Source organism: Ensifer sp. 38_S197 (assembly GCF_056924495.1).
Genome location: NZ_JBXOVZ010000002.1, coordinates 1,629,213 through 1,742,931, shown reverse-complemented (window position 1 = coordinate 1,742,931; position 113,719 = coordinate 1,629,213). Strand labels below are relative to the sequence as shown.

Here is a 113,719-nt window from a genome sequence, read left to right as displayed (position 1 = left end):
GCTGCAGGTTCGGCGCGCGCTGCCGACTGCGAAGCGGCGCCTCGTCGGACCCTTCATCTTCTTCGACCGCATGGGACCGGCGCTGTTGCGGGCCGGCGAAGCGATCGATGTGCGCCCGCACCCGCATATCGGCCTTTCGACCGTCACCTATCTCTTCGACGGCGAGATCAAGCACCGCGACAGCCTCGGCACCGAGATGGTCATCCGCCCCGGCGACGTCAACCTGATGACCGCGGGCCGCGGCATCGTACATTCCGAGCGTTCTCCTGAAAACCAGCGCGGCCATGCACGCTCGATCTCGGGCCTGCAGACCTGGCTGGCGCTGCCCGACCACAAGGAAGAGATCGACCCGATCTTCAGCCACACCGAGGAGCGGGCACTGCCGCATATGAGCGACGACGGCATCAAGGCGCGGGTGGTGATCGGCAATTTCGAGGGCGCCAAGTCGCCCGTCTCGGTCTTCACCGACACCATCTACGTCGATCTCAACATCGCGCCAGGCAAAAGCGCCCCCTTCGCCGCGCAGTGGGAAGAGCGTGCGCTCTATATTCTCTCCGGCGAGGCGATCATCGCCGGCGACCATTTCGCCGAAAACCAGTTGCTCGTCTTCCGCCCGGGCGACGAGATCACCGTGACCGCCGGGCCGCAGGGCTGTCACGTCATGCTCTTCGGTGGTGCCGCGCTCGGTTCGGCCCGCCACATCTGGTGGAACTTCGTCTCCTCGTCCAAGGAGCGCATCGACAAGGCGAAGGAAGAGTGGCGCACCGGCCGCTTCGACATCGTGCCCGGAGACGAGGAAGAATTCATTCCGCTGCCCGAAGGCTGATTTCGACCAAAAGTAGAGGCGGGAGGAGTGCATAAAACCGCGCAACATTGCCTCATCCCGCTTGAATCGATTTCGATTCACAGAATCATGCGCTAGTCTCTTGGTCGACGACGCAGGAACGCCTAATTTTGCATTCAGCAACGATTGCGTCTAAAGAGCCGCTTCGACGGTACCACTAACTATCGCGCGCCTAATCCCGCGGCGCGCATGAGGCATGCAGCGTGACACAACTGCCAACCAATCCGATGCCGGCTACTCCCTTGCTCGACAAGGTGACCTTCCCCGACGATCTGAAGAAGATCGACGACAAGGACCTGCCGCAGCTTGCCGGAGAAGTCCGGGCGGAGATGATCGACGCGGTGTCGCGTACCGGCGGCCACCTCGGCGCGGGCCTCGGTGTCGTCGAGCTGACGATTGCCATCCACAAGGTGTTCAACACGCCGCATGACCGACTGATCTTCGATGTCGGCCACCAGTGCTATCCGCACAAGATCCTGACCGGCCGCCGTGACCGCATCCGTACGCTTCGCCAGGAAGGCGGCCTTTCCGGCTTCACCCGTCGCGCCGAGAGCGAATACGATCCCTTCGGCGCCGCTCATTCCTCGACGTCGATTTCCGCCGGCCTCGGCATGGCCGTCGCCGCCGATCTCGACGGCGAGAACCGCAACGTCATCGCCGTCATCGGCGACGGCGCGCTTTCGGCCGGCATGGCCTATGAGGCGCTGAACAATGCCGGCGCGCTCGACGCGCGGCTGATCGTCATCCTCAACGACAACGACATGTCGATCGCACCGCCGACCGGAGCGATGAGCGCCTATCTGGCGCGCCTTGCCTCCGGCCGCACCTATATGGGCATCCGAGAGGTCGGCAAGAAGCTGACCGCCTATCTCGGCAAGACCGTCGACCGGGCGATCACACGCGCGGTGGAACACGCCCGCGGCTACGTTACCGGCGGCACGCTCTTCGAAGAGATGGGCTTCTACCATATCGGCCCGATCGACGGGCATTCCTTCGACCATCTGCTGCCGGTGCTGCGCAACGTGCGCGACAATGCCAAGGGGCCGGTGCTGATCCATGTGGTGACGCAGAAGGGCAAGGGCTATCCGCCGGCGGAAGCCGCCGCCGACAAGTATCACGGCGTCAACAAATTCGACATCATTACCGGGGCCCAGGCGAAAGCCAAGCCAAATGCCCCCGCCTATACCTCCGTCTTTGCCGATGCGCTGACGCAGGAAGCGAGCCTCGACGACAAGATCGTCGCCGTCACTGCCGCCATGCCCTCCGGCACCGGTCTCGACAGGTTCGCCAAGGTCCATCCGTCACGCTGCTTCGACGTCGGCATTGCCGAACAGCATGCGGTGACCTTCGCCGCCGGCCTCGCCGCCGAGGGATACAAGCCGTTCGCGGCCCTCTACTCGACCTTCCTGCAACGCGGCTATGACCAGGTGGTGCATGATGTGGCGATCCAAGGCCTGCCGGTGCGCTTCCCGATCGACCGCGCCGGCTTCGTCGGCGCCGACGGACCGACCCATGCGGGTTCGTTCGACACGACCTATCTCGCGACGCTTCCCGGTTTCGTGGTGATGGCAGCCGCCGACGAGGCGGAATTGAAGCACATGGTGCGCACCGCCGTCGCCTATGACGGCGGTCCGATCTCCTTCCGCTACCCGCGCGGCGAAGGCGTCGGTGTCGAAATGCCGGAACGCGGCCAGATCCTGGAGATCGGCAAGGGCCGCATCGTCAAGCAGGGATCGAAGGTGGCGCTGCTCTCCTTCGGCACCCGTCTTGCCGACTGCCTGATGGCGGCCGAAGATCTCGATGCCGCCGGCCTCTCGACCACGGTCGCCGATGCGCGCTTCGCCAAGCCGCTCGACCATGACCTCATCCGCCAGCTTGCCCGCCACCACGAGGTGCTGATCACCATCGAGGAAGGCGCCGTCGGCGGTTTCGCCAGCCATGTGCTGCAGTTCCTCGCCGAGGACGGCCTGCTCGACGGCGGCCTCAAGGTGCGCCCCATGGTCATGCCCGATATCTGGATGGAACAGGCCAAGCCCGAGGCGATGTACGCCGCCGCCGGCCTCGACCGCGCCGGCATCGTCTCGACCGTTTTCAAGGCGCTCGGCCAGAAGCAGGATATCGGCATCGGCGCTGCCGGCTAATCCTCCAACACGAAGGTCACCTCACGCCTTGGGGCGCCGACCGTAAGCGCGACGCAGTTCATCCTTCGCGTCTTCCAGAATTTTCTTCCTGTCGTCCGGCAGGTTTTTGCCCGCGCGATTGACATAGAAGGTCAGCATCGACATGGCAGACCGAAAGGGCTCGGCCTTTCGCCTCCTGCTTCTGTCGGCAGAACGCTTCAGCGACGCTGCGATCTCCTTCGCATCCTCCTTTTCGAACAGGTGAGGCTCGAGTTCGAGAGCGTTGCTGTGGCGCGTGACGTCTCGGGACCACTGTTTCTGGCTGCGGGTCATCGCTTCTCCCGTTTGCTGGCTCGGCTGCCTCGCAACCTGGAGGCAACTTGGAGCGAACTCAAAATGAGCGGCAATGTTCCAAACCGCGCTTATCCGTGATCTGGAGCCGGCCTCCGAGCGCGGGGGGCTTGCCATTACAGCGGCAAATCGCCATGAGAAACGCATGTCAGAAGAACGCCAGAACGAAGAACACAGAAACCGGGTCCGCCTCGACCAGTTGCTGCTCAATACAGGATTGGTCGCCAGCCGCGCCCGCGCCCGCGACGCGATCCAGCGCGGCACCGTCAAGGTTGACGGCCGCACGGTCAACAAGCCGTCGTCGATGTTTGCCGAAAGCGTGACGATCACCATCGATGATCCGGCGCAGGACTATGTCTCCCGCGCGGCGCTGAAGCTCGTCGCGGCGCTCGATCACTTTGCGCTGGATCCCGCCGGCGAAAGCTGTCTCGACATCGGTGCCTCCACGGGCGGCTTCACCGAAGTCCTCTTGAAGCGCGGCGCCGAGCATGTCGTGGCGGTCGATGTCGGCCATGGGCAAATCCACCCACGCATCGCCGACGACGAGCGTGTCACCAGCATCGAGGGTCTCAATGCGCGCGCGATGACGCCCGAAGACATTGACGATCGCGAGGTCACCTTCGTCGTCTCGGATGTCTCGTTCATCTCGCTGAAGCTTGCCCTCCCTCCGGCGCTCGACATGGCGCTTCCCGGCGCACGCTGCATCCTGCTGGTAAAGCCGCAATTCGAGGCGGGTCGCGACGCGATCAGCAAGGCCGGCCTGCTCAAGGATCCCGACAGCGCTCCGGCCGTTGCTGCCGAACTTGAGCGCTGGCTCGTGGAGGACATGGGCTGGCAGAGCCTCGGCCTCATCCCCTCGCCCATTGCCGGCGGCGACGGCAATGTCGAGTTTCTACTGGCGGGGAAGAAGCCATGAGCACCGAGACCGTCAGAATCAACCGCCTTGGCGCCCAGGGCGACGGCATTGCCGAAGGCCCCGATGGGCCGATCTATGCGCCTTTCACGCTGCCCGGCGAGAGCGTGGCGCTGGCGGTCAACAAGTCGCACGGGACGCTGATCGCGCTGAAGGAGCCTTCCGCCGAGCGCGTCGAGCCGCGCTGTCGGCACTTCGGGCCTGACGGTGTCAACGGCACCTGTGGCGGCTGCACGATGCAGCACGCCTCGGATACGCTCTATCAAGAGTTCAAGCGCGATCTCGTGATCGCTGCCTTGAAGTCGAAAGGGCTGAAGCCGGAGATGGCGCCACTGATCGTCGCCCATCCCGGCCAGCGCCGCCGTGCGGTCTTCACCGCCCGCAAGACCGAGAAGGAACTGCTTCTCGGCTTCAACCAGGCGGAAAGCCATCACATCGTCGCGATCTCCGAATGTCCGATCGCGAGCCCGGGCATCGTCACGAAGCTCGCAACGATCGCCAGGATCGGCGCCGCCATGGCCGTCAACGCCGAGCCGTTTCGTATCACCGTGCTCGAGACCCTTTCGGGCCTCGACCTTGCCGTCGAAGGCATCAAGAAGCTCGATGACCGCGAACGCCGCCGCACGGTCGAGGCCGTCCTCGGCGAGCGCGGCATCGCCCGCGTCAGCCTGAATGGCGAGATCATCGTCGAACCGGTGAAGCCGTTGATCGATTTCGGCGGCGTTTCCGTTTCGCCGCCGCCGGGCAGCTTCACGCAGGCAACGGCCGAGGCCGAGGAGGCGATGGCGAAGCTGGTGCTTGATCACCTCGGCAAGGCCAAGCGCGTCGCCGATCTCTTTGCCGGCTGCGGTACCTTCGCACTGCGCATCGCGCGCAAGGCGCGCGTGCATGCGGTCGAAGGCGAGGACAAGGCGCTGAAGGCGCTCGATTTCGCTGCGCGCAACACGCAGGGACTGAAGCCGGTGACCGTGGAGAAGCGTGACCTGTTCCGCCGTCCGGTCATGGCGCAGGAGTTGAAGGTCTACGACGCGATCGTCTTCGATCCGCCGCGCGCCGGCGCCGAGGCGCAGTGTCATGAGATCGCCCGCTCCGGTGTCAAGAAAATTGCTGCCGTGTCCTGCAATCCGGTCACGCTGGCACGCGATCTTTCCATCCTTACGGCTGCAGGCTACCGGATCACTTCGGTGACGCCGATCGACCAGTTTCTCTGGTCGGCCCATGTCGAGGCGGTCGCGACGCTCGAGAAATGAGAGACGGCCGGGAGGCCAGTCTGCTGTCTGGCCCTGTCCGGCACCATCGCTCATCTTCTCCGCCACGGGTTGAGCCCGATGAGGACAGGAGCGGCACACAAAAAACATCAATGAGAAAGGCCCGGTTTCCCGGGCCTTTCTCATATCGGGCTTGAAGCAATTGCCATAGTGATTCACGGCAATGACCGATCCCTTTGTTGTTCCGGCGTTCTGCCCCCGGGGGCGCGGACGTCAGGCCGCGCGACGACGGGCACCGCTCCCGACGTAAACAGCTTGCGTTTCGCCGAGGTTGAACTGGGCGAGCAGTGCATTGAGCGAGGCGGCCTCGGAGGCAAGACCGTGGCTTGCCGCCGTCTGCTCTTCCACCATCGCCGCATTCTGCTGCGTGCCCTGGTCCATGGTGTTGACCGCCGTGTTGATCTCCTGGAGACCCGTCGACTGTTCGCGCGTCGCCGTGACGATCGCGCTCACATGCTTGTTGATCTCCTGGACCTCGGCAACGATCGTCTCCAGCGCCTTGCCGGTGTCGCCGACCAGCGTCACGCCGTTCCTGACCTGATTGCCCGAGGTGGTGATCAGTGCCTTGATCTCCTTGGCCGCATTGGCCGAACGCTGGGCGAGTTCGCGCACTTCCTGGGCAACGACGGCAAAACCCTTGCCAGCTTCACCGGCACGGGCCGCCTCGACGCCGGCGTTCAGCGCAAGCAGGTTCGTCTGGAAGGCGATGTCGTCGATGACGCCGATGATGTTGGAGATCTCCCCCGAGGACTTCTCGATCGCGTGCATCGCTTCGACGGCGTTGGCAACGACTTCGCCGGACTTTTCCGCACCGGCACGGGTGCGGGCGACGAGCGCACCGACTTCCTCGGCCCGGCGGGCGGAATCCTTGACCGTCGTGGTGATCTCTTCGAGTGCGGCTGCAGTCTCTTCAACCGAAGCCGCCTGCTGCTCGGTGCGGCGGGCGAGATCGTCGGCGGCCGAGCGGATCTCGGAGGCCCCGGCGTCGATGCCACGGGCATTCGCACCGACGGCGCGCAGCGTGTCATGCAGCTTGGCGACGGAGTTGTTGAAGTCGGCGCGCAGTCGGTCGAGGCGATCCGCGAAGGGGGTATCGATACGATAGGCGAGGTCGCCATCGGCCAAACGGCCGAGGCCGGTTGCCAGGCCATCGACGGCCTGCTGGATTTCGGCCGCATCCCGTGCCTTCTGCGCTTCGCGCTCCAGCCGCTCGCGTTCCGACAGCGACCGATTGGCATCCGCTTCGGTCTCGAGGCGGGCGCGTTCGACGGCGTTCGCCTTGAAGACGGCGACTGCCGCGGCCATCGAGCCGATCTGGTCGCGGCGCTCTTCGCCGGGGATTTCGACGTTGTGATTGCCGGCAGCAAGCTTTTCCATCGCACCGGTCATGTCCGTCACCGGACGGATCACGAGACGGCTGAGGAAGGTCGCGAGGAAGACGATCATCACGCCGACCGCAAGGATCGTGGCAATGGTTGCGGCAATACGGAACTTGTCGATCGCGGAATAGGCGGCATCGGCGTCGATGACGAAGCCGACATACCATTCGACCGAGGGAAGGCCCTGTACCGGAACGAAGCTCACCAGCATCGGCTTGCCGCCGAGCTCGGTGTTCATGATGCCGGAACCGATCGTCGGCGTGTCGATCGGGAAGGCATCGGCGAGCGACTTGGTGACGAGCTTGGCATCCGGATGCACGAGGATCTGGCCGTCCTTGCTGGCGAGGAAGGCAAAGCCTTCGCCGCCGACGTCGACGCCCTTGATCATCGATACCAGCGTATCGAGCGAAAAGTCGCTGGCAGCAACGCCATAGAGCTTGCCGTCACGCTTGACCGGCACCGCCGCACTGATGATGAGCGCACCGCTCGAAGCGTCGACATAGGGCTCGGTCAAAACGCGGGCATCGGCCTTGACGGCCTGCTGGTACCACGGGCGCTGACGCGGGTCGTAGCCGGCCGGCATCGGGTTGTCCGGCCAGGTGATGAACTTGCCGCTCTCGTTGCCGACATAGGTCGACATGAATTCGCTGGTCAGCACGTCGTTCTTCAGGATCGGCTGGATGGCGCCGTCATCGGCCGCGCGGCCGGTGGCATCGGCGACCATCGCGGTCAGCGTGACGCGGCCGTTCAGCCACTTGGCAACGCTCTGCGCGGCCTGCGTGCCGGAGGACGCAATGTTCTCCTCGACGGCCTTGGTGGTGGTGCTACGCTGCAGCGTGTCGATGTAAACGGAAAAGCCGGCAAAGGCGCCGACGACGACACAGGACGCGGCGACGAGGATGCGCGTCATGAGATTCGATCGCTTGGACAAGATGGGCTCCCAATGGATGCCGGCGACCGCCGCCGGACATGAGCTCTCGTTGATTTTCGCGCAGCATCCATCGTCCGCCGGAGGGGCGGAGCGCTGACGTCTACGGGAAAACGTTGAACATGCCAGAAGGCGGAGCCAGCCATGCTTCATGCGGCTGGGGCCCCTCGAAATGAGGATAGGCCTATCGCGCCGCACGCTACCGATCGCTATTTAAGAAGCAATTAAAATTGATTTATGCAAGTTCGCGATGCCGGCGGCAACGGGATCTTTACCCAGTCGCGGCTACTGCATGTTTCCTTTAATCGTCGCCGATTAAAGGACAAAAACATGCAGCACTTCAAAGTGCTACAGCGACCTTTGCGCGTCTGATAAGACGCGCGGCGCTGTGGGACGCTCCCCGAACACGAAAACGCGTGCACAGCGGCACCCGTCTCACCCACACACAAAGCCTGGATAGTTTAGCGGCGCATGAAGGCCTCAAAGGCCGCACGCGCCTCGGCGCTCTGCAACTGCGCCGCAAAGTGCTTGGCTTCCTCGTCGATGCGCGCAAGGACGTCGCTGCGGTCGCCGCGGACGAGGTCGCGGGCGATGCGAAGCGCCTCCGGCGGCTTCTTGGCAAGACGGGCGGCAAGCGCCAGCGCCTCCCCTTCGACGGCATCCTGGGCGACGACCTTCCAAATCAAGCCAGCCTCCAGCGCCTCGCGGGCCGTCAGAGGCTCGCCGGCGGCAAGCAGTGCAAAGGCCCGCTGGTGGCCCATGATGCGCGGCGCGATCAGGCTGGAAGCCGCTTCCGGCACCAGCGCCAGATCGACGAAGGGCGTCTTGAACACCGAACGCTCGGACGAGACCGTCAGGTCGCAATGGAGATGGATGGTCGTGCCGATGCCGATTGCCAGCCCGTCGACGCCCGAGACGACAGGCTTGGTCGCAGTCGCCAGCGCCTTCAGGAACTCGATCACCTCCATGCCCATGGAACCGCCCATGGCGAAGGCGAGGAAATCCGCCATGTCGTTGCCGGCGGAGAAACAGCCATCGGTGCCGAGGAAGACGGTGGCGCGTACGGCCGGGTCGCTTGAGGCGACCGTCAGCGCATTGGTCATCTTCGCGTACATGTCGCGGGTGATGGCGTTCTTCTTCTCCGGGCGGTTGAAGCGGATCACCTGGACGCCGGGATAGGCCTCCGGTCGTTCGATGAGGACGTGGTCGGTCATGGGTATTCCTCTCAAGCCAGAACGGCGCGGGCGACGGCCAGGCTGTCGGCGCCGTTGACGACACGATCCTTCAGCGCAGCGGTTTCCGCCAGAAGGTTTTCCGCCGTGAAGCGGCAGAGCGCGATGCGCTGGTCTTCCTTGCCATCGCTGACTTCAGCCAGACCACCCTTTGCGAGATAGGCACCCGTCAGCGCCAGGCCGAACAGGCGCTGATAGGCCGTGGCGCCGGCCAATGCTTCGGCGAGCCTGCCGTCGGCGACGGCGGCGACCAGCCACTCGGTCGCAGCCGACAGATCATCCAGCGACGCATCGAGACGCGCAGCCGTCTCGCCGAAACCGCTCCGGTTCGAAGCGCGCACGGCAGACGCGATTTCGCGCAGGTCGCCGATGAAGCCGCGGACATGGGCGCCGTCGGAAAGCGGCAGCTTGCGGGTGACGAGATCGATCGCCTGGATGCCGTTGGTGCCCTCGTAGATCGGAGCGATGCGGGCATCGCGCAGGTAGCGCGCGGCACCGGTTTCCTCGATGAAGCCCATGCCGCCATGGACCTGGATGCCCATCGAGGCGACGTCGACGCCGGCGTCGGTCGAAAACGACTTGGCAATCGGCGTCAGCAGGCTGGAACGCTCCTGCCAGTATTTCGCCTTCTCGCCTTCGGCCGCATGCGCCATGTCGACGGCATGGGCGCAGGCATAGGAGATCGCGCGCGAGCCTTGCGTCAGCGCCTTCATCGTCAGAAGCGTGCGGGCGACGTCGGGATGCTCGATGATCGGGCTCATGCCCTGCCCCGTCCAGCCCGGCGCCTTGCCCTGGGTGCGCTCCTTGGCGAAGGCAATCGCCTTCTGCGTGGCGGCGTCGGCAATGGCGACACCCTGCATGCCGACGGCGAGCCGGGCGTTGTTCATCATGGTGAACATGCAGGCAAGACCGCGATTTTCCTCGCCGATCAGGTAGCCGATCGCGCCCTTCTCGGCGCCGAACTTGCCATCACCATAGATCATGGTGCAGGTCGGCGAACCATGGATGCCGAGCTTGTGCTCAAGCGAATGGCAGAAGAGATCGTTGCGGTCGCCGAGCGAACCATCGGCCCTGACCAGGAATTTCGGCACCAGGAAGAGCGAGATGCCCTTGGTGCCGGCGGGCGCATCGGGAAGCCGCGCCAGCACCAGATGGACGATATTGTCAGTGAAGTCGTGCTCGCCCCAGGTGATGAAGATCTTCTGGCCGAAGATGCGGTAGGTGCCGTCGTCGCGGCGCTCGGCGCGGGTCTTCAGGACGCCGAGGTCGGAACCGGCATGCGGCTCGGTCAGGTTCATCGTGCCGGTCCATTCGCCGGAAACCATCTTCGGCAGATAAGTGGCCTTCAGCGCGTCGGAACCATGCTTTTCCAATGCCTCGATCGCGCCCATGGTAAGCGTCGGGCCGAGCGCAAAGGCCATGGAGCCGGCGTTCCACATTTCCATGGCGGCAACATGCAGCATGTGCGGCAGGTTCTGGCCGCCGAATTCTTCCGGCGCCGTCAGGCCGTTCCAGCCGCCGCCGATCCAATTGTGGTAGAGGTCGCACCAGCCGTCCGGCGTCTCCACCTTGCCTTCGACGAGGCGCGAGCCCTGACGGTCACCGACATCGCCGAGAGGTGCCACCTCTTCCGTCGCGAATCGGCCGGCTTCGGAAAGGATGGCATCGACCAGGTCTTCGCCGAGGTCGCCAAGGGCGCCCGATTGCAGCGCGTCGCTCATGCCTGCCACGTGTTTCAGCGTGAACGCAATCTCTTCGACGGGTGCCTTGTACATGATGATCCTCCCAGATAGCCAGGTCGCGCAGAGCGCATCCTCGTTGCGCGGAACACTATTGATTTTTACGTAAACGTCAACGTCAATTCCCGCCCCTGTGCGCGGACACGGCGTCATGCTCGCCTGTAACAAAACTGTCATCAACCGGGCATAGAAGCCAAGGCATACAGCGCCGCGCGTCTTGGTAAGACGCGCTAAGGTCGCTGTAGCATTTTGAATGGCCGCATGTTTTCTCCCTTAAATCGGTGGCGATTTAAGGGGACATGCGGTAGGCCCCTGCCAAGGCATTCCGATGAACCTGATTTCCCCCGAAATACCCGGCATCGTATGGGCCTACCGCTTTCTGCCCGGCGAAAGCCGCTGCCGGCGTATCGCCACCGACGCCTCGATCGACAGCCTGCTTGCCGGCGAAGGATGGGTCTGGGTTCATCTGGCGCTCTCCGACGCACGCACACCTGCCTTGATCGAGCGGATCGGCAACCTTCCGCCACTCGCGGTCGCGACGCTGACCAGCCACGACACGCAGGCCGCGATTACGGTTTCGGACGATATCGTACACGGGACGCTCGTAGACTTCGAGCGCACCTTCGACGCAGTGACCAAGACGATCGGCTGGCTGCATTTCGCCGTCAGCGACAGGATCATCATCACCACGCGTCTGCATCCGCTGCGCAGCATCGATCGCGTCAAGGCGGCGGTCGAGAAGAGCGCGAAATGCGCCCGCCCGATCGATCTCTTCGAGATGATCGTGATCGAATTCCAGCGCACATTGATCTCGCTGGTTCTGGAACTGACCGAGGACCTGAACGTCATCGAGGATCACGTCTATGGCGAAGCGGGGCATCGACAGCAGCCAGGCCTCGCGCCGCTGCGCCGTACGGTCGTGCGGCTTCACCGCCATCTGCGCACGATCCTGGCCTTGCTGAGACGGGCTGCCGCCTCGGACGAAGACGAGGTGCCGCCCGGTTTCATCGACGCCGCCGAGCGGCTTTCAGACCGGCTCGAAACGGTTGACCGCGACGTCTTCGCCCTGCAGGAACGGGCGCGTCTGCTGCACGAGGAGATCGACAGCAAGATTTCCTCGGAAACCAACCGGCACCTCTACATCCTGTCGCTGATGACCGCTTTCCTGCTGCCGCCGACGCTCGTCACCGGCTTCTTCGGCATGAATACCGGGGCGCTGCCCTTCGCCGATGGCACCGGCACGCTCTATGCGGCGCTGTTCATCGGGCTCTCCATGGGCTTTGCCTGGTGGATCCTGAGGCGGATCGGGATTCTGTGAGCCTGCGAGGGAGGGCCGGAAGCGGAAGCCCCGGCCCGCTCACCCTTAGCTATAAGGCGAGTAGCATTGCCGGCGCGGGCCGCCATAGGGCTGGTAGGTATTGTCGTAGGCCCTGTAGGAACGGTAACGGTCATAGCACCACTGCACATGACGGTTGCCATAGCCGGCAGCAGGACGCTCGTAGCGTGGCGGCTGGGCGATCGCCCCGCCGATGATTACGCCGGCACTGAAGGCAGCCATCGGGTACCACCAACCGTCATAGTAGCGATAGCCCGGGCGATGGTAGCGATAGCCGCGATAGCCGTTGTAGTAGTAATAGTTGCCGCGGCGTTCATAGCCCGGCCGGCGATACTGAACGTTCGTCGCATCGTTCGGCCGTTCGACGCGCGTCGGCGCCGGCATGAACGCCTGCGACGGGGCCGCGGACGTCATCAGGATTGCCGCGGCAATGATCGAAGAAAACCACCGGCTCTTCCCGGTCCTCAGAAAAATCTTCATTAAAACCTCCGTAACCGAATCCACGCTCCGCAGTACACCGAGAAATTGGGCAACCGCGGCACCTTGAGCCTTTTCATGATTTCCCCCGGATCGTTGCAAAACCGGGGGACGCCCCTCAGCCGGGAAACCCGAAACCACCGAGCAACGTGTAAGCCACCGGTTTTGTTCCATATTCAGGCGTCGCGGCCCACGCTCCCGCACAAGAGATCGCCAGCGGCAGGCCGGTAACAGCGACGGTTTCGATCCACCTGTTGATCGGTCTGCCGGCATCCACGCCCTCTTGCGACACACCAATATTATGAAAGATATTGCTCATATACAGCCGGAGGTCGGTATACATTCACGCGCCGCTCCAGCACAGTCCTGCTCGGGGGCTGAGATTTACGATGCATTAACGATACTGTCGGCAATCTCAGAGAATGGCTAAGCGGTATATCTCCACCACAGGGATGATTCTGCGCCTCGCGACCTTCCTGGGTCTGATTTTCGCGGCGGCGACCGCACGCGCCGGTGAACTGGAACCCTGGAAGACAAAGTCGAATTCCATCATCGTCGACGCCTATGAAATGAACAGCATCGACTGGGAAGTCATGCTCGCCGACAAGCGCATCTCCGGCTTCATCGCCAAGGCCTCCGACGGTTTGCCGGAGAGCTTCTCCTGCACCGGCGACCACAATGGCGACACCTTCAACCACTGCAAGACCATGTGGCGCAAATACGCGGTCAGCCGCGAGCTCTATCAGACCCGGCGCATGATCGCCCGCTCGCACGGGCTGCTATGGGGCGCCTACCATCTCGCCCGTCCCGGCAACCCCGTGGACCAGGCGAACCATTTCCTCGACTACGCCGAGCCGCGCGACGACGAACTGATGGTTCTCGATCTCGAAGGCATCGATCCCGACAAATACATGTCGCTCGAGGATGCCGCCATCTTCGCCGGCCACATCAAAACCCGGACGGGACGCTATCCGATCCTCTATACCAACCACATCACGGCCCAATACATCGCCACGCACCGCGCCAAGCACCGGCTGCTATCGCGCCTGCCGCTCTGGTATGCGCGCTACAAGCCGGATATCCGCCAGGTCTTCCCGATGGGCAACTGGGACAGCTATGCGCTGTGGCAGTTCTCCTCCGGCGTCAATTGCGGCAAGCGACGCTGTCCCTATCGTGTGCCCGGCACCTTGGACGACATCGACGTGAATGTCGCAGCGATGTCGCCGCTGGCGCTGAAGGCGATCTGGGCGCAAGGCGCGTTGCTGCCGGAAAAACCAATGCCGATCACCCTCGTCGCGCAAGCTGCGCAAGGGACCGGAGTGCACGCGGTCGCACGGGCGGCCGCAACGCTTGGCGAGCCACTGCTCGTCAGCCGTGCCGGCGCCACGAGCAGCGCCGGCAGCAGCGTCGACATGCTGGTGACCGGGTCGATCGATTTCGCCCGCCACGAGCGCGCCCTGCAGGTGGCAGTCGCGGCCGATGACGCCGCGCAGGGCGGATGCCCCAAGCCATCGACCGGCAGCCCAGGGCTCGCCACCGCCCAGCCACCGCCCTGTAGCACGCCCTAGCCCCTTCAGGCTTCGATCTGGACATCTCCCAGCGGCCGCGAGCAGCAGGCGAGGATGTAGCCCTCGTCGATCTCGTCATCAAGAATGCCGCCATTGTGGCTCATCTCGACTTCGCCTGCGACCTTCATTACACGGCAGGTGCCGCAGATGCCGCCCTCGCAGGCAGCACCGATCCGCACACCGTTGGCGCGGGCCGTCTGCAGGATCGTCTGGCCGGGCTTTGCCACCACTTCCTTGCCGCTCATGGTGAAGGCAACCTTGGCCACCTGGCCCTCGCCGTCGTCGCCGATACCAGCGCGCACGGCGATTTCTTCCGCAGCAGGCGCGGCCGCCGGCTGGAAGCTCTCCTCGTGATAGCGGCTCATGTCGAAACCGGCTGCCTTCAGCATCTCGCGCACACCGCGCATGAAGGGTTCCGGCCCGCAGCAGAACACCGTGCGTTCCAGGAAGTCGGGAGCGAGCAACGGCAACTTGGCACCGTCGATGCGGCCACGCAGGCCATGCCAACCGTGGCGCGCCTCATGTCCCTCGACGATGAAGCCGAGGTTCAGCCCGGACATCTGCGTTGCCAGGACTTCGAGCTCCGAGCGGAACAAAAGATCCTCCGGCCGACGGGCGCAGGAGATGAAGGTGACGTCCGTCTCCGGCACGCAGTCCGCCATCCAGCGGGTCATCGACATCATCGGCGTGATGCCGGAGCCGGCCGAGATGAACAGGTACTTATCGCCCGGATGGCGGACGAAGCTGAAATCGCCGAGCGGCCCGAAGGCCCTCAGCTTCATGCCGGGCTTGAGATGGTCGAACATCCAGCGGGTGCCGATGCTGTCGGCCTGTGCCTTCACCGTGACCGCGATCGAGAGCGGCCGCGATGGCGTCGACGACAGGGTATAGGTGCGCATGACCGGTTCGTCCGCGACCGGCAGTTCGAGCGTCACGAACTGGCCGGGCAGGTAGCGAAACCAGGCTGGCTTCTCCGCGCGGAAGGTGAAGGTGATGACGTCGGCGGTCTCGACGACCGCCGACGTGCATTCGAGCATCTGCTGCCGGTCGATCCAGACATGCAGTTCGTCGAAATGGTGGAAGGAGGGTGCCATCTGCATGTCAGGCGACCTTCGACAACGGAGCCGCATCGCCCTCGAGGCGCTGCTCCATGAACTTGCAGTACCATTCGACGAACTGCATTACGCCGCCTTCATGCTCCGGCGAATAGGGGCCGGATTCATAGGCCGGCGACCGGATGCCGAAGGCGTTTTCCTCGACGATCTGGCGATCCTGGTCGTTGGTCTCGGTCCAGACATGGGTCAGGTCATCGAGTGTATAGTCGACGCCTTCGACCGCATCCTTGTTGACCAGCCACTTCGTCGTCACTTGCGTGAGCTCCGGCCCGAGCGGCAGCACGCGGAAGGTGATGGCGTGATCGGAAAGCACATGGTTCCAGGTGGTCGGGTAATGGAACATCAGGAGCGTGCCGATCTGCTTCTGCCGGACATCGGCTGACAGCGCGCGTTTAACGGCGGGCGCACCCGACATCGTATAGCTTTCGGCATCATCGACCAGCGGCATGCGCGCGGCGCGGAACTGGCCGGTCGGCGACATCCGGAACTCGCTCGGCAGGCCCTCTGCCTCGCATTTCGCCCAGTGAGCGGCAATCACCGGATCGTCCTTGGCGCCCTGCACCCCGGTCGCGGTCGGCGCTTCCGGATATGTGCGGCAGAGTTCAGGGTGATTGGCGGCGCAATGGTAGCACTCGCGGTTGTTTTCCCAGACGAGCTTCCAGTTGCCCTTCTCGATGATGGTGCTTTCGAAGGCAACCTTGGTCTCCCCAAGCCGGTGGGGAGCGAGATAGGGGGTGACCAGTTCACGGAAGGCCGCGAAATCCGCCGGTGTCTCCGACAGGTTGATGAAGATGTAGCCGCCGACCGTCTCGCAGTGGATCGGTTTCAGGCTGTGGGCCGCCTTGTCGAAGTCCTCGCCCATCTGGCGCGCGAAGAGCAGCGAGCCATCGAGTTCGTAAGTCCACTGATGATAGGGACAGACGAGCTTCGCCGAGGACCCCTTGTGCTGCGTGCAGACGCGGGAACCGCGGTGCCGGCAGGAATTGTGGAGCGCGCGGATCGTACCCTGGCGATCGCGGGTGACGACGACGGGAAAATCGCCGACCTGGACGGTGAAATAGTTGCCGGCCCGCGGGATCTCGCAGTCATGGCCGATGAACAGCCAGTCCTTGTACCAGATGTTTTCCAGATCCTGCCGGTAATAGTCGGGATCGATGTAGAAGGCCCGATCGAGGCTGTAGCCGTCACGCCGGCCCTTCAGCTTGCGAAGCATATCGGTCTTGGTATCCATGTCCTGTCCTCATGCGCCATGTTTCGGAGAGGCAGGACAGGAACCCGCACGGGCGCGCACCCATGCGTTTCAGGCTCCGATCCGGCTGCCCGCCGCAACCCGTTACGGTTATGTCCGTCAAGGCTGGTTTCCGGGCTCAGGAGCCGTCCTTTGCGGACCAGCCCGGCGCCTTCCCGGACGGAACCGTCCAGTGGCCTTTTGCCGAGGCTTTCGCTCCACCACCGTTGCGGGGGCAGCGCCGGGATTTGACCGGCTTCCCAATTCTCCGCCTTCCCCTCGGAAGACGACACCTTGAGCAAGGATATGTAAGCGCGGAAGGCACCCTGGCAGGCGCCGGATAGCGACATCCAATTCCAGAATGACGACACAGTGGAAACCGTCCCCCTTGAACGGAGTCGAAAATTTTTCTATTTATAAACAGATAGATAGATCAAATATTGGGCATATGCCACTTTTCGCGGCCGATATGGCGCAGGCACGGGAAGACTTCGCCCGTTTGCGACATTTTCATGAAAGTGCCGGCGCATCTTCCGCCAACGAAAGGAAATCCTTCATTAACCATAAGGCACTAGGCTTGCCGGCGGACGAAGATGTCCGGCAGGCAGATGGCGCATGGCAAAATTCAGATATTACGACGCAGCGGCCGAGAAGCCGCCGGCCGTCGTGCCGAAGACGGCGGTTCACAGCGAGTTCCTGCGCACCGGCAGGATCAACCGCCGGCAATGGGCGCCGAGCGAACGACGGTATCTGAGTTATGAGGAAGTCGCGGACAGAACCGCCAAGAAGCTCGCGACCGCCGGCGACACGACGCACAAGCGGATCAACGGCTTTCACGCCTCGATCCAGTTCCCGAAGCTGATCTTCCACCGCACGCTCGTCGGCAAGCCGCATCTCGGCTATTGCCATGTGACGGCGGCGCGGACGGCGGTCACGCCTTCCAAGTACATCACCTGGTCGTTCTATTTCGCCAATTTCTTCAGCGACCTTGGTGACGAGACCCATTTCTTCGACCGCATCCAGAGCGGCTATTCCCGCATGTATTTTGCCGTCGCGATCGAGCCGAGCGCCGAAGACGGACAGATGGTCATCAACCGCAACGTCCGCGACAACGGACTGCTCTTTCGCACCGACGACCCCAAGGTTGCTCTCAAGAACGTGCTGATGCTGGGTGCCCGGGACGACGCGCTGCGCCGCATCATCCGCAGCCTCTGAGCCAGTAACCGTTTCCCGCAAAGAAAATCGTTCTGTTTTCCCGGCACGTCCGCTAAGGAAGCGGCGGAAAGGAAACGGCATGGCAGAGATCATCGACACGGGCATTGAACCGGACCGCGCAATCGAACGCGCCTGCGCCGTTCTTGCCGAAGGCGAGCCGGTCGCCATTCCCACCGAAACCGTCTATGGCCTTGCCGCCGACGCGACCAACCCCGATGCGATCAGCCGCATCTACGAGATGAAGGGCCGGCCGCGTTTCAATCCGCTGATCTCGCATGTTTCCGACATGGCCATGGCCGAGGCTCATGTGCGCTTCGACCCCGTGTCCCGACGCCTGGCGGAAGCATTCTGGCCCGGCCCCCTGACATTGATCCTGCCGCAGCGGCCTGAGAGCACCGTGCATGCACTCGCCTCGGCCGGCCTCGACACGCTTGGCATCCGCATGCCCGACGGCTTCTCGCGGCGGGTGATCGCACGGTTCGGGCGACCGCTCGCCGCGCCCAGCGCCAATACCTCGGGCAAGATCAGCCCGACCAGTGCGGCCCATGTCGACGCCGATCTCGGCGAGAAACTGAAGCTGATCCTCGATGCCGGCCCGGCCGAAATCGGCCTGGAGTCCACGATCATCAAGGTCGACGGCGACGAGATCCGGCTGCTGCGCCCGGGCGGTCTGGATGCCGCCGAGATCGAGCGCCTGCTCGATCGTCCGGTGATCCGACCGGAAACGGCGGGCGCAACGATCGAGGCGCCGGGCATGCTGGCCTCCCATTACGCGCCGGGCGCTGCCGTGAGGCTTGATGCCACCGATGTGCGCAGCGGTGAGGCGCTGATCCGCTTCGGTGGCGACCGGATCGCCAACGAGGAACAAGCGGCCGTGGTTCTCGATCTCAGCCCGACCGGAAGTCTTCGCGAAGCGGCAGCCAATCTCTTCGACTACATGAAGCGCGCGGACGCCAGCGGCGCTGCGACGATCGCCTTCGGGCCGATCCCTTCGGAAGGGTTGGGAGAAGCGATCATCGATCGGCTGCAGCGGGCGGCGGCACCGCGCGGGTGAGCTTGCGTGCGGCATCTCCTCCGCACCGCGATTGCGGTTATGATCGCAGTCGATACGAACCGAGGATCGTGTCTTCAGATCGACCGGTCCGATAGCGCGCGCAGGCGCCATATGAAGGCAGGCCCATGACGACCCTTCCCTCCCCCGAACTCATCGCCTCCTTCGTCAAGATCGTCGGCAGCGCCAATGCGCTCACCGCCGAAGCGGACAAGGCCCGCTATCTCGTCGAATCCCGCGGCCTCTATCGCGGCACGACGCCGATGGTGCTTCGTCCCGGCTCGGTCGACGAGGTCTCGCGCATCATGAAACTCGCCAGCGCGACCCGCACGGCGATCGTGCCGCAGGGTGGCAATACCGGCCATGTCGCCGGCCAGATCCCACGGGAAGGCAAGGCGGATATCGTGCTTTCGCTCGAACGGCTGAACCGGATTCGCGACGTCGACCCGGTGGGCAACGTGATCGTGGCGGACGCCGGCTGCATTCTCGCCGACATCCAGAAGGCGGCGGACGACCACAATCGCCTGTTCCCGCTGTCGCTCGGATCGGAAGGCTCCGCCCGCATTGGCGGCAATCTCTCCACCAATGCCGGCGGCACGGCGGTGCTCGCCTATGGCAATATGCGCCAACTCTGCCTCGGCCTCGAAGTGGTGTTGCCGACCGGCGAAATCTGGGACGGGTTGCGCCGGCTGAAGAAGGATAATACCGGCTACGACCTGCGCGACCTCTTCATCGGCGCTGAGGGCACGCTTGGCATCATCACCGGTGCCGTGCTCAAGCTCTTTCCGAAACCGCTCGGCCACCAGGTGGCTTTCGCCGGCGTCGGCAGCGTCGAGCATGCGCTCGCCCTCTTCGAGAAGGCCTCCAGTCTTTGCGGGCCGGCGCTGACGGGGTTCGAACTCATGCCGCGGCTCGGCGTCGAATTCACGACAAAGCACATTCCCGGCGTCCGCGACCCGCTGGAAACCGTCCATCCCTGGTATGCGCTGATCGACATCTCCGCCTCTGATTCGGCCGAAAGCGCCGAGCGGATGGTCAACGACCTCCTGGAACAGGGATTTGCAGCCGGCCTCGTCGAAAATGCCGTGATCGCTGCCAACGAGACGCAAGGCAAGGCGCTGTGGCATATGCGCGAAAGCATGTCGCCGGCGCAGAAGCCCGAGGGCGGCTCGATCAAGCACGACGTTTCGGTGCCCGTCTCCAGCGTTCCCGCCTTCATGAAGGATGCGGATGCCGCTGTCATGAAGGCAATCCCCGGCGGGCGCATCTGCTCCTTCGGCCACATGGGCGACGGCAACATCCACTACAACATCTCGCAGCCGGTCGGCGCCGACAAACAAGCCTTCCTCGATCGCTGGCGCGAGATCAACGCGATCGTCCACGGCATCGTTCTCAAGTACAACGGCTCGATCTCGGCCGAGCATGGCATCGGCCAGTTGAAGCGCGACGAACTCGCGGAGATCCGGTCGCCGATCGAGATCGAGCTGATGCAACGGATCAAGCACGCCTTCGATCCGGCGGGCATCATGAACCCTGACAAGGTGTTGCGCGCGGATCGGTGATTGCGGACAGTCTTATGCTGCAGGCTTGCGCACCTGGACTTCAGGCGACCCGTGTCAGCGACCACCTGCGCGTAATTGCGAGAGGGACAAGAGCGTCTCGGCGCTGACGCCGCCACCGCCGCTACCGCTGAGGATCGCCAGCCCCGGTGAAACGTCCGTGTTGTTTTCGACGTCATAAAGCGCCGTGAACCGCTGCAGGAGCTTCCCGAGCTTCGCAGGGTCCTGCAGATCCTTGATGTCGATGACGCGCTCGATATATGCGGCCTGCGCCTCGATCTTGGCATTCTGCAGGCCCTCCGGCATGCTGTAGGCCGTCTTGATAACCTGGAACAGGGCGGTCTCGGCCAGGATGTCGTAGGCCGTGTTGATCTCCGGGGCCTTGCGCTTGAAATAGAGCGCCAGGCGAACACCGCCGTTGTCGGCGCCTTCCGACTCCTCGAGCGACTGATTGAGATAGAGGTCGACCGTGGTGATCAGCCCGCGCCGGGTCTGGATCTGGCCGGCTTCGCCCCGGACGATCTTACCGGCTGTGTCGAAGTTGAAGGAGGCGACGATCTCGCGATATCTGAGCCCGTCCGGATCGGTATTGATGAAGCTCTTGGGATCGTCGAGATCGGACGTGAACATATCCTTGAGGTATTCGGTCTTGACCGTTTCCGGATCGATGCCGGCGCCGACCAAAACGAAATCGACCAGACGCCGGTTCGCGAGAAAGGCGTCGAGCGTTTCGATCTTCTCAATCTCGGCGGTGTAGTATTTGGCTTCCTCCTGCGCCTTATCCTTAGCGACCTTCTTCTCTTCGTCCGTGCCGAAGCGGGACTTGGCGATCACATAGGCCTTGGCCGTGTTCATGATGTCGCCTTCGCTCTGCGCCAGCTTCGGTGCGCCGAGCGTGCCGTCCGGATTGAAGTTGAATGCCTTTACGAGCTTGACGTAGCGCTCATCGCGCAGCGTGTTGGCATAGCTCTTGGGATCGTTGAGGTCGCTGGTCAGAATACGCTTCAGCGTTCGCGTGCTCAGATCCTCGTTTTCGAGGCCGAAGGCACGCAGCATGAATTTCTTCATGTCATTGTTGGCGAGCAGTTCGTCGACCGATTTCATCGTACCGATCAGCAGCTTGAAGCGCTTGACCAGAGCTTCGTCCTCGGCATCGCTCTTGTCGTTGTAGCGCACCATGTATTCGTCGGACGTCGTCTTCATCTGGTCCGCATCCTGCGCGGTCTTGCCGGCTTGCAGCGTACCGTCGGTCTGGAAGTTGAAGGCGGCGAGCATCTTCTTGTAGGCGGCGTTGTATTCGCCGCCATATTTGTTCACGTAGCTCTGCGGGTCGTTGATGTCGCTGGTGAGGATGTTCTCGACCGTGGAGGGCATCGTCGTCGCGGATGGCAAGCCGAAGGCCGTGACGATGTAGTTGAAAAGACGGCTATCGCCGACCAGATCCGAGACCGTGGTGATGCTGCCGATCTTCTGTTCGTAGTATTCCTTGTTGAGCAACGCCCCGGCGCCGGTCAGTCGTGCGGCGCCCGACGGCGTGACGCCAGGCCGCTGGAAGACATAGGCTTCGTTGAGCAGCGCCTTCTTTTCGTCGCTGATGGCCTTCTCGCCGGCGGGCACGCTGCCGTCGGCATCGAAGTTAAACGTCGAGGCGAGCTGGATATAGATGTCGAGACTGCGGACCTGCCTGTCGAGCGTCGTCAGTTCCAGTGAGAGCTGCGCCTTCAGCGCGGGCGCCTGGTCGCGCGGTGGCAACCTGGCGTCGAGATCGGCCACGATCGCGTTCTGCTCGTCGATCTTGGCCTGGATGGCCGGTTTCTCGGCATCGGGCGCAGCAGCCAGCTGCTCCGTCAGGCTGGCGATCTGCGAAAGCGCGGTATCGCGCGCCCCGAGGTCCGTCAGCTGCTTCGTCGCCTCCGTCATCCTGGTCTTGGCGGCCGTCTGGTTGGCCGTAAGCGTCGCGGGATCGCTGGTCAGCGCATTGCGAACGTCCGTGTAGGAGAATGTCTTCGGGTCCAGTCCGAACACCGTGAAGGCAAAGCTGCGCAGCTTTTCGTTACCCAGGAACTGGTCGACATCGGTGACCAGATCCATGGCCGCGCCAAAATAGGCCATCTCCTGCCGCATGACTGTATCGAGATTGGCGATACGGTCGTTGTAGAGGCCGATCAGCGCATCCTGCTGTGCGTTGGTTTGGGCCACCGCGGTTGCCGAACTGAAGTTGAAGGCCTGCGCAAAATTGCGGTAGCGTTCATCCGTGAGACGATTGGCGAAACTGTTGTCGTCCTTGAGGTCGCTTTCCAGAACCTTGCGCATGAAGGCCTTGGCATAGATCATGTCCTCCAGGCCATGCGCCTTCATCGCGTAGGAATAGAGCCGATAGTCGTCGAGGAACTCGTCGACGGTTTTCACGCTGCCGATGTTTTCCCGGTAATACTCGGCTTCGCGCGCGATCTGCGGCTGCTGGGCAACACGGTTGAGGCTGCTGCGCAAATCACGCGTGATGCGACTATAGTCGAGATAGGTCGATACCATGCCTGGCCCCGTCGGTTACCCATGGGGTGGGCGAGCCATCCCCGAAACAGAATTCTGACGCGTCATGATTGCAGCACTGGCTTGTGTGTGGCTTTTCGTCGACGGCCGGCGGCCCGCGTGCGCCCGATCGGGACAAGACGGTCCGACCCGTTGACGAAACGGAAACCCTGAGCGGTCGGCTTTTGCTAACCATCGAAAAACGCAAAGTTTTCTTAACCGCGATTCTTAAGTCGTTCGGAAAGGGGGGCGCCTATTCTCCAGCCCATAGAGGACGAAAAGTCCCGAAGAGAAGACCGGAAACCGGCTCTCAAGGAAAAACAAGGGCGATTGAAATGCGCAATACACTCTCTCAACCCGCATGGGTCGAAAACACGCTCCGTCTTGATCCGAAGCGCTTTCCACAGCAGGCAAGCTACGCTTTGCGCGGTCATACGGGTAATGTCACGATCAGCCTGGACGAGCGTGGCGCAGTTCTGCGCAAGGTGCTACCATCGAGCGGCCTGCCGCTTTCGATCGCACTGCCGGCGCGGGCATTCAAAGGGGTCGCGGCTCGCGCGATCGATCACGGCGACGGAGACGTTACAGTGACGCTGGAACTTCATCACGACGACCCGGACCTCTGCGTTCCGCTGCTCGTCGCACACGACCTGTCCGACATCGCGGCCGACTGGCGCGCCTGGGCGGAGGCCTATCGCATTCCGATGCTGATGGTCGAAGCGGACGGCGTTGCAAGGCCGCTCGAAGAACATCTTGGCGACGTGCGCACCGCACCGGTCAAGCCGCGACGCCGCCACTCGTTCTTCGCCGAGCGCCGGCCACGTTTCCTCGTGCGTCGTTCCACCGGCAAGCTTGGCGTTCACATGAAGATCGACGGGCGCGAGATCATCGCCCGCAGTTGATCCGCAGCAGTACTTCCAGCGCGACAGCCGGCCGTTCCCTGCGGTCGGCTGTTGTCGTTTTCCGAGCCGCCGATTTTGGAATGCGGTTCCGAACGGCAAGCATTCACAGTTTTCCTGGGACTGCTCGAGATGTTCCCACGGAAACAGCTCCGTCGCCTTTTTCGTGCCATATCGGCTTCATAGCCAAGATCACGAAAGAAGGAGAAACCCGATGCGCAAGCATATCGCCGCCGCCGTTGCCGTCATCCTGTCCAGCTTCCGTGCGCGCCACGAGGCGAAGGAGCGCAAGGCCGCCCGCGAGATCAGCTGGGCCTGACGCTTTTACGGGCCCGCCACTACAGCGCCGGGCGCCCTATCAGACGCGCAAGGTCGCTGTAGCGAACCGAATGCATGAAGAGGATCCTCCGCCGCGACGGAGGATTTTTCATATCAGGCGAACAAGGAACGCCAGCACCAGACCGGCAAAGATAATCAGGCCGACGACCCCATTGAACTTGAACAGCGCCAGACACTGCGCCGGATCGTGGATGTTCAGCACCAGGATCTGGTAGGTCAGCATCGCCGCGGCAATCAGAAGGCCGATGTAGGCGACAGCGCCGGCACCGGCAGCCACGAAGGACATGAGCAGCAGCAGCGTCGCGATGCCGTAGAGGCCGATCAGCCACGGCCGCGGATTTTCGCCGAACCGCCGAGCCGTCGAGCGTACGCCGATCAGCTCGTCGTCCTCTCTGTCCTGGTAGGCGTAGATCGTGTCGTAGCCGATCGTCCAGGCAATCGCCGCACCGTAGAGCAACACGGCTGCCAGCGAGAGCTTGCCGAATTCGGCCGCCCACCCCATCAGCGCGCCCCAGGAAAATGCCAAGCCCAGGAAGAATTGCGGCCAATCGGTAAACCGCTTGGCGAAGGGATAGATCGCCACGATCGCCAACGACAGGATGCCGAGCACGATCGAGAACGTGTTGAACTGCAGCAGCACGACGAGGCCGACGAACGCCTGCAGCACCATGAACACCTTCGCCTGGAGACGCGAAACGCGCCCCGACGGCAGCGGCCGCGAACGGGTGCGCGCAACCTCCATATCGATGTCGTGGTCGACGATGTCGTTGTAGGTGCAACCGGCGCCGCGCATGGCGATCGCGCCGGCGGTGAACAGGACACAATGGTACAGGAAGCGGCCGAACGAGAACGCCTCGGTGCCCGCCACCGCGCCCGTAGCCAGCGCCACCGACCAGAGGCAGGGCAACAACAACAATTGCCAGCCGATCGGGCGGTCCCAACGGGCGAGCTGCGCATAGGGCCAGATCGCGCGCGGCAGCACGCGATAGACCCAATTGTTGGACGGCGCATCATGGACGCGGCCGGAATCGGCGGAAAAGGTGTTCATGCTTCTGTTTGACGCCGCGCGTCCGGCCGGTCAAGCGGCGAGATCGTCGCGGCGCCGGACCAGCGTAGTGTCACGGAAGGCTGAAGTCGAAGCGGTAGGTTGCCGACAGGCCGACCAGGACCTGGTTGCGGCTGCCGCGCTCGCGAACGAGGCTGGAATCGGCAGCAGGGCCGAGCAAACGCCGGTACTCGGCATAGGCACTCGTTTCGAGCTTCTCCGTTGCCTGCCAGGTGATCGCGGCGCCGACGCCGGCGGATCCGATGCCGCCATGCGGATAATACGTGGCGAGGCCGGATGCGGCAGACTCGCGGTCGTTCACGCCATAATAGGCGCCGTAATAATCGCTGGTCGCAGCGCTCAGGCGCGGACCGCCGGAGATGCGGACATTGCTGCTGACGTCGGTGAAGGCGTCGGCCGCGACGTCGGCGACGACGCCGTGGTGGCTGCGAATGCCCTGGCGGACTTCGGCGCGCACCCGCAGCCAGTCGGTCGGATAGACCTCCGCAAAGCCACCGACTTCACCGCCGAACTTGATCGGATCGAGACCCTTCAGATCGCTGGAGGTGCCCGCATCGCGCTCGAAGATCAACTTGCCGACGAGGCCGGCACGGAAACTTCCCTGGTCGACCAGCGCATAGGACATGTTGTCGTTGCGCGAGGAGAAGCGGACCGTGCTGCCGGCCTTGCCGAGCGAGATCAGCGGTGCGGCCTGGAACATGCGCTTCGAGGCGCCTTCGTACTTCGGGCCGAGGAACCCGGTGGCTCCGACCTTCAGATACCAGTCACCGGACCAGAAATACTGGCCGTCACCGGCAGAGGCGGCGTTCGCCGACAGCAAAAGGGTTCCAGAAAGGAAGACAAGAGAACGGATACGCAAGAAACAACTCCGGAAGAATCATTCGCCGGGGCGAAGTTTTGATCGTGCCGACAGGTCGAGGGAGGCAAAGGTGGACTGGAACGGCACAGGGCGACTTATTGCGGCTTGTTCCTACGATTCCGTTAACCAGGTCAATTCAACCTTCCTTTGCCATACCCGACGTGCCAACGCCGATCACTGCCCAAGATAGGTCTTGAGATAAACACTCGGCGGGCTGCCGAGCATGCGGCGGAACATGGTGGTGAAGGCGGCGACGTTCTCGTAGCCGGCATCGAGCGCCACATTGGTGATCGGTTCGCCATCGGCCAGCAGCGGCAAGGAGGCGAAGATACAGGCCTGCTGGCGCCAGGTGACGAAGCTGACGCCCGTCTCCCTGCGGAAAAACCGCGTGAACGATCGCCGGCTGAGACCCGTCCGGTCCGCCCACTGGTCGATGCTCGCTGCCGCCGACGGCGCCTGCAGGAACTGTCGGCACAGCGCTGCAAGTTTCTCGTCGCGCGGGAACGGCAGGCCGAGCGGGCGTTCCTGCAGCCGGCCGATTTCTTCCAGAAGCAGATCCGTGACCAGTTGCTCGCGCCGCTCCGACATCGTCTCGTTCTCGACGCCGACGAGCGCATCGACGAGGCTGCCGGCGAGAGGGTTGATTTCCATGACCATGGGCCGCTCGGCGCGAAGCAGGTCCGGCGCGAAGTAGATCGAATGCATGCGCACGTCGCTGATCATCTCGGCCGAGTGCTCCATGCCGGCCGGGATCAGCAGGGCATGGCCGGGCGGAACCATCCAGCGTCCGCGTTCGGTGCGCATCAGCACGACGCCGCCGCGTGCCCACCAGAGTTGCGTGCGCGTATGGCTGTGGAAAGGGACGAGAAGGCCGGCACTGTAGTCTCGCCCCAGTGCCAGCACCGGAGCGTTTCCCGCCTCGATCCAATCGAGGTTGCGGAAGTGATCCTCATCGGGAAGCTGCGGCAAGGGAAATCGGCGGATCGGCATCTGGCCCACTCACGAAAGAACTCGACCAGATCACAAAAGCAGGCCAATCGCAACCTCAGTACAGATAAGCACGCCGCATACAACCTTCGAGACGGCAAGGAATCACCCATGTCTACCGTGACCTCAACTTCCGGGATCACCCCAGAAAAGACGGCCTTCTCCGTCATCCTGGCTGTCAGCTTCTGCCATATGCTGAACGACATCATGCAGTCGCTGCTGACCGCGCTCTACCCGCTGCTCAAGGCGAACTACGCCCTCGATTTCGTGCAGATCGGCCTCCTGACCTTCACCTTCCAGCTCACGGCGTCGATGCTGCAGCCGGCCGTCGGCATCATCACCGACCGCTGGACGCTGCCCTATTCCCTGCCGGTTGCGATGCTCTCGACCTGCAGCGGCCTGATCCTGCTTGCCAATGCCCGCGACTTCTGGGTTCTCCTCGTGGCGGCAAGCCTCATCGGCATCGGTTCGGCGATCTTCCATCCGGAGTCCTCCCGTATCGCCCGCCTCGCCTCCGGCGGCCGCCACGGCCTGGCACAATCACTGTTTCAGGTGGGCGGAAACGCCGGCAGCGCCATGGGGCCGCTGCTTGCCGCCTTCATCGTCATTCCCTTTGGCCAGGGAAGCCTTAGCTGGTTCTCGATCGTCGCGATCATCGGCTTCTTCGTGCTCTCCTGGGTCAGCACCTGGCATGTCCGCCATCGCCGCACGACGATGAGCCGGCCGGCGCCGAGCCGCACCCTTCCCCTGCCGAAGGGACGGGTGATGTGGGCGGTCGCCGTGCTGGTGCTGCTGACGGCCACGAAGAACGTCTACATGGCCAGCATCTCCAGCTATTTCACCTTCTTCGTCATCGAGAAGTTCGGTGTCGGCGTTCAAGAGGCACAGCTCATGCTGTTCCTGTTCCTCGGTGCGGCCGCGGCCGGAACCTTCCTCGGCGGCCCGATCGGCGACCGTTACGGCGCCCGCTTCGTCATCTGGTTCTCGATCCTCGGCGTCATCCCCTTCGCCCTGCTGCTGCCCTATGCGAATCTCTTCTGGACCGGGGTCCTGTCGATCGTCATCGGCCTGATCTTCTCCTCGGCCTTCTCGGCGATCGTCGTCTTCGCCCAGGAACTCGTCCCGGGTCGGGTCGGGCTGATCGCCGGCGTCTTCTTCGGTTTCGCCTTCGGCTTCGGCGGCATGGGCGCGGCCGTGCTCGGCATCTTCGCCGACCGGCAGGGCATCGAGTTCGTCTACACCATCTGCTCCTATCTTCCGCTGCTTGGTATCCTCACGATCCTGCTGCCGAAGATCCCGGCGAGATAGTGTTTCGCGCAAAGATTGTCCTTGCAAATAAACCGGGCGCCGCCATGCGGCGCCCGCTATTCGTTTGAGCGGCAAGCAGCACCCGACACCCCGCCCTCGCCGCAGCCCCACGTAATCATTCATCAATTTTTGCGCGGTACGGTCGTCTGACGGGCTTGGGCAGAGGTGTGCAATGCAGGGGCGAACGGTGATTCCGGCCTTTCTGGCGACGTTGCTTTTTGCAACGGCGGCACCGGCCGAGACCCTGAACCTGCTGATCTGGGAATCCTATATCGACCAGAAGATCCTCGACCGCTGGACGGCGATCACAGGCGTCGCGGTGCATCAGGTCTATTATGACAGCGGCGACACGCGCGACGAGGTGCTGGCCGACCCGAACAGCCGCGTCGACCTCGTGGTCACCGGCGAAAACAGCGCCGCCCTTTTCGGCCGCAAGGGGGTGCTCGAAAAGCTCGACGAGACCAATGTCGCCTCTCTGCGGGACTACGACGAAAGCTGGCGCAAGCGCTGCTCGGGCCGCGGCGTGCCCTACCTCTGGGGCACCATGGGCATCCTCTACCGATCGGACGTCGTTACGGTGGCGCCGACCTCCTGGCAGGATCTCATGCGCCCAGCGCCGGCGCTCGCCAAGCATGTCGCCATGTACGACGACCACAACGAGGCCTTCGTCGCGCCGTTGATGCTACTCGGCCAATCGATCAACACCAACGACAGCGCGACGCTGAAAGCGGCCTTCGGGCTGATGAAGGAACAGGCGCCTTCGGTGCTCACCTACGAATACGTCATCAGCTCGATCCAGAACCCGACGGTCGGCAAGGACATCTATATGGCGCTGGGCTACAGCGGCGACCAGCACGTGCTCAACGACAAAGCCGGCACGCCCGGTGTCTGGCGCTACGCCGTTCCCAAGGAGGGCACGCTTTCCTGGCTCGATTGCATGTCGGTCGTCGCCAACTCGCCGAACAAGGATCGCGCGCTCGCACTCCTCGACTATCTCGGTTCGCCCGGAAGTGCCGCCGCGAACGCGCTGGCGCTCAACATGCCGACGGCAAGCCGGGCCGCCTATGCGCTCCTGCCGGAAGAAGTGCGCGCCGACCCCGCCATCTACCCCTCGCCCGACATCCTGGCCAGGAGCCAGTATCAACAGGAACTGTCCACAGAGTCGGTGCAATTGCGCCGGCGCATCATCAGCACATTGGCGAACTTCCAGTGAATCTCGGCAAACGCGCGCTCATCCTGATCTTTCCCGTCGTTCTCGCAGGCTACCTGCTGGCGGCTGTCTCGGTCCACGTCACGCAGAGCCGCTCAATCCGTGCGCTCGAACACGCCAAACTGTCGCAGCGACTGGAACATGCGGCCGCCGTTTTTCAAAACGAGATCGGCCGCAGCAAGGGTTTCCTCAATGCGCTCTTGAATGGCAACTCGCTGCGCCAGTATGTTTCGGAAACGGACGAGAACTACCGCGCCAATGCGCTCGGCGTCAGGCTGCAGGAGAGCCTCAAGTCGCTTCTGGACGACCCGACAAACTATGTCTCGCTGGCGCTGCTGACCTCCGACCTGAAAACGGACTATTATTTCGAGAACAGCTGGGATCCCTTCGCCCAGATCGACGATGCCCAGCTCAACCTCGCCCGCCGGCTCATCCGCGAAGACAAGCTCGCCGACTGGACCTATCTCTACGAGGCCGGGCAAAGACCGCGCATCGTCTATTCTTTCTTCCTCGATCCGGTTGCCTTCACCCGGCCTCTGCCCAGCAAGAAATCGAGCGCGCTGCTCGTCCAGGTCGCGATCCGGCCGGACCGTTTTCTCGACATGCAGCAGGCGCTGAAGAAGGAATACGGTTCCGACATGGTGCTCCAGCCCTGGCCGCTGGCGACCACCGATGACCTTTCGGCAAGCGTCCATCTCGGGCCATCGCTCTACGCGACGCTGACCGTTTCCAGCAAGCATTTCGATGCACTGATGGCCCGGCAGAGGTTTCTGCTGGCGCTCGGCGCCGTCGCCATGAGCCTGTTCTCGATCTGGCTGATCATCGTGCTGATCCGCCGCTTCATCACCGATCCGATCGCCACGCTTGACGCCAATGTGATGGCGGTGATGGTGGGCGCGCGCGACGAGATCCGCGACATGGAGGAAAAAGGCGAGATCGGGCGGCTGACGGAAAATATCCGCGAACTCCATCGGCAGTCGGTGCAATCGTTGAAGCTGGTGCAGCGCAGTTCCTGGACCGACACCCTGACCGGCATCAGCAATCGCGGTCATTTCAATGCGCTTGCCGCCGGTGCCTTGCGCGAGGCGATCGCGGCCGGCGAAAAGTGCAGCCTGCTGTTCATCGACATCGACAACTTCAAGTTCGTCAACGACAAGCATGGACACGAGATCGGCGACGAGCTTCTGAAGACGCTGGCCGTCCGGATCGGCGAAAGGGTCGATGCGATCACCGAGCGGCGCGGCCAGAAGCCCGCTATTCTCGCCCGTCTCTCCGGCGACGAATTCGCCGTATTCGTGCGGTCGCGGCCCGGCGATGGCACGGTCCGGGAAATTTCGGCGGCCATTCTGGGGCTGTTCGAGGACGGCTTCGAAGTCTCCGAAAAGCGCTATCCGGTGACCGCGAGCATCGGCGCGGCGATCTGCCCCGACGACGCAACCAACCTTGCCGAGCTGATCTCGAACGCCGATGCCGCGATGTACCAGGCCAAAACCAGTGGCAAGAACCGCTCGGCCCGCTTCTCCCGCGCCCTTCACGACAAGCGCACGCGGCTGCGCCAGATCCAGGACGAACTGCGTTCGCTGGATCCGGACGAACAGTTTCACCTCGTCTATATGCCGATGGTCGACACCGATGGTCACGTCACCGGCTGCGAAGCGCTCTTGCGCTGGTACTCGCCCGTTCTCGGCAACGTTACTCCGGATGAATTCGTGCCGATCGCCGAAAGCTCGGGTCTTTTCACCAAGATCGACTGGTGGGTGATCAACAAGGCGATGTCGGATTGTGGCCAGCTCAAGGCCCTCTTCGGCCCGGAAACGGTGCTGGCGATCAACATCTCCTCGGCCGAACTGCATTCGAAGGCGATTGCCGACCATTTCTCCGACTGCCTGGAGACGCATGGGCTGGAGGCGCGTTCGATCGAAATCGAGCTCACCGAAACCTTCGCCGTCAAGTTCAGCGATCAGCTTCGCCGCAACATCGACGCCCTGCGCCAGAGGGGCTTCCGCCTTTCGATCGACGATTTCGGTGCCGGCTACACCTCCGTGCAGCAGATCATCGAATACACGGCCGACACGATCAAGCTCGACCGGGCGCTGGTCTCGAACCTCACCGCCTCGCAATCTCTGCCGGTGCTCAAGGCACTGATCGCGCTCTGCCACGCCAAGGACGTCGCCGTCGTCGGCGAAGGCATCGACACGCCGGAGAAGCTCTCCATGCTGACGGCTGCCGGCTGTGACCTGTTCCAGGGCTATCTCATCAGCAAGCCGCTGCCGATCGAGGACCTGGCGATCTGGGCGCTGACACGTACCGCCCGCTACGCACACGGCGATGGACAGGACGACCTGCAAAGTCGGCAGGCCATCGCCTGAACGGCGGCGATTGCGGGAATCGCTGGTCGGACTCCCGTTTTCCCTTGACCTTGCCGCCCTGCCGTCCTAACCGCAGCGCAGCAATTTCGGGATATCGGGGGCTGCAATGAAGGTTCTTCTGATCGGATCGGGTGGGCGCGAGCACGCCCTTGCATGGAAGATTGCACAGTCTCCCAAACTGACGAAGCTCTATGCGGCACCGGGCAATCCCGGCATTGCCGAAGACGCTGTTATCGTCGCGCTCGACACGGACGACCATGCGGCCGTCGCCGCCTTCTGCCGCGAGGAAGCGATCGATTTCGTCGTGGTCGGTCCCGAAGGGCCGCTCGTCGCCGGTCTCTCCGACGTCCTGCGCGCAGCCGGCATCGCCGTCTTCGGCCCGTCCGCAGCCGCCGCCCAGCTTGAAGGCTCCAAGGGCTTCACCAAGGATCTCTGCGCCCGCTACGGCATTCCGACCGGCGCCTATGGCCGCTTCGCCGATGCCGAGACCGCAAAGGCCTATGTGCGCGAACAGGGTGCGCCGATCGTCATCAAGGCCGATGGCTTGGCTGCCGGCAAGGGCGTGACCGTGGCGATGACGCTCGACGAGGCGCTCGCCGCCGTCGACGATTGTTTCGCCGGCGCCTTCGGCGCGGCCGGCGCCGAAGTGGTGGTGGAAGCCTATCTCGATGGCGAGGAAGCGAGCTTCTTCTGTCTCTGCGACGGCAAGACGGCGCTGGCGCTTGCCTCCGCCCAGGACCACAAGCGCGTCGGCGACGGCGATACCGGACCGAATACCGGCGGCATGGGCGCCTACTCACCCGCCCCGGTCATGACCGCGGAAATGATCGAACGCACGATGAAGGAAATCATCGAGCCGACGATGCGCGGCATGACGGAAAGCGGCCATCCCTTCTCCGGCGTCTTCTTTGCCGGGCTGATGATCACCGCCAAGGGACCGGAGCTCATCGAATACAACGTGCGTTTCGGCGACCCGGAATGCCAGGTACTGATGATGCGGATGAAGAGCGACCTGCTGCCGCTGCTCTATGCGGCGGCAACCGGCACGCTCGCCGGCATGAGCGCGGAATGGCGCGACGAGACGGCGCTGACCGTCGTCATGGCCTCCAAGGGTTATCCCGGAAGCTACGCCAAAAACACGCCGATCAACGCCCTTCCCGCGGCCTCCGACACCACCAAGGTGTTCCATGCCGGCACAGCGATGAAGGACGGAGCCCTGGTCGCAACCGGCGGCCGCGTGCTCAACATCACCGCAACGGGTGAAAATGCCGGCATGGCCAAGGACAGAGCCTATGCGGCGGTTGCAGCTGTTTCCTGGGAGAATGGCTTCTACCGACACGATATCGGCTGGCGCGCGGTTGCACGCGAGAAAGCGTGAACCGGAGCGGAACTACTTCAAAGTGCTACAGCGACTTGGCGCGTCCGATGGAGCGCGCGGCGCTGTAGTTTCCGGATCATTCTATTTTTACCAATTCTTCTGACGGGAAAGTAAGGGAGAGCGCATATTCTCGCCGCCAACAATTGCGGGAGAAGCCTATGCGCCTGTTGCTGATCACCACCGTTCTCGGGCTTGCCGCCGGCAACGCGGCGGCGTCGTCGATCGAGTCGGTCGCTTCCGGCACGACCGACAACGCCAGTGTCGCCACGGTCTCTTGCGTCGCGTGCCCGCCGCTGCAATCGAAGAAGAAGGTGACCTATGTCGTGCCGACGATCGCGGCGGGCGATGAGACGGTCGAGCTCAAGAAAATCAACGGCGAGATGAAGATGGTGCGCACCGAGGCCTGGCTCGGTGGCTCGCCGGTCGTCTTCGTGAGCAAGCCTTCGCAGGAGTTCATCAAGGCGGCTGCTGTCGAAGGCGATGCCTCCCCGACGGTCATCGTCTCGACGAATGCGAACGACCAGAATCCGGTGGCGGATGACGCGAAGATGATCGCGGTCGACCGGACCGCAAAGACCGCCGCGGTCACGCCTGTCGGCGCCTCCATGGGCGGCACGGCTAAAAAGGCGACGGCAGACGGCTCACAGCAATTTGATCCATCCACCCTCGAACTTCGGCTAGACTGATCCCCTATCGGGAAAGTTCCCTGCCCCGCTCAGCTGTCCCCTGCATGCAAGGCTGACGGGCGTTTCGCTGCAAGAGCGAGAGATTGCGCCCCTGAGAGAAGCAGGGGCGCAATCTTTTATTCTGGGCTTTCCAATGCCTCGACCCGCGCGACCAGCGCCTCGATCTGCCTGTCCGAATAGACTTCGATGCCATTGCCGGCGAGCAATGCTGCCGCGACGCCCTGCCCGGCGTGGCGGATGCCGGTAAAGCTCCCGTCATAGACGAAGCCGGAGCCGCAGGACGGACTGCCATCGATCAGCAGCGCGAAGCGGCAGCCCGTTTCCCGCGCCAGCGAAAGCGCGTTTTCGGCGGCTCGCACGAAACCTTCGGTGACGTCGCGGCCATTGATCTCCAGCACCTTTGCACTGCCGGCCAGCACATCCTTGCCGACGGCGCCGGCGGCGATCTCGGCCGGCGGACGTGGCACCGGCATGCCGGCAGACATTTCCGGACAGATGGTCACGAGACGGCCCTCGGCCCGCCAGCGATCGATCGCCGGATGAATGAGCGGCTTCGACTGGCCGTCGTAGCGGACGGCATGGCCCATGAGGCAGGCGCTGACGAGGATCTTTTCGGGCATGTCCTCCTCTACCCCGACGCCATGCCGATCAGCAAGCGCCTTCATGCCGTGCCGATCCCAAGCGTCAGATCCAGCGGTCGTTTTCCGCCGTGCGTTCGCCGCCTTCGTGGCCGGTGTTGAGGGTGCCGCGCGGCTCAATCAGCAGCATCTTCACCTCGCGCTCCGCACAGGGCTTGTGCTCCACGCCCTTCGGCACGACATACATCTCTCCCGGGCCGAGCGTCACCGATCCGTCGCGGAAGTCGATGCGCAGCGTGCCTTCGAGCACGATGAAGGCTTCATCGGTATCCTGATGATCGTGCCAGATGAAGTCGCCCTCGATGCGCACGATCTTGAACTGGTAGTCATTGAGTTCGGCAATGACGCGCGGCTGCCACTGATCGCTGAAGAGCGAGAGCTTTTCGGCGAAATTGATCGGCTTGTGGGTCTTCGTCGCACTGTCCATAGGCTGTCTCCATCGGCTTGATCGAGACAGGATATAGGTCGCCCGGCGGCAGCCGGCTTGAACGTTTGTGCGAAGGCAATGGCCAGTGCCGCCGGAGAACCGGCGGCCGACCGGCTCGTCTTAGCCTGCGATCTTGGAGAAATCCGCAACGGTGCCGGTTGCCGAGCGGATCAGGCCGAGCAGCGCCAGGCGGTTGGCGCGGATCGCGGCATCGTCGTCATTGACCAGCACGTCGTTGAAGAACTGGTCGACCGGCTCGCGCAGCCTTGCCAGCGCTTCCATCGCCGAGCGGAAGTCTTCCTTGGCAATCGCATCGCGCGCTTCGCCCGAACCAACTTCAACGGCCTGGTGCAACGCCTTTTCGGCATCGAGCCGGAAGAGGCCAGCATCGACGGCATCGGCGACGGTCGTTCCCTTCTTCTCTTCGGCCGCCAGGATCTGCGTCGCACGCTTGGTGCCGGCCAAGAGGTTCCGGCCTTCCTCGTCGGTGATGAAGGCCGTCAGCGCCTCGACGCGGCGGGCGATCATCAGCAGGTCGTCCGAATCCGGCGTCAGCACCGCGTCGATCAGATCATGGCGGGCGCCGAGATCGCGCAGATAGACCTTGAGGCGGTCATGGAAGAAGGAAAGCAGATCGGTGGAAACGTCGTCCGCGAGTGCCGGCTTTTGTGCCCGGAGAGCGACGAGCGCGGCTTCGAAGGCCGGCCGCAACGCCAGGCGCGCCTTGCCTTCCAGGATCAGGCGGATGACGCCCAGTGCCGCGCGGCGAAGCGCATAGGGATCCTTGGAGCCGGTCGGCTTTTCGTCGATCGCCCAGAAACCGACGAGCGTGTCGAGCTTGTCGGCAAGCGCCACCGTCACCGCCACCGGATCGGTCGGCACCCGGTCGGACGGGCCCTGCGGCTTGTAGTGATCCTCGAGCGCATCGGCGACCGATCGCTCTTCGCCCTGCAGCAGCGCGTATTTGTGGCCCATGATGCCCTGAAGCTCGGGGAACTCACCGACCGCTTCCGTGCGCAGGTCCGCCTTGGCGAGCACCGCGGCGCGGTCGACGAGTTTTGGGTCGGCACCGGTCACCTTGGCGAGTTCGCCGGCCAGTGCCCGGATACGGGCTACGCGTTCGCCCTGCGTGCCGAGCTTGGCGTGGAAGGTGACGTTCAGCGCATCGAGCTTGGCCATGCGCTGGTCGAGCGGCTTAACGAGATCGAGAGCGAACTTCTTCGCGGAGGCCTCGAGCGTTTCGAGGTCCGGCAGGTTGCCCTGGTCGCGGTGCCAGAAATGGGCCGCGTCCGAAAGGCGGGCGCGCACGACCTTGCCGTTGCCGTGCACGATCTCCTTGCCGCCGTCCTTCGCCTCGATGTTCGAAACGAGGATGAACTTGTTGGAGAGCGTCTCGGCGCCGGGAGCGCGGGTGACGAAGCACTTCTGGTTGGTCTTGATGGTCAGCCGGATGATTTCCGAGGGGATTTCGAGATAGGCGTCCTCGAAGCTTCCCATCAGCACCTGCGGCCATTCGACGAGACCGGAGACCTCTTCGAGCAGGCCCTCGTCTTCAACGAGTTCCAGACCGTTGGCAAAGGCAACGTTGTGCGCGTCGGCCGAGATCATCTGCTTGCGGCGCTCGCCGTCGAGCACGACCTTCGCCTTTTCGAGCTTTTCTGCGTAATCGGCAAAGCGACGAACGATGATTGCTTCCGGCGCATGGAAACGGTGCCCGTAGGTGACGTTCGACGCGACGATGCCGTCGACTTCAAACGGGATCACCTGCGTTTCCTCGGTCTCCGAGCCGAAGGTGCAGACGATCGACTGCAGCGGACGGACCCAGCGAAGCGCGCCGGGCCTTGCCGACGCCGCGCCGGAGCGCATCGGCTTCGGCCAGGGGAAATTGCGGATGATACCCGGCATCGCCTCGGCGATGATCTCTTCGGCCGGGCGGCCCGGCTTGACGATATGGGCGACATAGAAATCGCCTTTTTTCGGATCGCTATGGACATGCGCCTCGCTGATCGAGGAAAGGCCGGCGCCGCGCAGGAAGCCTTCGATCGCCTTCTCGTTGGCGTCGGTGCGCGGGCCCTTGCGCTCTTCGCGGATATCGGCGGAGCGGGCGTTGAGGCCACGGATGTCGAGCGTCAGTCGGCGCGGCGTCCAGTATTCGCGCGCCCCTTCATAGGTCAGGCCCGCCTCGACCAGGGCATCGGCCAGCAGCTTCTTGAGATCGCCGGCCGCCTTGCGCTGCAGGCGGGCAGGAATTTCCTCGGAGCGGAGTTCGATAAGAAGATCGGGCATGGGGGTAACTTTTTCTGTTCCTGACGGTTGCGGCGGACTTAGCAATCTCTGGCAAGAATGTCACCAAGCCCATCGATGAATTTGGCTGGTCCGTGCACGGGCGCGCAGGCGGTTTCACCAACCGCCGCCGCCGCCGCCACCTCCACCGCCGCCGGAAAAGCCGCCGCCGGACGAAAAGCCTGACGATGACGATTTGGGCGGGGGCGGCAGGGACGATGTCATCGTCTCCGCCATCGAGCCGGCAAAGCCGCCAATGCGGTCGCCGAAGGTGTTGGAGCCGAAACTGTCGCCCTGATACCAGCTCGGTTGATAGGCGGCTGCCGCGGCCGCTCCTGCGGCGGCAGCGAGCAACCAGCGATCGAAGGTCTCGGTCCAGGGCTTTTCGACGCCGAGCGCCACCGCATAGGGGAGCAGCGTTTCGAAATGCGGGGGCGACATTTCGGGCGCGCCCTGCATGTTCATCCGGTCCTTCTCCGCGAGCGTCATGTACTGTCTGAGCCCGTCGATGCCATCCATCATCCGCGTGCCGAGCGGCGTCGGCGCGCCCATCAGGAAGAAGAAGAGCACATTGACGAGAACGATGGCGCCGATGACGAACAGCAGGGGCAATTCGTCCGTCTCGGCCGCGGAATAGAAGACGGCGGCGAGGATCGCCGAGAAGATCGTGAAGGCCACGAAGCCGATGAAGGCGACGACCACGATCGACATGATCCGGCTCATCAGGCTCTTCTCGCGGCGGAGCGACTTGCCGAAGGAGACGGCGAGGATCGATACGAAGAAGGCGATGAAAACAGGAACGATCACCAGCGGCAGGCTGTCTTCGCTGAGGTCGCCGAAGAAGAACACGGCCGCGACGGCCAGCACCGACAGGATGACGCCGGCAACCACGTAGCCGGTGTTTTCCAGATAATATTTGCCGCGGTGCTCACGCTCCATCGCACTGCGGAAATCGGCTCCGGTCGCCTGCACCCGCGTGCCATGGGCGCGATCGATGGTGAGTTTACCGCCCGCGCCGTTGACCGCCTTCATCACGGCCGCTTCACCGGTCGGCAGTTTTTCGTCGCTTTTCTTGCCGGTCGCGGCAATGACGATGGCGTTCTTCAGGTCCTCGAGGACCACATGCCCCTTGACCGCAAGGTTGAGCGCGGCCGCCGACAACGCCGTCCAGCCCTCGCCGGAGAAGCCCCTGTTGTCGATATAGTTGACGAGCGCCGGCGAGATGCCGTCCGGCGGATCCCAGCGCGGCACCATGACGCCGCGGTCCGGGTCGCGCCCGACCCTCAGCCAGGCTTGGCCGTAATAAAGCAGCACGACGACGAGCCCGGCACCGGCGATGACCAGCGCGAGGTGATCGCGCAGCCACCAGGCGTTCTCCTGGCTCGAGGAGGGCCTGTCGATGCTGCCCTTCGGCATCTTGATCGCGATCGTCAGCCCTTCCCGCGGATCGAGGCGGCGGGTGGTGGCGAAGAATATCTCGCTGCCATCCCGCGATGCGCGGGCGTCCTTGCCGGTCGCGCCGTAGCCGCCGGTGAAGAAATCCAAGGCTTCGGCCCTGACGCCTTCCGGCAGTGTCACCGTCGCGCTTGCCTCGTCGATCGGAAAGTCCCACTCCGTACCGGTCACGTTCCAGTAGAGTTCGTCATGATCGTCGAAGAAACGGATCTGCCGGCCGGTTTCATAGGTGAACTGAAAGGTATGCTCGCCCGGCTCCAGAAACACCTCCGCCGAGCCGGTGTAGATGCGGATGCCGCCGCTAATCGATTCCGTGCGGTGGGGCTCCTCGTCGCCGTCGCGCTCGACCGACAGCAGCTTGAAGTCCACCTTGCTGCGCTTGCCCTTCGCATCGGTGAAGGTCAAAGGCAGGTCGCGATAGATGCCGCGGCGGATCTTGTTGCCCTCGACGGTCGCCGTGATCGTCTCGGTGACCGTCATCGTGCCATCCTTGGCGACATCGATGACGGAACGATAGGCGGAGAAGACCTCCTCCGCCCGGCCGATACCCGCGGTTGCCAGCAAAAACACCAGAAAGGCAAAAGCGGCAGCAAGACGGGCCATGCGGATCAAGCTTTCTTCCGGTTGAAGTTCAAGGCACGTGGTCGATCTGATTGGTTAGAGCGGGATGCGCTCACACGCGTTCGCGCCGCCGCTCTAACCCTTTGTTTTTGCCGCATTTGTGCGACGTCAGGTGATTCCACCTGACTGCAAAATGCTCTAGACCGGGTGCGGGCGGAAAACCGCATACACATTTCCTCATCCCGCTCCGGCTTAGGGGCGGTCGCCGGTGAATTCGACGCCGAGGGAGGTAAGCGCATCCCAATAGGCCGGATAGGTCTTCGCAACGCAGCCCGGATCCTCGATGGTGATGCCGTGGATCTTCAGGCCGGCAAGCGCGAAGCTCATGGCGATGCGGTGATCGGCGAAGGTGTCGATCGAGGCCGGCAAGGTCTGGCCGGCAAGCGCCGGATCGGAAGAGACGATCAGGTCGTCGCCTTCCTCATGAGCCAGGCCCGGCCGGATTGCGGTGAGCCCCAGCGAAAGCGCGCGCACCCGATCGCACTCCTTGACGCGCAGGTTTGCGAGACCGACGAAGCGCACTGGGGTGTTGTTGAAGGCGGCGAGCACGGCGATCGTCGGGATCGCGTCCTGCATCTGCGAACCATCGATGACAGCAGGCAGGTTCGGGAAGCTGGCGATCACCGCATGGGCGCGCGCATCCGGCTGCGAGAAGGCCGTGGCCGGCACGCCGAGATCGATGGCACCGCCGGTCAGGACTTCCGCAGCCCAGAGATAGGTCGCAGCCGAAGCGTCCGGCTCGATGACATAGTCGGCCGCCCGGTATCCTGTCGGCGCAACCTGCCAGACGGACGGGCTCACCTGCTCGACTTCGGCACCGAAGGCCCGCATGGCGGCAACGGTCAGGTCGATATAGCCGCGCGCGCCGATCTCGTCGCCGGCAAGCTCGATGCTGACCGGCCCTTTGGCGCCCGGCGCCGCCATCAGCAGGGCCGAGACATATTGGCTGGAAAGACCGGCATCGATGACGACGCGGCCGGCCGGGAACCCGCCCGTACCCTTGACGATAACCGGCGGGCAGCCGGTATCGGAGGTAATCTCGACGCCGAGGGTGCCAAGCGCCTCGACCAGCGGCTTGATCGGCCGCTTGCGCATATGCTGGTCACCGTCGACGACGACGGTGCCGTCGACGAGCGCCGCGGCCGCGGTCAGGAAGCGGGTCGCCGTTCCCGCATTGCCGAGGAACAGCGGTGCAGCCGGCGGCTTGAGCTTGCCGGTGCTGGTCACAACGAAGGTGGTTTCATCCGGCTCGTCGATCTCGACACCCATCGCCCTCAGCGCATCCGCCATGTAGCGGGTGTCGTCACTCTTCAAGGCACCCGTCAACCGGCTCGTGCCTTTCGCAAGGCCCGCGAGCAGCAGCGCACGATTGGTGATCGACTTCGAGCCCGGGGGGCGCACATGGCCGCGGAGCGGATGGTCGGTCGGCAGGATGGTCAGCTTCTTCATGGTATCGGTGGTCATCGAATGAGGTCTCTTGATGCGAATTGAGCCGCGGCGGGAGCCCGCGGCCGGAATGTTCATGGTGACCGGAGTCGCGGATGGAAGCGGTCAGAACTTGACCTGCGGCACGGCGCGATCGGCCTCGTTGGTGATCTCGAAATAGCCCGCCTTGACGAAACGGAAGGCATTGGCGATGAGGTTCGACGGGAAGCTCTCGACCTTGACGTTGAGATCGCGGGCAGCACCGTTGTAATAGCGGCGCGACATCTGGATCTCGCCTTCGATCGTCTCCAGCGAGCGCTGCAGCTCGGCGAAATTCTCGTTGGCCTTCAGGTCCGGATAGGCTTCCGCGAGCGCGAACAGCTTGCCGAGCGCCTGGGACAACGCACCTTCGGCCTGGGCCCGCCCCTCGATGTCACCGGCCGGCACCGCCTGCGCGCGGTTGCGCATGGCGATCACCTCTTCGAGCGTCGATTTCTCGTGCGCCGCGTAGCCCTTCACCGTTTCGATCAGGTTGGGAATGAGATCGGCGCGACGCTTCAATTGCACATCGATGCCGGACCAGGCCTCCTCGGCGATCTGCCGCGCCTTGACGAGACCGTTATAGACGAAAACCAGATACAGGATCACGACGACGGCGATTGCCAGACCGATCATAGGGTACCCTCCAAAGAATTCGCGCAGAGATTAGCATCCGCGTCTCAGCTTCATAGCGCTTTCTGCAGTATTCGGGCCGAGAAACGCACTCCTCCCCAATTGCCATCCGCAGCGTGAACGCACTGTTCACCACAGCAACGCGCCCCCACGCCAAAACACTTCGAATCCTGTTCCAGCGGTAACGGCGACCGGGCGGGCGATCGGCGATAGTCGCCCCATCGAACAACCCGAAACCGAAGTGAAGATCATGAAAACGTTCGCAACCTTCATCAACGTGATCGCCTTTACGGCGCTCTTCGTTGCCTATGCGAGCGTTGGTTCCGCCGAACGGCCGACCGGTGTTCGCCGCGCCCTGCAGACCTATTCCGGCCAAGTCTACACCGGCGCCTATCCCACGCTGAAGCCGTTCTGCAAGAACGACATCAGCGCCACGCAGATCATCTGACCGCCGGTGGAGCGGCGATCTGCGCCGCAATCGCTTCGGCCGCCGCATCGGCACCGAGTGCCGTAACGTCTATCTCGATCAACTGATCGCTCTTGCCCCGCAGCAGCCTGTTCGCTTCCCGCAATCCCACGAGGACCCCGGGATCGGTCAGCTTTTGCTGTTTGGTCCGACCCGCCCGTGTCAGCCGCTTGAGGTTTTCCTCGAGATCGCCATCGATGACGACCGCGACAAGCGGGCTCCGCGCTTTCGCGCGAGTTCGGCACAATCCTCGAAGGTACGGCTATCGAAGGCATCGTCGGACAACGCGTCGGTGAAGACGAAGGATTGTTCCGCCGGCGCCTTCGCCAGGTGTTCGAAAACGCTCTCGCGGATCGCGGCGCGCAATGAGCGATAGAGCGGCGTGCCGCGCGCAAACAGCGCTTCGGCCGGATTGATCAGCGTGTGATTGTCGGCGAGCCGCGCACCCAGCCTCTCGGCCAGATGGCGCGCGATCGTCAGTTTGCCGGTTCCGGGCCAGCCGTTGATGTGAACGACGAGCCCAGGCGTTTGCGCGGTCAAGCAGCGTTCCGGTTGAAGTTCGCGCCGCCGGCGTCGGTCAAGAGGAAGGCTTCGCCGCAGGCCTTGGCCAGCGTGCGGACGCGCAGGATGTAGCTTTGGCGCTCCGTGACCGAGATGACGCCACGGGCATCGAGCAGATTGAACACGTGGCTCGCCTTGATGCACTGGTCATAGGCGGGGAAGACGCACTTGTGCAGGTGATTGTTGCTGTGATCGCCCGGCGCGCCGGCGGCCAGCAACGCCTGGCACTCCGCTTCGGCATCGATGAAGTGCTGATGCAGCATCGCGGTGTTGGCGTATTCGAAATTGTAGCGCGAATATTCCTGCTCCGCCTGCAGGAAGACATCGCCATAGCTGATCTTCTCAGCACCCTCGCGGCCGTTGAAGTTCAGGTCGTAGACGTTGTCGACGCCCTGAACATACATGGCGAGACGTTCGAGACCATAGGTCAGTTCGCCGGAAACCGGCGAGCATTCGATGCCGCAGACCTGCTGGAAATAGGTGAACTGCGACACTTCCATGCCGTCGCACCAGCACTCCCAGCCAAGGCCCCAGGCGCCAAGCGTCGGGCTTTCCCAGTCGTCCTCGACAAAGCGGATATCGTGCAGCAGCGGGTCGAGGCCGATCGCCTCCAGCGAGCCCAGATAGAGTTCCTGCAGGTTGGACGGGTTCGGCTTCAGAAGCACCTGATACTGGTAGTAGTGCTGCAGGCGGTTGGGGTTTTCGCCGTAGCGGCCATCGGTCGGGCGGCGCGACGGCTGCACGTAGGCGGCGCGCCACGGACGGGGGCCGAGCGCGCGCAAGGTCGTTGCCGGATGGAAGGTACCGGCGCCTACTTCCATGTCGTAGGGCTGCAGGACGGCGCAACCCTTGTCGGCCCAATAATTGTGCAAAGTCAGGATCAGAGCCTGAAACGAGCGCTTCGGGTTCATGTGATCGGGCAGAGTGGTCATGGATCGCGTCCGAATTTCTTCCAAAAATGAGCCGGACTGGTGCCACGCCTGATGGCAGGGGTCAAGCAACTACAGCGCCGGCCCGCCAATTAGACGCGCCGGATCCTCTACCCCTGCGATCTCATCATTCGTCGTCGCGTTTCAGCCTGTACTCACCGGTCTCGGGATCCTGGACCAGCGTGCCTTGCGCCCCGGTCCGTTCCTCGCGGCGGGTCTGTTCACGATGGCGCGTCAATTTCTGTGCATCGGCCACGAACTTGCGATAGCCGAGCCAGAAGATGAAACCTGCGATCAAGAGCAGGATGAGTTGCGGCATTTTTCCTCCAAGGGCAACGCGCGCGGGCTAAAGCCCGAACCGCGCCCACAATGCCCTTTCCTCGATTGCTTCGGCAAGACCCGCTGCTGCCGACGCCGCCAGGGGCTCGACAATGGCGCCGGCAACGGCCGCGCCGGCCTGCCGGCGGCCGAAAAGGCTGCGCACCGGCTGGATGAGTTCGAGCCGCGCCTTTTCGCCGTAGCGCTTCTTCACCTCGCCACGCAGGTCGCCGAGACCGTCGATGAGCCCCAGTTCCAGCCCGCGTCGTCCGGTCCAGAAAAGCCCGGAGAAGATATCCGGATCATCGGCGAGCATCTGCCCGCGACGGGCCTTGACCATCTGGATGAAGGTATCATGGATGTCGAGCTGCAGGTGCTTCAGAAACGCGATGTCGTGTTCCTTTTCCGGCTGGAACGGATCGAGCATCACCTTGTTTTCGCCGGCGGTATAGACGCGCCGCTCGACACCGATCTTCTTCAGCAGTTCCGGAAAACCGAAGCCACCCGAGACAACACCGATCGAGCCGACGATCGAGGTCGGATCGGCGATGATCTCGTCACCGGCGAGTGCGATCATGTACCCGCCCGAGGCGGCAACGTCCTCGACAAAGATCAGGACGCGCTTCTTCTTTTCCTGGGCGAGGTCCCGAATGCGCTGGTAGATCAGGCGCGACTGCACCGGGGAGCCGCCGGGCGAATTGACGGAGATCGCAACGGCGGGGGCGTCCTTCACCGCGAAGGCCTTTTCCAGAAGCGGTGCCGCCGTCGCCAGGTTGAGCACGGGCCGGAATTGCCCGCCGCCGGCCATGATCGCTCCGTGAAGCCGGACAACGGGGACCGTCACGCCTTCCCTGCGAAACCGCCTCGGCAACAACCGTCTCAGGAACGCCTTCATTTCAACTCCTGCCTGCTAGATCGCGATGATTTGGCTCGGATCGAGCCCAAAATCATAACCGTGACCGCTTCCCATAGGTTAGAGCGGGATGCGCGCGGAAACCGCATACATTTTCCTCATCGCACTCCGACAGCCAAGTATCCTGGCCTGTCCATGTCATGTAAGCGCCGGCACGGCAAACGCAATCCACATACGGTAAATCAGCGGCGGCGATAGGCCGCGCGGCCATTGTTGAGATCGTCGACATGATCGGCGAAGCGGTGCCCTTCTTCATGCATGACGAGCGGCGCTCGCAGCACCAGCCGCTTACGGCTCTGCTTGATCGCCGTCACCAGGATCCGCACGGCGTTTTCGCCGACGCGTGGATGAAGCGCCGTGATCTCGATACCGCCGAAACGGCGGCCGCAGGCGGCGATGATCTGCGCGATCGATTCCGGCCGGGCGATCAGCGACAACTGCCCGCCCGGCTTCATGATCGCGCCGGCGGTCTTCACCCAGACCTCGAAGAGGCCGTCGCTCATCGCATGGGCCTCCGCCTTGAGACTATCGGGCGTCTTACGGTCGGAAGCGTCATTGAAGGGCGGATTCATGATCACGTGATCGAAGCTGTCATCGGCCAGGCCAGCGGCGACACGCGCCCTGCCGGCAAGCGAGACATCGGCCTCCAGCACAGAGACCCGCGACGCAAAGCGGGCGTTTTCGATGAGCTGCAGGCTGCGGCGGGCATAGTCCGCCATGATCGGCGAGCGCTCCACCAGGACCACCTCCGCACCTTCGATCCGCGAGGCGACGGCCATGCCGGCAGCACCTGCACCGGCACCCAGATCGGCGACGCGGCAGGGATGGGCCGCGGAAACGAGCGACGCCAGCAGCATCGCATCCATGCCGGACCGATGCCCCTGCCCCAGCGGCTGGACGACATGGAACTTGCCGCGATGAAAGGCATCGACGGTTTCAGTCGCAGCAGCAGTCATTAGTCTTGCACCTGCAGCATGGCCAGTTTGCATGGCACCCTCACGGCCGCAACTCCGCCTCGAGCCCGGCGTCGATCAGGATCCGCCGCGCGGCTTGCGCGTCTTCATCCGCAACCAGGAAACGGCGGGGCAGCAGGCCGAGCGAGCCTTCCAGAATACTCATCCCCTGATCGGCAATGAGGCTTGCGATGCCGGCATCCTTCATCAGGCTCTCGGCAAAGGAGAGCACGACGGCATCGTTGGTACGGATCAATTCCTTCATCCGGCGGTTTTCCTGTCCTATTTCAGCAAGCGGGACAATTCGCCTCTTGCCGCACGTGGCACCCCTTCCTATTGTCGAAAGCGACAATGAAAACAGGAGTCCCGGTGTGGGCGTAGTGATACCGCTGGAAGACAGCAAAAACAAACAGGCGTCCGTTAAGCCGCTCGTCGACCTGACTGCGCCGGACATGGAACGCGTCAACCAGCTCATCCTGTCGAAGGCCGGCTCCGACGTTCAGATGATTCCCGAGGTCGCCAACCACCTGATTTCTTCCGGCGGCAAACGGCTGCGCCCGATGCTGACGCTCGCCTCCGCCTCGATGTTCGGCTACGAGGGCGACGCCCACGTGAAGCTCGCCACCAGCGTCGAGTTCATGCACACGGCGACGCTGCTGCACGACGACGTCGTCGACGAAAGCGACCTTCGCCGCGGCAAGTCCACCGCACGCACGATCTGGGGCAACCAGGCAAGCGTTCTCGTCGGCGACTTCCTGCTCGGCCAGGCGTTCCGCATGATGGTCGATGTCGGCTCGCTCGACGCGCTCGACGTGCTGTCGACTGCAGCTTCCGTCATCGCCGAAGGCGAAGTCCTCCAGCTTTCCGTTGCCAAGAACATGGAAACGACCGAGGACGACTATCTGCAGGTCATCCGCGCAAAGACCGCGGCCCTCTTTGCCGCTGCCGCCGAAGTCGGGCCGATCGTCGCCCGGACCAGCAAATCCGATCGCAACGCGCTGAAGTCCTACGGCATGAACCTCGGTCTCGCCTTCCAGCTCGTCGACGACGTGCTCGACTATGGCGGCTCGTCAAGCGATCTCGGCAAGAATGTCGGCGACGATTTCCGTGAAGGAAAGATCACGCTTCCCGTGATCCTCTCCTATCGTCGCGGGACAGCGGAAGACCGTGCGTTCTGGCGCGAGGCAATCGAAGGCGGCGACAGCAGCGATGCCAATCTCGACAAGGCGCTCGGCCTGATCAAGCGCTACGGCGGCTTGAGCGATACCATTGCGCGCGCCCAGCACTATGGCACGATCGCCCGCGATGCATTGGCACCGCTGCCGACTTCTCCCTGGAAATCGGCTCTCACGGAAGTGATCGACTTCTGCATCGATCGGGTAAGCTGACGGGACCTCGACCGTACCGGGACGAACGACAGGAATTTCTTGCCGCATTGCGCCAAAAAAGCCATTCTGTTCCTCAAGAGTTGTGCTGGGCTATATGTGGCTGACTCCGATAACAACCCTTAGTGGTGCGCAAGGCCGAGCAATCGGCACGAAAGGTTTGACATGCGGCAAATGACGATCCTCCGCCTCCTCAGCGGCGCAGCACTGCTGGCTCTCGCCGCAGTCAGCGGCAGCCACCAGGCCTTCGCGGAAGACAAGGCCGCCGCGGTTGAGGAAAAAAGCGAACCCTTTGACATCAAGTCGGTGAACACCTTCGCGGGCGCCTTCCTCGCTGCCCGTACGGCCGATACGGACCGCGACTTCGCATCCGCGACCGAGCTCTACAAGATCGCGTTGCAGTTCGAACCCAATAACAACGACGTCAAGCAGCGTCTGATGATCACGCTGCTGATGGCCGGCCAGTTCGACGAAGGCGCGAAGATTGCCGATCAACTCAAGTCCGACCCGGCCGTCGAACGCATCACCACCGTGATCCGCGCGATCGAAGCGATCCGCAAGCGCGAGTATCGCAATGCGCAGAAGCTCCTGAACTACCAGGGCCCCAACGATCTCGACCGGCTGATGAACGGCCTGCTTTCGGCCTGGGCGAAATTCGGCCAGGGCAAGCCGAAGGAAGCGCTGGCACAGATCAACGGCCTCGAAGGTCCCGACTGGTTCCGCGTGTTCAAGAACTATCACGCGGGAGCGATCGCGGTTGCGGCGGGCGACAAGCAGACAGCCCGGACCAGGCTCAACGATGCCATTCTGGATCGCGAAGGCGGGAGTGCGGCGCCTGACACCTTCATGCGGGCGGTCGAAGCGCTCGCCCGTTTCGAGGCGCGCGAAGGCAACAAGCAGAAGGCGCTCGACACCGTCGCCGTCGGCGAAAACATGGTCAACAACTATACGCCGCTGCAGGCGCTGAGGGCCGATATCGAGAACGGGGTTCCGCAGGAACAGCAAGTCAAGAACGCCAGCCAGGGTACGGCAGCGGTGCTCTTCTCCATTGGTGCCGCGCTCAACCGCGACGGCGCCGAGGACATCGTTTCGCTCTACCTGCAGACCGCTCGCCGGCTCGACCCCGACAGTGCCGACATTCTGGTGATGCTCGGCGGCATTGCCGAGAACCTGAAGAAGCCGAACGAGGCGATCGAACTCTATAAGGCGATACCGGAGACCTCCCCGATGCGGCGGGTCTCGGAACTGCAGCTCGGCTTGAGTCTCGCCAGCATCGGCAAGGTCGACGAGGCGAAGAAGCACCTGAAAGCGCTGATCGACGTCGATCCGAAGAACATCCGCAACTATCTCGCCTATGGCAGCGTGCTCTCCGATGCCAAGGACTACAAGGAGATGGGCGAGCTCTACGACAAGGCCGTGGAACAGATCGGGCCCGTGCCGAAGCGCAGCGACTGGACCGTGTTCTTCCAACGCGGCATCGCCTACGAGCGCCAGAAGCTCTGGGACAAGGCCGAGCCGAACTTCCGCAAGGCGCTGGAACTCAACCCGGACCAGCCGCAGGTGCTGAACTATCTCGGCTATTCCTGGGTCGACATGAACATCAACCTCGACGAAGGCCTCGAGATGATCCGCAAGGCGGTCGAACTGAAGCCAGACGACGGCTACATCGTCGATTCGCTCGGCTGGGCCTATTTCCGCATGAGCCGCTTCGACGACGCGGTGGTGGAACTGGAAAAGGCGGCTGAACTGATGGCCGGCGACCCGACGATCAACGACCACCTTGGTGATGCCTACTGGCGTGTCGGCCGCAAGCTTGAAGCGGTGTTCCAATGGACGCAGACGCTGGAATTGAAGCCTGAGGAAGCCGAAATCCCGAAGATCAAGGCGAAGATCGAAAACGGTCTGCCGCCGCTGAAGGAAGAGGTTCCGGCCTCGGCCGATGCCAAGGAAACCGCGCCAAAAAAGGCAGTCCCGGAAGCGCCGGCGCCGGACAAGAAGTCCTGATCGATCCATGACCGAGGACGGCATTGCGGGCTTCACGCTGACGCGCGCGGCGCCCGCAAAGATCAATCTGGCGCTTCACGTCGTCGGCCAGCGGGCCGACGGCCACCATCTTCTCGAAAGTCTCGTCACCTTTGCCGATCGCGGCGACCGGATCGGGTTTGCATCGGCAGACGCCGATCTCTTCACCGTGTCGGGGCCCTTTGCGCCCGAACTGCCGATGGATGCCAGCGCTGAGGGCGGAAATCTGGTTCTAAAGGCGCGAGACCTCCTGCGTGAAGAGCTGCGGTCCCGCAACCCCGCCGCTGCCGGGCCTGTCCATCTGCATCTCGAAAAGAACCTCCCCCTCGCTTCCGGCATCGGCGGCGGCTCCGCCGACGCGGCGGCAACGCTTCTTGGACTGCTCGAGCTTTGGGGCGCGACGATCGAACCCTCCCGACTCGATTCGATGGCATTGACGCTCGGCGCGGACGTACCGATGTGCCTCGCCGGCATGTCCCTCTTCGCGAAAGGTATCGGCGAGGACATCACGCCGCTTGCCGACCTTCCATCCCTGCCCCTGGTTCTGGTCAATCCGCTCGTCGGCGTTTCGACGCCTGTCGTCTTCCGGACGCTCGCGAACAAGACCAATCCGCCGCTCGTCCTGCCTCAGGACATGAAGACGATGGACGACTGGCTGTCGGCCATGGCAACGATGCGCAACGACCTGCAGCCGCCGGCGCAGCAATTGCAGCCCGTGATCAGCGACGTCTGCCAGGCGCTCACGGAAGCCGGAGCGATTCTGGTCCGGATGTCAGGTTCGGGCGCCACCTGCTTTGGCATTTTCGACGACAGTGAACGCGCGGTTGCGACAGCGCGCACTCTTTCGGCGGCACAGCCCGGCTGGTACGTTCTCGCCTGCAACACGACAGGGAGAGACAGGTAGAATGGCCGGCATCGACGAAAAGCGCCCTTTCATTCCCGTCGGAATCGCCATTCTTACGGTGTCCGACACGCGCACGCTCGCCGACGACAAATCAGGCGACACGCTGGAATCGCGCGTGCGCGACGCAGGCCATCGCCTGGAAGCACGCGCGATCGTGCCAGACGATCAGGCGAGGATCTACGAGCAGGTGAAGGCCTGGACGCTCGAGCCAGCGATCGACGTGGTGATCACGACGGGCGGTACGGGATTTACCGGCCGGGATGTGACGCCGGAAGCGCTGGAGCCACTCTTCGAAAAACGCATGGACGGCTTCTCCGAGGTTTTCCATCGGATCTCCTACGAGAAGATCGGCACCTCCACCATCCAGTCGCGTGCGACCGGCGGCGTCGCCAACGCCACCTTCATTTTCGTTCTGCCGGGATCGCCGGGCGCCTGCCGCGACGCGTGGGACGGCATCCTGAAGCAACAGCTCGACTACCGGCACATGCCCTGCAACTTCGTCGAGATCATGCCGCGGCTCGACGAACACCTGAAACGCGGCTGAGCCGAAGCCGCCACGCTCCTCGCTCGTCGGGCGCATCTGTTACCGTTGTAACAGACAGCCATTTTTCCCGTCATTAGCGTCCGATGTCAGCCCAGCGAGATCGGCCGCCGCACCTTTCTTCGGGCTGCAAAGACGCCTCCCCCGGCTATTCCCCGGGCGGGGAGGACAAGGGAATACGACGTGCAGCCAGAATGCTGCCCGGCAAGAAATTTACCAGACACGGTCATTTGAGAGCCACCTTGAGGTGCCGTCCCCTGGGGACTGGCACCTTTCTCATGCGGCAATCAGCGAGGCCCCGGCACCTGCCTGTTTTCGACGGCAACCCAGGCCGGAACGAGTTCCGTCGAGAGTTTGCGAACGGTCCGGACATTCGTCATGTCACCAAGGCATCGGTTGCCCTCAGCCGCCGTCAGCGCATCGTGTTTGCTCATCAGGAAACCCGCTTCCAGCGGTTTCTTCCGCCGGACCAAGCGGCTGAGGAACGGCTTGCGGTGGATTCTGGAATCGGAGAAGCGCGCAGGTGCCCTGTTGAGCGCGACATACTCGGCAAGCTCGTCGACCCACCGGCCGATCGGACGGGCACCGGGTTCCAGCAGCATCAGCCATTCGCCGCGCGCCGAACGCACGATTTCGCAGAGATTCCAGTCGACGCAAAAGCGGCAGCCGGCCGCTTCCGCCACGCGCGACGAGCCGTCCTTGGAGCCGTGATCGAGGATGATCACATCGCTGACCAGGCCCTCCACGGCGCCGGCGACGAGCACAGACAGCGTCTGAACCAGCTCGGCTTCGTTGTCTTGCGTTTCCATGATGATCGTCAGCATAGCTCGTCCTACCGCATCACCGCCACAATTGCTACATGCCCGGCCGGCGTTGGTCGCGAACCGGGAAGCGCGGATCCCCGACCAGACCGGCCCTGTTTTTTGTTCTTGAATTGTTCTCGTATTCGCGATAGGAAAATAATCAGAACAAAACGGGATCAAAGATCTGATTCCGGGGAGATTCCAATGAACGAGCTGTCTCAGATCAGGCAGGGCGCGCTTGCGCCCGCCAATACGGCGGATGTCGCCGAAGCGATGATGAGCGCAACGGGCCTGCGGATCGACATCGACCGCCGCCGTGGACGCGGCGCGGGGCTCAACATGTCCGGCCGCTTCGAGCCGCAGGCGCGGGAGAGCTTCGACGATGGCTGGGAAAGCCTGGAGGATCTGCCGCCCTTCAAGACCGAAGTCCAGGTCGAGAAGCCACGGACGGTGATCACCCGAAACGAATCCCCCGACATCTCCTTCGATCGTTCGATCAATCCCTATCGCGGCTGCGAGCACGGCTGTATCTATTGCTTCGCCCGGCCGACGCACGCCTTCATGGGCCTGTCGGCCGGTCTGGATTTCGAGGCGAAGCTCTTTGCCAAGCCGGATGCGGCGCGGCTGCTGGAGCGCGAGTTGGCGCGACCGGACTACAAGGTCAGGCCAATCGCCATCGGCACCAACACGGACCCCTATCAGCCGATCGAAAAGGAATGGCGCATCATGCGTCAAATCCTCGAAGTGCTGAGAGATGCCAGCCATCCGGTCATGATCGTCACCAAGTCGGCGATGGTCACCCGCGACATCGACATTCTCGCGCCGATGGCCGAGAAGGGGCTGGTGCGGGTCGGCATCTCGGTCACGACCCTGGACCGCAAGCTGGCGCGAACGATGGAGCCGCGCGCCGCGACACCGGCCAAGCGGCTGGAGGCGATTCGCGCCATGGCCGAGGCCGGCATTCCCGCCGGCGTTCTCGTCTCGCCGATCATCCCGGCACTCAACGACCATGAGATCGAAAGGATTCTGGAAGCGGCGAGGACAGCCGGGGCGACGGAGGCGAGCTATGTGCTCCTGCGGCTGCCGCTGGAGGTAAGCCCGCTGTTTCGCGACTGGTTGCTGCGCAACTATCCGGATCGCTACCGACACGTCATGTCGCTCGTCCGCTCCATGCGTGGCGGCAAGGACTATGACGCCGAATTCGGCAAGCGCATGAAAGGCGCCGGTCCCTATGCCTGGCAGATCGGCCGCCGCTTCGATCTCGCCATCAAGCGCCTCGGCTTCAACCCGACGCGCCGGCAGCTTCGCGACGATCTGTTCGTGCCGCCACTCGGAACGGGGGTGCAACTCTCGCTCCTTTGAAGGTTCTCCGGAATGGCCTTCGCGATGGCTATTCCGGATTTGTGACCGACGACACGCGCCGAGGATGCCCGGGAAATGGGAGAGCTATCCCTCCCTCCCTTCAGGTAACCGGTGTGAACATTGGAAGGTCACAAAGCAGTTCCGATGCCCTGCCCCCGCCTGGGGCATCGGTTATCCCCCCGTCCGCCGCCGCACTCGGACCTGGGGGCTTGAAGAGAATCGGTCGATCATGCGAATTAAACTCATGTCTCGCAGGTCGTCCGATTCTCCCCTTTTTCCCGATATCATCGAAGCGCCCGATTTCAGTTTTGAACTCTCGGCAAAGGGCGACGGTTTCTGGCCGGTCGCTGGCGCCGATGAGGCCGGCCGCGGCCCGCTCGCAGGGCCGGTCGTGGCAGCCGCAGTCATCCTGAATCCGGACGCCATTCCCGAAGGCCTCGATGACAGCAAGAAGCTCAGCGCGCAGGCGCGCGAGAAGCTGTTCGAGGAAATCCTCGCGACATCGCACGTATCGATCGCCTCAGCCTCCGCCGGCACGATCGATGCCACGGATATCCGCAAGGCAAGCCTGGAGGCGATGCGGCGTGCTGTGGCGGGCCTTCCCTCCGCCGCGCGCTTCGTGCTCGTCGACGGCCGCGACGTGCCGCCTGGGCTCTCTTGCCACGCCAAGGCTGTCGTGAAGGGTGACGCGCGGTCGCTATCGATCGCGGCCGCTTCGATCGTCGCCAAGGTTACCCGCGACCGCATGATGGCCCGCGCCGATCTGGCCCACCCAGGCTATGGCTTCGCGGTCCATGCCGGCTATGCGACCGTGACCCACCGTCGCGCCATAGAGACCCATGGCCCCTGCGCCCTGCACCGTATGAGCTTCCGTCCGCTGCGACAGGACTGAAAGCCGCGCAGGGTTCTCGGAAGTGCGCCGGCCGCCTACTTGCAATAGTAGCGAGACGCCAGCACGCGCCCAGTGACACCACGCGCCGACGAGGTTACACTTTCAAGCAGAAGTTTTTGCGGGAGCTCGCTGGTGCCGCGCAAGATGCGCTCGCCGCGAACCGGGGACCTGTGCCCAAAAGACCTCCGCGACCGTTCACCGCATCGCCGGCAAGCCCGAGCCTGCAGCCGATCCCAGGCGCATGGCTCAAAGAGAAAGCCCCGCACGGGGCGGGGCTCTCTTCAATCGGAAATGTGCCAGGACTTAGTTCAGGCGCGCCTTGACGTCGCCGAGTGCCTTCTTGAACAGGTCGTTCTGTGCACCGGCGTCGGCCTTGGCGGCAACGACCTTCTCGGCAGCGGCGATGGCCAGATCGACGGCAGCGGAGCGAACGGCGTTGATCGCGTCGCTTTCGGCCTGCTTGATCTTCTGCTCCGAGAGAGCCGTACGACGGGCAACGTATTCCTCGGTCTTCTGCTTGGCTTCCGCCGTCAGCATTTCGGCTTCGCGCTGAGCCGCAGCGACGATGCCGGCAGCTTCCGCCTCGGCATCCTTACGCTTGCGCTGGTATTCGGCGACAAGGCTCTGTGCTTCTTCGCGCAGACGCTTCGCCTCGGTCAGCTCGTTGCCGATCTTTTCGGCGCGGGCGTCGAGCGCCTTGCCGATCATGCCCGGAACCTTGAGATAGGCGATCAGCGCGAGGAACAGGATCAGGCCAACGAAGGCATAGAAAGTTGCATCAAGATGCATAGCTCAGTGCTCCTCAGTTGCCAGCCGATGCCTTGACGGCAGCGGTGATCTCGGCCTTGGTGACGGTTCCACCGATCAACTGCTTGACGACAGCGGTCGCGGTTTCCTCAGCGATGGCACCGACGTCAGCCAGGGCCTTTGCCTTGATGTCGGCGATGCGGTCTTCTGCAGCCGAGATCTTCTTGGCGAGATCGGCTTCGACGGCCGTGCGGTCTGCCGTGGCCTTGGCCTTTGCGGATTCGCGGGCGTCGTCAGCGATCTTGTGACCCTTGGACTTGGCCGCTGCCAGGTCCTGCTCGTAGGAGGCGATGGCCGCGTCGGCTTCGCCCTTGAGGCGGGACGCTTCATCGAGATCCTGAGCAATCCGATCGTGACGGGTTTCGAGAATTCCGCCGATGCGCGGGATGATAACCTTCGACATCAGAAGATAGAAGAGGCCGAACGTGATCGCGAGCCAGAGCAGCTGCGATGCGAAATGGGTCGAATCGAAGGGCGGGAACACGCCGGAGCCAGCCTCGCCTTCGTGGGCCACACCCGTTTCGGTGTGCACCTCACCGGCCGCAGCGGCATCGTGTGCTTCGGCGCCTTCAGTGGTGGTTGACTGCTGGGCATAGGCCGCGGTCACAAACATGCTCACCTCCAGGTGCACTCAAGAATATGCGCGGCCGCGGCCGTTTGACGGGCCGCGGCCGAAACTCCAGCCGATATTAGACGGCGAAGAGGAGGAGCAGGGCTACGAGCAGCGAGAAGATGCCCAGAGCTTCCGTAACGGCGAAGCCGAATACGAGGCGGCCGAACTGACCGTCAGCAGCCGACGGGTTACGCAGCGCGCCGGACAGGTAGCTGCCGAAGATGTTGCCGAGGCCGAGAGCCGTGCCGGCCATGCCGAGGCAAGCGAGACCTGCGCCGATGTACTTTGCTGCTTCCGCTTCCATGTTTGAACTCCTTCGAATGGTGTTGCGGCTTAGGATTGCGCTTCCGGCGGCGGGCCGGCCGGAAGCAAGCGACTGTTATTCCTTAGTGGCTTCCGGGATGGACAGCGTCGTTGAGGTACATGCAGGTCAGTACCGCGAAGACATAGGCCTGGAGGAAGCAGACGAGGAATTCAAGACCGGTAATGGCGACGGTCATGATGAGCGGCAGGACGGCACCACCGATGCCGAGCGCGCCAAGGGCGCTCAGCGAGGTGACGAAGCCTGCGAAGACCTTCAGCGTGATATGGCCGGCCAGCATGTTTGCGAAGAGACGGACCGAGAGGCTGATGGGGCGGGAAAGGAACGAGATGATTTCGATCGCGACGACGAGCGGCAAGAGCACGCCGGGAACGCCATGCGGCACGAAGAGCTTCAGGAAGCCGAGACCGTGCTTGTAGAAACCATAGAGAATGACGGTGCCGATAACGAAGACGGCGAGCGCGAAGGTGACGATGATCTGGCTGGTGACCGTGAAGAAGTAGGGCATCATGCCGAGCAGGTTCGCCGTCAGGATGAACATGAACAGCGAGAACACCATCGGGAAGAACTTCATGCCGCCGCTGCCGGCGCCTTCGCGCAGCATCGAGGCGATGAATTCGTAGGACATTTCGGAGACCGACTGCATGCGGGTCGGGATCAGACCGCGCTGCGACGTCGTCAGATAAAGGAAGCCTGCGGCAGCACCCACGGTCGCGACCATGAACAGCGACGCATTGGTGAAGGAAAAGTCAATTCCGCCAATCTCGATCGGGACAATCTTGTTGACCAGGAACTGGTGGGTCGGATCGTTTGACACCGCGCTTCTCTTTCGTTCTGCCCGCCCGAGAGCGGAAACCGTTTTCTTCGGGACAACGCCTCAGTGGGCGTCTCCGTCCTTCTTGTCATTCCCAGAGCCATCTCTTCCGGCTTCCGATGTCGCCACCATACCGGCCGAGCGCAGCACATTCAGCACGCCGGCGCAGAAGCCAAGAAGCAGGAAGACGATCATGCCCCACGGCCCTGTACCCGCAAAGTGGTCCAAAAGATAGCCCAGAAACGCCCCGACAACGATGCCGGCGATGAATTCGCTCGAGAGCTTCATCGCCGCCGCATAGCCCTTGCGGCTGTCGGCGGCACGGGCCTCTGCTGCATCAGACGCATGAGGCTTCTTGGCCTCAATCTTCTCGCCGAGCTGCTTCAGCCGCGCTTCCAGACTTTCTTCAGGTTTCTCCGCCACGTGGCCACTCCCTTGCCGTCCTAATCGGGTCTCAGACCGCGATTTCGGTCATACAATAGGCCATCGTTCAAGCCACGTTTCGGCCCCATTTGAAGTCGCGCGCAACATAGTTTTAGGCACCCGCATAGTCAAGGCATGCGGGCTGCTTGGGCGTGGACAATATTATTATGATAATTCAAATGGTTAGAGGCACAAAGCATGATCCGCGACAAGGTTGTCGCAGGATTCCTGCGCTCTGCCGGCCGGAATCTCCGCTCTCCGGCCAGGCAGAAAAAGACGGCGGAATCGCGTCCGACGCCGGTCAGCTCCAGCCACCACCATAGGTCCGGTAGAAGACGTGCATGCCGATCTTGCCGACCCGCTTCATCGTCTTTGCCCACGGCGGATTGACGTAGGTCGCATGGTAGTGGGTGGCAGATCCCACTTCCGGCAGCCAGATTTTGCCGGCCGTGACCGCCATTGCGACTTCCTTGGCCATCTTCCAGTGCGAGCGGGAATAGATCAGGTCGCGGATCATGTCGCACGCGAAGGAAAACTGGCAACGATTGCGCCAGGTCTTGTTCTGATAGACGACGCCGCAGATGGTCTTCGGATAGGTCGGATTGCGAACACGATTGAGAATCACCTGGGCGACGGCTGCCTGGCCCTTGAGCGACTCGCTGCGCGCTTCGAAATAAATGCCTTCGGCAAGGCAGGTCTGCTCTTCCTTGCTGAAGACCGTCGACGGCAACACGGTTGCTGCCCAGGCATGATCGTCGGGTGAGATTTCGGGAATGAAGCGACCCGCGTTCTTGTCTTCGCGCAGGATCGAGTCGAAGGGCGATTCACGCGCATAGTCCGGCTCGGGCCGGACATAGGCAGTCGCAAGAATGTCGGGCTTGTCGTTGGTCACGAGCTTGGCCAGCATGGGCGAGACGCCGGGATCCGCCTTTGGTGGCTTCTTTCTGTAGAAGGCCGTGGCTATCTCGATCTCCTTGCCCTTGATGCGTGACTTGGCGAAGACCATTTTCTCGCCCTCCTCGAAGCGCGGCTCCGTCAGAGAACTCGTACGCTGCAGGATGGAGCCAGCGGTGAAATCCTTCGGCGGCGTCACCGGCGTGACCGCGACGATGCGTCCCTTCTTGTCGCGACGATTGATCCGTTCCTCGTCGGGCGTGCCGGAGTGTTTCGTCTCGGAAGTGAGTGCGACGCGGCTGCCGTCGGGCATGTTGATGCCGGCGCCGCCATCGAGCGCGCCCGTCGTGATCGGATCGGCAAAGACCATCTCGACTTCGTGGATCGAGCCCGCCGGCGACGGCGTCATGTACATGCGCCAGCGTTCGCCGCCACGATTGATGCCGGACAGGAACGTCGCGAGATCCGCATAGGCGGCGACGGAGGGGAAGCCGAGATAGAGAGCGAGGCCGATGATTGCAGGCGCCATCCACGTGGGCACGTTCAGGCGAGACTTTTGACGCAGGTTCCGACTCTTACGCACCAACCGACTCCACGCAACGCTTGACTGACGGCACGGCTCCGCCCGCGCCGGCCAGAAGCCAGCGCCGGAGATTCCGCGCGGGAAGCTAAGACAATGAGGCGGCCGGACACCCCGCCGGAGCCGCTTCGTTCGTGCCATGAAAATGAAGCATTAACCTTGATGTTTGGTTAATGCCGCCTCGCCGAAGGACATGACCGCAGAAAGCGAGCGGAGCCGCCCCGGCCGGGAACGGCTCCGCTTCATCTCGCTGCATAGGCGAAGCCCCCTGCCCGGCCCACCCGGGAGGGCAAAAGGATCAGATGATGACGTGCGAACCGAGTTCGACGACGCGGTTGGTCGGCAGGCGAAAATAATCGGACGGGTCGATCGCCGCGTTGGCAAGCGCGATGAACAGCCGGTCCTGCCAATGCGGCATGCCGGATTCGGCATCGGGCACGAGCTTGCGGCGACCGAGATAGAAGGAGGTCGACATGATGTCGAACTTCAGCCCCGACTTGCGGAAAAGGCCGAGCGCCTGCGAAACGTTCTGCGTTTCCATGAAGCCGAAGCGCATCTCGAGCAGCGTGAAGCGATCCGAAAGCGGCTGCATGCTCACCCGCTCGGATTTCGGAACTTTCGGCGTGTTGGCGGTTCGGATCGTCAGAATGAAGTTCTGATTGTGCAGCACATGATTGTGCTTGATGTTGTGGAGCAGCGCGGCCGGGGTCGATTCCGGGTCGCTCGTCAGGAATACGGCCGTGCCGGGGACGGCCACCGGCGCATGCTCGCTCTTGCGCTCGATCGACTTGATGAAGCTCGCCAGTGGAATGTCGATGTGGCGCGTCTTGGCGTGCAGGATTTCGGTTCCTCGCCGCCAGGTCCACATGATGATGATGAAGGTGGCGGCGATCAGCACCGGCACGTAGCCGCCGTCGTGGATCTTCAGCATGTTGGCGCCGAGGAAGATAAACTCCAGCGCGAACAGGGGCAGCAGCACGGCGGCCGCCCAGACTGGCGACCAGTTCCAGCGCGTGCGCAGGAACTCGAAGGAAAGCACCGTCGTCACCACCATCGCGCCGGTGACCGAGATGCCGTAGGCGGTGGCAAGCGATTCCGACGAACCGAAGACGAAGACGAGCGCCATGACGCCGAACATCAGCAGCGTGTTGACGTTCGGCAGATAGATCTGGCCGGTGTGCGTTTCCGACGTGTGGAAGATCGCCATGCGCGGCAGGAAGCCGAGGTGGATCGCCTGACGCGTCAGCGAAAAGGCCCCGGTTATCACCGCCTGGCTGGCGATGATGGTGGCGGCCGTCGCCAGAATCACCGCCGGCAACAGCGCCCATTTCGGGAACATCAGGAAGAACGGGTCAGACATGCCTTCGGGGTTCTTGAGTACGAAGGCGCCCTGTCCAAGATAGTTGAGCGTCAGCGCGGGAAAGACGATGACAAACCAAGCCCACTGGATCGGGCGGCGACCGAAATGTCCGAGGTCGGCGTAAAGCGCCTCGGCTCCCGTCACCGTCAGGAAGACGGCGCCGAGCACAATGATACCGACATAGCCCTCGCTCAGCATGAAGCTCACGGCATAGTAGGGATTGAACGCCTTGAAGATCGACATGTCATCGGCGATGTGGACCAATCCGACAGCACCCATGACCAGGAACCAGACGAGCGTGATCGGCCCGAAGAAGTTGGAGACCGCCGCGGTCCCCTTGGATTGCACGGCGAAGAGCAGCAGCAGGATGACCACCGCAATCGGAACCACGTAATCCGATAGCGCCGGCGTCACCAGCTTCAGACCTTCGACAGCCGAAAGAACCGACAGGGCCGGCGTGATCATCGCATCGCCGATGAAGAGCGCTGCACCGGCAATCCCCATGAAGAAGAGGATCGACGCGTGGCCGTTGGCGGACTTCATCAGAAGGGCGAGCAGCGACAGCGTGCCGCCCTCGCCCTGGTTGTCGGCGCGCAGCAGGAACAGCACGTATTTGATCGTGACGATGATCGTCAGCGTCCAGATCATCAGCGAGATCAGGCCGATGATCTCCACGTCGGTCACGCCGTCGTGGGAAACCGGGCGCAGCGCTTCGCGAAAGGCGTAGAGCGGGCTGGTGCCGATATCGCCATAGACGACACCGATCGAGCCAAGCCCGAGGATCAGCAAGCGGCGCAGATCCTTCGGCTCGTGGGAGGGGGCATGCGGTTGGGTCATGCAAACCTACTGGCCATCAAAGCCAGCCTTTCCAGCGGAAAAAGAAGAAGGGGATCACAGCCGATATTACCATTGCCGCAAGCGCCCAGGGATAGCCGAGATGCCACTCCAGTTCGGGCATGACACGGAAGTTCATGCCGTAGACCGAGGCGACCAGGGTCGGCGGCAGAAGGACGACCGATGCGATCGAGAAAATCTTGATGATAGCGTTCTGCTCGACGTTGATCAGGCCCAGCGACGCGTCGAGCAGGAAGGTGATATTGCCGGAAATGAAACTTGCGTGTTCGGAAAGCGACTGGATATCGCGTGAGATCGAACGGCAGAGTTCGCGCGTGTCCTTGTCTTCCTGAACGACCGGAACGGTGTAGACGAAGGTCAGCAAGCGCGAGAGCGAGGCAAGGCTGTCGCGAGTCTTGGCGACAAGGCGATGATGGCCGGCGACATCACGCAAGCGCGCTTCGAGATAATGCGGCGGCCGGCGCTTGCCTGCCGCCTTGTCGCTGAAGACGTCGATCGACAGATCGTCGATCTTCGTGACCGCTTGCTCGAGAATCTCCGCGGTCCGGTCGGCAATCGTTTCCAGAAGCCGGGTCAAGACGACCGCACCGTCGCGGCAACCGCCCGGGAAGCGATGCATCGATGTCTTGAAGAGGGTGAAGGACCGGGGCTCGGCGTAGCGGATGGTCACAAGCCGGCCACCGGACAGGATAAAGCCGACATCCGTGAGGCCAGGCACTTCCGTATCCGAACGGAACACCAGCGACGCCGTCATGAACACGGCATTGTCTTCGACATAGAGGCGGCTCGAAGGTTCGATATCCTTCAGGTCGTCGCGCGTCGGAATGGAAATGCCGAGAAGCTTCTCCATCATCAGGTCTTCTGCCTTGCTGGGCTCGAACAGATCCAGCCAGATGATATCGGGACGCAATTTCTCGGGTGGTTCGGCCGACGCCAGAACGACGGCAGTCCCATCGGCGCAATAGCCGGTGATCATGCGACCGTCCTCGTCGTGCGAATTTGACAGCGCCGCCCGTCTGCCAACATGCTCAAACGTGGCCGTAGCACAGTGAGCGGCCGCATAATTTCATCCTTAAATCCATTCCGGTTTGAGGATTCATGCAGTGTGCCGAACCGCGAAGGCGAAAGGTCGTGCGCCACAAAATACCCACAATAGAGATCCATCGGATGGAGCGTTCCGCCAGTCAGGACAAAGTCTTCAACTCAGTCATCGCGCGAGGCCAAAATCTCCGGCGAGAGGGCGTCAAGTTGGGCACCTTCGCAAGTGCGGCAAGGCATATGGCGCAACGCAAACGCAAAATCAATGCCCCCTTGCAATCCGGCACACGGGCGTGTGCCGCCATATCGGCTCCACCCTACCGCATGTTTGCTTAAATCAAAATCGAATCAAGGGCAAAACGATTCGGCGCCCGGCGCGACGTCATGGCTGACATGCAAAGTCGCAGTAGCACCTTGCATTGCGGCCTGCGCCAGGCCCGAGAGTACCGCGGCGCGGAAAGGCCAACCGACCTCCGCGTAATCGGTCACTCGAAGACGATGGTCGGCGCTGCGCGGCTCTTGTCCTGCTGTGTGGCGGATATCTGGTCCCAGACCTTGGTCGCGATATCGCGGTAGATGCGAGCGACCTCGCCGGCCGGGTCGGACGCGACGAGCGGCGTCCCGGCATCCGATGTTTCGCGAATTCCCATGGTCAGAGGTACTTCGCCGAGGAACGGGACGCCGATGCGCTCGGCTTCCTTGCGGGCACCGCCATGACCGAAGATATCGTAGCGTTTGCCGGTGTCGGGCGCGATGAAATAGCTCATGTTCTCGACGATGCCGAGAACCGGAACTTCCACCTTGCGGAACATGGTAAGGCCCTTGCGGGCATCGACCAGCGCCAAATCCTGCGGCGTCGAGACGATGACGGCGCCGGCGAGCGGCACCTGCTGCGCCATGGTGAGTTGGGCATCGCCTGTGCCGGGCGGCATGTCGACGACCAGCACGTCGAGATCGCCCCAGGCGACTTCGCGCAGCATCTGCAGCAGGGCCGACTGGATCATCGGCCCGCGCCAGATCATCGCCACTTCCTCGTCGACGAGGAAGCCCATCGACATGACCTTGAGGCCATAGTTCTCCATCGGGCGAATGAGGCGTCCTTCGATCTGTTGCGGCCTTCCGGAAATCTTCAGGAGGCGTGGCATCGAGGGACCATAGATGTCGGCGTCGAGCAGGCCGACCTTCAGGCCGTTCGCCTTCAGCGCCAGCGCCAGGTTGACCGAGGTCGTCGACTTGCCGACGCCGCCCTTGCCGGAGGCAACCGCGATAATGGCGCCGACACCCGGGATGCCGGCCTTGGCGGGCGGGCCACCGGCGGGACGCGGCGCATGGGAATGGCCGGCATGAGGCGCTGCCGAGGGCTGCGGACGCTGCACCGGCGCACCGGCGGGCGCCGCCTTGCGGTCGGCGGTCAACGCCACCATTGCCGCCGTGATCCCCGGGATGTCGCGCACGACGCGCTCGGCTGCGGCCCGCATCGGCTCCAATTCCTTGGCGCGGTCGGCCGGCACCGTAATCGAGAAATAGGCCTTGCCATCGGAGATGAAGACATCAGACACGAGCCCGAGATCGACGATGTTGCCTTCCATGTCCGGGCCACGCACCGTGCGCAGCTTCTCAAGGACCACTTCTTTCGTGACTTCCGGCATCGCGCCCTCTCATTCTTTTGTTATCCCTTAGATAGTCGAGGCCGGGCGCTTCGCCAATGCGACATATCGGAAAAAGGAAGGGCCACCACCCACCCCGGTGTCCGTACATCCGGGATCACCTTGAGGCGGGCAGTGGCCCTTTCGATCGCGACCTTCGTGGGCGCTGTCTTCTTTTTAGTCCCCTCTGGACACGCCAATAGTAAAGCAGGATGCGTGCCAGATTCAGAACAGGCGAAAACAGCTATAAATTTCAAATAGATGCGCGAATTTCCAGCGAAAGACGCGGCCAGGGCATCTGCTCAGAATCTGAGCAACCATCTGCAGATCGTCCAAGGATGAAGCAGGTCGGCCGGCGATCGCCTAAGAATTACGGCGCATCGCGCTCTTTCCGATCGCTCCTTGCGCTTCAAGCTCTTGATATTTTTTCGTGCCCTTATCGCAAAACAGCTGCGCACTTCTGCGCGACAGGCTGCAGAATTCCGGCGGCTACGATGGTTGGTCCCCGTCGCGAACGCAGGACAGGGAGCGCCCGAGAAAAAGGCAGCGGCCTTCGGCACCAGGAGGGTTAGCTGATGTAGCCCTTCTTCATCGCCTTCACGACCGCCTGCGTGCGGTTCACGGCGTCGAGCTTCTTCGTCACATGATTGAGATAGTGATTGACCGTGTGTTCGGAGAGCCCGAGGATTCCGGCGATCTCAGCGCTGGTCTTTCCGGCGGCAGTCCAGCTCAGGCACTGGATCTCGCGCTCCGACAGCGTCGCGCCACTGCTCTTCCACACGGAGCCGATCTCGGCGAGGCGATTGTAGACATGGATCGCAATCATCTGCAGCTCCATGGTCACCGTCATCGGCAATTCGACCAGCGGCCCCATCAGGATGACCGCGCCGCGGCCGCCCTCGGCGTCATGAACCGGGAAATAGCTCGCCTGGAAGATGCCGTTCTCGCGCAGCATCGTGATGTATTCGGACGCGGTTTCCGGTTTTCCGCCCTCGCCTTCCCAGGCTTCGAGCGTCACCTGGAATGGCGTCGTCGTCTCGCGCAGGCGACGAACGCCGGTGCTAAAGCGCAGCATCGACAGGCTGTCGTATTTGTTCAGCAGTTCCGCCGGCATGTTCGAGATGACGGTGCTCGCGGCCAGACGCTCCACGTCGATCGAGGGAATCGAGCAGATCAGAAAGGTCTTGAAGCCGAAGACCTGCGTAATCCGCCGCATATAGCGGATGATATCGAACTGGGTCTCAAGCGTTGCGATCTCGGACGCGAAATCGCCGCCCCGGGGCAGATCTGCGTCAGTCATCCCGGCCGTCATCGTATCCTGCATTCGCGCGTTCCATGGCATTCATCAATTATCAAATAGACCGAGCGGCCTGCCAATGCCAACAGATGATCGAGAATCCCTGCCTCCGCGGCCCAAAAGTCTGTGTATTTCCTTCGCGAAGGGCATACGGGCCGTCCGCTTCAGGCGCGGCCGGCACCGATCGTCAATTGATGAGGCCGGCGCGCACGGCCTTCGCGACCGTTTGGACGCGGTTGACCGAGTCCAGCTTGCGCGTCGCGCGGTTGAGGTAATGGTTGACCGTATATTCGGACAGCGCCAGGATTTTCGCCATCTCGCTGGTGGTCTTGCCGGCAGCCGCCCATCGCAGGCACTCCACCTCACGGCGTGAGAGGCTGCCCGCCCCGCGCCGACCGCGCTCACGAACCTCCATGTACTTGCTGTAGAGCACGCCCGCCCACAGATTGAGCTCCTGCAACTCGTCGTTGGAAACGACGGGGCGATCGCCGCCGAAGGCGATCGCCGCGCGATGCCCGTTGGCGTCATGCACCGGCAGATAGAGGCCGCGCGGCATGTTCGCCTGCTCGAAAACGCAAATGGCCGCATCCCCCTTGCCGTCGGAGCGGCGACGCGCCAGTTGATGCGCGTCATAAGTGAAGGGAATGGTACTGCGGCGCAGACGCTGGATCACCGGACTGCCATTGATCAGGCCGGCGCTGTCATAGCCCTGCAGAAACGCAGTCGGATAATTGGTCATAAGTGCGTTGGCCGACAGGCTGCTGGAGCCCGTATCGGGGACTGCAAGCACCAGAAAGCCGCGGAAACCATAGGCATCCGCGACCTGGGCGATCACTCGCCGAAAGTCTTCTTCACAACAGATCGGCCCCCTGATGCTCCGCCCATCAGGAAGCGTCAACGACGACAAATTCGCGCTGAAATCGATCATCTTCCGCCCTTCTCCACATCCGGCGCCAAAAGGGGGCCGGCCGCTGACGCCGCTTGAAGATCACGTCAAAAATTCTACAAATACCAAAACCAAACCAGACTAAGACCATCCACGAACCTGAGTCTGATATATTAAAAGTTATCGAGCTTGACGCGCCGCGTCCAGTCGATGTTTCTAATTTACCGTAAAGTGAATTCAAGGTCCACCACGCCCGGGTCCGAGCCGGATTGCCGCCTCCTCGGCGATCGCCCGAGCCGCCTCGCGTACAGGCGTTGCCCAGGCCACCAGTTGTTCCATGCTGACCCGGTAGGCCGGCCCCGTCACCGAAATTCCGGCGGCAAGCTCGCTCCCGGGAATAGCGATGGGTGCAGCCACGCAACGTATCTCCGCCTCATGCTCTTCGCGATCGAAGGCATGGCCGTCGCGCCGGATTTGCTCGACTTCCGCGAGCAGTGTCGCCGCCGAACGATGCGTATGCGAGGTGAACGGGTGAAATTCGGTCCTCTTCAGCACATGCTCCAGTTCCGGCTGCCCCAGCAAGGACAACGCCGCCTTGCCGATGCCGGTACAATAGGCCGGTGAGGCCTTGCCGATCTGCGAGCTCATGCGCACCGTCTGCCGGCTCTCGACCTTGTCGACGTAGACGATCTCCGTTTCGCGCAGGATGCCGAGATGCACGGTCTCGCCAGTCAATTCGTGGAGGCGCTGCAGATGCGGTTCGGCGACGTCGCGAAAGCGGTTGGCAGACCAGGAACGATAGGCAAGCGTCAGCAGCCGAAGGCCGGGCTCGTAGGACAGATCGCGGCGCTGAACCAGCAGCCCTTCTTCGACGAGGTGGCTGAGCAGCCGATGCAATGTGCCACGCGGCTGGCCGGAGCGGGCAAGGATATCGGTAAAGCGCTGCGGGCCATCTGCAGTAACCACGGCTTCCAGCACCGCGATCGCCTTGCCGAGCGTGCCCGTGCTGGCCTCTCCGCGCGCCTCAGGTGCTGCCATCATCTCGTTTGTCATCGTCATTCGCTTGTCTCAAGTGGCTGTCGCCGTCGCGCGCCTGATCTTGACAAGATAGACGCTTCGATCCGATAATTCCACATACTAAAATCAAGTTCCGAATAATGGAACTAACTGAAACCTTAAACGGTCTTCACGGGGGAGTGCGGGACATGCCGGCGCCCAAGGTACAGTTTCACGACTTGCGTGACCGCTGCGTGCTGGTAACCGGCGGCGGCTCGGGTATCGGCGCCGCCCTGGTCGAGGGCTTCGTGCGCCAGGGCGCGCGGGTCGCCTTCGTCGATATCGACGAGCGGGCAGGCGCCGATCTTTGCGAACGGCTCGACGATCAAACCGGCTACAAGCCGCATTTCATTCCCGGAGACCTGCGCGATATCGAAGCGGTGCGTCACACGGCGGAAGCCGCGATAGAATCGCTCGGCGCAATCCATGTGCTCGTCAACAATGCGGCGCGCGATGATCGCCAGGCATTGGAAGCCGTGACCGAAGAGAGCTGGGACGAAAGCCAGGCGGTCAATCTCCGGCACCTCTTCTTCATGAGCCAGGCGGTCGCGCCGCACATGCGGCAAGCCGGCGGCGGCTCGATCGTCAATTTCTCGTCGATCGCCTTTCTGCTCAACATGGGCGAAATTCCAGGCTATGCGACGGCGAAGGCTGGCATCGTCGGCCTGACCAAATCGCTCGCCGGCAGGCTCGGGCCGGACAATATCCGCGTCAACGCAATCCTGCCCGGCATGATCGTCACCGAACGGCAGAAGCGGCTGTGGCTCAGCGACGTGGCAATCGCCAAGATGCAGGAAAGGCAGTGCCTGAAACGCAGCCTGACCGCCGACGATCTCGTCGGGCCCTGCCTTTACCTCGCGTCGGACTGCTCCTCGGGCATGACCGCACAAACAATGATCATCGATGGAGGCGCACTTTGATGACGGCAGCCTATTATGCCGCAGTCGACTGGGGAACCACGAGTTTCCGGCTGTGGATCGTCGGCGAGGATGGCTCGGTGCTTGCCGAACGCCGCAGCGGGGAAGGCATGACGACCGCCAGCAAGAGCGGCTTCCATGCGGTTCTGGAAAAGCACCTGGCGGCCGTCGAGGCGCCCGGCCATCTGCCCGCGATCATCTGCGGCATGGCCGGCGCCAAGCAGGGCTGGGTCGAGGCCGGTTATCTCGATACCCCGGCGGCCCTGACCGACATCGCCGCCCGTGCGGTGGCAGTACCGGATCTCGATCGGGACATCCGCATCCTGCCGGGTCTCGCGCAACGCGACAGGCGACACCCGGACGTCATGCGCGGCGAGGAAACGCAATTGCTCGGCGCCGCCAGCGAACTCGGCCGCGGCCGGCACCTCGTCTGCATGCCGGGAACGCACAGCAAATGGGTTCGCCTCGAAGACGGCGCAGTCAGCGGCTTCTCCACCTTCATGACCGGCGAATTGTTCGACGTGATCTCGAAACATTCGATCCTCAGCCACTCGATTGCGGACGCGCACGCCTTTTCCGGCGATCATCCCGCTTTTGCGGCGGCCGTCGCGGAGGCCAGCACCAATCCGGCGCTTGCGACCAGCCTGATCTTCGGCGCGCGTGCCGGGCAATTGCTGCACGGCGCCAGTGCGACCGACGCCAAGGCGTTGCTGTCGGGCACCTTGATCGGCCTCGAGATCGCCGGCGCACTGGCCTCAGCCGAGACGATCGACGGCATCTGCCTCGTCGCCTCCGGTTCACTTGGTACACTTTATCAAGCCGCGCTCGAAAGCCTCGGCCGCCCGCTCAGGGTCGTCGATGCCGACACGGCGGTCCGCGCCGGCCTCTCGACCGCCGCCCAGGCGATCTGGCCCCTCTGAACGAAAGACAAGCTCATGAACCGCATTCCCTTTCCGCCGATGAAATATCCGCTGATCGCGATCTTGCGTGGCCTCAAGCCCGAGGGGACCGAAGGCGTCGTCGGCGCGCTGATCGAAACCGGCTTCACCGCCATCGAGATCCCGCTGAATTCCCCCGATCCGTTCCGCTCGATCGAAACCGCCGTGAAAATGGCGCCGGAGAATTGCCTGATCGGCGCCGGCACGGTGCTGACGACGGCGCAGGTGGAGCAGCTTGCCGATGTCGGCGGGCGGCTGATGGTGAGCCCGAACGTCGAGCCGGCGGTCATTTCCCTTGCGGCACAAAAGGGCATGGTGACCATGCCCGGCGTGCTTACCCCGACCGAAGCGCTTTCGGCGGCGGCAGCCGGCGCGACCGGCCTCAAGTTCTTCCCGGCGAGTGTGCTCGGGCCATCGGGCATCACCGCGATCCGCGCGATCCTGCCGCCCGACCTCGAGATTGCCGCCGTCGGTGGCGTTTCAGACGCGAATTTCGGCGACTACGCCAAGGCCGGCATCCGCAGCTTCGGCCTCGGCTCCAGCCTTTACAAACCGGGCATGAGCGCCGCCGAAGTCGGCGAACGCGCTGTCGCAACCATCAAGGCCTATGACGCCGTCTACGGAGCACGCTGATGAGCGATACCATTCCTTTTTCCGGCAGCATCCTTTGCGAGGCGACCTCGATCCTCGGCGAAGGCCCGACCTTTGACCCGGCCACCGGTACCGCCTGGTGGTTCAACATCAAGGGCCAGGAACTGCACGAACTGCATCTCGAAACCGGCCGCAAGGCCGTGCACAACCTGCCATTCCTCGGAAGCGTGCTCGCCGTCATCGATCCGTCGCGGCAACTGGTCGCGACCGACCAGGGCCTCTTCGTCAGGGACGCGCGGACCGGCGCCTTCAGCTTGCTCACCGCGCTTGAGGACAAGCCCGGCAATCGCTCGAACGACGGCCGCGTCCATGCTTCCGGTTCGCTGTGGATCGGCACCATGGGACGCAGCGCCGAGAAGGGCGCCGGTGCGATCTATCACGTGGCCGGTACGACGGTGACGAAGCTCTACGACAGGATCACCATTCCGAACAGCATCTGTTTTTCGCCAGACGGAACCGTCGCCTATTTCGTCGACACCGACATCAACCACCTGATGCGCGTCGATATCGACGCCGGGACCGGACTGCCGAAAGGTGAGCCCAGCCTCCTTGTCGACAGCAGTGGCGAAGCCGGTGGCATCGACGGCTCCATTTGCGATGCCGATGGCCTGATTTGGAACGCCCGCTGGGGCAGCGGCACGGTCGACGTCTACCGGCCCGACGGTATGCGGACCGCGCGTTATGCGGTGCCGACGACGCAGCCGAGCTGCACGGCCTTCATCGGCCCGAAGGCCGACCGCATACTGGTGACATCCGCCTGGCAGGACATGGACGACGCCACGCGCGCCACCGACCCCCATGCCGGCAAGACCTTCGATCTCGGCATCAGCGTCAAGGGCCGGTTTGAACCGTCCTTCCGACTCTGAACGGAACCTCTTGGCGAAGCGCCAATAAAAAGTCATACAATTCAGCCACCCGTTTCATCGCATGGTGAGGAGGAGCTCGCATGAGCGACAAGAAGAAAGAACTGCGCAGCCGCCACTGGTACGGCGGCACCCACAAGGATGGCTTCATCCATCGTTCCTGGATGAAGAACCAGGGATTTCCGGATCATGTTTTCGACGGTCGCCCGATCATCGGCATCTGCAATACCTGGTCGGAACTGACGCCCTGCAACAGCCACTTGCGCATTCTGGCAGAGGGTGTGAAACGCGGCGTCTGGGAGGCCGGCGGTTTTCCGGTCGAGTTCCCGGTGTCCTCGCTCGGCGAGACGCAGATGCGGCCGACCGCGATGCTCTTCCGCAACCTGCTCGCCATGGACGTCGAAGAAGCGATCCGCGCCTACGGCATCGACGGCGTGGTGCTGCTCGGCGGCTGCGACAAGACCACGCCCGGCCAGTTGATGGGGGCTGCCTCGGTCGACTTGCCGACGATCGTCGTCTCCTCCGGCCCAATGCTGAACGGCAAGTGGAAGGGCAAGGACATCGGCTCCGGTACCGACGTCTGGAAATTCTCCGAAGCCGTGCGCGCCGGTGAGATGAGCATGCAGGAATTCATGGCGGCCGAGAGCGGCATGTCGCGCTCGCCGGGCGTCTGCATGACCATGGGCACCGCCACCACCATGGCCTCGATTGTCGAAGCCATGGGCCTGTCGCTGCCGACCAATGCGGCCCTGCCCGCCGTCGACGCCCGCCGCATGGCGCTGTCGCATATGACCGGCAAGCGCATCGTCGAGATGGTGCATGAGGACTTGCGCCTGTCGAAGGTGCTGACCAGGAAGAATTTCGAGAACGGCATCATCGCCAACGCCGCTGTCGGCGGATCGACCAATGCCGTCGTTCACATGCTGGCCATTGCCGGCCGTGCCGGCGTCGACCTCTGTCTCGAAGACTTCGACCGTGTCGGAAGCCAGGTGCCGTGCATCGTCAATTGCATGCCGTCGGGCAAGTATCTGATCGAGGATCTCGCCTATGCCGGCGGCCTGCCGGCAGTGATGAACCGCATCCAGCATCTGCTGCATGCCGATGCGCCGACGGTCTTCGGCGTGCCGATCAGCAAGTATTGGGAAGATGCCGAGGTCTACAACGACGACGTCATTCGCCCGCTCGACAATCCGCTCAGGGCTGCCGCCGGCATTCGCGTGCTCAAGGGTAACCTCGCGCCGAACGGTGCCGTCATCAAGCCGTCGGCTGCGAGCGAGCATCTGCTCGTACACGAGGGCCCGGCATATGTCTTCGAGACCATTGAGGACCTGAAGGCAAAGATCGACGATCCGGATCTGCCGGTGACCGAGGACACCATCCTCGTGCTCAAGGGCTGCGGACCGAAAGGCTACCCGGGCATGGCCGAGGTCGGCAACATGCCGATCCCGCGGCGACTGGTGGAAAAAGGCGTGCGCGACATGGTGCGCGTTTCGGACGCCCGTATGTCCGGTACCGCCTTCGGCACCGTCGTCCTGCACGTCAGCCCGGAATCAAACGCCGGCGGCCCGCTCGCCATCGTCAAGACTGGCGACCGCATCCGCCTCGACGCGATGAAGGGCGAGCTCAACCTGATGATCAGCGACGAGGAGTTTGCGACGCGCATGGCCGCCTGGCAGGCCCCGCCGCAGAAATGGACGCGCGGCTACTACAAGCTTTACCAGGACACGGTGCTGCAGGCCGACAAGGGTGCGGATCTCGACTTCCTCGTCGGCGGCAGCGGCAGCGAGGTCCTGCGGGAAAGCCACTGACCGCAAGGCATCCAAAGGACCACTGACCAGATACCCTGCCAGACCGGCGGGGTATTTTTATCCGGCAACGGGACGGGAGTTGATGGGGCGTCCTGCTGACGATGCCGTCACCGGCGAACGAAGACGCGACCAGGTCTGAAAGCCGTAAATCGCAAGACCAAGGGCAATGAAGAATTCCTTGTATTCCGTCGGGTCCCAGAGTTGAACGAGCTGCGAAGCCCGCAGGACAAACAGTTCCTGAAGGGCAACGATCAGAATGGCGCCAGCCGTCAGCACGATGAACTCGCGCCAGTGGCCCGCCTTCAATGCCATATCCGCGATCACCAGCAACATGATGACGGTCATCATCACCATCATCTGCGTCGGAAGCATGCTCCAGTTGTCGCTGTTGAAAGCGGCCATTGGCGCGCTTGCCACCAGCACGAGGACGCTCGGCGCGAAGGCGTCGAGCCGGCCGAGGATCACACCCTTCCGAAGATAGAGCCAGACGAAGGGTGCGAGCGTCAGCAGGACGAAACTGCCGGTGTAGTAGAGCAACTCCGAGAAACCGGTTGAAATATTGTGCAGGTTCAATTCCTGCTGCTTGTTGACGGCCAACAGCGCTTCCGGCGTGGAGATGCCGAAGATGCGCTGCATCCAGGATATCTCCTCCATCCCAATCACGAAGAAGCCGGTACTCAGAAACGCCGCAGCGCCTGCGGCGACGAAGGCAAGGCGCCCTGCCCCGGTCCAGGCGGCACGAAACTGGCCCGCGGCAACTGCCGCAAGGAATCCGCACGCGATGAAGATCAGCATGGCGGATGACCACTCGACCGGGCCGTCTTCGCGCGCCAGGAGACTGAAGGCGTGTGGGTCCACGGCGAAAATCAATGCCGTGACCGTCGCAAGCGTCCACACCGCCACGCAGATCCATAGCTCACGACGCGAGGCCAGCCGCAGCACCGGCTCTCCAAGCCCGGAGACGTCTCGGGTGAACCCCTGAACCGCGGCGAGCGACAGGCTGAGCGCGACCCAGGCATGCCAGAGGTTATAAGGCTGGAGCTGGGGAACCCGCTCGGAAAAATAGCGGGCGCCAAAAAGGTTGCGCTCGATCGAAACGAGAGCGGCCATGACCAGGACAGACAGGAGGGAGACCGAAAGAAAGCGGCGCGGCAGTAACATGGTGATTGTCGCCCAGGGGATACCAGGACGAAAGCAGCGGCGCTCCCGATCCTGTCTTCACCGAAGTATCCGCAAGAACAATCAAGAATCAATGAACGAATAGAAGATCATTCTAAACTTCTAAAATACATATATACCGAGTATAAGATCGCCGTCCCTGCAAGATATCCGATATTCTCCCATCAAATTCCAAGGGATATGGAAGATTGAACCCAAGTCCGGCCTTACCCATTGGGACTTGGACTGTTTTTCCGGAACCGTTTGGGCGCTTAAGCGTTGACGTCGTATCACCGGTGCGGTGGAACTGGCGGCAGCGGCCAGGCCCGTGCCTTGATCGGAAACGTCAAGGAAAGGCAGTTTGACATGACTAAGAAACTCGTAACAACCGTCGCGGCTGGCGCGCTCTTCGCGGGTCTTGCTGTCGCTCCGGTAGCTTACACCCAGGATACGACACAGCCTCAGTCCGACCAGACGCAGACCATGAAGCCCAAACAGCCGGCCCCGGCTACGGAAGCTCCGGCCAACGAGGCTCAGACGACGACGCCTCCGGCAGCAGGTGAGAAACCTGCCGATGTCGCGAAGTCCGATGCTACCTACCTGACGGAGCAGGCGAGCGACCAGATCGCTGCCAGCACCTATATCGGTCAGAGCGTTTACAATGCCGGTGACGAAAGCATCGGCGAGATCAACGACCTGATCATCAAGAAGGATGGTGGCGTTGAGGCAGCCGTCATCGGTGTCGGCGGCTTCCTGGGTCTCGGTGAAAAGGACGTAGCGGTTCCTTTCGATCGCATTTCGATTGCGGAACAGCCGAATACGGACGCCCTGAAGCTGACGACAACGGAAACCGCAGATACGTTGAAGGCGGCCCCGGAGTTCAAGACCAAGGCGCAGAAGATCGCCGAGCAGAACGCCAACCAGCCGGTTGACACCTCGACGACCTCTTCGACGGGCACGACACCGGCGCAGCCGAAGCAGTAAAGAGTATCAGGTTGTTCGATGCGCCGAGAGGGCGGCGGTACGCACCGCCGCTCTTTCTGCGTTCACACGAAGCACCCCATAGCGAAGGGCGTCATAGATGCCCGCGTGAATAGTGCGGAAATGGCGTCGCCGATCCGGAACATGTCGAAGCCGGCTCTGGGACTTAGCCCTTGGGAAAAAAGCGATGCGCCGGCTCGCGTACCGGCGATGCCGAAACACCGGCAGCCGGTCACCCTTGTTCCAGCCGGTGCGGCTTCCAAGATGGGTGAGCTGGATCATCACGGCGCAATCATGTTTCATGACAGTCGGCGGCGACTTTCTTCAGCCATGGCACGATCTCATCCGAATACGCAGGGAGATTGCCGAAAGCCGGCGGGGAACCCTCCGAGACGATCGCCGAGCCCGCGATCATCGTCAGCGCCATGCCGCCCCTTGGCCTTTTCCAGGTTGATATAGCCGATAGCGATCCTTTGGCATGCCATTTTCGGAATGGGCGGGTTCATGAGCCATCGACATGATCCGCTTCTTGAGCGTCAGATGCTTGAGGCGATAGGGCTGCAGCAGTTCGACGATGTCATTTCCTGTTCCTTGAAAGGCGTCCGAGCATACCGGTTTCATCAATACCAGGCATCGGCCATACTCTCCTTACGGCGCGTGACATAATCGATCAGCGCCTCGTCGAGCGCCACATCCAGCGGCGGCGCTTGGTACTCGGCGAGCGTCTTCTTCCAGGCGCGGTTCGCCCGCGTCGCCATGTCCGTCTCGCCTTGCTCGACCCATTTCTCGAACGGTTCGTTGTCGGAGAGCGCCGAATCCCAGAAGGCGGTCTGGTAGTTGCGCATGGTGTGGTCGCAGCCGAGGAAATGGCTGCCGGGACCGACCTGCAGGAAGGCGTCCATCGCCAGCGTGTTATCGTCGACGACCACGCCTGCGAGATAGGAATGCAGCGCGCCGCAGAAGTCCGTGTCCATGACGAACTTCTCGTAGGACATGGCCAGCAAGCCATCGACGAAGCCAGCCGAATGCAGGATGAAGTTCGCGCCGCAATGCACCGCCGACAGCATCGACATCGCGCCTTCCTGCATCGCCTGCGCATCGGGCAGCTTCGAGTTAGAGAAGTTGCCGGCGCAGCGCAGCGGCAGGCCAAGCCGGCGCGCAAGCTGGCCGACGACCATGCTGCCGATCGCCGGCTCCGGCGTGCCGAAAGTCGGCGAACCCGAGCGCAGCGACATCGACGACAGGAAATTGCCGAAGATGACCGGCGCGCCCTTGCGTTCGAGCTGGGTCAGCGCACAGCCGGCGAGCGTCTCGGCATAGGACTGGGCGATGGCGCCGGCATTGGTCACCGGTCCCATGGCGCCGCCGAGAATGAACGGCACGATGACGGCAGCCTGGTTCGCCCGCGCATAGGCCCGCAGCGACTTCGTCATCGTCCCGTCCCAGACCAGCGGCGAGTTGACGTTGACGTTGCCGAGGATGACGCAGTTCCGGTCGACGAAATCACGGCCGAAGAGAATGCGCGCCATTTCGATCGAATCCTCGGCCCGCTCTTCCGCGGTGATCGAACCCATGAAGGCGCGGTCGGAATATTTGATATGGCTGTAGACCATGTCGAGGTGGCGCTTGTTGACGGGCACATCGACCGGCTCGCAGATCGTGCCGCCGGAATGGTGCAGCCAGGGGCTCGACTGCGCCAGCTTGATCAGGTTGCGGAAGTCCTCGATCGTGCCGTAGCGTCGGCCCTTGTCGAGATCCATGACGAAAGGCGACCCATAGGCCGGCGAGAAGACGACGTTGTTGCCGCCGATTTCGACATTGCGGGCGGGATTGCGGGCGTGCTGGGTGAACTGCCTCGGTGCGGAGGCGACGATCTCCTTGAGCATGCCCGGCTCGAAGGTGACCCGCACGCCATCGACCGTCGCACCAGCCCGCTTCCAATGGGCGAGTGCTTCAGGGTCGTCGCGGAACTCGATGCCGACCTCGGCGAGGATGCGATCGGCGATCGCCTCGATCCTGACGAGGCTCTCTTCACCAAGGATATCGTAGGTCGGAATATTCCGGACGATATAGGGAACGCCGAGGCTCTGGCCTGCGCCTTCGCGTCGTTGCGGCCTTGAGCCCCGCGTCCGTCTCGGGGCCGCCTCGCCTGCTGCCGGTGCCGTATCCATTTTGCATCCTCCCATCACTCAGGATGATGCTATTGGCGAAAAATTCCGTTGTAACGCTGGAAAAATTCGATCCATGCGATAAGCATGAGTTATGGAAAACCTCCGCCGCCTGCTTCCCTCCGCCGCCAGCCTCATCGTTTTCGAGGCGGCCGGCCGTCATCAGAATTTCACCCGTGCCGCAAACGAACTCGGCATGACCCAGGCTGCGGTATCCTATGCCATTCGTGGCCTCGAGGAACAGTTGGGCGTGCCGCTCTTCCATCGCGTGCATCGGGCCGTAGAACTGACCGAAGCCGGCGAGAAGTTTCACGCCGACGTGTCCGTCGGCCTGTCGCGCATCCAGAAGTCGGCTGAGGACATCCGCGCCAAGGGCCGCGAAACCAACGTGACGCTTGCGGCTTCTACCGCCTTTGCCTCGATGTGGATGCTGCCGCGCCTCAACCGCCTGCGCGAGGATCTGCCGGAAATCGATCTCCGGATCCAGACCAGCGTGCGCGATCTCGATCTCGAGGAAGAGCCGATTCCGCTCGGCATCCGCGGCGGCGACCCCGGCCACTGGCCGCGCTACCATGTCGCCCAGCTCGCCGAGGAGGTGGTCAACGCCGTCGCAACGCCCGCCTATATCGAAGAGCACGGGCTGCCGAAGACCGCAGCCGACCTGCAGCGGCACAACCTCATTCATCTCGAGGAGCCGGTACGGCGCGCCTGCGACTGGACCGAATGGTTCGCGAGCGCCGGCCTCACCTATCCCAAGCAAGCCCGCCGCCTGACAATCAACGACTATGTCCTCGTCATTCAGGCCGTGCTCGCCGGCGAAGGCGTGGCGCTCGGCTGGGAACATCTGATCAACCCGCAAATCCGCTCCGGCGCGCTGATGCCGGTCGCGGGACACGTGCTCAAGACCGGCCTCGCCTTCTATGTCGTCTGGCCGCGGTCGCGCGAGCTCAACGCCCAGGCGAAACGGGTCCGCGACTGGTTATTGGAGGAAGGACGGAGGGACCGCGTGGCGTTATCGGGAGCCGGTGAATGAATAGACCGGTTCAGGCCTGGGCCGAGACGTCGCGATAGCGATCGGAAAGGTACCGCATCGTCGCCACAGCATCGGCCGGCTTTCCGTAGAAGTAGCCCTGCCCGAGACCGCAACCGAGCGCCTTCAGCTTCAGTGCCTCGGAAAAGTCCTCGATACCTTCGGCGACGACCTCCAACTCCAGGCCCTCACACATCGCGACGATCGCCTTGATGATGTGTTCCGAGGCACGGTCGGCGGAAATACGCGAGACAAAGGCGCGATCGATCTTGACCTTGTCGAAGGAAAAATCGCGCAAGCGACCCAGGCTCGATTGCCCGGTGCCGAAGTCGTCGAGCGAGACGCGCACGCCGGCGGCCCGCAGTTCCGCAACGATCTTCTGGGCAATGTCAGCATCGGCCATGACCGCCGTTTCGGTGATCTCCAATTCCAGTCGCCGCGGGTCGAGGCCGATCTGATGGATGATCGAAAGCAATCGATGACTGGTCGCCGGATCCATGAGTTGCGCCGAGGAGAGGTTGAAGGAGAGGAAGAGCTCCTTCGGCCAGGAGAGGGCCGCATGTGCCGCCTTGCGCAACAGCACTTCCGCCAGAGATTCGATAAAGCCGCGCTCCTCGGCCAACGGCACGAACACCGCCGGCGAAACATAGCCGAGGTCGGCATCACACCAGCGCGCCAGCGCTTCGAACCCGACGACCGCGTCGTTGCGCAGATCGACGATCGGCTGGAAATGCACGTCGACTTCATTGGCGATGATGGCATTGCGCAGCGCCTGCTCGAGCTGCGTCGCGCGTTTCATCTCCTGGGCGATTTCCTGCGAATAGACGGTGATCTGGCCGCGGCCGCGACGCTTCGAACGATAGAGCGCAGTATCGGCGCTCTTCAACAGATCCTCGAACACTTCCCCGGCAAAGGGATAGACCGCAAAGCCGAAGGACGCGGAGAGACGCACATGGCGGTCGCCGAGATCGAAGGGCGCCGACAGTACCTCCTTCAACATCTGCCCGACCTTCTCCGCCCCCTTGCGCTCGAAGACGAGCGGCAAAACGAAGGCGAATTCATCGCTTTCCGAACGGGTGATCGTCGCCCCCTCGGGCGCGCAGGCTTTCAGCCGATAGGCCACCTGGCAGAGGATCTCGTCACCGGCCGCCGGTCCGAACAGATCATTGATCGGCTTGAAGCCATCGATGTTGGCAAGACCAATGGTGAAGGGCGCGGGATCGCTGGCGCGCTCCCTGGCGAGATCAAGTACGGTCTGGCGCAGGCACCGGGCATTGCCGAGCCCCGTCAACAGATCGACATTGCCCGTCGCAGCGGGCATCTCGATACCGATGCGGTGATAGGGTGTCTCTATGGCCGTCATAACCGCATCTCCGCAGCCCGATCGGCGGACTGCAAACGATGCTTCGCGACCCGCGAAACCCCACGCCACGGCGCGAACCGGCAATGTCGTTCCGACACGGTCCGGACATGAGCAACGGGATGGGCGCAATGCATTTCGGGCGAGGCTCTACACTTTAACGGCAATTCGGCGCAGACGATCGCAATCGGCGGTTAACAATCCGATATCGCCCTGCTCCTAGATCTGCCATTAGCCTCCCCAATTCTAGCGAATTGACACGTCTTTCTTTCAACCTGCCGTCCGCATTGCCTTTGCCGGCATGAATTTTCTAAGCACGGCCTCGATCATGTCAGGGCTCACGGGCTTCATGATGTGGTCGTCCATGCCCGACGTCTTGCATTGCTGCAGGTCGATATCGAGCGCCTGCGCAGTGACCCCGATGATCGGCGTTTTCTGCCCCCTGGCACTCTCAGCCGACCTTATCGCGACCGTGGCGTCGAAGCCGTTCATGACCGGCATCGAGACATCCATCAGCACCAAAGCGGGCTGCAGCTCGTGCCAGAGTTCGACGGCTTCGCGGCCGTTGGCGGCGATCCGATGCGAGACGCCGAGCCCCTCCAGGATCTGCGTGAATACGAACTGGTTGATCTGGTTGTCTTCGGCAACAAGCACGTCGACTTGCGGTGTCGGCGGCGGCGCGGCGATCCCCTCGCCTTCAAACGACAGCGACCAATCCGGCTGCGGCGTCGGAGAAACCGCCGTCCGCTCGGAGCAGACGCGGAAGATTTCCGCCAGCACCGCGGCGCCGTCCTGCTCAGCCGAAAGCGGGAGGATCGGGCAGTGGCGCCAAGCCGCAGCGATTTGCGGTTTCTCGGAAAATGCCAGGTCGAGCAGCAGGACATCGAGCTTGATGCCGGCGTCCTCGGCCGCACGGGCGAAGGCGCGAAGCTCACCGGCATCGCGAACGGCGCAGGCGTCGAGCCCCGAGCCACGCAGGCGCGCGACGAGCCGGTCTTCCATCGCCCGGTCGGCCGTGGCGACGAGGACACGAAGGCCGCGGGCGGGCAAGGTCTCGATCATCGACCCTGCTTCCACAAGCTGCTGGACGTTCAGCGCCCGGAAGGGATCATAGAAATTCTGCGCCGCTGCGAAGATGCTGTAGTCGCGGATCTGCAGGCCGACCTCGGTCCGGGCCTCACCGCTGCTCTGATGCAGGACGGCGATATCGGTCACGTCGTTCATGCAGGTGACGACGAAGTGGCGGCCGGGCATGCCGACACGGTACTTGCGCGTCAACACCCAGAGGTCACTGCCATCGGCGCGCACGACGTGCTCGGCCTGCGAGTACGGCTTGCCGGTTTCGAGCACCATACGGTCCGACTGTTCGAAGCGTTCGGCAAGCTCGCTTTCGACCAGATCCCAGGCGGAGCGGCCGAGGATGGCATCCTGCTGCAGATCATGGATCAGGCAGAAGGCCTTGTTGACGGCGATATAGTTGAGATTGCGGTCCTTGACGCAGATCGGATTGGGCTGGGCGTCGAGGATCTGCTCGGTGAGCTCGACGCGCTCCAAATCCGTCTGAAGCTGTTCGTCGCGCTTCTTCTGATCGGAAACGTCGCTGATCGACAGGATGCCGATGCCGCTCGACAGGCGGCGCTTGCGCATCGACACCCAGCGCGTCCGGCCGGCGCGCTCGACGCTCTCGTAGCGCTCGCGCCAGTGCAGCGCCATATGCTCGGCGATCCAGTCCTCGCGATTGGTGCGCCGACGGCTGCTTTCCGGAACGGTTCCGGGTCGGACGCCGGTATCGTAGACGGCGCCAAGAAAATCTCGAAGACGCGTGCCGGGCATCAGGATTTCCGCCGGCACCGGGAAATATTGCAGCATCGTGCGGCTGGCAAAGAGAATGGTGTCGTCCCGGCTGCAGACAAGCACGGCGATGCCGAGCGCGTCGCAACTCGACTCCAGAATGATCCGGTTGATGTCCGCGCCGTTCGACGCCCCATCGCTCATTGCACTGTCCTCACTCGCCCACTGCACGCTTCGATCGCCTTCGATCTGAGGAAGCATGCAGCCATTCACAATGCTGCAGCGACCTCGGCGCGCCCAAGGGGACGCGTGGCGCTGTAGCGGCGGTTTCATTTCGGGACATGCTGGGAGGCCTTGGCAGGCGTCTCTTCGCGCGGAGGGAGTACGGCGTCCAGCTACGCCGCAATGCTCGAAAGACAAAACCCGTGGTCATTCAGGTTGTTGTGGAAAATCGCAGCAGAGTGTTAAGGGGCGATTAAACCCTCGCTCATTTTTCCGGGTCGACGACCGCGTGTGTTCGAGGCCGGGGACGAGGTGCCATTCCCCCTTCCGTTTCCCAAGCGAATCCGGGAAAATGGCACATGGCCATCAAGCAGCTTTCAGAAACTCTCATCAACCAGATCGCCGCCGGCGAAGTGATCGAACGCCCCGCCAGCGCCGCCAAGGAGCTGATCGAGAACGCGCTCGACGCGGGCGCCACACGCATCGAAATCGCGACCGCCGGCGGCGGCAAGACGCTGCTGCGCGTGACTGACAACGGCTCGGGCATGACGCCGAACGACCTCGAACTTGCGGTCCGCCGTCACTGCACGTCAAAGCTCGACGACAGCCTGTTCGACATCCGCACGCTCGGCTTTCGCGGCGAGGCGCTGCCTTCGATCGGCTCGGTCGCCCGTCTGTCGATCACGACGCGCACGGCCGGCGCCAGCGAAGGCGCGGTCATCGCCGTCACAGGCGGCAAGACCGACCCGGTTCGCCCTTCGCCCGCCAATACCGGCACGGTCGTGGAGGTCCGCGATCTCTTCTTCGCGACGCCGGCGCGGCTGAAGTTCATGAAGTCCGAGAAGGCGGAAGCGGCCGCGATCTCCGAGATCGTACGCCGCATGGCGATTGCCTTCCCGGCGGTGCGCTTCGTGCTCTCGGGCAGCGACCGCTCGACGCTCGAATTCCCGGCAACCGGTGACGACCGCCTGGCGCGCATGGCCCAGGTGCTCGGCAGGGATTTCCGCGACAACGCGATCGAGATCGATGCAGAGCGCGAAGACGTGGGTCTCACCGGCTTTGCCGGCGTGCCGACCTACAATCGCGGCAACTCCCTGCAGCAATATGTCTTCGTCAACGGCCGCCCGGTGCAGGACAAATTGTTGCTGTCGGCGATCCGCGCCGCCTATTCCGAGACGATCCCGAGCGGCCGCTACCCGGTTGCGGTGCTGTCGATCACGCTTGATCCGGCGCTGGTCGACGTCAACGTGCATCCGGCGAAGTCCGACGTGCGCTTCCGTGACCCGGGCCTCATCCGCGGGCTGATCATCGGCGCGATCCGCGAGGCACTGACGCGCGAAGGCGATCGGGCGGCAACCACCGGGGCACGCGGCATGATGCAGGCCTTCCGGGCCGGGGCCTATCGCCCGCAACCCTGGACCCCCGAGACATCCCCGTCCCGACCGGCCCAATTCGATGCCATGCTGCGTGGCCTCGGCGAAGCGCCGCAGGCGAGCTTCGCCGCCTTCGCGGCACCATCGGCACGCACGGCCGTCCCGACCGAGGCGCTGGTATCGCAACCGGATGCGCCGACACCAGCGCCGCAATCCTTCCCGCTCGGCGCGGTACGGGCGCAGCTCCACGAAAACTACATCGTCGCCCAGACGAATGACGGTCTCGTCATCGTCGACCAGCATGCCGCCCATGAGCGGCTGGTGTTCGAGGCGATGCGAACCGCCCTGCATTCGCGACCCGTCGCGGCGCAGGCGCTGCTGATCCCGGAGATCGTCGATCTGGCTGAGGACGATTGCGACCGGTTGATGGCCCATGCGGCGGAGTTCGCGCGCCTTGGTCTTGCCATCGAGCGCTTCGGTCCGGGTGCCATCGCCGTGCGCGAGACGCCGGCGATGCTCGGCGAAATGGACGCCGTCGGCCTGGTACGCCAGCTTGCCGACGAGCTTGCCGAATGGGACACCGCCAACGGCCTCACAAGCCGGCTCGAATATCTTGCGGCGACGATGGCCTGTCATGGATCGGTCCGCTCCGGCCGACGCATGCGCACCGAGGAAATGAACGCTTTGCTGCGGCAGATGGAGGCAACGCCCGGCTCCGGTCAATGCAACCATGGGCGGCCGACCTATATCGAGCTCAAGCTTTCCGATATTGAACGGCTGTTCGGACGAAGCTGATCGCGCGCGGCCGCGAAATGCGGCTGGCATTTTGCCTGATGGCGAGCTAGACCAGAGAACAGACCACAGGACGTTACAGGCAACGAACATGATGAACCGGTTTGAAGGAAGTACGTCGCGCGAGGCGAAGATCCGTTATCTCGACGGCGACTTTCAGATCGTCCTCGCCGGCTCGCATGTGATCTGCGCGATGACCGGCAGAACCATTCCCGTCGACGAGTTGCGCTACTGGAGCGTCGCCCGGCAGGAAGCCTATGTCGATGCGGAAGCCTCCGTCGAGGCGGAAAAACGCGCCGGCGCATTGCCGAACCAGCGCCGCTAAGGCGACGTCCCCAGGTCTCTTCCCCGGATACAAATAACCGTTACTTGCCTGCACCTTCGCGCAACTTGCGGGCGCGTGCGGCGACAAGCGCCGTCTCGATGATTTTTGACGGCGCCATGGGATCGTCGAAACGCACGTCGATCTCGATCACTCGGCTGGCCGCGGCCAGCTCGGCCGCGCGGCCATGGCCGGGCTCGAGCCGAACCATGTCCTTGGCGGTGGTGACCAACGTGCAGCCCAAGGCCGTCGCCCGATCGAGCAGATCGGCGATCTCGTCATCGGAAAAATGATGGTGATCCGGAAAGCTGCGGGTTTCCTCGACGATGGCACCGGTCTCACGCACCGTGCGATAGAATTTTTCCGGATCGGCGATACCGGCCCAGGCGAGGACCTTGACGCCCTTCAGCGACCCTTCGTCGAGCCTCACCACATCGGCCTCGTAGATCTGCTTGCCGGCGCGGGCCGCACGGCGGATCAGGGCATCGGCCTCCGTGCCGTCGCCGATCTTCAGAAGTGCCGTTGCATGGCGCAACTGAATGGGAAGCGGCGCCCGCACAGGACCGGCCGGCACCAGATAGCCATTGCCGATGCCGCGGCGCGAGTCGATCACCAGAAGCGCAAAGTCGAAGGCGAGACGCGCGCTCTGAAAACCGTCGTCCATGATGATGATATCGGCACCTTCCTTCACCAGGCGGCGGGCGCCATCGACACGGCGGCGGCAGACGACGGTCAACGCCTCGCGCGCCAGAAGCAACGGCTCGTCGCCGACGTCGCGGGCGCGGTGATGCTCAATGTCCACGATCGTGGTCACGTCGAGAGAGCCGCCATAGCCGCGGCTCAAGAAGCCGGGCTTCAGTCCTTTCTGACGGATGACGCGGGCAAGGGCGATCGCCGTCGGCGTCTTGCCGGCACCGCCGACGGTGAAGTTGCCGATGCAGATGATCGGCACGGGAACCGATGCACGGTGGGCGCGGTCCATGCGCATGCCGGCAATCCGCCCGTAGAGCCATGAAAACGGCCACAAGGCGCGGGCACGCCAATCCGCCTTGGTCCACCAGAATGGCGGCGCTTCCGATACCATCTTCCTTCCGTGGCCCCCAGCCGGTGTCGTCCATCCGCTTTGGGAGGACGCATGTCTTCTTGCCGTCGCAAGCCGACGGATTGCCCAAAAAACGTCAGAACGTGAAAAAACGCAAGCTATGGATACGATTGCGGCCGGGTTCAGCTGGCCCGCTTCACGCGTTTCCTGGGTTTGCGCCTGCTGCATAATTCCTTAAATCGGAATCGATTTAAGAACAAAATTATGCAGCAGCTCAAAGCGTTACGACCTTAGCGCGTTCACAGACGCGCGGCGCTGTAGAGGACGGCCTCAAGCTCGGTGATGTCGGCGAGGCAATGGTCCGAGGCTGCAGCGAGCGATTGGCGTGAACCGGTCCCGGTCAGCACCGCGACCGTCATGCCGACACCGGCACTGCGGCCCATGTGCATGTCGTGATTGTTGTCGCCGACGACAACGACCTGATGCGGCTCTAAACCCGTTGCGGCGCAAAAGCCGAGCACCATGCCGGGCTCCGGCTTGACGCCGTAGCCGCTGTCATAACCCGCCACATAATGCAGGTATCCATCAAAGCCGAAGCGCCTCGCGGTCTCGCGGATCGATTTTTCGTTGTCGCTGGAGGCGACGCCAAGACGATAGCCCTTGGCATGCAGGCCGGCGAAGAAGGTGCCAAGGTCGGTGACCGGGACGGCATATTCCGCCGAGCGCGCGAACAGGCTGTCGAACAGGGTCGTCAGATCCTCCACCGTGAAAGGCGCGCCCGCGCCCACGAAACCGGTCGCGATCTCGATCGTGTTGCCGGCGGCAAGAAGGCTGTCGGGCAACACATGGCCGGTATCGGCATCCATGCCGCCCGCTTTCAGCAACGTGCGGGCCAGCACCTCGTCGCCCTTGGCCGCGATCCGCGCCAGCTCATAGTTCACCGGCACCCAGCTCTTGGCATAGTCGAGCAGGGTTCCATCCTTGTCGAACAGGATACCGGCGATGGCTTTGGATGCAGTCATGATGAGAGGTCGCCTCCTGCTTGTGTCAGCTTTCGGTCGGGGGATTGAGCCGCGCCTTGACGATGAGCGGATTGATGTAGGGTTCGAGCCCCTTCATCGTCGCCGACAGAGCGCCACGCATTTCTTGCACGGTTTCGAGGCCGGCATCGATCATCGAGCGACGCATGTCGTCGTTGGCGAGCAGATAGTTGACGCCCTTCGCCAGCATCTCGACGTCGCGGACGATCTTGGCGCTGCCGTTCTTCGCCAGCGTCTGATAGGTCTCGCGAAAATTCTGGACATTGCCGCCGGACAGGATCGCGCAGCCGAGCATCGCCGGCTCCAGCGGATTCTGGCCGCCTTCGGCAAAGAGCGAGCGGCCGACAAAGGCGACTTCGGTCAGGCGGAGATAGAGGCCCATTTCGCCGATGGTGTCACCGAGGAAGATATCGACATCCGGCGTCAGCGGCTCGCGTCGCGTGCGGCGCGCGACCTTCAGGCCCTTGGCCGTCAGCGCCGCCTCAATCGCATCGCTACGCTCGGGATGGCGCGGCACGACGATCGTCAGGAGGCCGGTCCGTTCCTTCAGCGCGCGATGCACGACGCCGGCAGCGTTCTCCTCGCCGTCGAAGGTCGAGATCGCGGCCCAGGTCTTGCGCGTGCCGATCTGCTGCTCGTACTCCCGCAGCGCCTGCGGGTCGTGCGGCGGCGCGTCGGTATCGACCTTCAGGTTGCCGGAGACCATGACCGGCAGGGCACCGAGCGTGCGGAAGCGTTCCGCGTCGACATCGGACTGGGCGATGACCAGCGCCAGGTTTTCAAACAGCGCGTCGGCCAGCCCCGGCCGCCGCTTCCAGCGGGCGAAGGTGCGATCGGACAGGCGGCCGTTCACCAGAACCTGCGGAATATGGCGCCGGCCGAGCTCCAGGATGGTCATCGGCCAGATTTCGGACTCGGCGATGATTGCGAGATCCGGCTCCCAATAGTTCAGGAACCGGCTGACCGCCGGCTTGAAATCGAGCGGCACATACTGGTGGATGACGCTCGTTCCCAGGCGCTGGGCGACGACACGTGCCGAGGTCATCGTTCCCGTCGTCAGCACGACGTTGATGCCGCGCCGACGGATTTCCTTGATCAGCGGGATGACCGCATTGGTCTCGCCGACGCTGGCGGCGTGAAACCAGACGAGCGGCCCCTGCGGTCGTGGTGCGCTGGCATGGCCGTAGCGCTCGCGACGGCGCGCCGGGTCCTCCTTGCCCTTCGCCGCGCGAATGGCAAGGTAGGACCAAACAAGGGGATAGATGGCCGAGCCGATCCAGCGGTAGCTGGAGAGCGCCAGGCGCGCGCGAAAGCCGCTCATGACGAGACACCTTCCTCAGCCGTCTCGGCCGGGAGAAATTCAGGGGCGACTGGCATGCGGGTTTGCGCCGCGCATCCCCACCTCATCGGCATCAGCCGTTTTCCGGGTCGAGCAGACGATGCATGTGGACGATGAAATAACGCATGTGAGCGTTGTCGACGGTCATCTGCGCCTTGGATTTCCAGGCGGCAAGCGCGCTTTCATAGTCCGGATAGATGCCGACGATATCGAGCTTGTCCAGGTCGCGGAAATGGACGTCCGTCAGCGTGGTGAGTTCACCGCCAAAGACGAGGTGCAGACGTTGTTTCTTCTCGGATTCGTGAGCCATCGGAATTCCATTTTTTATTTTTGGGTGTGGGCGTTGATTTGAGGCATTCGGCCCCAAAGGTCAATGGGGCTCCATCGACCGCGATGCGGCGATCAAGCCCGGCAAGAGCGGCTTTGCCGCCGCGCAAAGCACCCCGTGAACGACGGTGGAACGATTGTAGGACAAGGGCCGATCGTCGAGATCGACGAGCGCGCCGCCTGCCCGGGCAAGGATGAGGTCGGCAGCAGCCAAATCCCAATCATGGGAATTCTTCTTCACCAGCGTACCGTCGATCCGCCCGTCGGCAACCATGGCCAGCCGATAGGCAAGCGACGGCACATGCGGCACGCGCGCGACGGTGTCGCGGTAGGGGGGCGGAAGTTTGCCGACCGTGTCTTCGGCAGCCGCCAGATGCAGCATTTCCCCGGACTTTGCCTCACGCACCGAGATCGCGGCACCGTTCTTCAGCGCGCCGCCGCCGGCGACCGCCTCGAAGAGTTCGTCAAGCGCCGGGGCATAGAGGACGCCGGCGACGGGCTGTCCCCGATGGACGACGGCGACACTGACGCACCAAAGCTCCTTGCCGGCGATGAAGGCACGCGTGCCATCGATCGGGTCTACGACGAAGACCGTTTCGCGGATCAGGCGGCTGGAGTCATCGTCGGTCTCTTCCGACAGCCAGCCATAGCCCGGCCTCGCCGCAAGCAGCCGCGTCTTCAGTACATCGTTGGCCGCGAGATCCGCTTCGCTGACCGGCGAGCGGCCCTCGTTCTTCCAGCGGACATCGGGCGCTTTGCGAAAATAACCGAGTGCCGTTTCGCCGGCGAGGACCGCGGCGGCGCGGATCAACTCGAGATCCGGCTTCCAATCCGCGCCCAATGGTGCTGTGTCAGACATTCAAAACCTCGTCAGCCCGCCTCTCCATACCATGAGGCGGGATCGGCGCGGAGCACCCGCACCGTTTTTCCCTCGGCTTCCAGATCAGTTCAGTGAACCAATGTGCTGATCCAGCCATTTGTGACGCAACTGCACGGCGCTCTAGAGACCCGCGAGCGTCATGCCCTCGATGGCAAGTGTCGGCGCCGCAACACCGAATTTGCGATCGATGTCGTCTGCGGGCGTCAACGCCATGAACATGTCCTTGAGATTGGACGCAATCGTGACCTCGGAGACGGCAAACGAGAGTTCGCCGTTCTCGATCCAGAAGCCGGAAGCGCCACGGCTGTATTCGCCGGTGACCATGTTCACGCCCTGGCCGATCAGTTCGGTGACGTAGAAGCCGGTGCCGACATCCCGGATCAGGTCCTCACGCGAGATCGAACCCGGCTCGAGCGCCAGATTGGTCGAGGCCGGATTGACCGTCGGGCCGCCGCGCACACCGCGGCCGTTGGTCCTGAGGCCGAGTTCGGCGGCGGCCGATGTCGACAGGAACCAGTGCTTGAGCACACCATCCTCGACCATCGCGAGCTTCGAGCCGCTGACGCCCTCTCCGTCGAAGGGGCGCGAGGAGGCGCCGCGCACGATCAGCGGATCGTCGGTGACGGAAAAGCCGGCCTTCATCACCTGCTTGCCCATCCGGTCACGCAGGAAGCTCGTCTTGCGGGCGACCGACGCACCGTTGATGGCGCCTGCCAGATGGCCGACGAAGCCGCGCGCCATGCGCGGATCGAATACGACGGTGACATTCTTGGCCGTCGGCACCTGGCGCGGATTGAGGCGTGCCACCGCGCGCTCGCCGGCAAGCCGGCCGATCTCTTCGGCCGGCCGCAGATCGCCGACATAGAGGCGGCTGTCGAAATCGTAGTCACGCTCCATCTTCGTGCCTTCGCCGGCGATCGCGCTGACGGAGCAACCGAAACGCGTCGCCATGTAGGAACCGGAGAAGCCATGCGAGGTGACGAGCACCAGACCACCCATGCCGGCCGAGGCGCCGGCGCCGCTGGAATTAGTGACGCCCGAGACCGCAAGTGCCGCCTCTTCGGCGGCCAGCGCCGCCTCCGTCAGCGATTCCGTGGAAACCGGGGTCGGGTCGAAGAGATCGAGGTCCGGATAGGACTTTGCCAGTTGGTCCACATCGGCGAGCGAGGCAAAGGGATCCTCCGGCGAGGCCTTGGCCATGGCGACGGCGCGCTCGGCAAGCAGCTTCAGATCAAAGCCCGGATTGGCCGACACGCTGGCGACGCGCCGCCCGACGAAAACGCGAAGAGAGAAATCATCGCTTTCGGAGGCTTCCGTCGCTTCGACCTTGCCGACGCGTACGGAGACGGAACGGGAGCGCCCGCGCACCACCACCGCATCCGCCGCATCCGCGCCGGCCTTGCGGGCGAGGTCCACGAGTTCCGAGGCGCGTTTTTCGAGGTCGGCAGAATTGATCGTGTCTGACATGATGTAGCCTTTCATTCCTGCCCCATTTATTGTGCAGTGACGCAGGCATCAAGGGCATCGGCCTGATTCCCGCCCATACACCGCAAATGACCGCTCTCGAAAGCTCCCTCATCGGGGGGCCGGGTGCCCCAATAGTGAAAGCCGCAGGCATGGCAACGACACCGATCATCTATTCTCAAGCGCTGATGCTGCTTGGCGGCGCAGTGGTGGCCGCACCAATCTTCAAGCGGCTCGGCCTCGGCACCATCCTCGGCTATCTCTGCGCCGGCGTGCTCATCGGTCCGGTCGCCCAAAGCATCACCGCGGGCGAGCAGATCCTGCATGTCTCGGAACTCGGCGTCGTGTTCCTGTTGTTCATCATCGGCCTCGAACTGAAACCGTCGCGCCTCTGGCAGATGCGGCGCGATATCTTCGGCCTCGGCACGGCGCAGGTGGTACTGACCGGCATCGTGCTCTCTTCCATCATCTATGCCTTCGGGCTCCTCGGCCAGGGTGGCAGCATCATTGCCGGCTTCGGCCTGGCCCTGTCGTCAACTGCCTTTGCGATGCAGATCCTCGACGAAGGCAACGACCGCAACACGCGCTACGGGCAGCGATCGTTCTCCATCCTTCTGTTGCAGGATCTGGCGATCGTGCCGCTGCTGGCGCTGATCCCGCTTCTGGCGGCGCAGGCGCCCGAGGATACGACGCCGCCACTCGAGGATTTCGCAATCGCCACCACCGCGATCGTCGTTCTCTTCGCTGCCGGCCGCTACCTCGTGAATCCCCTGTTCCAGATCATCGGCCGCACGGGCGCCCGCGACGTCATGATCGCAGCCGCCCTGCTCGTCGTCATGGGCGCGGCAACCATAATGCAGCTCGCCGGACTTTCGATGGCCATGGGTGCCTTCCTCGCGGGCGTGCTGCTGGCGGAATCCTCCTATCGCCATGAACTCGAAGCGGATATCGAACCGTTTCGCGGTATCCTGCAGGCACTCTTCTTCATGGCCGTCGGCCTGTCGCTGGAACTCGGCGTCATCGTCGAGCGCTACCAGTTGATCATCGTTGCCGTGCCGCTCTTGATGGCGTTGAAGAGCCTGGTGCTCTACTGGCTCTGCCGGCTCACCGGAACGCACCACAACGACGCGGTGCGCATCAGCCTGCTCCTGCCGCAGGGCGGCGAATTCGGCTTCGTGCTGTTCACGGCGGCAGCCAGCGCCGGTGTCTTCTCCGACGGCGACGCCTCGCTGCTGGTCGCGATCGTCACGCTGTCGATGGCGCTGACGCCGCTGGCTTCGATGCTGGCGCCGAAGCTGATGCGCGAGCAGGACGAACTGGACGAGGAGATCGACGAAGACTTCGAGGGCGCCGGCGCCGACGTGTTGATGATCGGCTTCTCCCGCTTCGGCCAGATCGCCGCGCAGATCCTGCTCGCCGGCGGCCGCGACGTGACGATCATCGACCATTCCGCCGCCCGCGTGCGCCAGGCCGCGACCTTCGGCTTCCGCATTTACTTCGGCGACGGCAATCGGCTCGACGTGCTGCGCGCCGCCGGCATCGAGCGGGCAAAGATCGTCGCCGTCTGCACCCAGAAGAAGGAAACGACCGACCACATCATCGACCTCGTGCAATCGGAATATCCAAACGCCCGCATCTTCGCCCGCTCCTACGACCGGCTGCATACGCTGGAACTGCGCGCCAAGGGCGTCGACTACGAACTGCGCGAAACCTTCGAGTCCGGCCTCTTGTTCGGCCGCAAGTCGCTGGAGGCGCTTGGGGTTGGTGACGACGAAGCGATCGCGATCATGGACGATATCCGCAAGCGCGACGAGGCACGTCTCGTGCTGCAGGAGGCCGAAGGCATCACTGCCGGTCGCGACATGCTGCATTCGCGTCCCGTCAGGCCGGAACCGCTGGTCAAGCCGAAGCGCGAGGTCGATCACTCCCAGGAGACGGGCGAACGGATCCTGCCGGGGCTTCCTGCGGACGAGCGCGAGAGCGCGTAGCCTCGCCTGCAGCGACCCTGCTGGCCGTCAATCGGCGGAGCTCACTTGCGCTTCGGCGCGCATCCGTTCGTCAAGGGCCCGTTTCAACTGGTCCTTGATCGCGACGGTTCCGTTCAGCACGTCCTGGGCCCGCAGGAAATCCATCACCCGGTAGCGGCCGACATCGGGGCGCAGCAGGATATCCGGCGCGCCCTCCTTGAGCTTCATCGCGATGATCGACTGCATCATCAGCTGGCTCGCGCCGAACAGGCTGTCGATGCGGCTCGGGATCGTCCTGCCATCGCCATCAGGACCACCGACGACATCGACGGCGATGACGATGTCGGCCAGGCCGCGCAGATGATCGAAGGGGATAGGGTTGTAGATACCGCCGTCGATCATCACGCGCCCGCCGATCTTCACCGGGATGAAGATCGCAGGCAGGGCGGCGGAGGCCGCCAGCGCCTGCCACAGATCACCCTTTTCACAGATATGCTCGGTCTGGCCGTAATAATCGGTGGCGACCACCTTGAGCGGAATGCCGAGATCCGAGAACTTCGGCGGAATGGCCTCCGGCAGAAAGGCCCTGAGAACGCGCTCGACATTGAATTGCCCGAAGCGAAAACCGTTCGCCATCGCCTCGGAAAGGCTCGACGGCCGCATCTGCCAGAGCCGATTGACGACCTCGCGGCGATGGCCGACGGTCGCAAGCGTGTGCGCCCTGATCTCTTCCCCGCGCATACCAGCGGCCATGCCGGCGCCCATGATCGCACCGATCGAGGAGCCGGCGATCGCCACCGGGCGAATGCCCAGCTCATCCAGCGTTTCGATGACGTGAATATGCGCGAGCCCCCGTGCGCCACCGCCACCCAGCGCCAGCGCGACGGTCGGTTGGCTGGACGCCTGCGCGGCCTCCTTCGTCATCGAAAGATCCTGCTTCATCGGCATGTCCTCCGCTTCTGCATCTTTCCCTAAGTCGAAATCGATTTGAGGGCAAAATTATGCAGCAGACCTGAACGTTACAGCGACCATGGGCGTCTCAGAAGACGCCCGGCGCTATAAGCGGGATAAGGGAACTCGCATGGTCTGCGACAGCCTATCTTCGCAAGGAAATCGAAAATATGACGGTCAGGCGCCGCGGAAGCGGTAGAAATGCATGCGGGTATCGCCGAAGACCCTGACGTCGAGCCGCTCGAAGACGGCGGCAGGCGCCGGCTGGACGTCCGCCCGCTCTTCGAGGATCACCAAGGCATTAGGGACCAGCCAGTTGCCGGCGGCGGCGGATTCCAGCGCCTTCTCGCCGAGGCTCCTCGCATAGGGCGGATCGGCGAAGACGAGATGGAACGGCTCCATCGTACCGACGGCGCCGAGGTTCGTGGCATCACGCCGGAACACCTTTGCCCGTCCCTGCAGGCCGAGCGTCTCGATGTTCGTCTGCAGCAGTCCCCTGCCCTCGACGCCCTGCTCGACGAAGAGTGCCTGACGGCACCCCCGTGAGAGGGCCTCGAAGCCAACGGCGCCGGTGCCCGCGAAAAGGTCGAGCACACGGGTGCCGTCGAGCGCTTCCGGATAGGAATGGCTCAGGATGTTGAACAGGCTTTCGCGCGTCCGGTCCGTGGTCGGGCGGATATCGTTGGACTTGGGCGTGGCCAGGCTGCGGCCACGAAACTCTCCACCGACGATACGCACGACCCGTTAGTTCCCCTTGCCGCGCGGCTTGCCACCGCCCGGACGGGCGCCACCAGGCCGACCGCCGGGTTTGCCCCCAGGCTTACCGCCGCGGGGTGCACCAGACCGTGCGCCGAAGGACTTGCCGCCAGCCGGCTTGCCACCGGAGGGTTTACCAAACGGCTTTCCACGCGGCTTGTCGCCGAAGGGACGATCGCCCTCCGTGCGGGGTGCGCGCGGCCGGTCGGAGCGAACGCGTTCACCACCTTCTGCCCGGGCCGGACGGTCGCCACGCGACCGGTCTGCGCCTTCACGACGCGGCCGATCACCCTCGGCGCGCGGGGAACGCGGCTTGTCGAAGCGGCTGCGTTCGCCGCCCTCAGCACGGGCTGGACGATCTCCACGCGGCCGATCACCACCCTCGCGGCGCGGCGGACGATCGCCGTGATCGCGCGAATTGCGTTCGCCACCTTCGAAAGACCGGCGGCGACCGAAGCCGCCATCCCTGCCTTCGTCGCGACGGCGCACCGGCTCGGCGGCGCTGATCCACTCGCCGTCCTCGTCGCGGCTCTTGACGAACGGGCGAGCCGGCTTGTCGGCGCGTGCAAAATCCTTGGCGCCGCCCTTGCGGTCGGGATCGAATTTGCTTGTTGTCTTCGTTGCCAGCCCGTCCTTGTTGCGGCCATAGCGCTTGGTCTTCGGCGCGCCTTCCGGACGCTCGCGACGGACGGGCTTCTCGGTGGCGTCGCCGTCAACGGATTTCGGCTTCTTCTCGGCCAGCGGACGGGCACCAGGCGCCATCCAGACATTGGCCGTGCGGGCACGCGTAGCCGGCGCGCGCTTCGGCCGATCTTCGAACTTGCTGTCACGCTCGTCACGATCACGGCTGCCGCGCTTGCCGTCACGGCGATCGTCGCGGCGCGTGTCGAGCCGTGCCAGAGCACGCTCGCGCTTGTCTTCGGGCTTTTCCCAGCGACTGCTCCTGCGCTGCTCGGGCTCATCCTCTTCGTGCTGGTCCCGCGCGGTCGTAGCCGCCTGGTCGTTGTAGAGCGGCGCGTCGAAATTCGCCTTGGCATCCTCGATCAGGCGCGGTCCAAGCTGATCACGCAACGTACGGCCACGGATTTCCTGGACATGTCCCTCCGGCAATTCGCCGAGCTGGAAAGGTCCATAGGAAATACGGATGAGACGGTTGACGTCGAGACCGAGGGCGCCAAGCACGTTCTTGATTTCGCGGTTCTTGCCTTCACGCAGACCCATGGTGATCCAGACGTTCGAGCCCTGGACCCGGTCCAGCGTCGCCTCGATCGCGCCGTAGAGCACACCATCGACGGCGATGCCGTCCTTCAGCCGGTCAAGCGCCGCCTGATCGACGTCGCCGTGGGCGCGCACGCGGTAGCGGCGCAGCCAGCCGGTCGAAGGCAGCTCGAGCACGCGGGCAAGACCACCATCATTGGTCAGCAGCAGCAGGCCCTCGGTGTTGATGTCGAGGCGGCCGATCGACAGGACGCGCGGCAACTCGTCAGGCAGGTTGTCGAATACGGTCGGGCGGCCTTCCGGATCGGCATTGGTGGTCACCAGGCCGGCCGGCTTGTGATAGAGCCAGAGGCGGGTGCGCTCGATGCCGCGGATCGGCTGGCCATCGACTTCGATCGCATCGGCTAGCGTCGCGTTGACGACCGGCGTGTCGAGAATGACGCCGTTCAGCTTGATGCGACCTTCCATGATCATGCGCTCGACATCGCGGCGCGAGGCGACACCGGCGCGTGCCAGGATCTTGGAGATGCGTTGCGGTTCGTCGATACCCGGAGCAGCCGCGTTCGGGCGCTCCCTGACCGGACGCGAAGCGCCAGACTTGGGGCCGGAAGCCTTCGGCCCGGAGGTCTTGGCGCCAAAAGTCTTCGAGCCGGCAACCTTTTTCGGTGCTCCAGCCTTCTTGTCGGCGAAATGCGGTTTCTTGTCCCGGCCGGCGGACTTGCCGCCAGGCCGCGTGGGCTTGTCTTTGGATGTCATTTGTGTTGCCTGCCTTTTGCGGCTGTCCTATCAGGTCGCGGCCCGTGGGTTAAGAGAAATTATTGTTTGAGCGATGACTGATACGACACGCTTCATGGATGCGGCCCTTGAGGAGGCCAGGAAGGCGGCAGAGCGCGGCGAAGTACCGATCGGCGCCGTGGTCGTTTTCGATGGTCAGATCATCTCCCGCGCAGGCAATCGCACCCGTGAACTCAACGACGTGACCGCACATGCCGAGATCGTCGCCATCCGCGAGGCTGCGGCCGCCCTCGAGGACGAACGGCTGACGGGCGCCGATCTCTACGTCACGCTCGAACCCTGCACCATGTGCGCCGCGGCAATTTCGTTCGCCCGGATCCGCCGCCTCTACTACGGCGCGGACGACCCGAAGGGCGGTGCGGTCGACAGCGGCGTGCGCTTCTTCGGCTCGCCCACCTGCCATCACGTGCCTGACGTCTATTCGGGCCTCGCCGAGCGCGAGGCCGCCGAGATCCTCAGGGACTTCTTCGCCGGCAAGCGGTGAAACCGGTCCGGGCTCTCACGAGATCCCGCTTCAATTTTTGTTGAAATCGCCTCAGTCGGCCGCGAAACTTTCGAGGGCCGCGCCGGCCAGCCGGTAGCGCGTCCATTCGGACATCGGCTCGGCGCCAACCGACTCGTAGACCCGGATCGCCGGCTCGTTCCAGTCGAGCACGCTCCATTCGAAGCGGCCGCAGCCTTCGTCGACGGCAATTTTCGCGAGATGCTTCAGCAGCATCTTGCCGGCACCCGAGCCGCGGCAATCCGGCGTGACGTAGAGGTCCTCAAGGTAGAGGCCCTTGCGCGCCTGCCAGGTCGAGTAGTTGTAGAACCACATGGCGAAGCCCGCAGGCTTGCCGTCCTTCTCGCAGATCACGGCACGGGTTATGGCACCCGGGCCGAAGAGCGAGGCCTGCAGCATCTCGACTGTCGCCTCGACGGCGTCAGGCTCCTTCTCGTAAACGGCAAGTTCGGTGATGAAGCGCAGGATGGTTTCCGCGTCTTCCGGGCGAGCATCGCGAATGGTGATCGTCATGGCTTATACGCAGCTTAGAAGGGCCAGTACCACTTGGTGCCGGTGTTCTTGATCTGCGCCTCCTTCTTGCGGCGGCGCTCCTTGTCCTTCTCCGGCTCACCAAGATCGGTCTCGGTGCCCTCCGGCAGGCGGCGATATTCGAGCGGCGGATCGCTCAGGAAGCGGCGCTTGTCGGAATAGGCGCCCTGCTCGATCTTGCGCGCTTCACGATAGGCCTCCTGCTGCTCCTTGGCCGAGAGCCGGCGGCCGTTGGCGCTGGCCTTGGCGAGCGGGGAAACGTAGTTCGGGTTGTTCTTGTTCGCGTCGGCCTCTTCGCGCAGACGATTGCGAACCTCCTCCGGAGACTCGACCCATTCCGGGTTCGCCTCACGGCTGGCGAGCGACTTCTGCGGCTCGACGAGAGCGGTCTGCTGCGCCGACGGCGGCAGAACGAGACCTGGGCGCGGCTGATACTTGACCGGATCACGCTTCGGCGGGCCGAAGCTGGCGACGCTGCCGAGGTCGTCCATGAGTTGTTCGCCGGCGGTCTTGTCCGTGCCGTAGGTCGGGCCGCCGATGCAGCCCGAAAGCACAAGGCCGCTCGTCAAAATGGCGGCCACGCTGGCAAACACTCGCAACTCTCGCGTCATTTCCATGAGATTCCTTCCAGCCGGCCACCGGTCAGCGCGGCCACTCAAGCGCCCATGGCGGAGAAATCCGCCAAATTTCGGGCAGGTTTTACCGGATGAACGCAACGAGTGCAATTCATCCGGTAACAATGCGTTAAGCCTTGAAACCAAGTTCACGCAGGGCCGCGGCGTCGCGGGCCGACACGTCCGGGTAGAGCGGGTCGGAACCGACATCGGTCGTGATCCGCCAGGAACGGGCGCATTTCTGACCTTCTGCGAGCTTCGGCACGACGCTGACCTTGGCCACGTCGGCGAGGCGGAATGCATCCGCCGGGCCTTCCGTGGCTTCGATCACGATGGCCGAGGTGATGCAGATCTCGGCGAAGTCCTGCCCTTCCAGCGCCTTCAAAAGCTCCGGATCGGCGACGTGGACGACCGGTGCCGCTTCCAGCGACGAACCGATGCGCTTGTCCTTGCGCTCGATCTCGAGCGCGCCGGTGACGACGGTGCGGACCGCACGGATCTTGTCCCATTTGGCTTCGAGCGCATCGTTCTTCCATTCCGCCGGGATTGCCGGGAACTGTTCGAGATGCACCGAAACCGCATCGGGCTTGCGCGACAGCCAGGCTTCTTCCGTGGTGAAGGGCAACATCGGCGCCAGCCACAGAACCAGGCAGTCGAAGAGCTTGCCGATGACCGCGAGCGCCGACCGACGGCGCAGGCTCGACGGCGCGTCGCAATAAAGCGCATCCTTGCGGACGTCGAAATAGAAGGCCGAGAGTTCGACGTTCGAGAAATCGATCAGCGCACGGGCGATCTTCTTGAAGTCGAAGGCATCGTAGCCTTCGCGCACGAGCTGATCGAGCTCGGCCAGGCGATGCAGCATCAGCTTTTCGAGTTCCGGCATGTCGGCATAGGCGATCTCCTCGCCCTTGTCGTGGGCGAGCGTGCCGAGCATCCAGCGGATCGTGTTGCGCAGCTTGCGATAGGCGTCGATGTTGGTCTGGATGATCGTCTTGCCGAGACGCTGATCTTCCCAATAGTCGGTCGTCATCACCCACAGGCGCAGGATGTCGGCGCCGGCATCCTTCATCACCTCCTGCGGCGTGACGGTGTTACCCTTGGACTTCGACATCTTCTCGCCCTTCTCATCCATAGTGAAACCATGGGTGACAACGGCGTTGTAGGGCGCGCGGCCGCGCGTGGCACAGGCCTCGAGCAGCGAGGAATGGAACCAGCCACGATGCTGGTCCGACCCTTCGAGATAGACGTCGGCCGGCCACTTCAGATCCGGGCGGTCTTCGAGCGTGAAGGTGTGGGTCGAACCGGAATCGAACCACACGTCGAGGATGTCCATGACCTGGTGCCACTTGGCGTGGTCGTGATCGTTGCCGAGGAAACGGTCCTTGGCACCTTCGGCAAACCAGGCATCGGCACCTTCCTTTTCGAAGGCTTCGAGGATGCGGGCGTTGACGGCCTCGTCGATCAGGATCTCGCCCTGGTCGTCAGCGAAGATCGCGATCGGCACGCCCCAGGCGCGCTGGCGCGAGAGAACCCAGTCCGGGCGTCCCTCGATCATCGCGCGCAGGCGGTTCTGGCCGGCGCCCGGCACGAAGCGGGTATCGTCGATCGCCGAGAGTGCACGCGAGCGCAGCGTCGTGCCATCGCCGAACGCCTTGTCCATGTAGACAAACCATTGCGGCGTGTTGCGGAAGATAACCGGCTTCTTCGAACGCCAGGAGTGCGGATAAGAGTGCTTCAGACGACCGCGCGCAAAGAGCGCGTGACGGGCGATCAGCGCCTTGATGACGCGATCGTTGGCGTCGCCCTTCTTGCCCTTGTCGTCGATGACGCGGCCGGCGCCGCCTTCGGCGTCGGGGCCAAAGCCATGGGCGTCCGCGGTGAAGTAGCCGGCGTCGTCGACGGTGAACGGGATCGCCGAGGAGATCCCGCGGGCTTCGAGCGCACGGGCGCTGTCCATCCAGGCGTCAAAGTCCTCGCGGCCGTGGCCCGGGGCCGTGTGCACGAAACCGGTGCCGGCATCGTCGGTGACGTGGTCGCCGTCGAGCAGCGGCACCTTGAAGGCATAGCCGCCGCCGAGACCATGCAGCGGATGGGCGCAGGTTACGGACGACAGTTCATCGGCTTCGAGGTCACGAACGAAATTGAAGGTGAGCTTGGCCTTGGCCGCGGATTCGTCCGCAAGGCGCTTGGCGAAGATCAGCTTCTCGCCCGGCTGCGGACCGAAGTCGTTCTCGGCTGTCGCGACTTCATAGAGGCCGTAGGCGTAGCGCGAGGAATAGGCGATGGCGCGGTTGCCCGGGATGGTCCAGGGCGTGGTCGTCCAGATCACGACGAAGGCGCCGGACAGTGCGTCCGGACCTTCGGTGACCGGGAACTTCACCCAGATCATGTCGCTTTCGACATCGGCATATTCGACTTCGGCTTCGGCAAGCGCGGTGCGCTCGACGACCGACCACATGACCGGCTTCGAGCCGCGATAGAGCTGGCCGAGCTTGGCGATCTTCATCAGTTCGCCGGCGATGCGCGCTTCGGCGTGGAAGTTCATCGTCGTGTAGGGATTGTCGAAGTCGCCCTCGATGCCGAGGCGCTTGAACTCCTCGGCCTGGACCTGGATCCAGCCGGAGGCGAAGTCACGGCATTCCTTGCGGAACTCGTTGACCGGCACCTCGTCCTTGTTCTGGCCCTTCTCGCGATACTTCTCTTCGATCTTCCACTCGATCGGCAGACCGTGGCAGTCCCAGCCGGGCACGTAGTTGGCGTCGAAGCCGCGCATCTGGAACGAGCGGTTGATAACGTCCTTGAGGATCTTGTTCAGCGCGTGGCCGATATGGATGTTGCCGTTGGCATAGGGAGGACCGTCGTGCAGCACGAACTTGTCGCGGCCGGCGGCCGAGGCGCGCAGCTTCTTGTAGAGGCCCATCTTCTGCCAGCGGGCCACCGTTTCCGGCTCCTTCTGCGGCAGGCCAGCGCGCATCGGGAATTCCGTCTGCGGCAGGTAGAGGGTCGAGGAGTAGTCGATCTTTTCAGCGGTGTCGGTCATGGTCTTTGCAATCGCTTCTTCGCGCGAAGGGTCGCGCATACGCAATGGGCTCGGTATCGAGAGATGACTGGGGCGTCGGAAACGCCGAAATCCCGGACCTTCCGGCTGACTAAAGCGCGCGGAAGGCCGGGCCAATAATTCGCTGATCGATGATCAATCGACGGTGCCGGGTCATAGTGGCCGGTTGTTTAAGGCGTTTTCCGCCTTTTGAAAAGGTCCGCCACTACGCCAATGCCGAAATTTATCGGGCGAAGTTGAGCCTGCGGTCGATGTCGCCGAGCGGCTGCACACCGGAGAGCAGCGCGCGCGCCTCGGCTTCGTCCTGACGGATCTGCGCCACCAGCGGATCGAGCCCATCGAACTTCAGTTCGTCGCGCAGGTGGCCGAAGAAGGTGACCGTACAGATCTCGCCGTAGAGATCGCCCGAAAAGTCGAAGACGAAGGTTTCGAGCAATGGCTCGCCGTCGCTGTCGACCGTCGGGCGGCGCCCGAAGCTTGCGACGCCGTCATAGAGCGAACCGTCGGGCCGGCGGAAGCGCACGGCGTAGATGCCCGGCCTCAGCTCCACCTCGGGCGCAAGCCGCATATTGGCGGTGGGAAAGCCGAGCTCGCGGCCGAGCTTCTTGCCGCCGATTACCTTCGCCTCGACGAGGTAGCGATAACCGAGCATGCCGGCAGCTTGCGAGACATCGCCTTCGCCGAGCAGCGAGCGGACATAGCTCGACGAGATGACCGATGCGTTTTCGTCGCGGAAGGCATCGACGAGCGTCACGCCAAAACCGTTGTCGCCGCCGGCGGCCATCAGGAAGGCGGGACCGCCCTCGCGGCCCTTGCCGAAGTGGAAATCGAAGCCGGTGACGACATGCGAGGCGTGCAGCCATTCGAGCAGGATGCGATGGATGAAATCCGATGCGGAAAGCTGCGAGAAGGTGCGATCGAACGGATATTCGATGACGGCGCCGAAACCCATGCCTTCGAGGATACGGGCCTTCAACGGCGCCGGCGTCAGCCGGAAGACCGGGGTTTCCTGACGGAACACGGTCCGCGGGTGCGGCTCGAAGGTCAGGACCAGCGCCGGCACACCACGCGCTTTCGCCTCTTCCAGCGCTCGATTGAGCACCGACTGGTGACCACGGTGCACGCCGTCGAAGTTACCGATCGCGACGACGCCGCCGCGCAGATGCTCCGGAAGCGGATCACGGGTCTCGTTGCGATGAAATACCGTCATCTCCGTCTTCCCGTCAGGCGAGCCGCGGCATCCAATACTTCGGCGAGGCGCCCTCCTTCTTCAGGAAGGCGGCCAGTTTCGCCTCGTCGGTCCGGCTTTCGTTCATGTATTCCTGGGCGTGGATGCCGGCGCTGATGTAGAGCAGATCGAAGCCAGCATCCTGGGCACCCTTGACGTCCGTCGGCATGCCATCGCCGATGGCAATCACGCGCGACAGGTCGAGCGCGCCGCGCACGGCCTTCGCCTCGGTCAGCGCCGCACGGTAGATGGCGATATAGGGCTTGCCGGCGATCCGGGCCTCTCCGCCCAACTCCTCATAGAGCTTGGCGATTGCGCCGGCGCAAGGGATCAGCCTGTGGCCGCGCTCGACAACCAGATCGGGATTGGCACAGATGAAGGGGATCTCGCGCTTGGCGAGGCCCGTCAGCGTCGCGCGGTAATGCTCCGGCGTTTCGGTCTCGTCGTCATAGAAACCGGCGCAGACGACCGTCTCAGCGTCTTCCGACGACACGATCTGCGTTCCGAGACCTTCGAGCAGCGGCAGGTCGCGCTCGGCGCCGATGAAGAAGATCTTCTTGTCGGCGGCGGCGATCAGCGCCCGCGTCACGTCACCCGAGGTCACGATCCGGTCATAGGCTTCGTCGGGAACGCCGAGACCGCGGATCTGGATCTTCACACCCGGATGCGGACGGGGCGAATTGGTGATCAGCACCACCGTCAGACCGGCCGCGCGCGCTTCGGCCAGCGCCTCGCAGGCGGAAGCGAAGGCCTGCACGCCATTGTGAAGAACACCCCAGACATCGCACAGCGCGACGTCGTAGCGTCCGGCGATTTCCCGAAAACTGTTGATCCTTGCGGCCATCCTGGCTTCCTGCAAACACGGTTTCCGGCTTGCATGGCAAGGAAGGCACAAGAATACAAGTGTCGCCGTTGGAAAAAGGGAACCCTTCCCGGGCAAAAAATCTAAGGGCCAATCCTTGACTCGTTCCGGAGCGAGCCTTATTTCGGCGTCGCTGGCACTCGACAAAAGAGAGTGCTAACACCCATCCGTCGGATCGGTCAGCGATCCGTAATGTCATTTGATCGAGGGATTAGACTAATGGCAAGCACCAATTTCCGCCCGTTGCACGACCGCGTCGTCGTTCGTCGCGTCGAGTCTGAAGAGAAGACCAAGGGCGGCATCATCATTCCGGACACCGCCAAGGAAAAGCCGCAGGAAGGCGAAATCGTGGCAGTCGGCTCGGGTGCTCGTGACGAAAGCGGCAAGGTTGTTCCACTCGACGTCAAGGCTGGCGACCGTGTCCTGTTCGGCAAGTGGTCGGGCACCGAAGTCAAGATCAACGGCGAAGACCTTCTGATCATGAAGGAAGCCGACATCATGGGCATCATCGGCTGATCGGCCGTCGTCCACACCTTTCCATGACAACCAATGGGCAATGAGCCCGGGAGTTTTCTCAAATGGCTGCAAAAGAAATCAAGTTCGGCCGCACTGCGCGCGAAAAAATGCTGCGTGGCGTCGACATCCTCGCTGACGCCGTAAAGGTCACGCTCGGCCCGAAGGGTCGTAACGTCATCATCGACAAGTCCTTCGGCGCTCCGCGCATCACCAAGGACGGCGTATCGGTCGCCAAGGAAATCGAACTCGAAGACAAGTTCGAAAACATGGGCGCCCAGATGGTCCGCGAAGTTGCTTCGAAGACCAACGACATCGCCGGCGACGGCACCACCACCGCAACCGTTCTTGCCCAGGCGATCGTTCGTGAAGGCGCCAAGGCTGTTGCTGCCGGCATGAACCCGATGGACCTGAAGCGCGGCATCGACCTCGCCGTCAGCGAAGTCGTCAAGGATCTCCAGGCCAAGGCCAAGAAGATCAACACTTCGGAAGAAGTTGCACAGGTCGGCACGATCTCGGCCAACGGCGAACGTCAGATCGGCCTCGACATCGCAGAAGCGATGCAGAAGGTCGGCAACGAAGGCGTTATCACGGTTGAAGAAGCCAAGACCGCCGAAACCGAACTCGAAGTCGTCGAAGGCATGCAGTTCGACCGCGGCTACCTGTCGCCCTACTTCGTCACCAACCCGGAAAAGATGGTCGCTGACCTCGACGACGTCTTCGTTCTCCTCCACGAGAAGAAGCTCTCGAACCTCCAGGCCATGCTCCCGGTTCTCGAAGCTGTCGTCCAGACCGGCAAGCCGCTCCTCATCATCGCTGAAGATGTTGAAGGCGAAGCCCTTGCGACGCTCGTCGTCAACAAGCTGCGTGGTGGCCTGAAGATCGCTGCCGTCAAGGCTCCGGGCTTCGGCGATCGCCGCAAGGCCATGCTCGAAGACATCGCCATCCTGACGGGCGGCACGGTTATCTCCGAAGACCTCGGCATCAAGCTCGAAAACGTCACGCTCGACATGCTCGGCCGCGCGAAGAAGGTTTCGATCTCCAAGGAAAACACGACGATCGTCGACGGTGCCGGCCAGAAGGGCGACATCGAAGGCCGCGTCGCCCAGATCAAGGCCCAGATCGAAGAAACCACCTCGGACTACGACCGCGAAAAGCTGCAGGAACGTCTTGCCAAGCTCGCTGGCGGCGTTGCCGTGATCCGCGTTGGCGGCTCGACGGAAGTCGAAGTGAAGGAAAAGAAGGACCGTATCGACGACGCCCTCAACGCGACGCGCGCTGCTGTTCAAGAAGGCATCGTACCGGGCGGCGGCACCGCGCTGCTGCGTTCGGCCTCCAAGATCTCGGTCAAGGGTGTCAACGACGACCAGGAAGCCGGCATCAACATCGTTCGTCGCGCTCTGCAGGCTCCGGCCCGCCAGATCGCTGAAAACGCTGGTGACGAAGCTTCGATCGTTGTCGGCAAGATCCTCGACAAGAACGAAGACAACTACGGCTACAACGCCCAGACCGGCGAATATGGCGACATGATTGCCATGGGTATCGTCGACCCGGTCAAGGTCGTTCGCACCGCCCTTCAGGACGCAGCTTCGGTTGCTGGCCTCCTCGTCACGACGGAAGCCATGATCGCTGAACTGCCGAAGAAGGACGCTCCGGCAATGCCGGGCGGCATGGGCGGCATGGGCGGCATGGACATGATGTGATAAAGGCGTAAGCCTTTCACAGCATCGTCCATAAAGCTTCGCCCATGCACTTAAAGCGGTTCAGCGCGTCAAGCGCGCTGAACGGGCGGCATGGACATGATGTGATAAAGGCGTAAGCCTTTCACAGCATCGTCCATAAAGCTTCGCCCATGCACTTAAAGCGGTTCAGCGCGTCAAGCGCGCTGAACGGGCGGCATGGACATGATGTGATAAAGGCGTAAGCCTTTCACAGCATCGTCCATAAAGCTTCGCCCATGCACTTGAAGCGGTTCAGCGCGTCAAGCGCGCTGAACGGGCGGCATGGACATGATGTGATAAGGCGTAAGCCTTTCACAACATCGATCCATCTGGATCGGAAAGGCGGCCCTCGGGCCGCCTTTCTTGTTTTTTATCAATACCATTGTTCGGCGGAGCACCCGGCAGCCTAGCTGCGGGCACAAAAACTCCACTGGTTGTAGTCGGGCTTCAAAAAACCGTTGAAGTCGAAAAAAAACGAACTATAACAGCGCCCCAAGTGAACGGAGATTCACAGGAGACTGGATAGCGGATCAAGGCGGGCGGCCAATCGCTTAAGCTTTTTCGTATTAACCGTGTATCCGGAATCTCTTCGAGAAAATCACGATAAGCATATAAGTATTTAATCGCAAATTTAGCCGCCCTCTCCAGCGAAATCACTTCGTCGGAGAGCTTCATTACTATCTCGCGACCTTTCGAGTGGTGAAACGCCCACGGTCAGTGGCGTGCGCTTCCCTATTGGTCGATGGCGGGCGCGATTTGCACAATGGGACGTGTTTTCTTGAGGCGCCGATAGGGTGCCCAGGAATGCTGCTGGGGTAGACCGTGTTCAAGATCACGAGAGCAAATTCCGTTCCCCTCGGCTCTCCGGGACAGCCGCACCTCGATCTGCCGCACCATGAGTTCCTGCAACAGTTCTGCGCGTCGGAGGGATGGTCGGGTGACTTGTCCACCGGACTGTTCCGGCTTGGCGAAAAGGCTGCCGCCATCCATGGCCTGCGCGACGGCGAATGCGGCCTGCTCAATTTCGTGCGCTGCTACGATCCGGCCGACCGCAACCACGTGCTCGAACTTTTCGAGCAGGCGGCGACAAGCTGCTCGTCCTTCTGCTTTTCGACGACGATCGCGCTCGAAGAACACGGCCAGAAACAGCCCCTGTTCTGCATCGGCGAATCCTCAGGCCTGGAACAGCGCTATTCCGGCACGATCACCGGCGTCTTCTTCTTCCCGCGCTTCCTGGTGGAAGGTGCCGGCCGGACATTGCTGCGGCAATAGCGCAAGCCTTGGCCCTGCCGACGGTTGGCGTCAACAGGACGTGAAATCCCCGCAAAAATGGTACGCGATCAGCGATCGCCGCAGACGCGGCCTTGATGATGCGCCGCCCGATCAGGCGGCGGCTGCCTCGTCGTCGCCGTTAAGCAGAAGCGTTATTGGGGCCGGGCGTCCGAGCAGGTAGCCTTGTGCCTCGTCGCAGCCTTCCGCCTGCAGGATATCGAGCTGCTTCTGCGTCTCGACGCCCTCGGCAAGAACCGGCACGGACAGGCTCTGACCGAGCGCCAGGATGGCGCGAACGATCGCCTTGGCCTGCGGACTGCCCTCCACCTCCCACATGAAGCTCTTGTCGAGCTTGATCTTGTCGAAGGGGAACGACCGCAACGTTTCGAGCGAGGAGTATCCGGTGCCGAAATCGTCGATCGCGATCGTCACGCCGAGCTCCTTGATCTGACGCAGCGTCAGCAGCGCGCGCTCCTTGTCGTCGATGATCGTCGATTCCGTGATTTCGAGCTCCAGCCGGTTCGGGTCGAGCCCGGTTTCGGCAAGCACGTCCTGCACCAGGCTGACGATATCGCCGTTAGCGAGTTGGACCGGCGACAGGTTGACGGCAATCTTGTGGTTGCTCGCCCAGCCTGCGGCCTCGCGGCAGGCTTCGCGCAACACCCATTCGCCGATCGGCAGGATCGCGCCGCACTCCTCTGCGAGCGGGATGAACTCGTTCGGCGGTACCATTCCGCGTTCGGGGTGATGCCAGCGCAGCAGCACCTCGTAGCCGATGACGGTGCCGGTCATCACCGACTTCTGCACCTGGTAGTGCAAGGCAAGCTGGTTCTTGTCGACGGCATCCCAGAGATCGTTGGCGAGCGCGCGCCGCTGGCGCGCCGCCTCGTCCATCGAGACCTCGTAGAAGCAGACCGTCTGGTTGAGCGCGGCCTTCGCCCGGTACATCGCAAGGTCGGCATTGTTGATCAGCGTATCGGCCGTCTCCGCATCCTGAGGATAGATGGCGACGCCCATGCTGCCGCCGGACTTCAGCTCGAAATCGCCGAAGCGCATTTCCTCGTGCAGGCTCTTTTCGATACGGCGCAAGAAGTCGTTGAGCTCGGACAGTTCCTCGAAACGCTTCACCGCAGCGAACTCGTCGCCGCCAAGGCGTGCTACGAACTCGCCCTCCTGCAGCAGCCCCTTCACGCGCTGGGCAATCGTCACCAGAACGAAATCGCCGGCGGCATGGCCATGCAGGTCGTTGACTTCCTTGAACTTGTTGAGGTCGATGCCGATGACGGCAACCTTGCGGTTGAACCAGGCTGCCGCATCCAGCTCTTCTTCGAGATAGCTGTTGAACTGAAGACGGTTCGGCAAGCCGGTCAGGCTGTCGTGGCGGGCGAGGAAGGTGATCTGTTCCTCGGTGTCCAGCCGCTCGGTGATGTCCTCATAGGTGCTGACCCAGCCGCCATCGGGAAGGGTCCGATGCTTGGTCAGGATCGAACGGCCATTCGCCAGCTTTTCGACGATGTCGCCCCCACCCTTGCCAACCATCTCGATCCGGTGCTTCTGATAGAGTTCCTCGGCCTTGGCCCGCGCAATTTCGGGCTCGGCGTAAATGCGGGCGAAGACAATGTCGAGAATCTCACGGAAGGTGAGCCCTTTGCCGGCGAGCGTCTCGGAAAAGCCGAAGATCTCGCGGCAGCGCCGGTTCGACAGCAGCAGCCGGTCATCGCTGTCGAACAGGCAGATACCCTGCGACATGTTCTCGAGCGCGACATCGAGGTTGTTGCTAACCTCGGCGATGCGATCGGCATCGGCCTTCGTCTTGGTTATGTCCTTGACGATCTTGATGAAGCCGGCGTGCTTGCCGTCTTCGTCAAGGAACGGGTCGATCACCACATGCGCCCAGAAACGCGAGCCGTCCCTTCGATAGCGCCAACCCTCGCTCTCAAACTTGCCCTCGGCCACCGCAGCCTCCAGTGCGCGGCGCGGCAGACCGTTGCGCTGATCGTCTTCGGAATAGAAGCAAGCGAAATTCTTGCCGATGATGTCCTCGGCCGCATAGCCCTTGTTGGCCTCGGCGCCGGCATTCCAGCTCGCCACACGGCCATCGATGTCGAGCATGTAGATGGCGTAGTCCTTCACGCTGCGGACGAAGCGCGTGAATTCGCGTTCGGCGGCGGCGGCGGAGAGCTCGGCATGATGGGCAAAGCCGGCCGCAACCAGCACCAGGGACAGGAGGAAGAAGGCGGTTCCGGCGATGACGAAGGCGAGGAGATGTGGCTGGATCATGCCTTCAAGGGGCGGAGTGAGAAGACCGACCTCGATCGTCACGGCGCCCATGGCGGTAAAATGCAAAGCGACGATGCCGAGCGTCATCAGGAGCGTCGCGATGATCTTCGCCTTCAGCGGCTTGCCGACACGGGCAATCGTGTTGAGTGCGCCGATGTCGAACAGCGAGCCGAGCACGATCGACGCGACAACAAGCGTGGCGTCCCAGCGCAGGTTGCCGGGCACGTCGAGGGCGGCCATGCCGAGGAAATGCATGCAGGCAACGCCGGCGCCGAGCACCAGGCCACCGGCAATCCAGGCCAGCGGATCCTGCAGACGGGTCGCGATCAGCAGCGCCGTCGTGGTCAGTACGATCGCAATGGCCAACGACAGGGCCGTCAGGTCCATCTGGTAGCCGAGGACGACACCGGGATCGTAGGCCAGCATGGCGATGAAGTGCGTGGCCCAGATACCGAAGCCGCTTGCAATGCCTGCCGCCACCGCCCAGATCGCCCGCGCCTTGCCGGACGATCCACGGGCGCGCTGCAACAGCGTCACCGCGCCGTAGCTGGACAGGAAGCATATGAGCGCCGCCAACGCGACCAGCTTCGGATTATGCTCCACCACGAGGCATGTAAGAACCTTGAACATCGCAATCGCCCAAATCAACAACCGCTGAGAAACGAGACCTCTCGCCTCCAGTTTAGCGGCCTGTGTTGGCGCATTGTGATTTAAGGAAATGATAAATCGCAGTTCTGCCTCGCAAATTGCGAGGGAAAACAATCGTTTCGTCGTTAACGAAAATTGAACCGGACCGCCTCCAGGTCGCACCGGATGCGCAGCGCCGCCAGGCGTGGCCCTATGCCTGAGACACCAGCGCCTTGAGGTCCGATTGCGGGTCGGCGATGACGGCCCGGTCCGGATTGATGCCGGTTTCAAGCAGCTTCTTGCCGGTCACATAGGCCTTGGCGTCATTGATCGCGTCGACCGCGATCAAGCGTCCCTGCTTGAAGTACCATACGGATACGCTGCCCTCGCGCTGGCCGGGTCTGACGATCGTTTCGTCATGGCCGAGCCCAAAGCCGGCGATCTGCAGCTTGACGTCGTACTGATCGGACCAGAACCACGGCTTGGGCTCATAGGGATGTACGCCGCCGGCAAGGATCGCCGCGACGGCCTCGGCCTGGTCGACGGCGTTCTGCACCGATTCCAAGCGGATGCGCAGGCCTTCCCAGGGAAGCACGGCACAATCGCCCATGGCGAAAATCGCAGGGTCGCCGGTTCGCCCGAAGGCATCGACGACGATGCCGCCGGCGGTTTCAAGCCCGGCATCATGGGCCAGGCGGTCGTTGGCGGTGACGCCGATCCCGACGATGACGACGTCGACGGGCAAGGTCGATCCGTCCGACAGTTCCGCTGCGGTCACCCGGCCGTTCGCGCCGACGAGACGATTGAGGCCGGTACCCTCGCGGATATCGACGCCGCGGGCCTGGTGGATGTCACGCACGAGACCGGACGTCGCCGACGAGGCGACGCGCTGCAGGATGCGGTCGGCCATTTCGATGACCGTGACTTCGAGCCCGCAGGTCCGGGCGACGGCGGCCGCTTCAAGACCGATGTAACCGCCGCCGACGACGAGGGCGCGCCGGCCGGGCTTCATTTCCTCGGCAAGGCGATCCGCATCCCTGAAGTCGCGCACGACGAACACGCCCTCGAGGTCGCCGCCGACGGAAGCCGGCAAGCGCCGCGGCGTGGCGCCGGTGGCAAAGGCCAGCACCTCGTATTCGAGCAAGGTCCCATCGCTGAGCGTCACGCGCTTGGCGGCGCGATCGAGGCCGGTCACGGTCGTCTCGAGCCGCACGTCGACGTTGTGCTCGCCGTACCAGGCTTCCGGCCGGTAGAGCAGCCGATCGAGGCTCATCTCGCGCAGAAGATATTTCTTCGAAAGCGGCGGGCGTTGATAGGGCAGGCTCGCTTCGGCGGCGACGATGGTGATCGGCCGCTCGTCCTTCAGGGCACGGAGCTTCGCAACCAGGGCAAAGGCGGCCTGACCGCCACCGACAACAACAAGCCTTCCCGACACGCTTCTCACCTGCTTCTTGTTCAATGTACGGCAAGGCCTAGCCTTGCGCCCGAGCTTCGTCAACTCGGGCACATGGCCACGGTTGTTGCTATTCCTTGCGCGGCACTTCCATGCCCTTTAGAGCCGCCGGGCGCGACAGGCCGCGCTCGACCCAGGCCATCACGTTCGGAAAGCTCTTGTAATCGAGCACCTCGGCACCGCCATAGAACCTGCGTGCGCCTTCAACCCAGGGGAAGGTGGCGATGTCGGCGATCGTGTAATCGTCCCCCATCAGCCATTGCCGCCCCTCAAGGCGCGCTTCGAGCACGCCGAGGAGGCGCTTCGATTCGTCGCGGTAGCGCTCGACGGGATAGGAATTGTTGGCGACCTTGTCGGCGGCAAACTTGAAGAAATGGCCGAACTGGCCGAGCATCGGGCCGACGCCACCCATCTGGAACATCACCCAACAGATGGTCTCGTAGCGGCCGGCCGCATCGGCCGGCAGCAGCTTGCCGGTCTTTTCCGCCAGATAGATCAGGATCGCGCCGGACTCGAAGAGGCCGATCGGCTTTCCATCCGGACCGTTGGGATCGATAATCGCAGGGATGCGACCATTCGGGTTGAGCGAGACGAACTCCGGCGATTTCTGCTCGTTGGCATCGAAGGCGATCCGGTGAGGCTCGTAGGCGAGGCCCAGCTCTTCGAGCGCGATCGAGACCTTCACGCCATTCGGCGTCGGCAACGAATAGAGTTGGATGATATCGGGGTTCTTCGCCGGCCAACGCTTGGTGATCGGGAAGGCGGAAAGATCGGCCATGAAGGTCTCCTGGAACGGAATGGCGGGGAACGGCAGTGTGCCGTGCGCGCGACTTACATAGGAGCGGAGGGCGCGCTTTTTGAGGGCCCTACCTAATTATTGCAGGTCCTCAGGGCCGCCGGGATTGCCGCAGGCCCCGCCCTGCCCCGTTCGCAGCGTCAGAGCACGCCGCGAACCGCCGCGATGACCCGCGCCACGACCGGGTTTCCGTCATGGCTCGCCTTGCGCGCCCGCACCAGGCAGGCCTCGGAACGCAGGATCACGCCGTCCGTCAGGATCTTCAGATGGTTCGCCTTCAGCGTCGAGCCCGTCGAGGTGATATCGACGATAATGTCGGCCGAGCCCGACGCCGGCGCGCCTTCGGTGGCACCGAGGCTTTCGACGATGCGATAGAGTTGAATGCCGTGGCTTCCCGAGAAATGATTCTGCGTCAGTCGCCAGTATTTGGTGGCGATCGCCAGGCGGCGGCCATGGCGCGCGCGGAAGTCCGCAGCAACGTCGCCGAGATCGGCCATGGTGTCGACGTCATACCAGATCTCCGGCACCGCGACGACGACATCGGCATGACCGAATCCGAGACGGGCACAGAACTCGACGCGGGCATCGGCATTGGCGAGCCCCTCGCGCACGAGATCCTCGCCGGTGACGCCGAAATCGATCGAGCCGCTGCCGAGTTCGCGGGAAATCTCCGAAGCCGAGAGGAACGCGATCTCCACGTCGTCCGCGCCTTCGACCCGGCCGCGATAGGAGCGATCGTTGCCGACGGCGACGATCTTCATGCCGGCCCGTTCGAAGATCGCCGAGGCGTCATCCTTCATCCGCCCCTTGGACGGCAGCGCGATGGTGATGGTCATTGAGCGCCTCCCTCAGAGGCAATCGCCTTTTCGATGCGGTCGAGCCAGAGCGAGAAACCGACGGCCGGAATGTGTTCACGGGCGCCGAGCAGCGTCAGCAGCCGGTCGAAGCGCCCTCCACCGGCCAGCACCGCCTGGAGACCGGCGACTTCCACCTCGAAGACGAGGCCGGTGTAATAGTCGAGCGGACGACCGAAGGCGGCGCGATAGCGGATCGCGCCGATGTCGGCACCGGTCTTGGAAAGCGCGGCGACACGGGCATCGAAGCGGACGAGCGCGTCATCGAGCTTGAGGCCGGACTTCTTGGCGAAGGCGTAGAGCGCGGCCGGAGCATCGGCGAGCGGCACGTCGAGCGCCAGGAACGCGCCAACCTGATCCAGCGTCTTGCGATCGAGCCGCGTGTTCGCCAGTTCCATCTTCTCCTTCAGCCGCCGGGCGATGTCCTCGGGCGAGCGGCTGGCATTGGTGGAGTAGCCGGTCGCCTCCATCGTCTCGCCGATATGGGCGACGAGGCGGGCTTCATCTTCAAGCAGTCCGTCCATCGACAGGCGTACCACTTCAGGACCGAAGACACCGACTGTCCGGGGATGGGCGAGCTCCGTGAGCAGCTTCTGCAGATGCTTCTGGTCGCCGAAGGCATGGATCAGCCGCTTCTGCCAGCCGGCCGGCAGGCCGCAGGCGCCGACGACGGCTTCGAACACCGCCTGGTCGCCCAGCGTGACGTTGAGGCGCCGTCCCGGCAGGCGGTTGGCAACCACACGCATCGCATCACCGACAGCGCGCGCATCGGCGGCAGCAGTATCGGTGTCGCCGAGATCCTCGATGCCGGCCTGGTAGAATTCGTTGCCGCCCTCGCGGCGCTGACGGAAGACCTCGCCGAGATAGGCGTAGCGCTTCGGCGTGCCGGTCACCGCCTCGATGTGGCGCAGGCAGACGGGAATGGTGAATTCCGGGCGCAGGCAGAGGCTTTCGCCGGTCTCGCTCTCGGTCATGAAGATGCGACGCCGCAGATCCTCGCCGGCCATGGCGAGGAATGGTTCGGCCGGCTGGATCACCGGTGTGTCGACACGCAGCGTGCCGAGGCTTTCGAACTCGGCAAGCAGCTCGTCGGCGAAGGCGGGTAGATTGATGAGGGCCATGACAGTCAGCCCCTTGCCCGATCCTCGGCCTGAGCCGCCAGCATCTCGCGCACCTTTCCGACCAGTTCGGCGGTCGGAACGGAAACCTGGGCCACCCGCGCTTCGCGCCAGGCCGCATTGTCCTCGATCTCACCCGACAGGCGCTTGCCTTCGATCAGATCCTTGATCTGTACCAGACCGGCGGCGCGCTCGTCGCCCCCTTGGATGATCGCCAGCGGCGAGCCGCGACGGTCGGCATATTTCAGCTGATCGCCAAAATTCTTCTTGTTGCCCTGGTACATTTCAGCGCGGATGCCGGCATGGCGAAGCTGCTGCACGAAGCGCTGGTAGTGGCCCATGCTCTCGATGTCGCGATCCATCACGCAGACGACGACCGGAGCGATCACTTCGGAGGCGCCGAGCTTGCCAAGGTTCTTGAGCGCCGTCATCAGGCGGGAAACGCCGATCGAGAAGCCGGTTGCCGGGACGGGCTGGCCCATGAAGCGCGAGACGAGGCCATCATAACGACCGCCGCCGCCGACCGAACCGAAGACGACCTTTTCGCCCTTCTCGTTGGTGACTGCAAACTGCAGCTCGGCCTCGAAGACCGGGCCGGTGTAATATTCGAGACCGCGCACGACCGAGGGATCGATCTTGATGCGGTCGGCCTCATAGCCGGCGCTTAGGACCAGGCTGCGGATCGTGTTCAGCTCCTCGACGCCTTCGCCGCCCTTTGACGTACCCGCAACGAGAGCGGCGAGTTCGGCAGCACTTTCGGCATAGTCCTTGATGCCGACGAAGAAGAGCACCTTGTCGATCTGTTCGGCGCTGAGGCCGGCACCCTTGGTGAAGTCGCCGCTTTCATCCTTGCGGCCTTCTCCGAGCAGGAGTCGCACACCTTCCGTCCCGAACTTGTCGAGCTTGTCGATGGCGCGCAGCACCGTCAGGCGGGCATTGGCCTTGTCGTCGCCGCCAAGACCGATCGCCTCCATGACGCCATCGAGCACCTTGCGATTGTTGACGCGGATCACGTAGTCGCCGCGCGCGATGCCGAGCGCTTCCATGGTGTCGGCCATCATCATGCACATTTCGGCATCCGCCTGGACGCCTGCGGCACCGACCGTATCGGCGTCGAACTGCATGAACTGACGGAAGCGACCGGGGCCCGGCTTCTCGTTGCGGAAAACGTAGCCGGCACGGTAGGTGCGGAACGGCAACTGGATCTCGTTGAAATTCTCGGCAACGTGGCGGGCGAGCGGCGCCGTCAGGTCGTAGCGCAGCGACATCCACTGGTCGTCGTCGTCCGTCAGCGAGAAGACGCCTTCGTTCGGACGGTCGCTGTCGGGCAGGAACTTGCCGAGCGCGTCGGTGTATTCGAACAGCGGCGTTTCGACCGGATCGAAACCATAATGCTCGTAGACCGCACGGATCTTGCCGATCATTTCGTCGGTCGCGCGGATATCGGCGGCGGAGCGATCGACGAAGCCGCGCGGCAGGCGCGCCTTGAGCTTCTGCGGTTTCTTCTGTTTCTCGGTCATGGGAGCATTCCGGACTGTCAGAGTGTTGGCTGCTTTCCCTATCGGATCAAGGCAGGGGCGGCAAGGGTTTGGACCGCGCAAAGCGCGCGCCGGTCCGGTCGCAGCAGGCTATACGGAGCATGGGTGCGAGGCGAAGCTGAAGCCGGTGATCCTGCCTCTATCGGTCGGAACTCGCTTGCCTCAACCATAAGGCGCACTATACCGGCAACAATCACCAAAAGTTTATCGCCAGATCGATCGCCGACGTTTCGATCATGGAGGCGATCGGTTATCCTCCGGATCCCGGAGCGTTTACCGGCGAATGACGCCGGATGCAATGAGGGCATCGGACCCAAGCCTCCAACCGCAAATGGAACGGCGAACCATTTCACTGGGAATGGCGGATTTCTGCGGAGACGTGGCGCGGGCGGAGCGAAGAGAGGAAATGGGTATCATGTTGAGATTCATGACACCTGGTTGCGGGACTATCCGGCCCGGACATCTGGGCGCACATGACAATTGGC

The 113,719-nt window shown here is 63.2% G+C and carries 99 protein-coding genes, 1 pseudogene and 1 riboswitch (2 of these 101 only partly in view); of the genes and pseudogenes, 37 read left to right on the top strand and 63 right to left on the bottom strand.

Features of this window, described 5'->3' with window-relative positions; all coding sequences use genetic code 11:
• Positions 1–826 carry the 3' portion of a pirin family protein gene (locus AC1Z3V_RS21470; protein ID WP_429807706.1) on the top strand. 98 nt of this gene lie to the left of the window's left edge, so 826 of the gene's 924 nt are visible here — the last part of the coding sequence; its start codon lies beyond the left edge, outside the window; it ends in the stop codon at positions 824–826.
• Positions 827–1,071: 245 nt separating this feature from the next.
• A complete protein-coding gene (gene dxs, locus AC1Z3V_RS21465; protein ID WP_483504128.1) occupies positions 1,072–2,985 on the top strand; it encodes a 1-deoxy-D-xylulose-5-phosphate synthase in 1,914 nt (637 codons plus the stop codon).
• A 21-nt stretch (positions 2,986–3,006) separates the two neighbouring features.
• Here the strand turns inward: dxs and AC1Z3V_RS21460 are convergent, their stop codons facing one another.
• The gene (locus AC1Z3V_RS21460; RefSeq protein ID WP_483501581.1) at positions 3,007–3,297 is read right to left on the bottom strand and encodes a DUF3175 domain-containing protein; all 291 of its coding nucleotides are present in this window, start codon (positions 3,295–3,297) and stop codon (positions 3,007–3,009) included.
• Between the two features lie 163 nt (positions 3,298–3,460).
• Between AC1Z3V_RS21460 and AC1Z3V_RS21455 the strand changes: the two genes are divergently transcribed.
• Together AC1Z3V_RS21455 and AC1Z3V_RS21450 are read left to right on the top strand one after the other, a co-directional pair.
• A complete protein-coding gene (locus AC1Z3V_RS21455; RefSeq protein ID WP_429807703.1) occupies positions 3,461–4,231 on the top strand; it encodes a TlyA family RNA methyltransferase in 771 nt (256 codons plus the stop codon).
• Positions 4,228–5,478 (top strand): class I SAM-dependent RNA methyltransferase, encoded by a 1,251-nt coding sequence (locus AC1Z3V_RS21450; RefSeq protein WP_483501579.1) that lies wholly within the window; start codon positions 4,228–4,230, stop codon positions 5,476–5,478. Before AC1Z3V_RS21455 ends, AC1Z3V_RS21450 begins: the two co-directional genes overlap by 4 nt.
• Positions 5,479–5,709: 231 nt before the next feature.
• On the opposite strand, the gene mcpU is transcribed toward AC1Z3V_RS21450, so the two are convergent.
• The 3 genes from mcpU to AC1Z3V_RS21435 form a co-directional block, all read right to left on the bottom strand.
• Complete coding sequence (gene mcpU, locus AC1Z3V_RS21445) at positions 5,710–7,806, bottom strand: methyl-accepting chemotaxis protein McpU (RefSeq protein ID WP_483501578.1); 2,097 nt, start codon at positions 7,804–7,806, stop codon at positions 5,710–5,712.
• 458 nt (positions 7,807–8,264) lie between these two features.
• On the bottom strand, positions 8,265–9,017 hold the full coding sequence (locus tag AC1Z3V_RS21440) for a crotonase/enoyl-CoA hydratase family protein (protein ID WP_483501577.1): 753 nt from the start codon (positions 9,015–9,017) through the stop codon (positions 8,265–8,267).
• Positions 9,018–9,028: 11 nt separating this feature from the next.
• Positions 9,029–10,810: an acyl-CoA dehydrogenase family protein gene (locus AC1Z3V_RS21435; RefSeq protein WP_483501576.1), complete on the bottom strand. Its 1,782-nt coding sequence runs from the start codon at positions 10,808–10,810 to the stop codon at positions 9,029–9,031.
• A 292-nt stretch (positions 10,811–11,102) separates the two neighbouring features.
• Between AC1Z3V_RS21435 and AC1Z3V_RS21430 the strand changes: the two genes are divergently transcribed.
• A complete protein-coding gene (locus AC1Z3V_RS21430) occupies positions 11,103–12,092 on the top strand; it encodes a transporter (protein WP_429812061.1) in 990 nt (329 codons plus the stop codon).
• Positions 12,093–12,137: 45 nt separating this feature from the next.
• On the opposite strand, the gene AC1Z3V_RS21425 is transcribed toward AC1Z3V_RS21430, so the two are convergent.
• Together AC1Z3V_RS21425 and AC1Z3V_RS21420 are read right to left on the bottom strand one after the other, a co-directional pair.
• Entirely contained in the window at positions 12,138–12,590 is a 453-nt protein-coding gene (locus AC1Z3V_RS21425; protein ID WP_483501575.1) for a BA14K family protein, read from the bottom strand.
• Positions 12,591–12,705: 115 nt separating this feature from the next.
• Positions 12,706–12,930: a hypothetical protein gene (locus tag AC1Z3V_RS21420; protein WP_483501574.1), complete on the bottom strand. Its 225-nt coding sequence runs from the start codon at positions 12,928–12,930 to the stop codon at positions 12,706–12,708.
• 79 nt (positions 12,931–13,009) lie between these two features.
• Between AC1Z3V_RS21420 and AC1Z3V_RS21415 the strand changes: the two genes are divergently transcribed.
• A complete protein-coding gene (locus AC1Z3V_RS21415) occupies positions 13,010–14,155 on the top strand; it encodes a glycoside hydrolase family 25 protein (protein ID WP_483501573.1) in 1,146 nt (381 codons plus the stop codon).
• Between the two features lie 5 nt (positions 14,156–14,160).
• Here the strand turns inward: AC1Z3V_RS21415 and AC1Z3V_RS21410 are convergent, their stop codons facing one another.
• Entirely contained in the window at positions 14,161–15,255 is a 1,095-nt protein-coding gene (locus AC1Z3V_RS21410; protein WP_483501571.1) for an FAD-binding oxidoreductase, read from the bottom strand.
• A gap of 1 nt (position 15,256) precedes the next feature.
• On the bottom strand, positions 15,257–16,501 hold the full coding sequence (locus AC1Z3V_RS21405; RefSeq protein WP_483501570.1) for an aromatic ring-hydroxylating oxygenase subunit alpha: 1,245 nt from the start codon (positions 16,499–16,501) through the stop codon (positions 15,257–15,259).
• A 104-nt stretch (positions 16,502–16,605) separates the two neighbouring features.
• Positions 16,606–16,810, bottom strand: a riboswitch (cobalamin riboswitch).
• 303 nt (positions 16,811–17,113) lie between these two features.
• Between AC1Z3V_RS21405 and AC1Z3V_RS21400 the strand changes: the two genes are divergently transcribed.
• The 3 genes from AC1Z3V_RS21400 to AC1Z3V_RS21390 all read left to right on the top strand — a co-directional run bounded on the left by AC1Z3V_RS21400 (position 17,114) and on the right by AC1Z3V_RS21390 (position 20,326).
• Positions 17,114–17,713 carry a DUF6656 family protein gene (locus AC1Z3V_RS21400; RefSeq protein ID WP_483501569.1) on the top strand — a complete coding sequence of 200 codons (600 nt, stop codon included), beginning with the start codon at positions 17,114–17,116 and terminating at the stop codon, positions 17,711–17,713.
• A 79-nt stretch (positions 17,714–17,792) separates the two neighbouring features.
• Positions 17,793–18,767 carry an L-threonylcarbamoyladenylate synthase gene (locus AC1Z3V_RS21395; RefSeq protein WP_483501568.1) on the top strand — a complete coding sequence of 325 codons (975 nt, stop codon included), beginning with the start codon at positions 17,793–17,795 and terminating at the stop codon, positions 18,765–18,767.
• Between the two features lie 125 nt (positions 18,768–18,892).
• Positions 18,893–20,326, top strand: a complete 1,434-nt coding sequence (locus tag AC1Z3V_RS21390) for an FAD-binding oxidoreductase (protein WP_483501567.1) — start codon at positions 18,893–18,895, stop codon at positions 20,324–20,326.
• A 54-nt stretch (positions 20,327–20,380) separates the two neighbouring features.
• Here the strand turns inward: AC1Z3V_RS21390 and AC1Z3V_RS21385 are convergent, their stop codons facing one another.
• Positions 20,381–22,855, bottom strand: a complete 2,475-nt coding sequence (locus AC1Z3V_RS21385; RefSeq protein ID WP_483501565.1) for a DUF1217 domain-containing protein — start codon at positions 22,853–22,855, stop codon at positions 20,381–20,383.
• Between the two features lie 332 nt (positions 22,856–23,187).
• Here AC1Z3V_RS21385 and AC1Z3V_RS21380 point away from each other — a divergent pair, with 332 nt between their 5' ends.
• Positions 23,188–23,754, top strand: a complete 567-nt coding sequence (locus tag AC1Z3V_RS21380) for a DUF6101 family protein (protein WP_429812091.1) — start codon at positions 23,188–23,190, stop codon at positions 23,752–23,754.
• A 424-nt stretch (positions 23,755–24,178) separates the two neighbouring features.
• Here AC1Z3V_RS21380 and ubiA read toward each other — a convergent pair whose 3' ends face one another.
• The 3 genes from ubiA to AC1Z3V_RS21365 all read right to left on the bottom strand — a co-directional run bounded on the left by ubiA (position 24,179) and on the right by AC1Z3V_RS21365 (position 27,005).
• Positions 24,179–25,138 carry a 4-hydroxybenzoate octaprenyltransferase gene (gene ubiA, locus AC1Z3V_RS21375; RefSeq protein WP_483501563.1) on the bottom strand — a complete coding sequence of 320 codons (960 nt, stop codon included), beginning with the start codon at positions 25,136–25,138 and terminating at the stop codon, positions 24,179–24,181.
• A gap of 70 nt (positions 25,139–25,208) precedes the next feature.
• The gene (locus tag AC1Z3V_RS21370; RefSeq protein WP_483501561.1) at positions 25,209–26,015 is read right to left on the bottom strand and encodes a MipA/OmpV family protein; all 807 of its coding nucleotides are present in this window, start codon (positions 26,013–26,015) and stop codon (positions 25,209–25,211) included.
• Positions 26,016–26,189: 174 nt separating this feature from the next.
• Entirely contained in the window at positions 26,190–27,005 is an 816-nt protein-coding gene (locus tag AC1Z3V_RS21365) for an AraC family transcriptional regulator (protein ID WP_483501559.1), read from the bottom strand.
• Between the two features lie 108 nt (positions 27,006–27,113).
• On the opposite strand from AC1Z3V_RS21365, the gene AC1Z3V_RS21360 reads away from it, so the two are divergent.
• The 5 genes from AC1Z3V_RS21360 to AC1Z3V_RS21340 all read left to right on the top strand — a co-directional run bounded on the left by AC1Z3V_RS21360 (position 27,114) and on the right by AC1Z3V_RS21340 (position 33,953).
• Entirely contained in the window at positions 27,114–28,310 is a 1,197-nt protein-coding gene (locus tag AC1Z3V_RS21360; RefSeq protein ID WP_429812101.1) for an MFS transporter, read from the top strand.
• A gap of 172 nt (positions 28,311–28,482) precedes the next feature.
• Complete coding sequence (locus tag AC1Z3V_RS21355; RefSeq protein WP_429812104.1) at positions 28,483–29,523, top strand: polyamine ABC transporter substrate-binding protein; 1,041 nt, start codon at positions 28,483–28,485, stop codon at positions 29,521–29,523.
• On the top strand, positions 29,520–31,889 hold the full coding sequence (locus AC1Z3V_RS21350; protein WP_483501557.1) for a putative bifunctional diguanylate cyclase/phosphodiesterase: 2,370 nt from the start codon (positions 29,520–29,522) through the stop codon (positions 31,887–31,889). Before AC1Z3V_RS21355 ends, AC1Z3V_RS21350 begins: the two co-directional genes overlap by 4 nt.
• A 106-nt stretch (positions 31,890–31,995) precedes the next feature.
• Positions 31,996–33,267 (top strand): phosphoribosylamine--glycine ligase, encoded by a 1,272-nt coding sequence (gene purD / locus AC1Z3V_RS21345; RefSeq protein WP_483501556.1) that lies wholly within the window; start codon positions 31,996–31,998, stop codon positions 33,265–33,267.
• A gap of 158 nt (positions 33,268–33,425) precedes the next feature.
• Positions 33,426–33,953, top strand: a complete 528-nt coding sequence (locus tag AC1Z3V_RS21340; protein ID WP_483501554.1) for a plant virulence effector HPE1-like domain-containing protein — start codon at positions 33,426–33,428, stop codon at positions 33,951–33,953.
• Positions 33,954–34,069: 116 nt separating this feature from the next.
• On the opposite strand, the gene AC1Z3V_RS21335 is transcribed toward AC1Z3V_RS21340, so the two are convergent.
• The 6 genes from AC1Z3V_RS21335 to AC1Z3V_RS21310 form a co-directional block, all read right to left on the bottom strand.
• On the bottom strand, positions 34,070–34,573 hold the full coding sequence (locus tag AC1Z3V_RS21335; protein ID WP_483504127.1) for a 2-thiouracil desulfurase family protein: 504 nt from the start codon (positions 34,571–34,573) through the stop codon (positions 34,070–34,072).
• Positions 34,574–34,637: 64 nt separating this feature from the next.
• Positions 34,638–35,018, bottom strand: a complete 381-nt coding sequence (locus AC1Z3V_RS21330; protein ID WP_483501552.1) for a cupin domain-containing protein — start codon at positions 35,016–35,018, stop codon at positions 34,638–34,640.
• Between the two features lie 120 nt (positions 35,019–35,138).
• Positions 35,139–37,304 carry a glycine--tRNA ligase subunit beta gene (gene glyS, locus AC1Z3V_RS21325; RefSeq protein ID WP_483501550.1) on the bottom strand — a complete coding sequence of 722 codons (2,166 nt, stop codon included), beginning with the start codon at positions 37,302–37,304 and terminating at the stop codon, positions 35,139–35,141.
• A gap of 114 nt (positions 37,305–37,418) precedes the next feature.
• Positions 37,419–39,359: a DUF2207 domain-containing protein gene (locus AC1Z3V_RS21320; RefSeq protein WP_483504126.1), complete on the bottom strand. Its 1,941-nt coding sequence runs from the start codon at positions 39,357–39,359 to the stop codon at positions 37,419–37,421.
• Between the two features lie 210 nt (positions 39,360–39,569).
• Entirely contained in the window at positions 39,570–40,841 is a 1,272-nt protein-coding gene (gene aroA, locus AC1Z3V_RS21315; protein WP_483501549.1) for a 3-phosphoshikimate 1-carboxyvinyltransferase, read from the bottom strand.
• 87 nt (positions 40,842–40,928) lie between these two features.
• A complete protein-coding gene (locus AC1Z3V_RS21310) occupies positions 40,929–41,477 on the bottom strand; it encodes a LemA family protein (protein WP_429812123.1) in 549 nt (182 codons plus the stop codon).
• 247 nt (positions 41,478–41,724) lie between these two features.
• On the opposite strand from AC1Z3V_RS21310, the gene AC1Z3V_RS21305 reads away from it, so the two are divergent.
• Positions 41,725–41,922, top strand: coding sequence for a hypothetical protein (locus tag AC1Z3V_RS21305; RefSeq protein ID WP_429812126.1), 198 nt, complete (start codon positions 41,725–41,727; stop codon positions 41,920–41,922).
• 180 nt (positions 41,923–42,102) lie between these two features.
• Here the strand turns inward: AC1Z3V_RS21305 and AC1Z3V_RS21300 are convergent, their stop codons facing one another.
• The 6 genes from AC1Z3V_RS21300 to AC1Z3V_RS21275 form a co-directional block, all read right to left on the bottom strand.
• Positions 42,103–42,480 (bottom strand): hypothetical protein, encoded by a 378-nt coding sequence (locus AC1Z3V_RS21300; RefSeq protein ID WP_483501547.1) that lies wholly within the window; start codon positions 42,478–42,480, stop codon positions 42,103–42,105.
• Positions 42,477–43,433 (bottom strand): glycine--tRNA ligase subunit alpha, encoded by a 957-nt coding sequence (locus AC1Z3V_RS21295; protein ID WP_483501545.1) that lies wholly within the window; start codon positions 43,431–43,433, stop codon positions 42,477–42,479. Before AC1Z3V_RS21295 ends, AC1Z3V_RS21300 begins: the two co-directional genes overlap by 4 nt.
• A gap of 124 nt (positions 43,434–43,557) precedes the next feature.
• Complete coding sequence (locus AC1Z3V_RS21290) at positions 43,558–43,749, bottom strand: hypothetical protein (RefSeq protein WP_429812132.1); 192 nt, start codon at positions 43,747–43,749, stop codon at positions 43,558–43,560.
• A 27-nt stretch (positions 43,750–43,776) separates the two neighbouring features.
• Positions 43,777–44,643: a S49 family peptidase gene (locus AC1Z3V_RS21285; RefSeq protein WP_483501543.1), complete on the bottom strand. Its 867-nt coding sequence runs from the start codon at positions 44,641–44,643 to the stop codon at positions 43,777–43,779.
• Positions 44,644–44,843: 200 nt separating this feature from the next.
• Positions 44,844–45,617 (bottom strand): tRNA1(Val) (adenine(37)-N6)-methyltransferase, encoded by a 774-nt coding sequence (locus tag AC1Z3V_RS21280; RefSeq protein ID WP_483501541.1) that lies wholly within the window; start codon positions 45,615–45,617, stop codon positions 44,844–44,846.
• Between the two features lie 40 nt (positions 45,618–45,657).
• Complete coding sequence (locus tag AC1Z3V_RS21275) at positions 45,658–45,879, bottom strand: putative signal transducing protein (RefSeq protein ID WP_429812139.1); 222 nt, start codon at positions 45,877–45,879, stop codon at positions 45,658–45,660.
• Between the two features lie 106 nt (positions 45,880–45,985).
• Here AC1Z3V_RS21275 and AC1Z3V_RS21270 point away from each other — a divergent pair, with 106 nt between their 5' ends.
• The 4 genes from AC1Z3V_RS21270 (at position 45,986) to moaB (ending at position 50,469) form a co-directional block, all read left to right on the top strand.
• Entirely contained in the window at positions 45,986–47,002 is a 1,017-nt protein-coding gene (locus AC1Z3V_RS21270) for a polyprenyl synthetase family protein (RefSeq protein ID WP_483501539.1), read from the top strand.
• A 162-nt stretch (positions 47,003–47,164) separates the two neighbouring features.
• On the top strand, positions 47,165–49,003 hold the full coding sequence (locus tag AC1Z3V_RS21265) for a tetratricopeptide repeat protein (protein ID WP_483501537.1): 1,839 nt from the start codon (positions 47,165–47,167) through the stop codon (positions 49,001–49,003).
• Positions 49,004–49,010: 7 nt separating this feature from the next.
• Positions 49,011–49,925, top strand: coding sequence for a 4-(cytidine 5'-diphospho)-2-C-methyl-D-erythritol kinase (locus tag AC1Z3V_RS21260; RefSeq protein ID WP_483501535.1), 915 nt, complete (start codon positions 49,011–49,013; stop codon positions 49,923–49,925).
• A gap of 1 nt (position 49,926) precedes the next feature.
• A complete protein-coding gene (gene moaB, locus AC1Z3V_RS21255) occupies positions 49,927–50,469 on the top strand; it encodes a molybdenum cofactor biosynthesis protein B (protein ID WP_483501534.1) in 543 nt (180 codons plus the stop codon).
• 284 nt (positions 50,470–50,753) lie between these two features.
• On the opposite strand, the gene AC1Z3V_RS21250 is transcribed toward moaB, so the two are convergent.
• Positions 50,754–51,290 carry a glycosyl transferase gene (locus AC1Z3V_RS21250; protein WP_483501532.1) on the bottom strand — a complete coding sequence of 179 codons (537 nt, stop codon included), beginning with the start codon at positions 51,288–51,290 and terminating at the stop codon, positions 50,754–50,756.
• Positions 51,291–51,473: 183 nt separating this feature from the next.
• Between AC1Z3V_RS21250 and AC1Z3V_RS21245 the strand changes: the two genes are divergently transcribed.
• Positions 51,474–52,631 carry a PA0069 family radical SAM protein gene (locus AC1Z3V_RS21245; RefSeq protein WP_483501530.1) on the top strand — a complete coding sequence of 386 codons (1,158 nt, stop codon included), beginning with the start codon at positions 51,474–51,476 and terminating at the stop codon, positions 52,629–52,631.
• Positions 52,632–52,875: 244 nt separating this feature from the next.
• A complete protein-coding gene (locus AC1Z3V_RS21240) occupies positions 52,876–53,523 on the top strand; it encodes a ribonuclease HII (protein ID WP_483501528.1) in 648 nt (215 codons plus the stop codon).
• A gap of 303 nt (positions 53,524–53,826) precedes the next feature.
• Here AC1Z3V_RS21240 and AC1Z3V_RS21235 read toward each other — a convergent pair whose 3' ends face one another.
• The 12 genes from AC1Z3V_RS21235 to AC1Z3V_RS21180 all read right to left on the bottom strand — a co-directional run bounded on the left by AC1Z3V_RS21235 (position 53,827) and on the right by AC1Z3V_RS21180 (position 66,111).
• A complete protein-coding gene (locus tag AC1Z3V_RS21235) occupies positions 53,827–54,312 on the bottom strand; it encodes a F0F1 ATP synthase subunit B (RefSeq protein WP_429812154.1) in 486 nt (161 codons plus the stop codon).
• A 13-nt stretch (positions 54,313–54,325) separates the two neighbouring features.
• Complete coding sequence (locus AC1Z3V_RS21230) at positions 54,326–54,943, bottom strand: F0F1 ATP synthase subunit B (protein ID WP_173515765.1); 618 nt, start codon at positions 54,941–54,943, stop codon at positions 54,326–54,328.
• A gap of 76 nt (positions 54,944–55,019) precedes the next feature.
• On the bottom strand, positions 55,020–55,247 hold the full coding sequence (locus AC1Z3V_RS21225; protein WP_025426100.1) for a F0F1 ATP synthase subunit C: 228 nt from the start codon (positions 55,245–55,247) through the stop codon (positions 55,020–55,022).
• Between the two features lie 82 nt (positions 55,248–55,329).
• Positions 55,330–56,082, bottom strand: coding sequence for a F0F1 ATP synthase subunit A (locus tag AC1Z3V_RS21220; protein ID WP_429812160.1), 753 nt, complete (start codon positions 56,080–56,082; stop codon positions 55,330–55,332).
• Positions 56,083–56,142: 60 nt separating this feature from the next.
• On the bottom strand, positions 56,143–56,502 hold the full coding sequence (locus tag AC1Z3V_RS21215) for an AtpZ/AtpI family protein (protein WP_429812163.1): 360 nt from the start codon (positions 56,500–56,502) through the stop codon (positions 56,143–56,145).
• 301 nt (positions 56,503–56,803) lie between these two features.
• Entirely contained in the window at positions 56,804–57,925 is a 1,122-nt protein-coding gene (locus tag AC1Z3V_RS21210) for a cell wall hydrolase (protein ID WP_483501526.1), read from the bottom strand.
• A gap of 349 nt (positions 57,926–58,274) precedes the next feature.
• Positions 58,275–60,173 (bottom strand): potassium transporter Kup, encoded by a 1,899-nt coding sequence (locus AC1Z3V_RS21205; protein WP_429812168.1) that lies wholly within the window; start codon positions 60,171–60,173, stop codon positions 58,275–58,277.
• A gap of 16 nt (positions 60,174–60,189) precedes the next feature.
• Positions 60,190–61,167, bottom strand: a complete 978-nt coding sequence (locus tag AC1Z3V_RS21200; protein ID WP_483501524.1) for a magnesium transporter CorA family protein — start codon at positions 61,165–61,167, stop codon at positions 60,190–60,192.
• A 547-nt stretch (positions 61,168–61,714) separates the two neighbouring features.
• The gene (locus tag AC1Z3V_RS21195) at positions 61,715–62,878 is read right to left on the bottom strand and encodes an Mrp/NBP35 family ATP-binding protein (RefSeq protein WP_483501523.1); all 1,164 of its coding nucleotides are present in this window, start codon (positions 62,876–62,878) and stop codon (positions 61,715–61,717) included.
• A 565-nt stretch (positions 62,879–63,443) separates the two neighbouring features.
• Positions 63,444–64,217 carry a LuxR family transcriptional regulator gene (locus tag AC1Z3V_RS21190; RefSeq protein WP_429812175.1) on the bottom strand — a complete coding sequence of 258 codons (774 nt, stop codon included), beginning with the start codon at positions 64,215–64,217 and terminating at the stop codon, positions 63,444–63,446.
• Positions 64,218–64,359: 142 nt separating this feature from the next.
• A complete protein-coding gene (locus AC1Z3V_RS21185) occupies positions 64,360–65,100 on the bottom strand; it encodes a LuxR family transcriptional regulator (RefSeq protein ID WP_429812177.1) in 741 nt (246 codons plus the stop codon).
• Positions 65,101–65,295: 195 nt separating this feature from the next.
• Positions 65,296–66,111 carry an IclR family transcriptional regulator gene (locus AC1Z3V_RS21180; RefSeq protein ID WP_483504125.1) on the bottom strand — a complete coding sequence of 272 codons (816 nt, stop codon included), beginning with the start codon at positions 66,109–66,111 and terminating at the stop codon, positions 65,296–65,298.
• A 152-nt stretch (positions 66,112–66,263) separates the two neighbouring features.
• On the opposite strand from AC1Z3V_RS21180, the gene AC1Z3V_RS21175 reads away from it, so the two are divergent.
• From AC1Z3V_RS21175 to AC1Z3V_RS21155, 5 genes are all read left to right on the top strand, one after another.
• Positions 66,264–67,034 (top strand): SDR family NAD(P)-dependent oxidoreductase, encoded by a 771-nt coding sequence (locus tag AC1Z3V_RS21175; protein WP_483501521.1) that lies wholly within the window; start codon positions 66,264–66,266, stop codon positions 67,032–67,034.
• Positions 67,034–67,951: a 2-dehydro-3-deoxygalactonokinase gene (locus tag AC1Z3V_RS21170; protein WP_483501519.1), complete on the top strand. Its 918-nt coding sequence runs from the start codon at positions 67,034–67,036 to the stop codon at positions 67,949–67,951. Before AC1Z3V_RS21175 ends, AC1Z3V_RS21170 begins: the two co-directional genes overlap by 1 nt.
• Positions 67,952–67,966: 15 nt before the next feature.
• The gene (locus tag AC1Z3V_RS21165) at positions 67,967–68,602 is read left to right on the top strand and encodes a 2-dehydro-3-deoxy-6-phosphogalactonate aldolase (RefSeq protein ID WP_483501517.1); all 636 of its coding nucleotides are present in this window, start codon (positions 67,967–67,969) and stop codon (positions 68,600–68,602) included.
• Complete coding sequence (locus AC1Z3V_RS21160; RefSeq protein ID WP_483501515.1) at positions 68,602–69,486, top strand: SMP-30/gluconolactonase/LRE family protein; 885 nt, start codon at positions 68,602–68,604, stop codon at positions 69,484–69,486. Before AC1Z3V_RS21165 ends, AC1Z3V_RS21160 begins: the two co-directional genes overlap by 1 nt.
• 80 nt (positions 69,487–69,566) lie before the next feature.
• A complete protein-coding gene (locus tag AC1Z3V_RS21155) occupies positions 69,567–71,291 on the top strand; it encodes an IlvD/Edd family dehydratase (protein WP_483501513.1) in 1,725 nt (574 codons plus the stop codon).
• A 57-nt stretch (positions 71,292–71,348) separates the two neighbouring features.
• Here AC1Z3V_RS21155 and AC1Z3V_RS21150 read toward each other — a convergent pair whose 3' ends face one another.
• Positions 71,349–72,452, bottom strand: a complete 1,104-nt coding sequence (locus AC1Z3V_RS21150) for a hypothetical protein (protein ID WP_483501512.1) — start codon at positions 72,450–72,452, stop codon at positions 71,349–71,351.
• 363 nt (positions 72,453–72,815) lie between these two features.
• Between AC1Z3V_RS21150 and AC1Z3V_RS21145 the strand changes: the two genes are divergently transcribed.
• Positions 72,816–73,433, top strand: a complete 618-nt coding sequence (locus AC1Z3V_RS21145) for a PRC-barrel domain-containing protein (RefSeq protein ID WP_483501511.1) — start codon at positions 72,816–72,818, stop codon at positions 73,431–73,433.
• Between the two features lie 169 nt (positions 73,434–73,602).
• On the opposite strand, the pseudogene AC1Z3V_RS21140 reads toward AC1Z3V_RS21145, so the two are convergent.
• Positions 73,603–74,051, bottom strand: a pseudogene (locus AC1Z3V_RS21140) (oxidoreductase); the annotation flags it as partial.
• Complete coding sequence (locus AC1Z3V_RS21135) at positions 74,051–75,601, bottom strand: trimethylamine methyltransferase family protein (RefSeq protein ID WP_483501509.1); 1,551 nt, start codon at positions 75,599–75,601, stop codon at positions 74,051–74,053. The gene AC1Z3V_RS21135 and the pseudogene AC1Z3V_RS21140, both read right to left, overlap by 1 nt.
• A gap of 91 nt (positions 75,602–75,692) precedes the next feature.
• Between AC1Z3V_RS21135 and AC1Z3V_RS21130 the strand changes: the two genes are divergently transcribed.
• Positions 75,693–76,631 carry a LysR substrate-binding domain-containing protein gene (locus tag AC1Z3V_RS21130; RefSeq protein WP_483501508.1) on the top strand — a complete coding sequence of 313 codons (939 nt, stop codon included), beginning with the start codon at positions 75,693–75,695 and terminating at the stop codon, positions 76,629–76,631.
• Between the two features lie 10 nt (positions 76,632–76,641).
• Here the strand turns inward: AC1Z3V_RS21130 and AC1Z3V_RS21125 are convergent, their stop codons facing one another.
• Both AC1Z3V_RS21125 and AC1Z3V_RS21120 read right to left on the bottom strand, forming a co-directional pair.
• A complete protein-coding gene (locus AC1Z3V_RS21125) occupies positions 76,642–77,949 on the bottom strand; it encodes a putative bifunctional diguanylate cyclase/phosphodiesterase (protein ID WP_429812878.1) in 1,308 nt (435 codons plus the stop codon).
• Between the two features lie 309 nt (positions 77,950–78,258).
• Positions 78,259–79,983 (bottom strand): response regulator, encoded by a 1,725-nt coding sequence (locus AC1Z3V_RS21120; protein ID WP_483501506.1) that lies wholly within the window; start codon positions 79,981–79,983, stop codon positions 78,259–78,261.
• A gap of 377 nt (positions 79,984–80,360) precedes the next feature.
• On the opposite strand from AC1Z3V_RS21120, the gene mutL reads away from it, so the two are divergent.
• Together mutL and AC1Z3V_RS21110 are read left to right on the top strand one after the other, a co-directional pair.
• A complete protein-coding gene (gene mutL, locus AC1Z3V_RS21115) occupies positions 80,361–82,169 on the top strand; it encodes a DNA mismatch repair endonuclease MutL (protein ID WP_483501505.1) in 1,809 nt (602 codons plus the stop codon).
• Between the two features lie 88 nt (positions 82,170–82,257).
• Positions 82,258–82,491, top strand: coding sequence for a DUF2093 domain-containing protein (locus tag AC1Z3V_RS21110; protein WP_173515743.1), 234 nt, complete (start codon positions 82,258–82,260; stop codon positions 82,489–82,491).
• A 40-nt stretch (positions 82,492–82,531) separates the two neighbouring features.
• On the opposite strand, the gene lpxK is transcribed toward AC1Z3V_RS21110, so the two are convergent.
• From lpxK to AC1Z3V_RS21080, 6 genes are all read right to left on the bottom strand, one after another.
• Entirely contained in the window at positions 82,532–83,572 is a 1,041-nt protein-coding gene (gene lpxK / locus AC1Z3V_RS21105; protein WP_483501504.1) for a tetraacyldisaccharide 4'-kinase, read from the bottom strand.
• A gap of 257 nt (positions 83,573–83,829) precedes the next feature.
• A complete protein-coding gene (locus tag AC1Z3V_RS21100) occupies positions 83,830–84,552 on the bottom strand; it encodes an HAD family hydrolase (RefSeq protein WP_483501503.1) in 723 nt (240 codons plus the stop codon).
• A gap of 25 nt (positions 84,553–84,577) precedes the next feature.
• Positions 84,578–85,891: a lipid IV(A) 3-deoxy-D-manno-octulosonic acid transferase gene (gene waaA / locus AC1Z3V_RS21095; RefSeq protein WP_483501502.1), complete on the bottom strand. Its 1,314-nt coding sequence runs from the start codon at positions 85,889–85,891 to the stop codon at positions 84,578–84,580.
• 91 nt (positions 85,892–85,982) lie between these two features.
• Positions 85,983–86,219 carry a DUF4170 domain-containing protein gene (locus AC1Z3V_RS21090; protein ID WP_173515739.1) on the bottom strand — a complete coding sequence of 79 codons (237 nt, stop codon included), beginning with the start codon at positions 86,217–86,219 and terminating at the stop codon, positions 85,983–85,985.
• Positions 86,220–86,279: 60 nt separating this feature from the next.
• Positions 86,280–87,095 (bottom strand): 3'(2'),5'-bisphosphate nucleotidase CysQ, encoded by an 816-nt coding sequence (locus tag AC1Z3V_RS21085; RefSeq protein WP_483501501.1) that lies wholly within the window; start codon positions 87,093–87,095, stop codon positions 86,280–86,282.
• Between the two features lie 141 nt (positions 87,096–87,236).
• A complete protein-coding gene (locus AC1Z3V_RS21080) occupies positions 87,237–88,583 on the bottom strand; it encodes a TldD/PmbA family protein (protein ID WP_483501499.1) in 1,347 nt (448 codons plus the stop codon).
• 149 nt (positions 88,584–88,732) lie between these two features.
• Here AC1Z3V_RS21080 and AC1Z3V_RS21075 point away from each other — a divergent pair, with 149 nt between their 5' ends.
• The gene (locus tag AC1Z3V_RS21075; protein WP_429812220.1) at positions 88,733–90,568 is read left to right on the top strand and encodes a monovalent cation:proton antiporter-2 (CPA2) family protein; all 1,836 of its coding nucleotides are present in this window, start codon (positions 88,733–88,735) and stop codon (positions 90,566–90,568) included.
• A 27-nt stretch (positions 90,569–90,595) separates the two neighbouring features.
• On the opposite strand, the gene AC1Z3V_RS21070 is transcribed toward AC1Z3V_RS21075, so the two are convergent.
• From AC1Z3V_RS21070 to AC1Z3V_RS21060, 3 genes are all read right to left on the bottom strand, one after another.
• Entirely contained in the window at positions 90,596–91,489 is an 894-nt protein-coding gene (locus AC1Z3V_RS21070; RefSeq protein WP_483501497.1) for a patatin-like phospholipase family protein, read from the bottom strand.
• A gap of 186 nt (positions 91,490–91,675) precedes the next feature.
• Positions 91,676–92,236 carry a 16S rRNA (guanine(966)-N(2))-methyltransferase RsmD gene (gene rsmD / locus AC1Z3V_RS21065; RefSeq protein WP_483501496.1) on the bottom strand — a complete coding sequence of 187 codons (561 nt, stop codon included), beginning with the start codon at positions 92,234–92,236 and terminating at the stop codon, positions 91,676–91,678.
• 6 nt (positions 92,237–92,242) lie between these two features.
• Positions 92,243–94,228, bottom strand: coding sequence for a pseudouridine synthase (locus tag AC1Z3V_RS21060; protein WP_483501494.1), 1,986 nt, complete (start codon positions 94,226–94,228; stop codon positions 92,243–92,245).
• Between the two features lie 73 nt (positions 94,229–94,301).
• On the opposite strand from AC1Z3V_RS21060, the gene AC1Z3V_RS21055 reads away from it, so the two are divergent.
• A complete protein-coding gene (locus AC1Z3V_RS21055; protein WP_483501493.1) occupies positions 94,302–94,751 on the top strand; it encodes a nucleoside deaminase in 450 nt (149 codons plus the stop codon).
• Between the two features lie 51 nt (positions 94,752–94,802).
• Here AC1Z3V_RS21055 and AC1Z3V_RS21050 read toward each other — a convergent pair whose 3' ends face one another.
• The 5 genes from AC1Z3V_RS21050 to AC1Z3V_RS21030 form a co-directional block, all read right to left on the bottom strand.
• Positions 94,803–95,282 (bottom strand): GNAT family N-acetyltransferase, encoded by a 480-nt coding sequence (locus AC1Z3V_RS21050; RefSeq protein ID WP_429812233.1) that lies wholly within the window; start codon positions 95,280–95,282, stop codon positions 94,803–94,805.
• A gap of 14 nt (positions 95,283–95,296) precedes the next feature.
• On the bottom strand, positions 95,297–95,917 hold the full coding sequence (locus AC1Z3V_RS21045; RefSeq protein ID WP_483501491.1) for a hypothetical protein: 621 nt from the start codon (positions 95,915–95,917) through the stop codon (positions 95,297–95,299).
• A gap of 127 nt (positions 95,918–96,044) precedes the next feature.
• Positions 96,045–98,954, bottom strand: coding sequence for an isoleucine--tRNA ligase (ileS, locus tag AC1Z3V_RS21040; protein ID WP_483501490.1), 2,910 nt, complete (start codon positions 98,952–98,954; stop codon positions 96,045–96,047).
• 241 nt (positions 98,955–99,195) lie between these two features.
• Entirely contained in the window at positions 99,196–100,182 is a 987-nt protein-coding gene (locus AC1Z3V_RS21035) for a bifunctional riboflavin kinase/FAD synthetase (RefSeq protein ID WP_483501488.1), read from the bottom strand.
• A gap of 13 nt (positions 100,183–100,195) precedes the next feature.
• On the bottom strand, positions 100,196–101,044 hold the full coding sequence (locus tag AC1Z3V_RS21030; RefSeq protein WP_483501486.1) for a TIGR01459 family HAD-type hydrolase: 849 nt from the start codon (positions 101,042–101,044) through the stop codon (positions 100,196–100,198).
• 237 nt (positions 101,045–101,281) lie between these two features.
• Between AC1Z3V_RS21030 and groES the strand changes: the two genes are divergently transcribed.
• Both groES and groL read left to right on the top strand, forming a co-directional pair.
• A complete protein-coding gene (groES, locus tag AC1Z3V_RS21025) occupies positions 101,282–101,578 on the top strand; it encodes a co-chaperone GroES (protein WP_012706990.1) in 297 nt (98 codons plus the stop codon).
• 62 nt (positions 101,579–101,640) lie between these two features.
• On the top strand, positions 101,641–103,278 hold the full coding sequence (groL, locus tag AC1Z3V_RS21020) for a chaperonin GroEL (RefSeq protein WP_483501484.1): 1,638 nt from the start codon (positions 101,641–101,643) through the stop codon (positions 103,276–103,278).
• Between the two features lie 465 nt (positions 103,279–103,743).
• Here the strand turns inward: groL and AC1Z3V_RS21015 are convergent, their stop codons facing one another.
• Positions 103,744–103,971: a hypothetical protein gene (locus tag AC1Z3V_RS21015; RefSeq protein WP_429812247.1), complete on the bottom strand. Its 228-nt coding sequence runs from the start codon at positions 103,969–103,971 to the stop codon at positions 103,744–103,746.
• A gap of 147 nt (positions 103,972–104,118) precedes the next feature.
• Here AC1Z3V_RS21015 and AC1Z3V_RS21010 point away from each other — a divergent pair, with 147 nt between their 5' ends.
• Positions 104,119–104,568: a hypothetical protein gene (locus AC1Z3V_RS21010; protein ID WP_275022859.1), complete on the top strand. Its 450-nt coding sequence runs from the start codon at positions 104,119–104,121 to the stop codon at positions 104,566–104,568.
• 111 nt (positions 104,569–104,679) lie between these two features.
• Here AC1Z3V_RS21010 and AC1Z3V_RS21005 read toward each other — a convergent pair whose 3' ends face one another.
• From AC1Z3V_RS21005 to hisS, 6 genes are all read right to left on the bottom strand, one after another.
• Complete coding sequence (locus AC1Z3V_RS21005) at positions 104,680–107,478, bottom strand: bifunctional diguanylate cyclase/phosphodiesterase (RefSeq protein ID WP_483501481.1); 2,799 nt, start codon at positions 107,476–107,478, stop codon at positions 104,680–104,682.
• A 208-nt stretch (positions 107,479–107,686) separates the two neighbouring features.
• Complete coding sequence (locus AC1Z3V_RS21000) at positions 107,687–108,910, bottom strand: NAD(P)/FAD-dependent oxidoreductase (RefSeq protein ID WP_483501480.1); 1,224 nt, start codon at positions 108,908–108,910, stop codon at positions 107,687–107,689.
• Positions 108,911–108,998: 88 nt separating this feature from the next.
• A complete protein-coding gene (locus tag AC1Z3V_RS20995; protein ID WP_483501478.1) occupies positions 108,999–109,706 on the bottom strand; it encodes a glutathione binding-like protein in 708 nt (235 codons plus the stop codon).
• A gap of 158 nt (positions 109,707–109,864) precedes the next feature.
• On the bottom strand, positions 109,865–110,560 hold the full coding sequence (gene hisG / locus AC1Z3V_RS20990) for an ATP phosphoribosyltransferase (RefSeq protein WP_483501476.1): 696 nt from the start codon (positions 110,558–110,560) through the stop codon (positions 109,865–109,867).
• The gene (locus AC1Z3V_RS20985) at positions 110,557–111,699 is read right to left on the bottom strand and encodes an ATP phosphoribosyltransferase regulatory subunit (RefSeq protein WP_483501474.1); all 1,143 of its coding nucleotides are present in this window, start codon (positions 111,697–111,699) and stop codon (positions 110,557–110,559) included. Before AC1Z3V_RS20985 ends, hisG begins: the two co-directional genes overlap by 4 nt.
• A 5-nt stretch (positions 111,700–111,704) precedes the next feature.
• A complete protein-coding gene (gene hisS, locus AC1Z3V_RS20980) occupies positions 111,705–113,216 on the bottom strand; it encodes a histidine--tRNA ligase (RefSeq protein ID WP_429812262.1) in 1,512 nt (503 codons plus the stop codon).
• Positions 113,217–113,649: 433 nt separating this feature from the next.
• Between hisS and AC1Z3V_RS20975 the strand changes: the two genes are divergently transcribed.
• Positions 113,650–113,719, top strand: partial view of a hypothetical protein gene (locus tag AC1Z3V_RS20975; RefSeq protein WP_483501472.1) — the beginning only. The gene runs 359 nt beyond the window's last position; the window shows 70 of its 429 coding nt (coding positions 1–70); it begins with the start codon at positions 113,650–113,652; the stop codon falls past the right edge of the window.

What these genes read in the sequence shown, in the direction of transcription:
- AC1Z3V_RS21050 (WP_429812233.1), bottom strand. Translation starts at nt 95,282, where the DNA reads ATGACGATCACCATTCGCGATGCTCGCCCGGAAGACGCGGAAACCATC.
- AC1Z3V_RS21165 (WP_483501517.1), top strand. Translation starts at nt 67,967, where the DNA reads ATGAACCGCATTCCCTTTCCGCCGATGAAATATCCGCTGATCGCGATC.
- AC1Z3V_RS21440 (WP_483501577.1), bottom strand. Translation starts at nt 9,017, where the DNA reads ATGACCGACCACGTCCTCATCGAACGACCGGAGGCCTATCCCGGCGTC.
- AC1Z3V_RS21160 (WP_483501515.1), top strand. Translation starts at nt 68,602, where the DNA reads ATGAGCGATACCATTCCTTTTTCCGGCAGCATCCTTTGCGAGGCGACC.
- AC1Z3V_RS21085 (WP_483501501.1), bottom strand. Translation starts at nt 87,095, where the DNA reads ATGTCTGACACAGCACCATTGGGCGCGGATTGGAAGCCGGATCTCGAG.
- AC1Z3V_RS21420 (WP_483501574.1), bottom strand. Translation starts at nt 12,930, where the DNA reads ATGTATACCGACCTCCGGCTGTATATGAGCAATATCTTTCATAATATT.
- AC1Z3V_RS21070 (WP_483501497.1), bottom strand. Translation starts at nt 91,489, where the DNA reads ATGAAGCAGGATCTTTCGATGACGAAGGAGGCCGCGCAGGCGTCCAGC.
- purD (WP_483501556.1), top strand. Translation starts at nt 31,996, where the DNA reads ATGAAGGTTCTTCTGATCGGATCGGGTGGGCGCGAGCACGCCCTTGCA.
- AC1Z3V_RS21060 (WP_483501494.1), bottom strand. Translation starts at nt 94,228, where the DNA reads ATGACATCCAAAGACAAGCCCACGCGGCCTGGCGGCAAGTCCGCCGGC.
- hisS (WP_429812262.1), bottom strand. Translation starts at nt 113,216, where the DNA reads ATGACCGAGAAACAGAAGAAACCGCAGAAGCTCAAGGCGCGCCTGCCG.
- AC1Z3V_RS21455 (WP_429807703.1), top strand. Translation starts at nt 3,461, where the DNA reads ATGTCAGAAGAACGCCAGAACGAAGAACACAGAAACCGGGTCCGCCTC.
- AC1Z3V_RS21090 (WP_173515739.1), bottom strand. Translation starts at nt 86,219, where the DNA reads ATGGCTCACGAATCCGAGAAGAAACAACGTCTGCACCTCGTCTTTGGC.
- AC1Z3V_RS21380 (WP_429812091.1), top strand. Translation starts at nt 23,188, where the DNA reads ATGCGCAATACACTCTCTCAACCCGCATGGGTCGAAAACACGCTCCGT.
- AC1Z3V_RS21170 (WP_483501519.1), top strand. Translation starts at nt 67,034, where the DNA reads ATGACGGCAGCCTATTATGCCGCAGTCGACTGGGGAACCACGAGTTTC.
- hisG (WP_483501476.1), bottom strand. Translation starts at nt 110,560, where the DNA reads ATGACCATCACCATCGCGCTGCCGTCCAAGGGGCGGATGAAGGATGAC.
- AC1Z3V_RS21310 (WP_429812123.1), bottom strand. Translation starts at nt 41,477, where the DNA reads ATGATCGGTCTGGCAATCGCCGTCGTCGTGATCCTGTATCTGGTTTTC.
- AC1Z3V_RS21305 (WP_429812126.1), top strand. Translation starts at nt 41,725, where the DNA reads ATGAAAACGTTCGCAACCTTCATCAACGTGATCGCCTTTACGGCGCTC.
- AC1Z3V_RS21175 (WP_483501521.1), top strand. Translation starts at nt 66,264, where the DNA reads ATGCCGGCGCCCAAGGTACAGTTTCACGACTTGCGTGACCGCTGCGTG.
- AC1Z3V_RS21075 (WP_429812220.1), top strand. Translation starts at nt 88,733, where the DNA reads ATGGCAACGACACCGATCATCTATTCTCAAGCGCTGATGCTGCTTGGC.
- AC1Z3V_RS21035 (WP_483501488.1), bottom strand. Translation starts at nt 100,182, where the DNA reads ATGACGGTATTTCATCGCAACGAGACCCGTGATCCGCTTCCGGAGCAT.
- AC1Z3V_RS21410 (WP_483501571.1), bottom strand. Translation starts at nt 15,255, where the DNA reads ATGCAGATGGCACCCTCCTTCCACCATTTCGACGAACTGCATGTCTGG.
- AC1Z3V_RS21190 (WP_429812175.1), bottom strand. Translation starts at nt 64,217, where the DNA reads ATGCCATGGAACGCGCGAATGCAGGATACGATGACGGCCGGGATGACT.
- AC1Z3V_RS21385 (WP_483501565.1), bottom strand. Translation starts at nt 22,855, where the DNA reads ATGGTATCGACCTATCTCGACTATAGTCGCATCACGCGTGATTTGCGC.
- AC1Z3V_RS21285 (WP_483501543.1), bottom strand. Translation starts at nt 44,643, where the DNA reads ATGAAGGCGTTCCTGAGACGGTTGTTGCCGAGGCGGTTTCGCAGGGAA.
- AC1Z3V_RS21195 (WP_483501523.1), bottom strand. Translation starts at nt 62,878, where the DNA reads ATGCCGGAAGTCACGAAAGAAGTGGTCCTTGAGAAGCTGCGCACGGTG.
- moaB (WP_483501534.1), top strand. Translation starts at nt 49,927, where the DNA reads ATGGCCGGCATCGACGAAAAGCGCCCTTTCATTCCCGTCGGAATCGCC.
- AC1Z3V_RS21130 (WP_483501508.1), top strand. Translation starts at nt 75,693, where the DNA reads ATGGAAAACCTCCGCCGCCTGCTTCCCTCCGCCGCCAGCCTCATCGTT.
- AC1Z3V_RS21400 (WP_483501569.1), top strand. Translation starts at nt 17,114, where the DNA reads ATGGCAAAATTCAGATATTACGACGCAGCGGCCGAGAAGCCGCCGGCC.
- AC1Z3V_RS21275 (WP_429812139.1), bottom strand. Translation starts at nt 45,879, where the DNA reads ATGAAGGAATTGATCCGTACCAACGATGCCGTCGTGCTCTCCTTTGCC.
- AC1Z3V_RS21280 (WP_483501541.1), bottom strand. Translation starts at nt 45,617, where the DNA reads ATGACTGCTGCTGCGACTGAAACCGTCGATGCCTTTCATCGCGGCAAG.
- AC1Z3V_RS21430 (WP_429812061.1), top strand. Translation starts at nt 11,103, where the DNA reads ATGAACCTGATTTCCCCCGAAATACCCGGCATCGTATGGGCCTACCGC.
- AC1Z3V_RS21240 (WP_483501528.1), top strand. Translation starts at nt 52,876, where the DNA reads ATGTCTCGCAGGTCGTCCGATTCTCCCCTTTTTCCCGATATCATCGAA.
- ubiA (WP_483501563.1), bottom strand. Translation starts at nt 25,138, where the DNA reads ATGAACACCTTTTCCGCCGATTCCGGCCGCGTCCATGATGCGCCGTCC.
- AC1Z3V_RS21005 (WP_483501481.1), bottom strand. Translation starts at nt 107,478, where the DNA reads ATGTTCAAGGTTCTTACATGCCTCGTGGTGGAGCATAATCCGAAGCTG.
- groL (WP_483501484.1), top strand. Translation starts at nt 101,641, where the DNA reads ATGGCTGCAAAAGAAATCAAGTTCGGCCGCACTGCGCGCGAAAAAATG.
- AC1Z3V_RS21250 (WP_483501532.1), bottom strand. Translation starts at nt 51,290, where the DNA reads ATGCTGACGATCATCATGGAAACGCAAGACAACGAAGCCGAGCTGGTT.
- AC1Z3V_RS21150 (WP_483501512.1), bottom strand. Translation starts at nt 72,452, where the DNA reads ATGTTACTGCCGCGCCGCTTTCTTTCGGTCTCCCTCCTGTCTGTCCTG.
- AC1Z3V_RS21405 (WP_483501570.1), bottom strand. Translation starts at nt 16,501, where the DNA reads ATGGATACCAAGACCGATATGCTTCGCAAGCTGAAGGGCCGGCGTGAC.
- AC1Z3V_RS20995 (WP_483501478.1), bottom strand. Translation starts at nt 109,706, where the DNA reads ATGGCCGATCTTTCCGCCTTCCCGATCACCAAGCGTTGGCCGGCGAAG.
- AC1Z3V_RS21395 (WP_483501568.1), top strand. Translation starts at nt 17,793, where the DNA reads ATGGCAGAGATCATCGACACGGGCATTGAACCGGACCGCGCAATCGAA.
- AC1Z3V_RS21120 (WP_483501506.1), bottom strand. Translation starts at nt 79,983, where the DNA reads ATGAGCGATGGGGCGTCGAACGGCGCGGACATCAACCGGATCATTCTG.
- AC1Z3V_RS21200 (WP_483501524.1), bottom strand. Translation starts at nt 61,167, where the DNA reads ATGATCACCGGCTATTGCGCCGATGGGACTGCCGTCGTTCTGGCGTCG.
- AC1Z3V_RS21390 (WP_483501567.1), top strand. Translation starts at nt 18,893, where the DNA reads ATGACGACCCTTCCCTCCCCCGAACTCATCGCCTCCTTCGTCAAGATC.
- AC1Z3V_RS21450 (WP_483501579.1), top strand. Translation starts at nt 4,228, where the DNA reads ATGAGCACCGAGACCGTCAGAATCAACCGCCTTGGCGCCCAGGGCGAC.
- AC1Z3V_RS21015 (WP_429812247.1), bottom strand. Translation starts at nt 103,971, where the DNA reads ATGAAGCTCTCCGACGAAGTGATTTCGCTGGAGAGGGCGGCTAAATTT.
- AC1Z3V_RS21045 (WP_483501491.1), bottom strand. Translation starts at nt 95,917, where the DNA reads ATGGAAATGACGCGAGAGTTGCGAGTGTTTGCCAGCGTGGCCGCCATT.
- AC1Z3V_RS20985 (WP_483501474.1), bottom strand. Translation starts at nt 111,699, where the DNA reads ATGGCCCTCATCAATCTACCCGCCTTCGCCGACGAGCTGCTTGCCGAG.
- AC1Z3V_RS21235 (WP_429812154.1), bottom strand. Translation starts at nt 54,312, where the DNA reads ATGCATCTTGATGCAACTTTCTATGCCTTCGTTGGCCTGATCCTGTTC.
- AC1Z3V_RS21320 (WP_483504126.1), bottom strand. Translation starts at nt 39,359, where the DNA reads ATGGCCCGTCTTGCTGCCGCTTTTGCCTTTCTGGTGTTTTTGCTGGCA.
- AC1Z3V_RS21125 (WP_429812878.1), bottom strand. Translation starts at nt 77,949, where the DNA reads ATGCCCGCTGCGACGGGCAATGTCGATCTGTTGACGGGGCTCGGCAAT.
- aroA (WP_483501549.1), bottom strand. Translation starts at nt 40,841, where the DNA reads ATGACCACCGATACCATGAAGAAGCTGACCATCCTGCCGACCGACCAT.
- AC1Z3V_RS21330 (WP_483501552.1), bottom strand. Translation starts at nt 35,018, where the DNA reads ATGGACAGTGCGACGAAGACCCACAAGCCGATCAATTTCGCCGAAAAG.
- AC1Z3V_RS21185 (WP_429812177.1), bottom strand. Translation starts at nt 65,100, where the DNA reads ATGATCGATTTCAGCGCGAATTTGTCGTCGTTGACGCTTCCTGATGGG.
- AC1Z3V_RS21365 (WP_483501559.1), bottom strand. Translation starts at nt 27,005, where the DNA reads ATGCCGATCCGCCGATTTCCCTTGCCGCAGCTTCCCGATGAGGATCAC.
- dxs (WP_483504128.1), top strand. Translation starts at nt 1,072, where the DNA reads ATGCCGGCTACTCCCTTGCTCGACAAGGTGACCTTCCCCGACGATCTG.
- AC1Z3V_RS21355 (WP_429812104.1), top strand. Translation starts at nt 28,483, where the DNA reads ATGCAGGGGCGAACGGTGATTCCGGCCTTTCTGGCGACGTTGCTTTTT.
- AC1Z3V_RS21100 (WP_483501503.1), bottom strand. Translation starts at nt 84,552, where the DNA reads ATGACTGCATCCAAAGCCATCGCCGGTATCCTGTTCGACAAGGATGGA.
- AC1Z3V_RS21245 (WP_483501530.1), top strand. Translation starts at nt 51,474, where the DNA reads ATGAACGAGCTGTCTCAGATCAGGCAGGGCGCGCTTGCGCCCGCCAAT.
- AC1Z3V_RS21335 (WP_483504127.1), bottom strand. Translation starts at nt 34,573, where the DNA reads ATGCCCGAAAAGATCCTCGTCAGCGCCTGCCTCATGGGCCATGCCGTC.
- AC1Z3V_RS21265 (WP_483501537.1), top strand. Translation starts at nt 47,165, where the DNA reads ATGCGGCAAATGACGATCCTCCGCCTCCTCAGCGGCGCAGCACTGCTG.
- ileS (WP_483501490.1), bottom strand. Translation starts at nt 98,954, where the DNA reads ATGACCGACACCGCTGAAAAGATCGACTACTCCTCGACCCTCTACCTG.
- AC1Z3V_RS21295 (WP_483501545.1), bottom strand. Translation starts at nt 43,433, where the DNA reads ATGACCACTCTGCCCGATCACATGAACCCGAAGCGCTCGTTTCAGGCT.
- AC1Z3V_RS21260 (WP_483501535.1), top strand. Translation starts at nt 49,011, where the DNA reads ATGACCGAGGACGGCATTGCGGGCTTCACGCTGACGCGCGCGGCGCCC.
- AC1Z3V_RS21230 (WP_173515765.1), bottom strand. Translation starts at nt 54,943, where the DNA reads ATGTTTGTGACCGCGGCCTATGCCCAGCAGTCAACCACCACTGAAGGC.
- AC1Z3V_RS21425 (WP_483501575.1), bottom strand. Translation starts at nt 12,590, where the DNA reads ATGAAGATTTTTCTGAGGACCGGGAAGAGCCGGTGGTTTTCTTCGATC.
- AC1Z3V_RS21205 (WP_429812168.1), bottom strand. Translation starts at nt 60,173, where the DNA reads ATGACCCAACCGCATGCCCCCTCCCACGAGCCGAAGGATCTGCGCCGC.
- AC1Z3V_RS21135 (WP_483501509.1), bottom strand. Translation starts at nt 75,601, where the DNA reads ATGGATACGGCACCGGCAGCAGGCGAGGCGGCCCCGAGACGGACGCGG.
- AC1Z3V_RS21110 (WP_173515743.1), top strand. Translation starts at nt 82,258, where the DNA reads ATGATGAACCGGTTTGAAGGAAGTACGTCGCGCGAGGCGAAGATCCGT.
- AC1Z3V_RS21435 (WP_483501576.1), bottom strand. Translation starts at nt 10,810, where the DNA reads ATGTACAAGGCACCCGTCGAAGAGATTGCGTTCACGCTGAAACACGTG.
- lpxK (WP_483501504.1), bottom strand. Translation starts at nt 83,572, where the DNA reads ATGGTATCGGAAGCGCCGCCATTCTGGTGGACCAAGGCGGATTGGCGT.
- AC1Z3V_RS21290 (WP_429812132.1), bottom strand. Translation starts at nt 43,749, where the DNA reads ATGCCGCAACTCATCCTGCTCTTGATCGCAGGTTTCATCTTCTGGCTC.
- AC1Z3V_RS21415 (WP_483501573.1), top strand. Translation starts at nt 13,010, where the DNA reads ATGGCTAAGCGGTATATCTCCACCACAGGGATGATTCTGCGCCTCGCG.
- AC1Z3V_RS21180 (WP_483504125.1), bottom strand. Translation starts at nt 66,111, where the DNA reads ATGACAAACGAGATGATGGCAGCACCTGAGGCGCGCGGAGAGGCCAGC.
- AC1Z3V_RS21460 (WP_483501581.1), bottom strand. Translation starts at nt 3,297, where the DNA reads ATGACCCGCAGCCAGAAACAGTGGTCCCGAGACGTCACGCGCCACAGC.
- glyS (WP_483501550.1), bottom strand. Translation starts at nt 37,304, where the DNA reads ATGCCCGATCTTCTTATCGAACTCCGCTCCGAGGAAATTCCTGCCCGC.
- AC1Z3V_RS21155 (WP_483501513.1), top strand. Translation starts at nt 69,567, where the DNA reads ATGAGCGACAAGAAGAAAGAACTGCGCAGCCGCCACTGGTACGGCGGC.
- AC1Z3V_RS21145 (WP_483501511.1), top strand. Translation starts at nt 72,816, where the DNA reads ATGACTAAGAAACTCGTAACAACCGTCGCGGCTGGCGCGCTCTTCGCG.
- groES (WP_012706990.1), top strand. Translation starts at nt 101,282, where the DNA reads ATGGCAAGCACCAATTTCCGCCCGTTGCACGACCGCGTCGTCGTTCGT.
- AC1Z3V_RS21055 (WP_483501493.1), top strand. Translation starts at nt 94,302, where the DNA reads ATGACTGATACGACACGCTTCATGGATGCGGCCCTTGAGGAGGCCAGG.
- mutL (WP_483501505.1), top strand. Translation starts at nt 80,361, where the DNA reads ATGGCCATCAAGCAGCTTTCAGAAACTCTCATCAACCAGATCGCCGCC.
- AC1Z3V_RS21080 (WP_483501499.1), bottom strand. Translation starts at nt 88,583, where the DNA reads ATGTCAGACACGATCAATTCTGCCGACCTCGAAAAACGCGCCTCGGAA.
- AC1Z3V_RS21340 (WP_483501554.1), top strand. Translation starts at nt 33,426, where the DNA reads ATGCGCCTGTTGCTGATCACCACCGTTCTCGGGCTTGCCGCCGGCAAC.
- AC1Z3V_RS21210 (WP_483501526.1), bottom strand. Translation starts at nt 57,925, where the DNA reads ATGGCGCCTGCAATCATCGGCCTCGCTCTCTATCTCGGCTTCCCCTCC.
- AC1Z3V_RS21360 (WP_429812101.1), top strand. Translation starts at nt 27,114, where the DNA reads ATGTCTACCGTGACCTCAACTTCCGGGATCACCCCAGAAAAGACGGCC.
- AC1Z3V_RS21225 (WP_025426100.1), bottom strand. Translation starts at nt 55,247, where the DNA reads ATGGAAGCGGAAGCAGCAAAGTACATCGGCGCAGGTCTCGCTTGCCTC.
- AC1Z3V_RS21030 (WP_483501486.1), bottom strand. Translation starts at nt 101,044, where the DNA reads ATGGCCGCAAGGATCAACAGTTTTCGGGAAATCGCCGGACGCTACGAC.
- waaA (WP_483501502.1), bottom strand. Translation starts at nt 85,891, where the DNA reads ATGAGCGGCTTTCGCGCGCGCCTGGCGCTCTCCAGCTACCGCTGGATC.